This window comes from Photorhabdus sp. HUG-39 (assembly GCF_963878365.1).
GTDB lineage: Bacteria > Pseudomonadota > Gammaproteobacteria > Enterobacterales > Enterobacteriaceae > Photorhabdus > Photorhabdus kayaii.
Genome location: NZ_CAWNWY010000020.1, coordinates 1 through 91,030 on the forward strand (window position 1 = coordinate 1; position 91,030 = coordinate 91,030).

General features: G+C 43.0%; 74 protein-coding genes, 4 tRNA genes and 2 pseudogenes. 44 read left to right on the forward strand and 36 right to left on the reverse strand.

Going from position 1 to position 91,030, the window contains the following annotated elements; all coding sequences use genetic code 11:
- Positions 1 to 208 precede the first annotated feature (208 nt).
- From AAC155_RS24515 to hdfR, 3 genes and pseudogenes are all read right to left on the reverse strand, one after another.
- Positions 209 to 346, reverse strand: a pseudogene (locus AAC155_RS24515) (IS982 family transposase); the annotation flags it as partial.
- Positions 347 to 1,095: 749 nt separating this feature from the next.
- Positions 1,096 to 1,349: pseudogene (locus AAC155_RS13830) on the reverse strand (transposase); the annotation flags it as partial.
- 396 nt (positions 1,350 to 1,745) lie between these two features.
- A complete protein-coding gene (gene hdfR / locus AAC155_RS13835; RefSeq protein ID WP_113042844.1) occupies positions 1,746 to 2,582 on the reverse strand; it encodes an HTH-type transcriptional regulator HdfR in 837 nt (278 codons plus the stop codon).
- 125 nt (positions 2,583 to 2,707) lie between these two features.
- On the opposite strand from hdfR, the gene AAC155_RS13840 reads away from it, so the two are divergent.
- Positions 2,708 to 3,046 carry a DUF413 domain-containing protein gene (locus AAC155_RS13840; protein ID WP_112877337.1) on the forward strand — a complete coding sequence of 113 codons (339 nt, stop codon included), beginning with the start codon at positions 2,708 to 2,710 and terminating at the stop codon, positions 3,044 to 3,046.
- 47 nt (positions 3,047 to 3,093) lie between these two features.
- On the opposite strand, the gene AAC155_RS13845 is transcribed toward AAC155_RS13840, so the two are convergent.
- Positions 3,094 to 4,617: a YifB family Mg chelatase-like AAA ATPase gene (locus AAC155_RS13845; RefSeq protein ID WP_113042845.1), complete on the reverse strand. Its 1,524-nt coding sequence runs from the start codon at positions 4,615 to 4,617 to the stop codon at positions 3,094 to 3,096.
- Positions 4,618 to 5,274: 657 nt separating this feature from the next.
- On the opposite strand from AAC155_RS13845, the gene ilvL reads away from it, so the two are divergent.
- The 6 genes from ilvL (at position 5,275) to ilvA (ending at position 11,859) form a co-directional block, all read left to right on the forward strand.
- On the forward strand, positions 5,275 to 5,373 hold the full coding sequence (ilvL, locus tag AAC155_RS13850; RefSeq protein ID WP_113042847.1) for an ilv operon leader peptide: 99 nt from the start codon (positions 5,275 to 5,277) through the stop codon (positions 5,371 to 5,373).
- Positions 5,374 to 5,511: 138 nt separating this feature from the next.
- Positions 5,512 to 7,158: an acetolactate synthase 2 catalytic subunit gene (ilvG, locus tag AAC155_RS13855; RefSeq protein WP_113042848.1), complete on the forward strand. Its 1,647-nt coding sequence runs from the start codon at positions 5,512 to 5,514 to the stop codon at positions 7,156 to 7,158.
- Entirely contained in the window at positions 7,155 to 7,412 is a 258-nt protein-coding gene (ilvM, locus tag AAC155_RS13860) for an acetolactate synthase 2 small subunit (RefSeq protein ID WP_011148754.1), read from the forward strand. The genes ilvG and ilvM overlap by 4 nt, the downstream gene beginning before the upstream one ends.
- A gap of 23 nt (positions 7,413 to 7,435) precedes the next feature.
- Positions 7,436 to 8,362 (forward strand): branched-chain amino acid transaminase, encoded by a 927-nt coding sequence (locus AAC155_RS13865; protein ID WP_011148753.1) that lies wholly within the window; start codon positions 7,436 to 7,438, stop codon positions 8,360 to 8,362.
- Between the two features lie 67 nt (positions 8,363 to 8,429).
- Entirely contained in the window at positions 8,430 to 10,280 is a 1,851-nt protein-coding gene (ilvD, locus tag AAC155_RS13870; protein WP_113042850.1) for a dihydroxy-acid dehydratase, read from the forward strand.
- A 4-nt stretch (positions 10,281 to 10,284) separates the two neighbouring features.
- Positions 10,285 to 11,859: a threonine ammonia-lyase, biosynthetic gene (gene ilvA, locus AAC155_RS13875; protein WP_113042852.1), complete on the forward strand. Its 1,575-nt coding sequence runs from the start codon at positions 10,285 to 10,287 to the stop codon at positions 11,857 to 11,859.
- A 137-nt stretch (positions 11,860 to 11,996) separates the two neighbouring features.
- Here ilvA and AAC155_RS13880 read toward each other — a convergent pair whose 3' ends face one another.
- The 10 genes from AAC155_RS13880 to AAC155_RS13925 form a co-directional block, all read right to left on the reverse strand.
- Positions 11,997 to 13,514 carry a DHA2 family efflux MFS transporter permease subunit gene (locus AAC155_RS13880; RefSeq protein WP_113042854.1) on the reverse strand — a complete coding sequence of 506 codons (1,518 nt, stop codon included), beginning with the start codon at positions 13,512 to 13,514 and terminating at the stop codon, positions 11,997 to 11,999.
- Positions 13,515 to 13,521: 7 nt separating this feature from the next.
- The gene (emrA, locus tag AAC155_RS13885; protein ID WP_113042856.1) at positions 13,522 to 14,694 is read right to left on the reverse strand and encodes a multidrug efflux MFS transporter periplasmic adaptor subunit EmrA; all 1,173 of its coding nucleotides are present in this window, start codon (positions 14,692 to 14,694) and stop codon (positions 13,522 to 13,524) included.
- Between the two features lie 322 nt (positions 14,695 to 15,016).
- Positions 15,017 to 15,760 (reverse strand): 3-oxoacyl-ACP reductase FabG, encoded by a 744-nt coding sequence (gene fabG / locus AAC155_RS13890; RefSeq protein ID WP_113042857.1) that lies wholly within the window; start codon positions 15,758 to 15,760, stop codon positions 15,017 to 15,019.
- Between the two features lie 56 nt (positions 15,761 to 15,816).
- Positions 15,817 to 16,632: a MaoC/PaaZ C-terminal domain-containing protein gene (locus AAC155_RS13895; RefSeq protein ID WP_113042859.1), complete on the reverse strand. Its 816-nt coding sequence runs from the start codon at positions 16,630 to 16,632 to the stop codon at positions 15,817 to 15,819.
- Positions 16,629 to 17,894 (reverse strand): beta-ketoacyl-[acyl-carrier-protein] synthase family protein, encoded by a 1,266-nt coding sequence (locus tag AAC155_RS13900; RefSeq protein WP_113042860.1) that lies wholly within the window; start codon positions 17,892 to 17,894, stop codon positions 16,629 to 16,631. The genes AAC155_RS13895 and AAC155_RS13900 overlap by 4 nt, the downstream gene beginning before the upstream one ends.
- A 154-nt stretch (positions 17,895 to 18,048) precedes the next feature.
- Positions 18,049 to 18,285, reverse strand: coding sequence for an acyl carrier protein (locus tag AAC155_RS13905; protein ID WP_112877319.1), 237 nt, complete (start codon positions 18,283 to 18,285; stop codon positions 18,049 to 18,051).
- 19 nt (positions 18,286 to 18,304) lie between these two features.
- Positions 18,305 to 18,499: a hypothetical protein gene (locus AAC155_RS13910; protein ID WP_146748100.1), complete on the reverse strand. Its 195-nt coding sequence runs from the start codon at positions 18,497 to 18,499 to the stop codon at positions 18,305 to 18,307.
- 26 nt (positions 18,500 to 18,525) lie between these two features.
- The gene (locus tag AAC155_RS13915; RefSeq protein WP_113042862.1) at positions 18,526 to 19,716 is read right to left on the reverse strand and encodes a cysteine desulfurase family protein; all 1,191 of its coding nucleotides are present in this window, start codon (positions 19,714 to 19,716) and stop codon (positions 18,526 to 18,528) included.
- On the reverse strand, positions 19,713 to 20,069 hold the full coding sequence (locus tag AAC155_RS13920; RefSeq protein WP_113042863.1) for an iron-sulfur cluster assembly scaffold protein: 357 nt from the start codon (positions 20,067 to 20,069) through the stop codon (positions 19,713 to 19,715). Before AAC155_RS13920 ends, AAC155_RS13915 begins: the two co-directional genes overlap by 4 nt.
- 16 nt (positions 20,070 to 20,085) lie before the next feature.
- On the reverse strand, positions 20,086 to 21,264 hold the full coding sequence (locus AAC155_RS13925) for a LuxE/PaaK family acyltransferase (protein WP_112894366.1): 1,179 nt from the start codon (positions 21,262 to 21,264) through the stop codon (positions 20,086 to 20,088).
- A 375-nt stretch (positions 21,265 to 21,639) separates the two neighbouring features.
- Here AAC155_RS13925 and AAC155_RS13930 point away from each other — a divergent pair, with 375 nt between their 5' ends.
- Complete coding sequence (locus AAC155_RS13930) at positions 21,640 to 22,743, forward strand: flavin-containing monooxygenase (RefSeq protein WP_262987502.1); 1,104 nt, start codon at positions 21,640 to 21,642, stop codon at positions 22,741 to 22,743.
- 380 nt (positions 22,744 to 23,123) lie between these two features.
- Here AAC155_RS13930 and AAC155_RS13935 read toward each other — a convergent pair whose 3' ends face one another.
- Both AAC155_RS13935 and ilvY read right to left on the reverse strand, forming a co-directional pair.
- Positions 23,124 to 23,978 (reverse strand): AraC family transcriptional regulator, encoded by an 855-nt coding sequence (locus tag AAC155_RS13935; protein ID WP_113042866.1) that lies wholly within the window; start codon positions 23,976 to 23,978, stop codon positions 23,124 to 23,126.
- A 579-nt stretch (positions 23,979 to 24,557) separates the two neighbouring features.
- On the reverse strand, positions 24,558 to 25,439 hold the full coding sequence (gene ilvY / locus AAC155_RS13940) for an HTH-type transcriptional activator IlvY (protein WP_113042868.1): 882 nt from the start codon (positions 25,437 to 25,439) through the stop codon (positions 24,558 to 24,560).
- Between the two features lie 197 nt (positions 25,440 to 25,636).
- On the opposite strand from ilvY, the gene ilvC reads away from it, so the two are divergent.
- Positions 25,637 to 27,115, forward strand: coding sequence for a ketol-acid reductoisomerase (gene ilvC / locus AAC155_RS13945; RefSeq protein ID WP_113042869.1), 1,479 nt, complete (start codon positions 25,637 to 25,639; stop codon positions 27,113 to 27,115).
- A 209-nt stretch (positions 27,116 to 27,324) separates the two neighbouring features.
- Positions 27,325 to 29,352 (forward strand): DNA helicase Rep, encoded by a 2,028-nt coding sequence (gene rep, locus AAC155_RS13950; RefSeq protein WP_113042871.1) that lies wholly within the window; start codon positions 27,325 to 27,327, stop codon positions 29,350 to 29,352.
- 50 nt (positions 29,353 to 29,402) lie between these two features.
- Here rep and gppA read toward each other — a convergent pair whose 3' ends face one another.
- Positions 29,403 to 30,905, reverse strand: a complete 1,503-nt coding sequence (gene gppA / locus AAC155_RS13955) for a guanosine-5'-triphosphate,3'-diphosphate diphosphatase (RefSeq protein ID WP_113042944.1) — start codon at positions 30,903 to 30,905, stop codon at positions 29,403 to 29,405.
- Between the two features lie 5 nt (positions 30,906 to 30,910).
- Positions 30,911 to 32,197, reverse strand: a complete 1,287-nt coding sequence (rhlB, locus tag AAC155_RS13960) for an ATP-dependent RNA helicase RhlB (RefSeq protein WP_113042872.1) — start codon at positions 32,195 to 32,197, stop codon at positions 30,911 to 30,913.
- A 118-nt stretch (positions 32,198 to 32,315) separates the two neighbouring features.
- Between rhlB and trxA the strand changes: the two genes are divergently transcribed.
- The 20 genes from trxA (at position 32,316) to AAC155_RS14060 (ending at position 51,147) form a co-directional block, all read left to right on the forward strand.
- On the forward strand, positions 32,316 to 32,642 hold the full coding sequence (trxA, locus tag AAC155_RS13965) for a thioredoxin TrxA (RefSeq protein ID WP_113042874.1): 327 nt from the start codon (positions 32,316 to 32,318) through the stop codon (positions 32,640 to 32,642).
- Positions 32,643 to 33,118: 476 nt separating this feature from the next.
- Positions 33,119 to 34,378 carry a transcription termination factor Rho gene (gene rho / locus AAC155_RS13970; protein ID WP_011148733.1) on the forward strand — a complete coding sequence of 420 codons (1,260 nt, stop codon included), beginning with the start codon at positions 33,119 to 33,121 and terminating at the stop codon, positions 34,376 to 34,378.
- Between the two features lie 297 nt (positions 34,379 to 34,675).
- A complete protein-coding gene (gene wecA, locus AAC155_RS13975) occupies positions 34,676 to 35,761 on the forward strand; it encodes a UDP-N-acetylglucosamine--undecaprenyl-phosphate N-acetylglucosaminephosphotransferase (RefSeq protein WP_011148732.1) in 1,086 nt (361 codons plus the stop codon).
- Positions 35,762 to 35,790: 29 nt separating this feature from the next.
- A complete protein-coding gene (wzzE, locus tag AAC155_RS13980; protein WP_011148731.1) occupies positions 35,791 to 36,846 on the forward strand; it encodes an ECA polysaccharide chain length modulation protein in 1,056 nt (351 codons plus the stop codon).
- A gap of 126 nt (positions 36,847 to 36,972) precedes the next feature.
- Positions 36,973 to 38,094: a non-hydrolyzing UDP-N-acetylglucosamine 2-epimerase gene (gene wecB / locus AAC155_RS13985; protein ID WP_113042946.1), complete on the forward strand. Its 1,122-nt coding sequence runs from the start codon at positions 36,973 to 36,975 to the stop codon at positions 38,092 to 38,094.
- A 19-nt stretch (positions 38,095 to 38,113) separates the two neighbouring features.
- On the forward strand, positions 38,114 to 39,376 hold the full coding sequence (gene wecC, locus AAC155_RS13990) for a UDP-N-acetyl-D-mannosamine dehydrogenase (RefSeq protein WP_113042947.1): 1,263 nt from the start codon (positions 38,114 to 38,116) through the stop codon (positions 39,374 to 39,376).
- Positions 39,373 to 40,443, forward strand: coding sequence for a dTDP-glucose 4,6-dehydratase (gene rffG, locus AAC155_RS13995; protein ID WP_113042875.1), 1,071 nt, complete (start codon positions 39,373 to 39,375; stop codon positions 40,441 to 40,443). The genes wecC and rffG overlap by 4 nt, the downstream gene beginning before the upstream one ends.
- 21 nt (positions 40,444 to 40,464) lie before the next feature.
- The gene (rfbA, locus tag AAC155_RS14000) at positions 40,465 to 41,340 is read left to right on the forward strand and encodes a glucose-1-phosphate thymidylyltransferase RfbA (protein ID WP_113042949.1); all 876 of its coding nucleotides are present in this window, start codon (positions 40,465 to 40,467) and stop codon (positions 41,338 to 41,340) included.
- On the forward strand, positions 41,324 to 42,037 hold the full coding sequence (gene rffC / locus AAC155_RS14005) for a dTDP-4-amino-4,6-dideoxy-D-galactose acyltransferase (RefSeq protein ID WP_113042877.1): 714 nt from the start codon (positions 41,324 to 41,326) through the stop codon (positions 42,035 to 42,037). Before rfbA ends, rffC begins: the two co-directional genes overlap by 17 nt.
- A gap of 1 nt (position 42,038) precedes the next feature.
- Positions 42,039 to 43,169, forward strand: coding sequence for a dTDP-4-amino-4,6-dideoxygalactose transaminase (rffA, locus tag AAC155_RS14010; RefSeq protein WP_113042878.1), 1,131 nt, complete (start codon positions 42,039 to 42,041; stop codon positions 43,167 to 43,169).
- 1 nt (position 43,170) lies between these two features.
- A complete protein-coding gene (gene wzxE / locus AAC155_RS14015) occupies positions 43,171 to 44,421 on the forward strand; it encodes a lipid III flippase WzxE (protein ID WP_113042880.1) in 1,251 nt (416 codons plus the stop codon).
- Positions 44,418 to 45,503, forward strand: coding sequence for a TDP-N-acetylfucosamine:lipid II N-acetylfucosaminyltransferase (locus tag AAC155_RS14020; RefSeq protein WP_113042881.1), 1,086 nt, complete (start codon positions 44,418 to 44,420; stop codon positions 45,501 to 45,503). Before wzxE ends, AAC155_RS14020 begins: the two co-directional genes overlap by 4 nt.
- Positions 45,500 to 46,879 (forward strand): ECA oligosaccharide polymerase, encoded by a 1,380-nt coding sequence (gene wzyE, locus AAC155_RS14025; protein ID WP_113042883.1) that lies wholly within the window; start codon positions 45,500 to 45,502, stop codon positions 46,877 to 46,879. The genes AAC155_RS14020 and wzyE overlap by 4 nt, the downstream gene beginning before the upstream one ends.
- Complete coding sequence (wecG, locus tag AAC155_RS14030; RefSeq protein ID WP_113042885.1) at positions 46,870 to 47,607, forward strand: lipopolysaccharide N-acetylmannosaminouronosyltransferase; 738 nt, start codon at positions 46,870 to 46,872, stop codon at positions 47,605 to 47,607. Before wzyE ends, wecG begins: the two co-directional genes overlap by 10 nt.
- A gap of 259 nt (positions 47,608 to 47,866) precedes the next feature.
- Entirely contained in the window at positions 47,867 to 49,243 is a 1,377-nt protein-coding gene (thrP, locus tag AAC155_RS14035) for a bifunctional threonine/serine APC transporter ThrP (protein WP_113042887.1), read from the forward strand.
- Positions 49,244 to 49,525: 282 nt separating this feature from the next.
- Positions 49,526 to 49,602: transfer RNA gene (locus tag AAC155_RS14040), tRNA-Arg, on the forward strand.
- 74 nt (positions 49,603 to 49,676) lie between these two features.
- Positions 49,677 to 49,752, forward strand: a tRNA-His gene (locus tag AAC155_RS14045).
- 15 nt (positions 49,753 to 49,767) lie between these two features.
- Positions 49,768 to 49,854: transfer RNA gene (locus AAC155_RS14050), tRNA-Leu, on the forward strand.
- Positions 49,855 to 49,886: 32 nt separating this feature from the next.
- A tRNA-Pro gene (locus tag AAC155_RS14055) sits at positions 49,887 to 49,963 on the forward strand.
- 881 nt (positions 49,964 to 50,844) lie between these two features.
- Positions 50,845 to 51,147: an NINE protein gene (locus AAC155_RS14060; protein WP_113042889.1), complete on the forward strand. Its 303-nt coding sequence runs from the start codon at positions 50,845 to 50,847 to the stop codon at positions 51,145 to 51,147.
- Between the two features lie 65 nt (positions 51,148 to 51,212).
- Here AAC155_RS14060 and hemY read toward each other — a convergent pair whose 3' ends face one another.
- Genes hemY through hemC form a run of 4 tightly spaced genes read right to left on the reverse strand, consistent with a single transcriptional unit; the run spans position 51,213 to position 55,278 of the window.
- Positions 51,213 to 52,451 (reverse strand): protoheme IX biogenesis protein HemY, encoded by a 1,239-nt coding sequence (gene hemY, locus AAC155_RS14065; protein WP_113042891.1) that lies wholly within the window; start codon positions 52,449 to 52,451, stop codon positions 51,213 to 51,215.
- 3 nt (positions 52,452 to 52,454) lie between these two features.
- Positions 52,455 to 53,579 (reverse strand): uroporphyrinogen-III C-methyltransferase, encoded by a 1,125-nt coding sequence (hemX, locus tag AAC155_RS14070; protein ID WP_113042893.1) that lies wholly within the window; start codon positions 53,577 to 53,579, stop codon positions 52,455 to 52,457.
- A 20-nt stretch (positions 53,580 to 53,599) separates the two neighbouring features.
- Positions 53,600 to 54,340: a uroporphyrinogen-III synthase gene (gene hemD / locus AAC155_RS14075; RefSeq protein ID WP_113042896.1), complete on the reverse strand. Its 741-nt coding sequence runs from the start codon at positions 54,338 to 54,340 to the stop codon at positions 53,600 to 53,602.
- Positions 54,337 to 55,278, reverse strand: coding sequence for a hydroxymethylbilane synthase (hemC, locus tag AAC155_RS14080; protein ID WP_113042897.1), 942 nt, complete (start codon positions 55,276 to 55,278; stop codon positions 54,337 to 54,339). Before hemC ends, hemD begins: the two co-directional genes overlap by 4 nt.
- A 597-nt stretch (positions 55,279 to 55,875) precedes the next feature.
- Between hemC and AAC155_RS14085 the strand changes: the two genes are divergently transcribed.
- Complete coding sequence (locus AAC155_RS14085) at positions 55,876 to 58,446, forward strand: class I adenylate cyclase (RefSeq protein WP_113042899.1); 2,571 nt, start codon at positions 55,876 to 55,878, stop codon at positions 58,444 to 58,446.
- A 28-nt stretch (positions 58,447 to 58,474) separates the two neighbouring features.
- Here AAC155_RS14085 and cyaY read toward each other — a convergent pair whose 3' ends face one another.
- Positions 58,475 to 58,795, reverse strand: coding sequence for an iron donor protein CyaY (gene cyaY, locus AAC155_RS14090; RefSeq protein WP_113042901.1), 321 nt, complete (start codon positions 58,793 to 58,795; stop codon positions 58,475 to 58,477).
- Between the two features lie 78 nt (positions 58,796 to 58,873).
- Here cyaY and lptM point away from each other — a divergent pair, with 78 nt between their 5' ends.
- The 7 genes from lptM to corA all read left to right on the forward strand — a co-directional run bounded on the left by lptM (position 58,874) and on the right by corA (position 65,577).
- Complete coding sequence (lptM, locus tag AAC155_RS14095) at positions 58,874 to 59,068, forward strand: LPS translocon maturation chaperone LptM (protein ID WP_113042903.1); 195 nt, start codon at positions 58,874 to 58,876, stop codon at positions 59,066 to 59,068.
- Between the two features lie 48 nt (positions 59,069 to 59,116).
- Positions 59,117 to 59,941, forward strand: a complete 825-nt coding sequence (dapF, locus tag AAC155_RS14100) for a diaminopimelate epimerase (RefSeq protein ID WP_113042905.1) — start codon at positions 59,117 to 59,119, stop codon at positions 59,939 to 59,941.
- 32 nt (positions 59,942 to 59,973) lie between these two features.
- On the forward strand, positions 59,974 to 60,678 hold the full coding sequence (locus AAC155_RS14105) for a DUF484 domain-containing protein (protein ID WP_113042907.1): 705 nt from the start codon (positions 59,974 to 59,976) through the stop codon (positions 60,676 to 60,678).
- A complete protein-coding gene (gene xerC / locus AAC155_RS14110; RefSeq protein ID WP_191214875.1) occupies positions 60,678 to 61,586 on the forward strand; it encodes a tyrosine recombinase XerC in 909 nt (302 codons plus the stop codon). The genes AAC155_RS14105 and xerC overlap by 1 nt, the downstream gene beginning before the upstream one ends.
- Positions 61,586 to 62,302, forward strand: a complete 717-nt coding sequence (gene yigB, locus AAC155_RS14115) for a 5-amino-6-(5-phospho-D-ribitylamino)uracil phosphatase YigB (protein ID WP_113042911.1) — start codon at positions 61,586 to 61,588, stop codon at positions 62,300 to 62,302. Before xerC ends, yigB begins: the two co-directional genes overlap by 1 nt.
- Before the next feature lie 66 nt (positions 62,303 to 62,368).
- Complete coding sequence (gene uvrD, locus AAC155_RS14120; RefSeq protein ID WP_445260689.1) at positions 62,369 to 64,531, forward strand: DNA helicase II; 2,163 nt, start codon at positions 62,369 to 62,371, stop codon at positions 64,529 to 64,531.
- Between the two features lie 95 nt (positions 64,532 to 64,626).
- Positions 64,627 to 65,577, forward strand: a complete 951-nt coding sequence (corA, locus tag AAC155_RS14125; RefSeq protein WP_112877284.1) for a magnesium/cobalt transporter CorA — start codon at positions 64,627 to 64,629, stop codon at positions 65,575 to 65,577.
- A gap of 525 nt (positions 65,578 to 66,102) precedes the next feature.
- Here corA and AAC155_RS14130 read toward each other — a convergent pair.
- The 13 genes from AAC155_RS14130 to AAC155_RS14190 form a co-directional block, all read right to left on the reverse strand.
- Complete coding sequence (locus AAC155_RS14130) at positions 66,103 to 66,555, reverse strand: GNAT family N-acetyltransferase (protein ID WP_158536573.1); 453 nt, start codon at positions 66,553 to 66,555, stop codon at positions 66,103 to 66,105.
- Between the two features lie 7 nt (positions 66,556 to 66,562).
- Positions 66,563 to 67,453, reverse strand: a complete 891-nt coding sequence (gene rarD / locus AAC155_RS14135) for an EamA family transporter RarD (protein WP_113042916.1) — start codon at positions 67,451 to 67,453, stop codon at positions 66,563 to 66,565.
- A gap of 111 nt (positions 67,454 to 67,564) precedes the next feature.
- Positions 67,565 to 68,035, reverse strand: coding sequence for a thioesterase family protein (locus AAC155_RS14140; protein WP_113042917.1), 471 nt, complete (start codon positions 68,033 to 68,035; stop codon positions 67,565 to 67,567).
- 445 nt (positions 68,036 to 68,480) lie between these two features.
- Positions 68,481 to 70,883: a GNAT family N-acetyltransferase gene (locus AAC155_RS14145; protein ID WP_113042919.1), complete on the reverse strand. Its 2,403-nt coding sequence runs from the start codon at positions 70,881 to 70,883 to the stop codon at positions 68,481 to 68,483.
- Complete coding sequence (locus AAC155_RS14150) at positions 70,883 to 72,184, reverse strand: lysine N(6)-hydroxylase/L-ornithine N(5)-oxygenase family protein (RefSeq protein WP_113042920.1); 1,302 nt, start codon at positions 72,182 to 72,184, stop codon at positions 70,883 to 70,885. The genes AAC155_RS14145 and AAC155_RS14150 overlap by 1 nt, the downstream gene beginning before the upstream one ends.
- Positions 72,185 to 72,220: 36 nt before the next feature.
- Complete coding sequence (locus AAC155_RS14155) at positions 72,221 to 73,765, reverse strand: pyridoxal phosphate-dependent decarboxylase family protein (protein WP_113042922.1); 1,545 nt, start codon at positions 73,763 to 73,765, stop codon at positions 72,221 to 72,223.
- A gap of 175 nt (positions 73,766 to 73,940) precedes the next feature.
- On the reverse strand, positions 73,941 to 74,717 hold the full coding sequence (gene fhuF / locus AAC155_RS14160; RefSeq protein WP_229015663.1) for a siderophore-iron reductase FhuF: 777 nt from the start codon (positions 74,715 to 74,717) through the stop codon (positions 73,941 to 73,943).
- 179 nt (positions 74,718 to 74,896) lie between these two features.
- Positions 74,897 to 75,709 carry an ABC transporter ATP-binding protein gene (locus AAC155_RS14165; protein ID WP_113042925.1) on the reverse strand — a complete coding sequence of 271 codons (813 nt, stop codon included), beginning with the start codon at positions 75,707 to 75,709 and terminating at the stop codon, positions 74,897 to 74,899.
- Positions 75,694 to 76,755 carry a FecCD family ABC transporter permease gene (locus AAC155_RS14170; RefSeq protein WP_113042927.1) on the reverse strand — a complete coding sequence of 354 codons (1,062 nt, stop codon included), beginning with the start codon at positions 76,753 to 76,755 and terminating at the stop codon, positions 75,694 to 75,696. Before AAC155_RS14170 ends, AAC155_RS14165 begins: the two co-directional genes overlap by 16 nt.
- Positions 76,742 to 77,755, reverse strand: a complete 1,014-nt coding sequence (locus AAC155_RS14175) for a FecCD family ABC transporter permease (protein WP_113042928.1) — start codon at positions 77,753 to 77,755, stop codon at positions 76,742 to 76,744. The genes AAC155_RS14170 and AAC155_RS14175 overlap by 14 nt, the downstream gene beginning before the upstream one ends.
- The gene (locus tag AAC155_RS14180; protein WP_113042930.1) at positions 77,752 to 78,765 is read right to left on the reverse strand and encodes an iron-siderophore ABC transporter substrate-binding protein; all 1,014 of its coding nucleotides are present in this window, start codon (positions 78,763 to 78,765) and stop codon (positions 77,752 to 77,754) included. The genes AAC155_RS14175 and AAC155_RS14180 overlap by 4 nt, the downstream gene beginning before the upstream one ends.
- Positions 78,766 to 78,834: 69 nt before the next feature.
- Positions 78,835 to 81,072, reverse strand: coding sequence for a TonB-dependent siderophore receptor (locus tag AAC155_RS14185; RefSeq protein WP_113042932.1), 2,238 nt, complete (start codon positions 81,070 to 81,072; stop codon positions 78,835 to 78,837).
- A 36-nt stretch (positions 81,073 to 81,108) separates the two neighbouring features.
- The gene (locus AAC155_RS14190; RefSeq protein ID WP_113042933.1) at positions 81,109 to 82,932 is read right to left on the reverse strand and encodes an IucA/IucC family protein; all 1,824 of its coding nucleotides are present in this window, start codon (positions 82,930 to 82,932) and stop codon (positions 81,109 to 81,111) included.
- A gap of 446 nt (positions 82,933 to 83,378) precedes the next feature.
- Here AAC155_RS14190 and recQ point away from each other — a divergent pair, with 446 nt between their 5' ends.
- The 6 genes from recQ (at position 83,379) to tnpA (ending at position 90,792) form a co-directional block, all read left to right on the forward strand.
- Entirely contained in the window at positions 83,379 to 85,205 is a 1,827-nt protein-coding gene (gene recQ, locus AAC155_RS14195) for an ATP-dependent DNA helicase RecQ (RefSeq protein WP_113042935.1), read from the forward strand.
- Positions 85,206 to 85,219: 14 nt separating this feature from the next.
- Positions 85,220 to 86,218 carry a lysophospholipase L2 gene (gene pldB, locus AAC155_RS14200; protein WP_113042936.1) on the forward strand — a complete coding sequence of 333 codons (999 nt, stop codon included), beginning with the start codon at positions 85,220 to 85,222 and terminating at the stop codon, positions 86,216 to 86,218.
- A gap of 27 nt (positions 86,219 to 86,245) precedes the next feature.
- Positions 86,246 to 87,046 (forward strand): sugar/pyridoxal phosphate phosphatase YigL, encoded by an 801-nt coding sequence (yigL, locus tag AAC155_RS14205; RefSeq protein ID WP_113042938.1) that lies wholly within the window; start codon positions 86,246 to 86,248, stop codon positions 87,044 to 87,046.
- A gap of 211 nt (positions 87,047 to 87,257) precedes the next feature.
- Positions 87,258 to 88,634, forward strand: a complete 1,377-nt coding sequence (locus AAC155_RS14210) for an IS4 family transposase (protein ID WP_113042939.1) — start codon at positions 87,258 to 87,260, stop codon at positions 88,632 to 88,634.
- A gap of 92 nt (positions 88,635 to 88,726) precedes the next feature.
- The gene (locus AAC155_RS14215) at positions 88,727 to 90,451 is read left to right on the forward strand and encodes a transposase (RefSeq protein WP_158536574.1); all 1,725 of its coding nucleotides are present in this window, start codon (positions 88,727 to 88,729) and stop codon (positions 90,449 to 90,451) included.
- Positions 90,337 to 90,792, forward strand: coding sequence for an IS200/IS605-like element ISPlu5 family transposase (gene tnpA, locus AAC155_RS14220; protein WP_113042941.1), 456 nt, complete (start codon positions 90,337 to 90,339; stop codon positions 90,790 to 90,792). The genes AAC155_RS14215 and tnpA overlap by 115 nt, the downstream gene beginning before the upstream one ends.
- Positions 90,793 to 91,030: the final 238 nt, after the last annotated feature.

The following is a 91,030-nucleotide window of genomic DNA, read 5'->3' on the forward strand; positions in this document are numbered from 1 at the left end:
ATTCATCGATTTTTCGACGGTGATATTCGGATGCCAGCTTGTCTTTTTTTAAAGCAGAACGAGGCGGTATCATGACAGCGCTACCTTGCAGAGATGTACTGTGCCTACATTTTACTCAATTTTGTGGCTGTGAAAAGTTTTTAGAGGTTCCCATAGATAACTTTTTAGACTTTTTGGCAATTTTCATACTAGTTAACCCGAATTCTGTTTAAACCGTCACTGAAAAATCGTCTTCTGAGTAGAAAACTTTCAGTGATGGTTTCTTCCATTTAAGGCAGTAAGCAATCAAACCGCCTAAAACGGGCAACATAAATCCTTTTATACCTCGGTGGCGCGAATACTCTATTACACGATCCGCAACAGTGGGAATACCCAGCAGACGTTCACCACCTGATTTCTTGGGAATAGTGACACCTTTCACCGGGGGCGGATAATAGCTGCCCGATGATAAGCGGTTCCACAGTTTATATAGATTCCCTTTTAGGTTTGATTTAAAATCCGCAATGGTTCGACCATCCACTCCCGTCATACCCTGATTGGCTTTGACCAATAACCCGGCACGGTGCACATCCCTTTTATCAATGACAAACGGTTTTGCCTTAACCTCAGCATCTCCTCCTGTCTGACAGTTGGATACTGGGCAAGGCCGCTTGACGTGACCCCTTCGTTCCACATTCATTACAAATATTTCCTCACTATTACGAGTCACTCCGCCCCCGTATCACTCATCGGTACTTTCATACTTGTCAATTTAGTGACTTGCATTTCTCCCTTGACATCGTGATGACGGGTTCCCGCCGTTCCCAGAAAGAGTCCGATACAAAGTCACGCCCACTCTACGCCGGACATCACCTGCGCAGCATTCGGAATTCACTCACAGATTTATCCCGGAAGATAGAAACGCCTAGTTTTGATTTCAAATCTCTTCTTTACGACGCGTCCACATGGGTTCGGTTTTACTCGTCTCTTTGTATCCTACTTGCTGAACTATTGTTCGCACTTTGACCTCAACGCTCACGACTACCGCTCTTTACGGCAGCCGCTTGAGGGGGTTTGAAGCCCGCTTCCGACAGCAGACTTCGGTGGGCCTGCCACTCTCTCTATCCTGAATTTATCCCACTCAGCTTGCATACACTCTTTCATGTTTCGGCGCTTTTTCGTGATGAAAGTGACACTGGTTTTGGCTAAATCGTCAGCGAGCTCCTGACTGAGATACTCCTTGTCGGCGTAAAGATGACGGGGAATACGGATGTTATGACAAACCCGCAAACTGGTGGAATCAATCGAAGCAAAATTCCTATGGGTTTGCCTTTTAATTGAGTCAGATAACTGCATAGTGGCACCAAAACTTTGCTCCTGGAACAGGTTTCTCGTCAATTTCTTATCCAGAATTTGGGTTAGTTAAAGTCCTTCTGAACTAAGTGTCTAGAGGATATATACGAATAGATCTTAGCTAATATTTTGATTGTGAAAATTTTCTTCTTAAGAAAAGTTCGGTTTGAAGGAGAGGATACCTAAAACGATAAGGTGGGAACACTACGTCTGATTCAGGTTATACTATACGTAAGGATTACTTAGTAAATAGGAGCTATATGTGGGAAGATAGCAAAAGTAATCCCACCCTTATGCTCGATCTGAAATTTCTTTCTCCTTTACTATTTTCATTCCTGTTTTCGTATAGTATTGCTATCCATAAATTTTGCAGAACATATATTTGCTAATTAAATGATTTACATGGATGCTTCTTAACCTCTTGTAGGAGTATGTATGATAGGTATTTTTAATAACTGTTGAATGAATGCTTGCTGATCATTCTTTTGTAGCCATATGGCATATAATGGGCGTTCAATTAGTTCAGTATTTGGATAGGAGACCAGCTCTGGATATTCATTTTGCCAGTGTATTGGTAAGAAGGCGGCTCCTCTTACGCTATTGAGTAGTTGGCGGGCTATATGTGCTGAAGTGGTTGTGATGGTGGGTAACTGCTCACTTTTTAAAATCCGTTGTTCCTGATGATGGAAATCAGCTCCCCATTCTAGCTTGATGTAATTTTTAATTTGGTATTTCAGATTTTCTTCTGTTGTTAATAACTTCAAGCAAATATTTCCTAATAATAGGCTTTGGAACTCATCCATTTTGGGTGGTTCGGTAGTGATCAATAGATCTAACTCACGTGAATGAAGCTGTTTAACAAGGGATTGCCGTGTAGAAACCCGGGATTCCAATCTTAAGTCCTGATGTTTTTTATAGAAGCCTTGTAACCAGGAAGTTAAATATGCTTCCCATAGTGATGCAGTGGCACCAATTGTTAATTCAATATGTTGAGAAGCATGCATTATCTCTTTTTTAGCCAATTGCCAGGTGCTCATCAGTGATTCTGCATAGGGAATAAGGAGCTCTCCTGCTGCTGTAAGACGGATGTTATTGCGGTGGCGAGTGAAAAGATGAGTACCTAATTGATTTTCTAGTTGGCGTATGCGAAAGCTAACTGCTGATTGTGTCAGGTACAGTGATTCGGCTGCCCTCCCAAAGTGACGAGTTTTACTGACTTCCAAGAAGGTTTTCAGTAATTCAGTGTCCACATATATCTCCAATAATATTTATCGTTAAGATTTAAATTTTTTGTTTTACAGAACGCCAGGCCTATCTAATACTCCGCGCCATAATTGGCATGATAGTAACAATACTAGAATTAGGAGTGTGTCAGATGGCCGAAAGCTTCATCACGACTAATCGTTTTTTTGATAACAAAAATTATCCTCGCGGGTTCTCCCGCCATGGCGATTTCACCATTAAAGAGGCGCAATTGCTAGAGCGCCATGGTTATGCGTTCAATGAGTTAGATCTTGGTAAACGCGAGCCTCAAACAGAAGTAGAAGAGCTGTTTGTTGCTGTTTGCCGGGGTGAACGGCAGCCTGTGACAATAGAAGAAAAAGTATGGACCAAATATCTTGCAAAGATTAGTCGTCCAAAGCGTTTTCATACTCTTTCAGGCGGTAAGCCCCAGATCGATGCTTCTGATGACTATACCGACACCGATGATTAATATTATCACAAGTTATGAATATTAGGGGCTTTGCCCCTTTTTCATTGCTAACCTGATTGTTTTTGTAATTGTATTAATAATCTGTCCATACTGCGATAGCTTAAGGCTTCCATGATATGTGGTTTTTCTATCTCTTTTTTTTCTTCTAAGTCGGCAAGTGTCCGGGATGTTTTCAGAATTCGGTGCCATGCTCGGATTGAAAGCCCTAGTTTTATTAGAGTTTGTTCTAGAAATACAGCATCGTCAGGTTTGAGCTTACAAAATGTCTCTGTCTCTTTACTATTCAGATGAGCATTAATTTTTCCACACCGTTTTAGTTGTATTTCTCGTGCTGCTAGTACTCTTAATCTTACATCTTTGCTGCTTTCGCTTGGTCTAACAGGGCTACTCAATGTTCCAATGGGTAACAGGGGAACTTCAATTGAGAGATCAAAACGATCCAAGAAAGGACCAGAAAGTTTCGCTAGGTATCGAAGTATTTGCTGAGGACTACTTCGATTTTTAATGCCCTGATGATAGCCTGTAGGGCTAGGATTCATTGCTGCTATCAATTGAACTTGGGCAGGAAAACAAACTTTTGCTCTGGCTCGGGAGATAATTATTTCCCCTGATTCCAGCGGTTCTCTGAGAGCATCAAGGACTCTGCGTTCAAATTCAGGTAGTTCATCTAGAAATAGCACGCCGTTGTGAGCAAGTGAAATTTCACCAGGTTTTGGAAGTCCACCGCCGCCGACTAGAGCTGCCATTGAAGAACTGTGATGAGGCGCTCTAAATGGGCGTGTATGCCATTGTTCAGGTGGAAGGTAGGTATCCACCAAGCTATTGATAGCGGCAATCTCAAGGGCCTCTTTGTTTGTTAATGGTGGTAATAGACTACATAGCCGGCTTGCCAACATTGTTTTTCCTGTCCCTGGAGGGCCAAGTAGCAAAAGATTATGTCCGCCAGCGGCTGTGATTTCTAGGGCGCGTTTTGCTTGTTCCTGGCCAATAATATCCTGTAGATCCGGTTGTGATGGTTCTGTTAAGGATTCATGTTGGATTGGTGCTGTCAGCAGTTGTTGTTCTCCCTGAAGAAAGTGGCAGATATGCAAGAGATGTTCTGTCATTAACGTTTCATTCTGAGATAAAATTGCCAGCTCTATTGCGTTTTCTGTTGGTAGAATAAGTTGTCTTCCTGCTTCTCCTGCGCTGAGTGCGGCTGGAATTGCGCCGTTAACTTTCCGTAAACCCCCGGATAGAGCGAGTTCACCAAGAAATTCGTAATGACTTAGTTTATCGGTAGGTATTTGTTCTGAAGCGGCTAAAATAGCGATAGCGATTGGCAAATCATAACGGCCACCTTCTTTGGGAAGATCTGCGGGTGCAAGATTGACGGTGATTCTTTTAGGCGGATAGGTAAACCCGCTGTTGATCAACGCGCTTCTGACACGATCTCTTGCTTCTTTTACGGCTGTTTCAGGCAAACCAACTAGGGTTAATCCAGGTAAACCATTACTAATATGCGCTTCAACGGTAACAATAGGGGCGTGAATACCTATAGTCGCTCGGGTATAAATAACAGCGAGGGCCATCCTATTCTCCTTAGTAAGAAAGCGTATATGATGGACTGAAATTAGATAATAAATAGTTTTCTATTATTTTTTTGCGAAGCGGCTCTAATAAATATTTTTCGAAGCAACTATAAAAATTTTATTTTGGTATTTAAATCAAATAATTTTTATTTTATTGATTTAAATGGTTTAATTTTTATTATTTTAATGTTTAACTCATTGTATCTATTATCTTTATATTCTTGTTTTGAGGTTTTTTTATTATTTTGGTTATGTTTTTAGATTGATTTTTTATTGGTTGAATTTAATTTAAATTCAAACTTATATATATTTTTACAGTGGATGAATTTAGTATGTTATATCATCATGCTTTATTTTTAATGAGAAGCTTTTGTTACTCAAGTGATTAATAACAAGCTCTTTATTTTTGATTATAGTCGGATGATTTGTTTTTTATGTTATCTATTAATGTGTTGTTTTGTTTATATCTAATCAGTTAGTTTTTATCACTTAAATCGGTTTATTTACTGGATAAATAATCCATATAACAAGTATTTAATTGAAAATAAATAGTATTTTTTTATATCGAGTAATAAAACAAAATAAATGTTGTCAAGCTATGAAGAACGTGATAACTCTTAAATATAGATTAAACAAACCAGTTAAACGACCAAGATTATGAGCACATTTGTCCTAGTGATTAGCCTAATTATTGTCAGCGTGGTGGTGATTATTATCCCACCGTGCGGGGCTGCACTTGGACGAAGAACGGCTTAGAATAACAGCCAGATCTCTCGAAGACCCCCGCACCGAAAGGCGCGGGGGTTTTTTTTCGGCAAGCAAAATCCGGTAGAGACGGAAACATACAACAGAACAAAATTTTGTCTCACAGGGTAAACACAGGGGATATGAAAAATGAACGGGGCGCAGTGGGTTGTAAAGGTATTACGAACGCAAGGGGTTGATAAGGTTTTTGGCTACCCTGGTGGTACGATCATGCCGGTTTATGATGCCTTGTACGATGGTGGGGTGGAGCATTTGCTTTGTCGGCATGAACAGGGGGCAGCTATGGCTGCAATCGGTTATGCGAGAGCCAGTGGTAAGCCGGGAGTTTGTATCGCTACATCGGGACCGGGAGCAACAAACTTAATCACTGGATTAGCCGATGCATTGTTAGATTCTGTTCCTATTGTTGCTATCACTGGTCAAGTTGGTTCTGAATTGATTGGAACTGATGCCTTCCAAGAAGTCGATATTTTAGGCCTCTCCCTTGCTTGTACTAAACACAGTTTCTTAGTGGACTCACTGGAAGATTTACCTCAAATTATGGCGGAAGCCTTTTCTATTGCCACTAGTGGTCGACCTGGCCCAGTTTTGATTGATATTCCTAAAGATATTCAGTTGAAAGAGGGGAATTTGGTACCACATTTGGTACCCGTTGAGCAAAAGGAGCCCTGCTCGGAAAGTGAATTAGAACAAGCTCGGAAAATGATTGCGACTGCGGCAAAGCCAGTGTTGTATGTCGGTGGTGGAGTAGGGATGTCTCAAGCAGTTTCTATTCTGCGAGATTTTGTTGTGGAAACAGGTATGCCAGTTGCTTCTACGTTGAAAGGCTTGGGGGCTGCCGATTCAGAACATCCATGTTATCTGGGAATGCTTGGGATGCATGGTTCGAAAGCGGCCAATCTTGCCGTTCAGTCATGTGATTTGTTGATTGCTGTAGGTGCTCGTTTTGATGATCGTGTGACTGGCAAACTTAATACTTTTGCTCCGTGTGCAAAAATCATTCATCTGGATATCGATCCGGCAGAGTTGGGTAAATTACGTCAGGCTCATGTGTCGTTACTGGGGGATGTAAAGGTATTATTGCCCCGTTTGCAACAGCCATTGTCAATTATGCCCTGGCAACAGGAAGTTAAGTATCTGAAAGCTGAATATCCTTGGTGTTATGACCATCAAGGGGAGAGTATCTATGCGCCTTGGTTATTGAAGCAGGTTTCAGATCGTAAAACATTTAATACGGTTATTACTACCGATGTTGGACAGCATCAAATGTGGACTGCTCAGCATATGACTTTTGATGGGCCTGAAAATTTCATTACGTCTAGTGGATTGGGCTCAATGGGATTTGGTATCCCTGCTGCAATTGGCGCTCAGATTGCTCGACCGGAAGATATGGTGATTTGTGTATCTGGAGATGGCTCTTTCATGATGAATGTTCAAGAATTGGGGACAATTAAACGCAAGCAATTACCAGTAAAAATTTTATTGTTGGATAACCAGCGATTGGGAATGGTGCGGCAATGGCAGGAGCTGTTTTTTGATAAGCGATATAGTGAAACGACATTAACAGATAACCCCGATTTTGTCACATTAGCGAAAGCTTTTGGTATTCCTGGGCAACATATCACAGATAAATCACAGATTGATGAAGCGCTGAATGCATTATTCAGCAGTAAGGGCCCCTATTTATTACAGGTATCTATTGAGGAATTAGAGAACGTTTGGCCGTTAGTTCCTCCCGGTGCAAGCAATGAAACTATGTTGGAGAAATCATTATGATGCAGCATCAACTTGCAATCCATGCTCGTTTCCGTCCTGAAATATTAGAGCGTATCTTACGGGTAACGCGTCATCGTGGATTTCAGATATGTTCAATGAATATGGATCAAACAATGGATGGCGATAATGTTAATATCGAATTAATTGTTGCCAGCCAAAAACCGGTTAATTTGTTGTCTTCACAACTGACTAAATTAGTGGATGTCGCTGGTGTCAAGATCCTGCAACAAAAATCACAACTCATACGTGCATAACGTAGAAATAAAGGAATAAGAGAATGACGAAGCAATCCGATTACATTTGGTTCAATGGTGAGATGGTTCCTTGGGCAGATGCTAAAGTTCACGTGATGTCCCATGCTTTACATTACGGTACATCTGTTTTTGAGGGAATTCGCTGTTATGACTCTCATAAAGGGCCAGTGGTTTTCCGCCATCGTGAGCATATGCAGCGTTTACATGATTCTGCAAAGATTTATCGTATGCCGTTGAACCAGAGTGTCGATGAATTAATGGAGGCGTGTCGGGCAACTCTTCGTAAAAATAATTTAGTCAGTGCTTATATACGTCCATTGGTCTTTATCGGTGATGTTGGTATGGGGGTTAATCCACCTGCCGGCTATAAAACTGATGTCATTATTGCCGCCTTTCCGTGGGGAGCTTATTTGGGAGAAGGCGCATTAGATCAAGGAATTGATGCGATGGTTTCTTCATGGAATCGTGCGGCACCAAACACAATGCCAACTGCGGCTAAAGCCGGTGGTAACTACCTGTCTTCGCTTTTAGTGGGTAGTGAAGCTCGTCGTCGTGGGTATCAGGAAGGTATTGCACTGGATGTTTCTGGTTATATCTCTGAGGGAGCGGGTGAAAATCTATTTGAAGTAAAAGATGGCATATTATTTACCCCACCATTTACCTCCGCTGCATTACCAGGAATTACTCGTGATGCCATTATCAAACTGGCGAAAGATTTAGGGCTGGAAGTGCGTGAGCAGGTATTGTCTCGCGAATCACTGTACCTGGCTGATGAAGTTTTTATGTCTGGCACAGCGGCTGAAATCACACCCGTTCGCAGTGTTGATGATATTCAGGTTGGTATCGGTAGATGTGGACCTATTACCAAAAAAATTCAACAAGCTTTCTTTGGCTTGTTTGATGGCACAACAGATGATAAATGGGGCTGGCTAGATCCAGTCAATCCTTAATAGAACTATAAATAATTTAACGGGCGGTTCGTTCCCCGCCTGTTTTGATAACACGGGAGTGAAGATAATGCCTAAGTACCGTTCTGCCACTACGACTCATGGCCGCAATATGGCAGGAGCTCGCGCTTTATGGCGCGCGACAGGGATGACCGATGCAGATTTCGGTAAACCGATTATTGCAGTAGTTAACTCATTTACTCAGTTTGTTCCAGGGCATGTTCATTTGCGGGACTTAGGTAAACTGGTTGCGGAACAGATTGAAGCATCAGGCGGTGTTGCAAAAGAGTTCAATACTATAGCGGTGGATGACGGTATCGCAATGGGGCATGGTGGTATGCTCTATTCTCTGCCGTCACGTGAATTGATCGCTGATTCTGTTGAATATATGGTGAATGCACATTGTGCGGACGCTATGGTGTGTATTTCCAATTGTGACAAAATTACACCAGGAATGCTGATGGCAGCACTACGTCTGAACATTCCGGTGATTTTTGTTTCCGGTGGTCCTATGGAGGCAGGTAAAACTAAATTGTCAGATCAGATTATTAAATTGGATCTGATCGATGCAATGATCCAAGGCGCGAACCCGAAAGTCAGTGATGAGGATAGCAATCAGATTGAGCGCTCAGCTTGCCCAACCTGCGGTTCATGCTCAGGCATGTTTACTGCTAACTCTATGAATTGTCTGACAGAAGCACTGGGTTTGTCTCAACCGGGGAATGGCTCATTGCTGGCTACTCATGCAGATCGTAAAGTGCTGTTTCTGAATGCAGGCAAGCGCATTGTTGAATTGACTAAGCGTTATTATGAACAAAATGATGACAGTGCTCTGCCGCGTAGTATTGCAACGAAAGCCGCATTTGAAAATGCGATGATGTTGGATATTGCAATGGGTGGTTCAACAAATACTGTGCTTCACTTACTGGCTGCGGCGCAGGAAGGGGAGGTTGATTTCACTATGGCGGATATTGATCGTTTGTCTCGTCAGATCCCTCATCTATGTAAAGTTGCACCAAGTACACAAAAATACCATATGGAAGATGTTCATCGTGCTGGTGGTGTGATCGGTATTTTAGGTGAGCTGGATAGAGCGGGTTTGCTGAATCGTCAGGTTAAAAATGTTTTAGGTCTGGATTTGTTACAAACGCTTAATCAGTACGATGTGATGCAGATGGTAGATGAGTCAGTGAAGGAGATGTATTCGGCAGGTCCTGCGGGTATCCGTACTACTCAGGCATTTTCACAAGATTGTCGCTGGCCTTCGTTGGATACTGACCGTGTAGAAGGGTGTATTCGCGACATTGAACATGCCTATAGTCGGGATGGTGGTCTTGCTGTTCTATTTGGTAATTTGGCTATAGATGGTTGTATTGTAAAAACTGCCGGGGTTGATGAGGGCAGTTTGACGTTCCGTGGGCCAGCCAAAGTTTACGAAAGTCAGGAAGATGCGGTTGATGCGATCTTGGGTGGAAAAGTCGTTGCTGGTGATGTAGTGGTCATTCGTTATGAAGGGCCAAAAGGTGGGCCTGGCATGCAGGAAATGTTGTATCCGACGACTTATCTAAAATCTATGGGGTTAGGTAAAAGTTGTGCATTGATTACCGATGGGCGTTTTTCTGGTGGTACCTCGGGTTTGTCGATCGGTCATGTTTCTCCGGAAGCGGCTAATGGGGGGCTAATCGGTTTGGTTCAAGATGGCGATATCATTGATATTGATATTCCACGGCGGAAAATTCGACTTGATATAGATGAAAGGGTACTTGCTACCCGTAAAGAAGTGGAATTTGCCCGCGGAGACAAAGCGTGGACACCGAAAGCTCGTGAACGTCAGGTATCGTTTGCCCTGAGAGCTTATGCTTCATTGGCGACCAGTGCGGATAAAGGGGCTGTCCGTGATAAATCTAAGTTAGGGGGATAATCGCATGGCTGCATTTCTTCCCTTAACTTCCGCACCAAATGGTGCAGAGTATTTGAAAGCGGCATTAAGTACGCCGGTTTATGAAGTTGCTCAGGTGACGCCCTTGCAGGAAATGGAGAAAATTTCTGCCCGCTTAGGAAATACTATTTTGGTAAAGCGGGAAGATCGGCAACCTGTTCACAGTTTCAAGCTCCGTGGTGCGTATGCCATGATTGCAGGTTTGACTGAGGAACAAAAAAACCGGGGAGTGATTACTGCGTCAGCCGGTAACCATGCTCAGGGGGTTGCACTTTCTGCCAATCGTTTGGGAATAAAATCTCTGATTGTTATGCCGGTTACTACCGCGGATATTAAAGTCGATGCAGTCCGTAGTTTCGGTGGCAAGGCTCTGTTGTATGGTGCTAATTTTGATGAGGCTAAAGCTAAAGCAATAGAAATGGCACAACAGGAGGGCTATACCTTTATTCCTCCGTTTGATCATCCCGCTGTAATCGCAGGTCAGGCAACACTGGCGATGGAACTTTTGCAACAGGATGTGCGCTTGGATCGCATCTTTGTACCTGTTGGTGGTGGTGGCTTGATTGCTGGAGTGGCAGTGTTGATTAAGCAACTGATGCCAGAAATTAAAATCATTGGGGTGGAAGCGGAAGATTCAGCTTGCCTGAAAGCGGCAATGGAAGCTGGACATCCGGTAGATTTACCACGAGTTGGCTTATTTGCTGAGGGTGTTGCTGTTAAGCGTATCGGTGATGAAACATTTCGTTTGTGTCAGCAATATGTGGATGATGTTATCACGGTAGACAGTGATGCTATTTGTGCGGCGGTAAAAGATCTGTTTGAAGATGTACGTGCGATTGCTGAGCCATCCGGTGCATTGGCGCTAGCTGGATTGAAAAAGTATGTTCAGCAGCATCAGCTTAAAGGTGAACGACTGGCACATATTCTTTCTGGCGCTAACGTAAGCTTCCACGGGTTACGCTATGTCTCTGAGCGTTGTGAATTGGGCGAGCAGCGGGAAGCATTGCTGGCAGTGACTATTCCTGAACAGAAAGGGGGTTTCCTGAGTTTTTGCCAGAAATTGGGCGATCGGGTGGTAACAGAGTTTAATTATCGTTATACGGATGCAGATCCTGATCAGGCTTGTCTTTTCGTTGGTGTTCGCCTGAGTCGTGGTGAGGTGGAACGGCGGGAAATTATCGAGGAATTACGTACCGCAGGATATCAGGTTGCTGATCTTTCAGATGATGAAATGGCGAAATTACATGTTCGTTATATGATCGGCGGTCGTCCATCTAAGCCATTGAAAGAGCGCTTGTTTAGTTTTGAATTTCCTGAATCGCCAGGGGCTTTGCTCAAGTTCTTACAAACTTTGGGAACTCACTGGAATATTACGTTATTCCATTATCGCAATTATGGTACAGATTATGGCCGGGTATTAGCTGCATTTGAATTGTCAGGAGCGGAAGTGCGTTTTGAGCGTCATCTTGATGCATTAGGCTATGCGTATCACGATGAGACGGATACCCCCGCGTTTAAATTCTTTTTAATGTGCCAGGCGTCTGAAGCAGCCGGAGGTTGATCGGTGTCTTGGTAATGAAAAAACATGTTCTATAAAACGACAAAATAGCGCCTGGATAAGGTGCTATTTTGACAAGATTTAATATTCGCCTAGGTTCCATTGGAAAGAGCTCTATAATAAATTCTTTGATTATTGTGCTATTTCTTTTCTCCAACAGTGGGTTTTGCCAACCAGATAAAGATCAGCAAGATCAGAAAAATAAAGCCAAATAGCCAATAAATCTCGTTAGCAGCAATAATCAATCCCTGATTAGTGATTTCACGTGCCAGAGAGTGACTGACTTGGGCGTGTGACATCCCTAGTTGTTCCATTTTTTCATAGGCTTGTTGAGCAATAGGATTATGGGGAGTTATCGATTCAGTTAACTGAACGTGGTGGACAGCTTCGCGACGGGACCACATGGTGGTGGTAATTGAAGTACCTACGGATGTTGCCAGCGTGCGTAAAAAGTTGAACAAGCTACCAGCAGAGGCGATTTTAGCGGGTTCAACGTCAGATAATATAATGGCTGTTAGTGGCATAATTAAACAGGCGATAGCAAAGCCCTGAATAAATTGTGGCCAGGCAGCGGTGGCAAAGTCCATTGATAGCTCAAAGGTATTCGTTCTCCAAAAGAAACAGAGTGCAAAAATGATAAAGCTAAACATAACTAAATAACGCATATCAATTTTTGAACTAAAACGACCAATGAGTGGAACGAGCATTATCGGCACTATTCCTAATGGAGCCATGACCAATCCTGCCCAAGTGGCTGTATAACCAAATACCATTTGCAATAGTTGAGGCTGCAAAACCAGAGTGCCTATATGGAGTAGGAAAGCCAAACTGATACATAAAGTACCGATAGTAAAATTACGTGATTTAAATAGTGATAAATCAATGATCGGATCATCATCGGTGAATTCCCAGATGATCAGGAAAGTTATGGCAATAACTGCGATAATGGCTAATGCAATAATTTCTGTTGAGTTGAACCAGTCAAGCTCTTTTCCTCTATCAAGCAATAGCTGAAAACAACCAACACCGATGACCAATAAAATTAGTCCTACGATATCAATTGACCTAGCCGTTGTTTCAGTTTCCCGGTCTTTTAACAGCATCCAGGTGATAGCAATGGCAGCAAAGCCAACTGGAACATTGATGAGAAAGATCCATCCCCAATGGTAATTGTCGCTGATCCAACCGCCGAGTATCGGACCACAAACCGGAGCGATAACGATAGTCATTGACCACAGTGCCAATGCCATATTGCGTTTTAGCGGAGGATAGTTGTTGAGTAGCAAACTTTGCGAAAGGGGCATAATTGGCCCGGCTGAGATACCTTGTAGAACGCGGGAAATGATCAACATTTCCAAGCTATTAGCAATACCACATAACCAGGAAGTGATCACAAACAAGATCATTGAAATTAAGAAAACCCGGACTTCCCCGAACCGTTTTGCTAACCAGCCAGTTAATGGAATAGAGATCGCGTTAGCAACAGCAAATGAAGTAATTACCCAAGTACCTTGTGATACTGATGAACCCAGATCTCCAGCAATTGTTGATATTGCAACGTTAGCAATAGTCAGATCCAATATTTGTAAAAAAGCGGCTAATGCTAAAGCCAGGGTTAGCCAGCCAAGTTTGGCTCCTGATAATGGCTCTTTGAGCATGTTAACCTCACTTATTTTGACTGGTATTAACTTGAATGATTTCGTTAATTAGCTGATCAATTTCTCCGGTGTTGTAAGTTAAGATGTTGGTTTCATAAACAATGCGATTACGAGGCGTGTCGGCAAGCACCAGACCATCCCGATTTCGGGTATCAACCGTGGCGTGCATGGATAAACCGATGCGTAAAGGATGATCGATAAGTTGTTGTGCTTCTAGTTCAACACGGACAGGTAAACGTTGAACCACTTTGATCCAGTTACCGGTGGCATTTTGTGCTGGTAATAAAGAAAATGCACTGCCAGTTCCCATATCAAGACCAACGATCTGACCTCTATAAATGACATCATTGCCATAGAAATCGCTAATCAGTGTTACGGATTGACCAATACGGACATTGGCGAGTTGAACTTCTTTAAAGTTAGCTTCGACCCAAAGTTGGTCAGCGGGTACGATAACCATCAATGGAGCGCCACTTTTTATTTGTGAGCCTACTTGAACACTGCGGCGTGAAACGTATCCTGTTACCGGCGCTACAATCTGGGTGCGCTGTAAGGTTAACCATGCATCGCAGAGTTGAGAAGCGGCCAGTTTAATGGCAGGTTGTTGATTTAATGGGGTGTCTATAACTAGTGCTTTGTTAGCATAATATTGTTGTCGGGCAATATTTAGCTCAGATTTTGCCACTTGCACGCTATTGCGGGAATGAATCAGATTTTCTTTGGCGATAGCACCTGTGAGTCCCAGATGTTCACGTCGTTTTAAATCATCCTGAGCCTGTTGTAATGCCGTTTGTTTGAGCGCAATATTAGCCAATAGTTTTTCATTATCAATAATGGTTTGGTGAGTTTGTCTGACATTATTAGCCAATATATTTTTCGCTCGCTCAAAAGCATGTTCCGCATCAATAGAGTCTAAACGTAGCAAAATATCGCCTTGCTGAACGAAGTCGGTATTATCAGCATAAATAGCGGTTACGCTGCCGGTGATCTGGGCCATTACTTGTACCTGATTACCAACAACATAAGCATCATCAGTTGCTTGATAATGACGTAATGAAATAAGCCAATAGGTGAAGTAACCTAACCCGGCAAAAACAAATAAGAGAGTTGCGAGGATCAGTGCTAACTTACGTTTTGACTTTTTCTCATTAAGCGGAGGGGGTTGTATTTCTCCGGTCATGTGTTCTCTCCCATCACAGTGATTAAAAATAAATTTGTCTTAATTAATGTGCTTATATTTGATTAAACACCTTGGAGTCGACTACAAGGTCAAGCCCTTCTCATCTGATAAAATGAAAATTGCTAATATTTAGCACTTAACGCCAAGAGCATGATTTAATATTAAAATTGTTTATTATCGTTATTAACATTTATCAGAGAGGCTGGATTGTCTATCTGGTAATGATTAACAGTATTTTGTGTCAGTACCCAGAACATTTATCTGGGTACAAATAATCACAGAATAGGGATACGAAGCCATTGATGTTAATTATTTAACTGACTCAGGCAGTCATTCCTCCATCAATAACGAATGTTTGCCCGGTGATGTAGCGTCCTCCGGGGCTGAGCAGGAAATTGATTGCCAGAGCAATATCTTCCACTGAACCTAAACGGCCCAATGGAATGGTAGATAATAGTTTTTTCCTGTGTGATGCAGGGATATGATCCAACATTTCAGTATCAATCAAGCCTGGCGCAACGGTATTGACTCGAACATTAAATCGGCCAACTTCAACCGCTAACGAGCGGGTAATACCGATCATAGCGGCTTTGGTTGCAGCGTAGTTAACTTGCCCTGAGTTGGCTTTAAACGCAGTGACTGAGCTCATGTGGATAATGCAGCCTTCTCCCGCAGTAATCATTTCAGGGAGAAAAGCGTGATTGACTAAATAAACAGAAGAAAGATTGGTAGAAATTACATTGTGCCACTCTTCTTCTTTCATATTTATCAGTAATGCATCTTGTGTAATTCCGGCGTTATTGATGATGGCATAGGGAGAGCCATATCGTGAGACAAGCTCTGTTGACAATGTTTTGACTTCTTCGGCGTTTGAGACATCACATTGATAGCCCTCACAGCGATAACCTTGCTGTTCAATTTCCTGACATAATGTTTGAGCTTCATTTGTGCTTGATTTATAGGTAAAAACCACGTGATAGTTCTGAGCAGCCAGCATTTTTACTATGCCTTTGCCGATACCACGTGATCCTCCTGAAATAAAAACCCAAGGGGTGCTGATACTCATTAAGTTATTCCTCTAAATTTTTGCCATCCGTTTGCCAATACCGCATTCATCAAATCTTAGTTGGCAATCTGCTTTCTTTTTGTTGTTCCCATCAGACTCATCTCAACAACTAAAGAGATTTCGCCATTCAGCCAGATTGGGATTTCCAACGTACCGTATAACGAACCATCAACGTCGAATGTATCTTTTGGTAGGATCGTATATTCGATATTTGGCATTTCATCTGGGATTTGGCGATTAAGCAGCGCTGGAGAGAAACTCACAGTGTGCATAACATGCAAAACAATGAGATCTTTGAGGCATGTTTCATCATGTTCTTGTTTGCCAAAATAGGTTTTAAATTCTGTTGCTAGTGCAGTTTTGGCACTTTGCTGCATAAAAAGATAAAACATCAGAGCATCAAGAAAGATCCAGAATTCATTGATTTCCGGAAAGGTATGTTTAAATTCGATGGATTTTTTTATTGTCTCTTGTATGGGAACTTGGCAACGTGGTTTTTCGGGAAAGCTAGTTTTTTGTGAAAAATCGAAACAACTATAGTGACCAACTAGAGGTTTCAGGTTGGTTGTTTCGTCTTGCAGATTAAAGGTCGTTTTCCCATTTCGGTCAGTGTGCTTAGTTTTGACGCAATAGCAGGCATCCAGAGGTACGGGATTGCGTAAATTAACGTGCCACTGTCTGCCCATTTCCCCATTTGGTTGTGACAGGTAATCATATCCGCTTTTGAGCGGGATCATTGCCAGCATGCCGTGTACTGCAATACCACCCAACCCGACTTCTCTAGCGATTTTCTCATCAAAATGGATAGGATTGTAGTCGCCAGAGAATTTAGCCCATTGACTGAGATCTTCTTTACGAAATTGAACGTTCATCTGTCGGCTTTCCTGAAAATAAGTGCACAGTTTGTGCCACCAAATCCGTAGTTAACATTTAAAGCAGTGTCAACAATTTGGTGAGTTCGGTGGATATTGGGGACATAATCCAGATCGCATAGCGGATCAGGATTATTCAAGTGCATCGTTGCGGGAATCGTTGCTGTCTCTATCGCTTTGAGACAGAAAATGGATTCAATTGCTCCGGCTCCGGCAATAAGATGGCCTGTATAGGATTTTGTACTGGAAATAGGGATACGATAAGCGTGCTCGCCCAGGCTTATTTTTAGAACATCGGTTTCGTTAATGTCGTTTAATGGGGTTGATGTCCCATGAGCATTAATATAGTGAATATCTGAGGTGGAGAGCTTGGCCTGTTCCAGCGCCATCTGAATCGCCATGACCCGTCCTTTGCAATCTGGTGCCGGGGCTGTCATATCTGACGCATCAGAGTTATTGCCATAGCCAATCACTTCCGCCAGTATTTTTGCTCCCCTGGCAACAGCGCTGTCATAGTCTTCAAGGCATAATATTGCGGCACCCTCCGACATAACAAAACCACTACGATCTTTACTGAATGGGCAGCAGGCATTTTCGACAGATTCCTGTTCTTTACTCAATGCTCCAAGAATGTCGATACTCCAAACAATGAATGGATCTCTGATGCTTTCACCGCCCCCTGCTAGCATCATTTTAGTGCGTCCACTGCGGATAAGTTCAAACGCATCACCTATCGCCATACTGCCAGTTGCACAAGCTGCAACCGGGGTATTTTGATATCCTCGTAAATTCCAGTTCATTGAAATTGCCGCTGTCCCTACGCTGTGCATAGACATAATATTGGTCATAGGTGAAGCAATGCCTTGATCAGCATAGGAATGGCTGTTTTCAACGGTTGCATCTTCTCCACCCCAACCAGTGCCAAAAATGACGCCGCGTTCAAAAGGAGAATAATTTTCGTCAAGAGCGGCTTTATCGTGACCAAATGCCATCTTGATTGCTTCATCCGCAGCAATCAGCCCAAGTTTGCTGAATTTGGGCAGGTTCTTTAATAACTTTTTGGAAAACCGAGAGACATCAGGAGAAAAAGGGATATTGCCGAAAAACTTTGCTACGACAGAAGCGTCTGGGTGGTCCTCCTTTTTGTAGCCTACACGGTAGCTTAGAATTGCATCCCAAATTTCTTGGGTATTTTGCCCAAGCGAACAGATAGAACCATAGCCTGTGACGGCAACGCGGTGATAGCCTGTTTGAATATTCATGAAACATTATCTCCAAAATTTATTTCCTGGTGACATGCTTTATTTTTAATACAACCAAATAATAGGATTGGCAGATAAAAGCATCATAAAAATGAATGTTAGCTGCATTGTGATATCGTCATAGACAGCTAACATCCAAGTGCATTGGTGATGATTATTTTGTTAATTCACTGACATAATTGACGAAATCACCGATTGTCGTCGTATTATCTCGCTGGAACTTATCGAAATTCAGTTGAATTCCCATTTCTCTTTTTAAAGCAACCTGAATAGAAACAAAATCCAGACTCACCAGATGAATATCATCAAGCAGGGTGTCAAGAGTAATATCTTCTGGTTCGATATCAGTTAATTCAGTAATTTGAGATTGAAGTAATTCAAATAGTTTCATATTAATGTCCCCTAAAAATTTAAACAGTACTGGCGGAGCTTAGGTGCAGGAATATATACCCGTTATCTTTCAAGTTGCCTCTTTGTTGGCTGCACTCACTCACCCCGGTCACATAGTTATCTATGCTCCTGGGGATTCGCTCCCTTGCCGTCGCGATGCATCTTGAAATCCATAGGGTATAGGTACCAATTAATAAATGCGTTATTCCTGCCACCCCGTTTTTTAAATATCGTTTTGCTATTATTCCTGGGTGATTAAAGATTTCCCTGAAATTTTAAGTAAGTTATATGTTTCTTGTTTGATAGCGCTAGCCAATATCTCAATATCATCTTGGCTTGTGGTATATCCGAAACTGATGCGTACCGCACTATCAATACGATCATCGGGGAGCCTCATAGCAGCCAGAACATGAGAACGTTGTGTTGATTTGTTATTGCTACAGGCTGATCCTAAGGATAAAGAGATGCCGTAACGTAAATCTAGCCTGCTGGCTAGCGATTCAGCACGAATACCAGGGAAACTTAAATTGAGAGTCCAAGGTGCCTGAAACGCTGGATTGGTATTACCATTAATCAGGTAGTTAACATGATATTGATCTAACAGAGATAGCAAGGTTGTTCTGAGCGTTTTGTAAGTATTGAAGCGTCCTTGCAAGCCGTTCAGTGATTCTTTAGCTGCTGCCGCTAGTCCAGCAAGTCCTAAGGTGTTCTCAGTGCCGCTGCGTACTCCTTGTTCTTGCCCTCCACCATGTAGCAAGGGATTTAATTGAATACTTGGTGCATGGTAGAGCCCGCCAATACCTTTCGGGCCGTTAAACTTATGGCCGGAGAAAGATACGGTCGTTACGCCGGAAAGTGTGTCACAGCTAAAAGGAAGCTTACCAATAGCCTGTACTGCATCGATATGTAGATAAACACCGGCCTCTTTTGCTAAAGAAGCGACCGCTTCATAGGGCTGGATCACGCCGGTTTCGTTGTTAATCGCCATCAATGTGATCAGACGTGTTTGTGGCCGTAGGTTTTCCTGGATACTTTGTACACTGATCCGCCCTTGATTATCGGGATTGATCAGCGTTAGCTGGAGCCCGCGTTGCTGATACCAGAGTAACGGTGCCAGAACAGACGGATGCTCAATGGAAGAGCTAATAACATGATGAGCAGACAGATCCGAACCGGAAAGTGTTGCTAACAAGCTGGATAAGGCTTGGTTATTACTTTCGGTTCCCCCTGATGTAAATAGGATTTGCTCTGGGACTGTGCCCATCAATGCAGCCATCGATCTTCTAGCGTCAGTGAGCAACTTTTTCGCCATGCCGCTTAAGCTGTAGTGGCTAGACGGATTAGCAAAAATAGACATTGCGTCTTTAATCGCCAACTGAGCTTTAACACTTAGCGGTGTTGTGGCGTTGTAGTCGAAATATAGACTTGTCATATTTTTCCCTTTAGCTGCTCAAATAGCTTATGCAGCATATCAAGGCAGTGTTGCTGTGCGGGTTCTAACTCGCCTAATAATGCATCTATTCCCTCAGGCGATAATGCATTCAATTCTTCGAGAGTCTTACCTTTAGCATGACGACAAAATTGGTTAGACATTGCCAGGGAGGCGGTACATCCCCATGCACGAAAACAGGCATTATTTACCCGGCCTTGGTTATTCAGTGTCAGGTCGATATCAACCTTGTCACCGCATACAGGGTTACCTAATGCCAGTTTAATGGTGGGGGCGGATAACGTCCCTTGGCAGTCAGGATTGCAAAAGTTGTCAATAATGATGTTGTTAAACATAATTCCACCTTGCTATTTATACAGCGGGTGTAGCTGAAGTACCTTCATCGTCTGACATTTTTCTCTCAAGGTTGACTGCACAGCAACCAAACTCTTTAGCAGCAGCGGTACGCATAACAAACTGAACTCGCTGAGAATTACGCCAGGATTTATTAGGATCGGTACGCAAGTAGACCAAATCTTCTGTCAGTAACATGCCGGGAGTGGAAACAGAGAGTGGATCTAGGATCACTAATTGCCCGGTTTCACCCTCAGGTAGCTCACGTGTTAAATCATTAGGATCACGGACGGAGAAATGAATATAAGGCGGAACATGCTTATGGTTATATTCATCTTCGATGGCAAGAACGTTTGCTTCAACCAGACCATACATATCACGTATCCGGGAAACTGGAATGCCCATCCATTCTTCGATATCTGCATTTAATTCGCCGCGGGAGATCATATCCCCGGTAAAACGTTTCCAGCCGCCCATGGTGATTACCATGCTATCGCGATCTAAAGTGAGCTTGGTATTATTCTCTTTTAGGAACGTGATAAAACGATGGATCATGAATGGAGGGCCAATTAAATGACGAGTGAACTTACCTTTCCACTGGATTAATTGATTCAGTGCATCTTCTGGAGAAAAGCGGTCCTGATTAATCATATAGCGTCGGGTATCTAACAGACCTGTCAGGAAATTAAAGATTTTGACCAGTGCCATTTCTGGAATATCTTCTGTTGACGGGCATAAGCATAGGCCGGCACCGCCAGATACTTTGAACATACTGCGATAATTGGAATAGACAGCCAATACTGTATGATCCATCGTATCGTGGCAACGACGATAAACGCTAGGAATTCCACTGGTACCCGTTGAGCGCATTTCATGTTCGATTTCAGATAATGGCTTGCTTAATAAGCGGTGACTTTCGGCTGATTTATAAGTTGCAACGGGTATTAGTGGGATGCGAACTAAGTCATTATAGTTCTGGATATCTTCTGGTTTAATACCTTGTTTTTCACAAATATCTTTATAGTAAGGGTTATTATGATAATGGAAATTAAAAGCGTCTTTAAGCAAACAGGTTTTTAATTCTTGTTGCTCTTCTTTAGACAGCTTATAGAGAAGGTCGACATCGGCTATTAACCACTTCAACGGATTTCCGCCACGAGATTTTATACCGTCATATATATTTTTGATATTTTCCATTTTTTCATCTCCGGTAGGGTAAAGAGTAGATAAATTAATCTTTGCTTATTATAAGTTATAGCGATAAAGCATAAGTTACGTAGGAAAAAAGGATAGTCATTAATAATTTATTTTTATTGAATAAATTGGCTATATTATTGCTTTGATCATTATATGGATTTGTCAATATTGTTAAAATTATGCTAAAAATAGCTGGTTTATTCAAAATATTCACTTTAGTGCGAATATGACCAGTTAATTCAAGTAAATTTTTTCATTGTCTTTTATATTTTTGTGAAGTTCGTTGTTTTTTGATCTATTGAATGTTCTTTTGTAAATTTTTTCATTGTCCTAAGATTGGGATAATGATAGAAATAAAATATAAACAAATGCCAAATTAAAAAACGAGTACGCATGATGAAAATGGATTGCTTAATTGTGGGTGCCGGTCAAGCCGGGTTAAGTTTAGCTGCTATCCTTGCGGCTAAGAATATTAATGTCTGCATATTAGAGCGGGAGGCACGTATTGGTGATGTGTGGCGCAGGCGCCCAGATAATATGCTATTATTCACTTCACGCGGTATGACTCAACTTCATGGCTTACCGTTTCCTGGAATTAAAGAAGGTTATCCAGATAAAAATGAAGTCGCTGATTACCTTGAGCGCTATGCTTCACATCATAACCTTGCGATACATACTCAAACCGAAGTGGTTGAGGTGAAGCATGATACAGATGGCTATCGTGTTAAAACAAAAGATGGAAAAGTATTTCATGCGCTTTGTTTGGTTAATGCAACAGGGGCTAATCAATTAGTTGATATTCCGGCGCTTGCTGAACGGTTTTCTAAAGATATACAACAAATTACAGCAGATCAATACCGGGAACCTAAGCAAATTAAAACGGGTAGCCGAGTTGCTGTCGTTGGTGATGGTGCGAGTGGTCGTCAGATTGCTAAAGATTTGGCAGCAACTGCGGAGGTGACATTATTTTGCGGTTCCTCCCGTCCTCTCTTACCTAATAGAATATTGGGCAAAGATATCTTTTGGTGGTTAAGTAAAAGCGGTCTGTTATTTGCCAATTATTACAGTTTAGTAGGGAAAATTATGCGGCGGCGTAATCCTATCCCTTGTGGTGACCTGAAAAACCATCGGCTAGCTGCTTGGGGTATAAAAATAGCGAATAGGCTAGTTGATATAAAAGACAACAAATTATGTGATTCGTCCGGTAATCAATATGAGGTGGATACGGTTATCTGGTGTTTGGGGTATAAAGATGATACGGCATGGTTAACGCTTCCCGGTGCTGTGGATGCTAATGGATTCGTTTGTAAAAATGGTCATGCGGAAGGTGGGAAAACTCCTTATCCTGGGTTATTTATCGTTGGGCGGAAATGGTTGAGTAGCCGTGGTTCTGAATTGATGTTAGGGGCTTATAAAGACACTTGTCGGGTCGCTAAATGGGTAGAAAATTATCTGAAAGAGCATGTACCATTAAAATGAATGATTAATACAGAATAGTGATATTTTACTCTGTATATTTTATTTGTCGTGGATTGAGGGTTTATTGGGTAGTGTTTTTATGGTGTTGTTCTGAATTCTGTATCATTACTAACTGCCTATCCCATAGGGCTATTTTATTTGTCATTTTGAACCTGGGCAGTGCTCAAAATCCTCACGTACTACGTGTACGCTCCGGTTTTTCCGCGCTGTCCGTGTTCAAACTGCCTGCAACAATTACGCCTATTGGGATAGGCATTAAGAGTGCATAATATAGTAAATGTGCTATTAGGAATAAAATGATACAGAATCTCTAACATATTGGCTTTGATAATAACGGTTATAAATAGAAATTATTTATTTTAGGTAATGTATCAAAAACATTATTTATTCATAACACAGATATTTTTCTTTGTAAAATTTAGACCTTTTAATGTTGATGATAAATTGAAATATTTTTGTTGTACTTGTTGAATTCTGTTCTTACTGGCATGTTTTAATTCAGAGGGCCTTAATCCATATAGCGTCATGCAGGTACGACTGAAGTGTGCGCCATCTGAAAATCCACTATTACAAGCTAATAAAGTCAGTGAATCTGATGAATGTATCTCATCAATAGCATGATGCAGACGTTTCCATAATAGATAACTACGGAAATTAGTTCCCATTTTTTCTCTAAATAGATGTAAGAATCGGCTTTCGGATAAGTAGAGTTGGTTTGATATTTCACGAGAAGATATACATTTAACCGGTAATTCAGTAATAAGAGAGGCTGCTTTCATGATTCGTTTGTCCTGATAACAATGGCAATCTTCTATTTTACCTAAAAGGTTATTTAAGATGAAAATATCTGGAGAGATTTCTGACTGTAAACAATTAATAAAGTAATTTGCTATTAAACTGGATGATTCTTGATTTAAGTATACTATATCTGAGCCTCTCATTTGATGTAGTAATAAATGACATAGTGGATTGGCTAGGTCTATCAGTAGATTAAAGCAGAGTTGCCCTTCCGAGTGTAATCTATGTTTAATATTAGAAGAAATAATGAATCCATGTACTTGTCTCGATTCATTTTCGGTATCAACCCTCATGAGTGAATTATGTGGTGATACACTCAATTGGATACAAGGATGATGATGCCATTCTGTTTGCATATTATAAGAGAAAACCAGATCTTGTAGATGGAATTTATAGAATTTAATAAAATACGGTGATTTGTCTATTTTGTGTAACATGGTGGTGTCCTTTATTAAATTGTTGTGTGTATTTGAATTAATTATTTTATTTAATTATTATGAATACTTGATGTGATTTTTTAATTAAATTATATTAACTCGTTAAATAATTATTATTAGTTACTATATCGTCACAATACCATTAAATCATTATTATGAAGCCGCCTCCTTTGGTATCTGTAAAAAATAATTTCACTATTGGAAAATATCGTTATGACATGGCGAAAAGAATTATTTTCCACTCTGTTTTTTGCTGGTGGAATATTCAATTTTTGCTGGTCAATCTTAACAATATCTAAATTTTTTAACGTTAAATAGCTACTATCTACTTGATATAATTAAAAGTATTTTCTTTAATGACATAATTAATGACCAAAAATTTAATGAGGAGCCAATATTTTTATATAATTATTTTGATTGGTTATAACTTATATTAAACATATTATCATGAGAACAATATGGTTATATTTTTATGTTCTTTGTGAATTAGGCCACATAAATTATAAGTATGTTGGCATAATACCGAAAATAAGTTGTATCAGGATTGTAATGAATAAAAAGACCTGTTAATGCAGTTTGTTATAACAATCCCCAAAACGCTTTAATCAAGGGTTCATTAAGCCGTTTTCTCTGTACACATATACCCAATTCGAATGGTTCTACTAGAGAGATGTTGTCCAGTAAAGATATGCGATTGCGTACCGGTTCAGGGCTATTTTCTACAACGACATTGGGAATTAATGCCACTCCACAACCCAATGCAACCATAGAAACAATGGCTTCATGACCGGACACGGTAGCGTAAATCGATGGGTTGGTAATTTTATGGTGGCGGAACCAGTACTCAATGCGCTTACGTGAAGGGCCATGTTCCGGCAAAATGAAGGGAATGCTATTCCAGTCAGGGGACTTTTGTATTACAAGTGCTCGTACAGAGCAAGGGAGGGAAGGCGCAATCAGTACCAGTGGGATTTCACCGATTTTGGTGAAGCTGACATTATCTGGTAGTTTTTCCGGCTTACCGGCGATGCCTAAATCGGCATCATTAGACTGTATCTTATTGACCGCATCTGCGGCATCACCTGTGGTGAGTTTGATTTCAACCATAGGATGTTCCGCACGAAAACGGTCTAGGATCTGTGGTAAGTGACTGTAGGCCGCGGTGACCGAACAAAACAGACGTAACTCGCCGCTTAGAGATGGGCTTTGTTGATTCAATGAGTGTTTTAGTTGCTGGTATTGCAACAGTGTCTGTTGGGCGAATTGTTTAAATTGCTCGCCGGCAAAGGTCAATTTTACAGTGCGATTATCCCGTAAAAATAATGGATGCCCCAAAATATCTTCAATACGCTGAATCTGGCGAGATAATGTGGATGGACTGACATGCATTGCTTTTGCTGTACGACCAAAATGACAGCTTTCAGCCAGATGTAGAAACAGTTTGAGGTCGCGTATATCCATAGCCTATTCTCCTTTTCCTGTCCAATAATCTGTATTGCATAAAGTGCAATGTAGTATTGTTAATATATCAATTTAAGCAATGGCTTTCATGTCATATATTGAAAATATATAAACACCCCACAGGGTGGGGAAATCTAAAAAACAGTCGCAGCATTTCATTGCTGAGCGCTGAGCACAACATGATAACGGAGTCACTAATGGCTAATTATTTTAATACGCTGAATTTGCGTCAGCAGTTGGCGCAGTTAGGTAAATGTCGTTTTATGGCGCGGGAAGAGTTTGTTGATGAGACAGGATATTTAAAAGGTAAAAAAGTGGTTATCGTCGGTTGCGGAGCGCAGGGACTGAATCAGGGCCTGAATATGCGTGACTCCGGCCTGGATATCACTTATGCCCTGCGTAAAGAGGCCATTGAAGAAAAACGTGCTTCATGGCGTAAAGCAACGGAAAATGGTTTTCAAGTCGGCACTTATGAAGAGTTAATACCTCAGGCTGATTTGGTAATTAACCTGACGCCAGATAAGCAACACTCTTCTGTTGTTCGCGCAGTTCAACCATTGATGAAAGAAGGCGCTGCACTGGGTTATTCTCACGGCTTAAATATTGTTGAAGTCGGTGAACAAATCCGTAAAGATATCACTGTGGTGATGGTCGCACCTAAGTGTCCTGGCACGGAAGTGCGTGAAGAATACAAACGGGGTTTTGGTGTGCCTACTTTGATCGCAGTTCACCCGGAAAACGATCCGAAAGGTGAAGGTATGGCAATCGCTAAGGCATGGGCCGCGGCAACGGGTGCGCATCGCGCCGGTGTTCTGGAATCTTCTTTCGTGGCTGAAGTGAAATCTGACCTGATGGGTGAGCAAACTATTCTGTGCGGTATGTTACAGGCGGGCTCACTGTTGTGTTATGACAAACTGGTGGCAGATGGCGTTGAACCGGGTTATGCAGGAAAGCTGATCCAGTTTGGCTGGGAGACCATCACAGAAGCACTGAAACAAGGTGGCATTACCCTGATGATGGATCGCCTGTCTAACCCGGCAAAACTGCGAGCGTATGCTTTGTCTGAGCAGTTGAAAGAAATAATGACGCCGCTGTTCCAGAAACATATGGATGATATCATTTCTGGTGCATTTTCCTCCGGTATGATGGCTGATTGGGCCAATGATGATAAGAAACTGTTAGATTGGCGAGAAGAAACCGGCAATACTCCGTTTGAGAATTCACCTGGATATGATGGCAAAATCAGTGAACAGGAATATTTTGATCACAGCGTTTTACTGGTTGCTATGGTGAAAGCCGGGGTTGAACTGGCATTCGAAATTATGGTTGATACCGGTATTATCGCTGAATCGGCCTATTATGAATCTCTGCATGAATTACCGCTGATTGCGAATACTATCTCTCGTAAACGCCTGTACGAAATGAATATCGTTATTTCTGATACAGCAGAATATGGTAACTATTTGTTCTCTCATGTTGCGGTTCCACTGCTGAAAGAGAAGTTTATGGGTTCGCTACAGGCGGGTGATTTAGGTAAACCCGTTGTAGATAACGGTATCGATAACGCTCAGTTACGCGATGTAAATGAGGCTATTCGTAACCACCCAATTGAAGTTGTTGGCCGCGTATTACGTGGTTACATGACAGATATGAAACGTATTGCTGTTGGCGGTTGATATTGATAAGGATAAGGGGGAGAAATCCTCCCTCTTTGAATCCAATGAATATGGTTCTGAGACCGTTTGCTAAAGTTTTGGGGGATAAGTCGCGATTTACCAACTAATAGAGTGTTTTTCCTTCATAAAGAAAACGGCGTTTCCTTTCTCCCCTTTCTGCTACAATTCCATCTCTTGAAGTACTGCTTTGATATAACTTATTAAACATCATGCGATTAAATCCTAGCCAACAACAAGCTGTTGAATTTGTTACCGGTCCTTGTCTGGTCTTGGCGGGGGCGGGTTCCGGCAAAACGAGAGTGATCACCAATAAGATTGCTCATCTTATCCGTACTTGTGGCTATCAGCCTCGTCATATTGCTGCTGTGACGTTTACTAATAAAGCCGCACGGGAAATGAAAGAGCGTGTAGCACAAACTCTGGGGCGCAAAGAGGCTAAGGGGTTGATGATTTCGACTTTCCACACTTTGGGGTTGGAAATCATTAAGCGCGAATACAAAGCGTTAGGAATGAAAAGCAATTTCTCGTTATTTGATGATCAGGACCAGATGGCTCTGTTGAAAGATTTAACAGCCGATTTACTGGAGGAAGATAAAGATCTATTACAAAAACTGATCTCCACCATTTCAAATTGGAAAAATGATCTGCTTTCTCCACAGCAAGTTTTGGCATTGGTCCGTTCTGCTCAGGAGCACCAGTTTGCTGAATGTTATCGCCGTTATGATTTACATCTGGCGAGCTGTAATGTATTGGATTTTGACGATTTGATTACCAAACCGACTTTGCTAATGCAGCGTGATGAAGAAGTCAGGGAGCGTTGGCAAAACCGTATTCGTTATCTGTTGGTAGATGAATATCAGGACACTAATACCAGTCAATATCAACTGGTTAAATTGTTGGTGGGGCAAAGGGCTCGTTTTACGGTGGTGGGTGATGATGACCAGTCGATCTATTCATGGCGCGGTGCAAGACCACAAAATTTGGTGTTACTGAAAGAGGATTTCCCTAAGCTTAATGTGATCAAATTAGAACAAAACTATCGTTCCTCTGGCTGTATTCTGAAAGCAGCTAATATTTTGATCGCCAATAACCCTCACGTGTTTGAAAAACGGCTTTTTTCTGAACTGGGGTATGGTGATCCATTGAAAGTGATTACAGCTAATAATGAAGAGCATGAGGCGGAAAGGGTTATTGGGGAGCTGATGGCACATCACTTTATCAATAAGACCCAATATAAAGATTACGCTATTCTCTACCGAGGAAATCATCAATCCCGCGTGTTTGAAAAGATGCTGATGCAAAACCGCATTCCTTACCGGATTTCTGGTGGTACTTCTTTCTTTGCCCGCCCTGAAATTAAGGATTTGCTAGCTTATCTGCGGGTGCTGACTAATCCCGAAGATGACAGCGCATTCCTAAGAATTGTCAATACGCCAAGACGTGAAATTGGTGCTGCTACCATTCAAAAACTGGGTGAGTGGGCGAATCAGCGCAATAAAAGTCTCTATCAGGCTAGTTTCGATCTCGGTTTGGAACAAAGTCTAACTGGCCGCGGTTTGGCGGCATTACAGCGTTTTATTCACTGGATGGATGAGATAACTCGTCAGGTTGAACGAGATCCTTTGCTAGCGGTGCGTGATCTACTTCATGGTATGGATTATGAAAGTTGGCTGTACGAAACATCACCGAGTCCGAAAGCGGCTGAAATGCGGATGAAAAATATTAATCAGTTATTCACTTGGATGAGTGAAATGCTGGAAGGTGATGAACTGAACGAAGCAATGACTTTATCTCAGGTGGTCGCGCGTTTCACATTACGGGATATGCTGGAGCGAGACGAAGATGGTGAGGAGTTTGATCAGGTGCAATTGATGACTTTACATGCTTCCAAAGGGTTAGAGTTTCCCTATGTATTTCTGGTTGGCATGGAAGAAGGGCTGTTGCCTCATCAGAGCAGTATTGATGAAGAAAATATTGATGAAGAGCGACGATTGGCTTATGTAGGGATCACCCGAGCTCAACGGGAGTTATTCTTTACTTTATGTAAAGAACGTCGTCAATATGGCGAGTTAATCCGTCCAGAACCAAGCCGTTTTTTGCATGAGTTGCCACAGGATGACTTACATTGGCCACAAGATAAAAAAATAGTGACTGCCGAAGAAAGAATGCAAAAAGGGCAATCGCGTATTGCGGATATCAAATCGCGTTTAGGGCTTGGACAAAAAAATAAGTCATAAATATGCTGGAGATTCCCTGTATCACAGAGATACAGGGAAAGTGATTTTATTCAGGTTTGAGCATTCTGCTCGCCTAAAACAAGTGACCATTGAGCATGGTTTTGCCACTGAATTTCCTGCTGTAAAGACTCTGCTCTCAGAGGGTGTTGCATTAGCCAGCCATGAGGTAATGTTATTGTTAACGCTTCATCACTCACATTTAAACGTAGAGCAGGGAGCGTGTCATTTCGACGACGGTTGGCGAAGATGATAGCTAACCGCAACAGACGACATAAACGTTGAGCTTGTATCATAGGTAAGGCGTTTTGTTGATTAAAGGAAAACAAATCAATAGAGCCACTCTGGTTCTTTAGCAATGTGGCTAAGAGTTTTTTCTGTGCAGGCGTATAGCCGGGGAGAGCGAGATAATTGATCAGATAGGCTGCATGTGATGGAGCTTGGTGGAAATCAATACTTAGGCCAATTTCATGTATCAAACAGGCACTTTGTAATAATTCATGACATCGGCTATCAAGCTCCCAAGGTTTAGCAACCTGTTGTAGGAAGTGTTCAGCCAATTGCTTGACCCGTTGAGACTGTTCAACGTCTAGCTGAAAACGTCGCTGTATATTACGTAGTGTTCTGGTACGAATATCGGGTTCTATTGGTAAATCCAGCATGCCGTAAACAAGACCTTCCCGTAAGGCGCCGCCCGCAAGGATCATACTTTCAATATTTAATGCCTGGAAAATCGCTATCAGGATAGCAAGGCCACTTGGGAAAACTAAAGCCCGTTCCAGCGTCAATCCTTCTATTTCCAGCTCTTCCAGCTTACCGCATTCAATTGCTTTATGTTTGAGCTCTTGAAGTTTCGGCAAAGTGATCAGTTCATCCATACCCTGAGCAATCATGATTTCTTGCAGAGCCTGAACGGTACCGGAAGCGCCTACACAAATCTGCCAGCCTTGTTCGATCAGTTTTGGGGCAATGAGTTTCAACGTTTCATGTGCGGCAGCTTCGGCTCTGGCGAAATTTTCTTCCGTCAGGCTACGGTCATTAAAGTAGCCTTCAAGCCAGGTAACACAACCCATACTTAGGCTGGATAACTGAGAGGCTTTTGCCCCATTCCCTGTAACCAGTTCTGTACTTGCACCACCAATATCGACAACCAGACGTTTTTCAGGGCCGCCAGTTGTATGGGCAACGCCTTGATAAATAAGCCGAGCTTCATCTTCGCCACTGATTACCTTAACCGGACAATCAAGGATTTCTGATGCTTTTTTCACAAATGCGTCTGAATTTTCAGCGATGCGTAAAGTTGCCGTAGCAACAACGCGGATTTGTGATGGAGGTATATCCTGTAAGCATTCAGAAAAAATCCTGAGACATTGCCAGCCTCTCTCCATTGCCTGTTGAGATAAGCGGTTATTTTTATCTAATCCGGCGGCCAGCCTGACTTTACGTTTGATTCGTGCCAGTATCTGCATACTGCCGGATACTTCACGCACAACCAGCATGTGAAAACTGTTTGAACCTAGGTCGATAGCCGCATAGAGCGAAGAAGAACTCAGCATCATTTTCAGCCTGAACGTTTACGGTTATTACGTGGTGTATTATTACGATGCGACAAATTGTTACGACGCTGATGGTTTCCTGAACGCGGACGGTGTCGGCGTTTAGGTACCGGTAAATCTTTCAGCAAGGCTTGACTGTCATATTTGCTGACCGGGATAGTGTGTTGAATATAATCTTCAATCGCTGGCAGGTTTAGTGCATATTCTTCACAGGCTAGGCTGATCGAATGACCACTTTCACCTGCACGACCAGTACGGCCAATGCGGTGAACATAATCCTCGCAGTCGTCTGGTAAGTCATAATTAAAAACATGAGTGACTAAAGGAATGTGCAATCCACGGGCTGCGACATCAGTTGCAACTAGAATATCAATATTGCCGTTGCTGAATTCTTCCAGAATGCGTAACCGTTTTTTTTGTGCTACATCACCGGTTAGTAACCCAACTCGATGTCCGTCAGCAGCCAGATGCGCCCAGATATCTTCACAACGATGTTTTGTATTGGCGAAAATAATGCATCGATCAGGCCACTCTTCTTCCAATAACGTTTGAAGCAGGCGCATCTTTTCTTCATTAGAAGGATAAAACAGCTCTTCGCGGATACGGTGTCCCGTTTTCTGTAACGGTTCTACCTCGACATACTCTGCATGATTCATTTGCTCAAATGCCAGTTCTCGGACTCGGTAAGAGAGTGTGGCAGAAAACAGTAGGTTCATACGTTCGTTTGCTGATGGCATCCGACGGAATAGCCAGCGGATATCTTTGATAAAACCGAGATCATACATGCGATCAGCTTCATCAAGCACCACAACTTGGACCGCATTCAGATTAATGTGCCCCTGTTTGGTATAGTCGATTAGACGTCCGGTAGTGCCGATAAGGATGTCAACACCGGTTCCTAGTATTTTCAGCTGTTTGTCGTAACCATCACCGCCGTAGGCAAGACCCATCTTTAGACCTGTTGCCTGTGCTAGATCTTCTGCATCAGAGTAAATCTGTACAGCGAGCTCGCGGGTAGGAGCCATAATCAGCGCTCTTGGCTGATTGGTTTGACGCTCCTCCGCTGCGGGATGAGTCAGTAAATAATGAAAAGCAGACGCTAAAAATGCTAGCGTCTTCCCCGTACCGGTTTGCGCTTGCCCCGCGACATCACGACCTTCGACAGTGAAAGGCAATGTCAGTGCTTGTATCGGTGTACAATTAGAAAAGCCCTTATTATCAAGAGCTTCTATAACCTTGGGGTGCAAGGCGAAGTCGGAAAACTTCTTTTCTGTCAAGTGTGTTTTACTCATAGTGTGGTAGAATATCAGTTAACCATTGTCTTACGAAAGTGTATCCGTTGAAATAAAGGCAACCTTATATCAGTAATGTTACACTAGCATGGTAAAAAATTATTCTTTGGAGTAAAAAATGAGCGACAAAATTATTCATTTGAGTGACGCTAGCTTTGATACTGACGTTCTTAACGCAGAAGGTGCAGTTCTTGTCGATTTTTGGGCTGCCTGGTGTGGACCATGTAAAATGATTGCACCTATTTTAGATGAAATTGCCCCAGAATATTCAGGCAAACTGACTATTGCTAAATTGAACATTGATGACAACCCGGCAACTGCTCCTAAGTATGGTATCCGTGGTATTCCTACACTGTTGCTGTTTAAAGATGGTCAGGTTGCTGCTACAAAAGTGGGAGCACTGTCAAAAACTCAATTGAAAGAATTTTTGGATGCTAATCTCTGATTGAAGTGAGCTCACATTAATGCTGGGCGTTTAGCGTATATTATTATTTATTTCATTGACCGCTAGACGTCCGTAAAGAAGCGTGATAAGTTAGCGCCACTGCTTGTATCACATACATCATGTTAGAAGTATGTTGCATACTGAATAATCTGTAGTGTCTGATAAGTCTGTTATCTCTGGATAGTCTAAAATATCCAATGGGTTATACGGGAATAATCTGGCGTATAGCTCGTTACGTTGAGATAGTTTTTATCGAAATCAGTAATGTTTCAGCATTATCTCAACAGCGTTTTTGACAGCCTGTCAGTCTTATTTGAGCTCAATCTTAGTACTTCAAATTATTACCTTTTTATATGCATAATGTATTAAAGGTCTGATTTGTTTTTGTACAAAATAAACAGGCACCGATCGATGACGCTGCCATACTATTCACGTTCATAGTTCGAGATATACCCCGAGTTTAAGAACCCACCATTATGAATCTTACCGAATTAAAAAATACGCCGGTATCTGAACTGATTACACTTGGCGAAAATATGGGGCTGGAAAATCTAGCCCGTATGCGTAAACAAGATATTATCTTCTCTATCCTTAAGCAGCATGCGAAAAGTGGGGAAGATATCTTCGGTGATGGCGTGTTGGAGATATTGCAGGATGGCTTTGGATTCCTCCGTTCAGCAGACAGCTCCTACCTTGCCGGCCCCGATGATATCTATGTTTCTCCCAGCCAAATCCGTCGTTTTAACCTCCGCACCGGTGACACAATTTCAGGTAAAATTCGTCCACCTAAAGAAGGTGAACGCTATTTTGCCCTGTTGAAGGTTAACGAAGTTAATTTTGACAAACCAGAAAATGCCCGCAGTAAAATTCTTTTTGAAAACTTAACCCCGCTGCATGCTAATAGCCGCCTACGTATGGAACGTGGTAATGGTTCCACTGAGGATCTGACTGCCCGTGTTCTGGATCTGGCTGCACCGATTGGCCGTGGACAACGTGGTCTGATCGTCGCGCCACCAAAAGCGGGTAAAACGATGTTGCTGCAAAATATTGCTGCTAACATTGCCCACAATCATCCAGATTGTGTATTGATGGTACTTCTGATTGATGAACGTCCAGAAGAAGTCACTGAAATGCAACGCCTGGTAAAAGGTGAGGTTATTGCTTCTACTTTTGATGAACCCGCTTCTCGTCACGTTCAGGTGGCAGAGATGGTTATTGAGAAAGCAAAACGTCTGGTTGAACACAAAAAAGATGTGATTATTCTGCTTGACTCTATTACTCGCTTAGCACGTGCCTATAATACTGTTGTTCCCGCATCCGGTAAGGTATTGACTGGTGGTGTGGATGCTAACGCGTTACATCGTCCGAAACGTTTCTTCGGGGCTGCGCGTAATGTGGAAGAGGGCGGAAGCTTGACCATTATTGCGACTGCGTTGGTGGATACGGGTTCTAAGATGGATGAAGTGATTTACGAAGAGTTCAAAGGTACTGGTAACATGGAGCTGCATCTCTCCCGCAAAATTGCTGAAAAACGCGTCTTCCCAGCTATCGATTACAACCGTTCTGGTACACGTAAAGAAGAGCTACTCACCACTTCTGAAGAGCTACAGAAAATGTGGATTCTGCGCAAAATTATTCATCCGATGGGCGAAATTGATGCGATGGAATTCCTTATCAACAAACTGGCTATGAGCAAAACGAACGACGATTTCTTTGACATGATGAAACGTTCATAGTTTTTGACTCAGTTCATGATCATTTTAATTAGCGCCACAGTTTCGTGGCGTTTTTTGTATTCACCGCGCTGTTATAGCTATATATGGCATGTATTTTGCAAGCTGTATAATGCTGCCATATATTTGAAATAAATATTAAAAGAATGATGTAAGAGCATAAGGGCCATTAATTTTTTCATAATAAGTAGTGTTTTCGTAAGCTAAGGCGCTCGTGAGGGTAGATTCTGGCTAGAAAATCATATGCTTTCGGTTGATAAATGACCAGGGTGTGTTTACTTTTTACAGAGAGTTATCATCGTGAATATTCTCAGCATGAATATTGAAATTTTTTATGTTTTTCTGTTTTCTTTTGCGTTTTTGTTTATGGCTCGCAAAATAGCAAAGAAAGTTGGCCTTGTTGATAAGCCCAATTATCGTAAGTGTCATCAGGGGTTAGTGCCTCTGGTTGGAGGAATATCAATATTTGTTGGCATCTGTTTTGCTTTTGTTATCACAAAAGAATTTATTCCTCACAAGTGGTTATATTTGGTTTGTGCTGGTGTATTGGTATTTGTCGGTGCATTGGATGACCGTTTTGATATCAGCGTTAAGGTCCGGGCAACCATCCAAGCTCTGGTTGGTATTGCGATGATGTATTTTGCTGGCCTGAAGTTAGATAGTCTTGGTTATGCTTTTGGCCCTTGGGACATGACACTTGGACCGTTTAGTTATGTTGTGACACTATTTGCTGTCTGGGCTGCTATCAATGCATTTAATATGGTTGATGGGATAGATGGATTATTAGGCGGATTATCTTGTGTCTCCTTCGGTGCTTTGGGGATCTTACTGTATCAAAGTGGTAATACGGCACTAGCATTATGGTGTTTTGCATTTATTGCTGCCATTCTCCCTTATATTGTTCTTAATCTTGGTTTATTAAGCCAACGTTTCAAAGTGTTTATGGGGGATGCGGGCAGTACACTGATTGGTTTTACCATTATCTGGTTGCTCATTGAATCTACTCAGGGGAATGAGCGCCCTGTTAATCCAGTTACTGCGTTGTGGATTGTTGCCATTCCATTAATGGATATGGTTGCTATTATGTACCGCCGGTTACGGAAAGGAATGAGCCCATTTTCTCCTGACAGGCAACATATTCACCACCTAGTTATGCGGTCTGGATTCTCATCACGTCAGGCTTTTATTTTAATCACTGTTGCAGCCACTTTATTAGCCGCTGTCGGCATTACTGGAGAATGGCTGGAATTTGTGCCTGAGTGGATAATGTTGGCACTGTTCTTGCTTGCATTTGTGTTGTATGGCTATTGCCTCAAGCGTGTATGGAAGGTAGCTCGTTTCATTAAACGGCAAAAGCGTCGTATGCGCCGTTCAGCTAACCATTAAGCATCTATTATCAGCAGAGGTTCTGTGCAGTGATAAAATCAGAAACGAAATCTATTCAGGATAAACAAGCTCTGGAGCATGAGCTGGATATCAGAGCTTTGTGCAGTGCGCTATGGCATGGAAAGGTATGGATCATTGTACTGGCAATAATTTTCGCAACCGCGGCGCTAGGAGCATCTTATCTGATGCAACAAAAATGGAGTGCCACCGCAATCACTGATCTGCCTACGACTAATCAGTTGGGAAGTTATTACTCTCAGCAGCAGTTTTTGCGCAATCTGGATACTCACATTAATATTTCATTGGAAACTCAGTTACCGTCTATTTCAGAAGAAGCCTATAAGGAGTTCATCACTCAGGTTGCCGCATATGATACTCGCCGTGAATTCTGGTTGAAATCTGATTATTACAAGCAGCAGCAGGAAGGCGATGCCAGAGCTGATGCGGCCTTATTAGATGAATTAGTCAATAATATTCAGTTTATTCCTCATGATGATAAAAAAGTGCTGAATGACAGCATTAAACTGACCGCTGAGTCTTCTGGACAAGCAAATCAACTCCTGCGCCAGTACATTGCTTTTGCCAATAGTCGTGCCAGTACTCATTTAAATGATGAAGTAAAAGGTGCATGGATTACCCGTGCCCAATCTATGGATGCATTGGTTAAGCGTCAAGAAATGGTCGCTAAAGCGGTTTATAGCCGCGAAATGAATGTATTACAACAGTCCCTGAAAATTGCGGAAAAACAAGGGATTCGGCGCAATCAAACGGATACACCGGTGGATCAGTTGCCCGATTCAAAAATGTTTATGTTAGGGGCGCCGTTGTTACAGGCTCAACTTGAGACTTTGGAAGCAATAGGGCCTAAGTATGATGTGGACTATGACCGGAATATTGCAATGTTAGCAGCATGGAATGTTCACCCGACGTTACAGGATCAATTCCAGGCTTACCGCTATTTGAGAACACCAGAGGAGCCTGTTACCAGAGACAGCCCTCGCAGAATGTTTTTGATGATCATGTGGGGTGCAGTTGGCGCTTTAGTGGGAGCCGGCGTGGCATTGGTTAGATGCTCACGTAAGTAATCAGATAATTATTAGGGATAACTGCTTCTGAGGGATCTCTTCTGCAACTCCAGCAGCAGGAGTAAATAGCATTAAGAGTATTGTTTGCAGGAAAATCTGCAAGTTACTGACTATAAGAGAGTCACTGTGAAAGTGTTGACTGTGTTTGGTACTCGGCCGGAGGCTATCAAGATGGCTCCGTTAGTACACGCGTTGGCAAGGGATGAAGCCTTCGAAGCGAAAGTATGTGTCACCGCCCAACATCGGGAAATGTTGGATCAGGTGTTACACCTTTTTGAGATCACTCCCGATTTTGATCTCAATATTATGAAATCAGGGCAAGATCTAACGGATATTACCTGTCGTATTTTGGCAGGATTGAAACCTGTTTTAGCAGAATTTAAACCTGATGTTGTATTGGTTCACGGAGATACGACAACAACAATGGCAACCAGTTTGGCAGCGTTCTATCAACGTATCCCTGTTGGTCACATTGAAGCTGGATTAAGAACGGGTGATCTTTATTCCCCTTGGCCGGAAGAGGCAAACCGTAAGATTGCAGGGCATCTGGCAATGTATCATTTCGCTCCGACGGAAAATTCCCACAATAATTTATTGAAAGAATCCATTGCAGATAATCGGGTTTTTGTTACCGGAAATACAGTAATTGATGCGTTGCTGTGGGTACGCGATCGAATAATGAATGATGAGGCTATGCGGAGTAAGCTAGCGAAGCATTACCCGTTTATTGATACTAATAAAAAAATGATTCTGGTGACGGGGCATCGTCGTGAAAGTTTTGGTGGTGGGTTTGAGCGAATTTGTGAAGCTTTGGCACAGATAGCCCGCGCTCATCCAGATGTGCAAGTAGTCTATCCGGTTCATCTAAACCCGAATGTCAGTGAGCCAGTAAAGCGCATTTTGCATGATATTGATAACATTATTCTTATTGAACCTCAGGATTATTTGCCATTTGTTTATCTAATGAACCATGCCTATATGCTCCTGACAGATTCCGGTGGTATTCAGGAAGAAGCTCCTTCTTTAGGAAAGCCGGTATTGGTAATGCGCAATACTACTGAACGGCCAGAGGCGGTTGATGCTGGAACGGTACGTTTGGTAGGGACGGAAACAAGAACTATCGTGGAAGAGGTGACTCGATTGTTGACAGACGATGCTGCCTATCAGCGAATGAGCCGCGCTCATAATCCTTACGGGGATGGCGATGCCTGTCAACGTATTCTCGACGCTTTGAAAAAAATCAGGTGACACTATGAGCTTTGAAACTGTGAGCTTTGAAACTATTTCTGTTATTGGTCTTGGTTATATTGGCTTGCCAACGGCGGCAGCGTTTGCATCCCGTAATAAGAAAGTCATTGGCGTGGATGTTAATCAGCATGCGGTAGAAACCATCAACTGTGGTGCAATTCATATTGTAGAACCGGATCTAGACAAAGTGGTGAAAGTTGCCGTAGAAGGCGGTTATCTGAAAGCAGTGATTGCTCCGTTACCCGCAGATGCTTTTCTGATAGCTGTTCCGACGCCTTTTAAAGCCGATCATGAGCCGGATATGACGTATGTCCGTTCCGCAGCCGAATCTGTGGCGCCAGTTCTGAAAAAAGGTGATCTGGTTATTTTAGAATCTACCTCACCAGTAGGCGCGACGGAGCAGATGGCAGAATGGTTGGCGGCAGCGCGCCCTGATTTAACGTTCCCACAACAGATGGGAGAGGCGTCTGATATTGATATCGCTTACTGTCCTGAACGTGTGTTGCCAGGGCAAGTTATGGTTGAATTAATTAAGAATGACCGTGTTGTTGGTGGTATGACGTCAAAATCTTCAACCAGAGCTAGTGAGCTGTATAAAATTTTCCTTGAAGGTGAATGTGTTATCACTAATTCAAGAACGGCAGAAATGTGTAAGCTGACAGAAAACAGTTTCCGAGATGTAAACATTGCATTCGCCAACGAACTTTCCCTGATTTGTGCTGATCAAGGTATCAACGTGTGGGAATTGATCAATTTGGCGAATCGCCATCCGCGTGTAAATATTCTCCAACCAGGTCCTGGCGTGGGTGGTCATTGTATTGCTGTTGATCCGTGGTTCATTGTTTCTCAAAACCCGAAACAATCACGTCTTATTCATACAGCACGTATGATTAATGATGACAAGCCATTGTGGGTTGTGGATCAAGTAAAAGCGGCTGTTGCGGATTGTTTGGCTGAAAGTGGAAAACGTGCAAGCGAAGTGAAAATTGCCTGTTTTGGTTTGGCATTTAAACCAAATATTGACGATTTGCGTGAGAGTCCAGCAGCACATATCACCGGTATGATTGCGCAATGGCATGCAGGTGAAACGCTGGCTGTAGAACCTCATATTCATGAATTACCCGCTCCCTTGAAGGAAATAACTCGATTAGTTAATCTGGAAAAAGCGCTGGAAGAAGCAGATATTCTGTTGATGCTGGTAGATCATAATCAGTTTAAAGCTGTAAATAGTCATGAAATTAAACAGAAGTGGATTGTGGATACAAAAGGAGTCTGGCGTTGAGACGTATTCTAATCACAGGTGGTGCAGGTTTTATTGGCTCTGCTGTTGTACGGCATGTCATTGATAATACAGAAGATAGCGTGGTTGTAGTTGATAGCCTGACTTATGCCGGTAATCTGGCGTCTCTTGCCCCGATTGCGGATAGCCCACGTTATGCGTTTGAGCAGGTTGATATCTGTCAACGCGGAGCGCTGGAACGGGTCTTTGAACAATATCAGCCGGATTGTGTGATGCATTTGGCGGCAGAAAGCCATGTGGATCGCTCTATTGATGGCCCTGCGGCATTTATCGAAACCAACATTGTGGGTACTTATACTTTGTTGGAAGCTGCGCGTGCTTTCTGGCAGAAACTCAATGAAGAGAAACAAGCTGCTTTCCGTTTTCACCACATTTCAACAGATGAAGTGTATGGTGATTTACATGGTGAAGAGGGATTCTTTACCGAAACAACACCTTATGCGCCAAGTAGCCCATATTCGGCGTCCAAAGCATCCAGCGATCATCTGGTAAGAGCATGGCACCGGACTTATGGTTTACCGGTCATTATCACCAATTGTTCAAATAACTATGGTCCTTACCATTTCCCGGAAAAACTGATCCCTCTGATTATCTTAAATGCATTAGCAGGAAAATCTTTACCGGTATATGGTGAAGGGAAACAAATTCGCGATTGGCTGTATGTGGAAGACCATGCCAGAGCGCTCTATTTGGTTGTGACAGAAGCTGAACCGGGCAAAACCTACAATATTGGAGGTCATAATGAACGCAAAAATATTGATGTGGTTTGTGCGATTTGTGAGCTTCTGGAAGAGCTTTGTCCTGAGAAACCCGCGGGCATTGCTTATTATCGAGATTTGATTACTTATGTTGCAGATCGTCCAGGCCATGATATGCGTTATGCTATTGATGCGGCGAAAGTTGAACGAGATCTAGGCTGGAGACCACAAGAAACATTTGAATCAGGTATTCGTAAAACAGTTCAATGGTATTTGGAAAATGAAAACTGGTGGCGTAAGGTTCAAGATGGTTCTTATGCCGGTGAGCGCCTTGGATTAGGTAAAAACTAAATGACGATGGGGGCAGTAAATATGAAAGGAATCATACTGGCAGGTGGATCGGGAACCCGGTTGCATCCGATAACACAGGGTGTTTCCAAACAATTACTGCCAATTTATGATAAACCAATGATTTACTATCCTTTGTCAGTACTCATGCTAGCAGGGATACGTGATATTCTGATTATCTCTACACCAGAAGATTTACCTTCTTTCCGCCGGCTGTTAGGTGATGGTGACAGATTTGGTATTCACTTAAGTTATAAAGAACAGCCATCACCAGATGGTTTAGCTCAGGCATTTTTGATTGGTGAGGAGTTCATCAATGGCGGGCCTTGCTGCTTGGTATTGGGAGACAATATTTACTTTGGACAAGGGTTCAGCCCAAAACTGAGAAATGTTGTTTCTCGTGGAAAAGGGGCGACTGTTTTTGGTTATCAAGTGATGGATCCTGAGCGATTTGGGGTGGTGGAATTTGATGACGCGTTCCGCGTTCTTTCTATTGAGGAAAAACCAGAAAAGCCAAAATCCAACTGGGCGGTAACGGGTCTCTATTTCTACGATAATCAAGTAGTAGATTTTGCTAAACAGGTCAAGCCTTCTGCCAGGGGTGAACTAGAGATTACCAGTATTAACCAGACGTATTTGGAACGTGGTGAACTAAATATTGAGTTGTTAGGGCGTGGCTTTGCCTGGTTGGATACTGGCACTCATGACAGCCTGATTGAGGCCAGCACTTTTGTGCAGACCGTAGAGAAGCGTCAAGGTTTTAAGATCGCCTGTCTTGAAGAGATCGCTTGGCGTAATGGTTGGCTGGATGATGTACAGTTAAGAGAAACAGTAAAATCTTTGTCAAAAACTGGCTACGGCCAATATCTGCTGGATCTGCTCCATGTTCGTGTACGCTAATATTGAACCATTGGAGTGGGATAGCCACTATTTTGGGTTGTCCACCGCTCGCCTTGATTTCACACCTAATGCCGGTCTGCTAACCTCATCTCAGTTAGAGCAGTATGCTTTAGTGCAAGCTAAAGTACCTGCGCAGCGATTGGATCTTATTGATGGATTATTCGCGTTGGGCTTTTCGTTAGTGGAAGGAGAAGTAGACCTTTCCTTAATAATTGGCATAGAAAATGCTGATAACGACAACTCTGAGAGTAAGTTGCTTTCGGCTGAGCGGCGAGATATCCCGATGTTGAAGGAGGTAGCTTCCAACGTATTTCCTTTGAGTCGTTTCCGAACCCCGTGGTATCAACCGCAGGATAGCGGTCGCTTCTACGCTACCTGGGTGGAAAAAGCGGTATTGGGGACATTTGATCATCAATGTTTGCTGGTAAATGGAGATAATGGACAACCCGCAGGGTTTGTTACCTTACGAGATATAGGAGCAGGAGAGGCTCGTGTAGGTTTACTGGCTGTATTCCCAGGAAATATTGGCCGTGGGATTGGCTCAAAATTGATGTTGGCGGCGCAGCAGTGGTGTCAACACCACCAAATACGGCAGTTAAGGATTGCGACACAAACCAGCAACATTGCTGCTTTGCGCCTTTATACACGCAGTGGTGCGTTTGTTGAAAGCACCGCGTATTGGTTATATAGGGGATGAAATGATTCCATTTAACAGACCACCAGTCGTTGGCACTGAATTAGATTACATGAAGCAAGCAATGGAGAGCGGTAAGCTTTGCGGGGATGGTGGTTTCACCAAGCGTTGTGAAGAGTGGATGGAACAACATTTCAATTGCCCGAAAGTTTTATTGACGCCATCCTGTACAGCTTCACTGGAAATGGCGGCTATTTTGCTGAATGTTCAACCCGGTGATGAAGTTATTATGCCGAGCTTCACTTTCGTTTCTAGTTCTAACGCGTTTGTGCTGCGTGGAGCAACCATTGTATTCGTGGATATTCGTCCGGATACCATGAATATTGATGAAACCAAAATCGAAGCAGCAATTACAGCTAAAACACGCGTGATTGTTCCAGTGCATTACGCCGGCGTAGCCTGTGAAATGGATACTATCATGGCCTTGGCAGAGAAATATAATCTGTTTGTCGTGGAAGATGCTGCACAGGGGGTAATGTCTACTTATAAAGGACGCGCACTGGGAACTATCGGACACATTGGTTGCTACAGTTTCCACGAAACCAAAAACTACTCTTCTGGTGGTGAAGGTGGTGCAGCGCTTATCAATGATCAATCACTGATTTCCCGTGCGGAAATTGTTCGCGAAAAAGGGACTAATCGTAGTCAGTTTTTCCGTGGTCAAGTTGATAAATATACTTGGCGCGATATCGGTTCGAGTTATCTGATGTCGGAGCTTCAGGCTGCTTATTTGTGGGCGCAATTAGAGAAAGCTGAGACAATCAATGAACGTCGCCTTGCCTTGTGGAATACCTATTATCAAGCATTAAAACCGCTGGCTGATGCTGGTCTCCTGACATTGCCTGTCATACCGGAAGGGTTGGAGCATAATGCTCACATGTTCTATATCAAGCTGAAAGATGTTGAAGAACGCTCAGCATTCAATAGTTATATGAAGGACGCGGGGGTACTAACGGTATTCCATTATGTTTCTCTGCACACCAGCCCCGGTGGTGAAAAATTTGGCCGTTTTCATGGGGAAGATCGTTTTACTACTTATGAAAGTGATCGTTTGGTACGTTTGCCGATGTCTTACAACATAACAGACGCTGAACAGCAGATTGTCATCAAACATATTCAGGAATACTTCGCCTGATATGTCGTTGGCTAAAGCATCAATATGGACTGCGGGCTCCACACTGATAAAAATCGGTGTGGGGCTTTTAATCGTTAAATTACTGGCGGTTGCTTTTGGCCCCAGCGGGGTTGGGCAGGCGGGTAATTTCCGTCAGCTTATCACTGTGCTTGGGGTGTTGGCTGGTGCCGGTATTTTTAATGGTGTAACTAAATATGTTGCTGAGTATCAGCAGCAGCCGGAAAGATTGCGTACGGTACTGGGAACATCTTCTGCCATTATCCTTGGGTTTTCCACGCTGTTGGCAGTGATTTTCTTGCTGTTTAGCGGGTCTATCAGTACGGGATTATTCGGCCATCAAGATTATGAGCCAGTTGTGCAGGCCCTCGCCTTTATTCAAATGGGGATTGCTTTTGCCAACTATTTTTTGGCTATTTTGAAAGGATACCGAGATGCTCAGGGGAATGCGCTGGCGATTATTTTTGGTAGCGTGATTGGTGTAATGGCCTATTATCTCTGTTTTGTCCTTGGTGGGTATGAAGGTGCTTTGGCGGGTTTGGCTTTAGTGCCAGCATTAATCATATTTCCCGCGGGATTGATGGTTTGGCGTCTCAAAGCGGTATCGATTTCAAGTCTTAAGCCCATGTGGGATAAAGTACTGGCTGGTCGGCTTGGCAAGTTTACCCTTATGGCTCTGCTGACTTCTATTACCATACCGGTTGCCTACATTATGATGCGAAATCTACTGGCAGCGCATTATAGTTGGCACGATGTGGGTATTTGGCAAGGTGTAAGCAGTATTTCCGATGCTTACCTGCAATTTATCACAGCATCTTTTACTGTTTATCTGTTGCCAACGCTTTCACGGTTGCAAGGTAAGGACGAAATATCAAATGAGATAATTAAGGCGCTGAAATTTGTTTTGCCTGCTGTGGCTGTTGTAAGTTTTACTGTATGGCTGCTGCGTGATTTTGCCATTTGGTTACTGTTTTCTGACAAATTTACTGCTATGCGTGATCTATTTGCCTGGCAGTTGGTGGGTGATGTCTTGAAAGTGGGCGCTTATGTTTTTGGTTATCTGGTGATTGCCAAGGCTGCGTTACGTTTTTATGTGTTGACAGAAATTAGTCAGTTTTTATTGCTTACTGGTTTTGCCCACTGGCTTATTCCTGTAAATGGAGCGTTAGGTGCAGCACAAGCCTATATGGCAACTTACATTATTTATTTCACCCTTTGTTGTGGTGCATTTCTTATTTATCGTAGGCGAGCATGACAACCCTCATTCACGTTTTGGGATCTGATATCCCACATCACAATCGAACGGTATTGCGCTTTTTTAATGATGTCTTAGCGCACGAAATTGGTTTTTTAGCCAAACCGAAGTTTATGGTAGTGACCAGAAATCGCGCTTTATTGGATGATTGCCCAGCATTGGATGTGGCATTCTTCGACAGTAAAAAATCTCTGGCGCAGGCGGTTATTGCTAAAGCGAGTTCAGACAGAGATTGTCGATTTTTTTTTCATGGTCAATTTAATGTGAGTTTGTGGTTGGCGCTGTTGTCAGGAAAAATCAAACGCAATCAATTTTGGTGGCATGCCTGGGGAGCTGATCTGTATGAAGACTCCAGTCAGTTAAAATTCCGTCTATTCTATTTCTTGCGTCGTCTGGCGCAGCGTCGGGTAGGGCATGTGTTTGCGGTTCGTGGAGATCTCTATTTTTATTCTCAACATCATCCAAACGTACCAACATCATTGCTCTATTTTCCAACCAGAATGGAACCTGCTTTGACAATTGCAGATAGAATATCTGTTGAAGATGGCAAGATGACAATTTTGTTGGGGAATTCTGGTGATCGATCGAACCGCCATATTACGGCATTGAAAGTAATTCATAAGCAGTTTGGCGATAAGGTGCGAATCATTATCCCAATGGGTTATCCTGAAAACAATCAGGTTTATATTAATCAGGTAGAACAGGCTGCTTTATCATTGTTCCGGCCAGAAAATTTGAACATTATTAAGCAAAATATGGCGTTTGATGATTATCTGGCATTGTTGCGCCGTTGTGATTTAGGGTATTTCATGTTTAATCGCCAGCAGGGGATTGGAACAATTTGTCTGTTGATACAATTTGGTGTGCCATTTGTACTTAGTCGTCAGAATCTTTTTTGGCGAGATTTAATAGAACAACAGGTGCCGGTATTTTTCGCCGGTGATCCTTTAGATAGCCAACTGATTACAGAAGCACAACGGCAGATGCTCTCCTTGGATAGAAATGTGATAGCTTTTTTTAGCCCGAACTTTATTGATGGCTGGCGGCAGGCGTTGGCAAAAGCGGCGGGAGAGCAGCAATGACTTTAACGCAGTTTGGCGGATTATTTGTTGTTTATTTAATATCACTGGTTTTCATCCTGACGTTGACTTATCAGGAATTCCGGCGTGTACGCTTTAATTTTAATATATTCTTCTCATTGCTTTATTTGCTGACATTCTATTTTGGTTTCCCACTGACATGTTTGTTGGTTTTCCAATTTGATGTTGAAGTGGTACCTGTAGACGCCTTACTACACGCTCTACTGGCTTCGACCTGTTTTTATGGTATTTATTACGTCAGTTATAAAACACGGCTAAGAAAGCCGTCTATACAGCCTAAAGCACCTGTATTCACCATGAACCGGGTAGAAACTAACTTTACATGGTTACTACTGGCATTGGTTGCGGTGGTGACAGTGGGTCTGTTCTTTATGCAAAACGGTTTTCTACTGTTTAAGTTACAGTCGTACAGTCAAATTTTTTCCAGTCAGGTTTCCGGTGTTGCCCTGAAGCGATTCTTTTACTTCTTTATTCCTGCCATGTTGGTGGTTTATTTCTTGAAGCAGACCCAGTTACGCTGGCTGTTTTTTCTGATGAGCACGGTTGCTTTTGGGATACTGACTTATGTCATTGTTGGCGGAACACGGGCTAATATTATCATTGCGTTCGCGTTGTTTCTGTTTATTGGCATTGTGCGTGGCTGGATAACCTTGTGGATGTTGGTCATGGCGGGCGCAATAGGGATTGTTGGCATGTTTTGGTTGGCACTCAAACGCTATAGTTTGGATGTCAGCGGTGCAGAAGCGTTTTATACTTTTCTCTACCTTACAAGGGATACTTTTTCACCGTGGGAAAATTTTGCATTACTGCTGAATAACTACGACAAAATTGATTTTCAGGGGTTGGCGCCTATTATCCGTGATTTCTATGTCTTTATTCCAAGTTGGCTTTGGCCAGGACGCCCTGATGCTGTGTTGAATTCAGCGAATTATTTTACCTGGGAAGTACTGGATAACCACTCTGGTCTGGCAATTTCCCCAACTCTGATAGGCTCTCTGGTTGTGATGGGGGGAGTGCTGTTTATTCCGGTTGGTGCGATTGTTGTTGGATTGATAATTAAGTGGTTTGACTGGGTTTATGAATTAGGAAAACAGGAGACTAATCGTTATAAGGCCGCTATCTTGCAGGCATTTTGCTTTGGCGCGATCTTCAACATGATAGTATTGGCTCGTGAAGGCGTGGATTCATTTGTTTCCCGTGTAGTATTTTTCTGTATTATTTTTGGCTTATGTCTGGTAATTGCTAAGTTGTTGTATTGGCTATTTGAGAGTGCAGGGCTTATTAGAACGTATCTGACTAGCAACCTGGTTGTATCACAAAAACGTCTGTTGCAATGTAAGGAAAGAAAATGGAGCTAAGCAATATTCCTAAATATAGTATTCGTGGCCTGAATATTTGGGGCTTCCGCGATATGGCGCACTTTCTTGACCATATTTTTCAACGCGGGCAGGTAAAGACGGGTACTATGGTGGCGATTAATGCGGAAAAAGTTCTGACGGCAGAGGAAGATACAGCTTTAAGCACACTGCTGAGTGATGCAGAATATCTGTATGCTGATGGTATCAGTATTGTACGTGCTATTCGCCGTAAATACCCTGATGCTGAAGTTTCTCGTGTAGCGGGTGCTGATTTATGGGAAGCCATCATGGAACGTGCTGGCAAAGAAGGTACACCTATTTTTCTGGTTGGAGGTAAACCAGAGATATTGAAACAGACTGAAAGCAAACTACGGGCTCAGTGGAACGTCAATATTGTTGGCAGCCAGAACGGTTATTTCACGCCAGAAGAACGTAATGCTGTTTTTGAACGGATTCATGCCAGCGGTGCGGTGATTGTGACAGTTGCAATGGGATCGCCTAAACAGGAGGTTTTTATGCGTGACTGTCGAAAAATTCATTCGGATGCGTTGTATATGGGCGTTGGCGGTACTTATGACGTATTTATCGGCCATGTGAAACGTGCGCCAAAAGCATGGCAGAATTTGGGGCTTGAATGGCTTTATCGCTTGTTATCACAACCAAGCCGTATTCGTCGCCAGTTTAAGTTACTGAAATTTCTTGGATATTATTATAGTGGTCGTCTGTAAACCCACTTCTTGCCTGTCGTGTAAATTTTCGTCAGGCGATACTTTCGTCAGGTGATACAGTGAATTTATTCCACAATATTTATCTAACAGTTTTAATCCTGCCAGATTTTCACTATTTGTAGTTAATTATTGGATAATTTTTTATTCCACTCAGTGGAAAAACATGTTTTGATCCCTGACCTTTTTATGGCTGATCAACATCAGTCTTGTATGTTTTTATTATTGCACATTACAACATATAACAATGGACAGGGAATTTATGGCAGATCAACAACATAGCTTGCAACGGGGTTTAGAAGCCCGTCATATAGAGCTAATCGCACTAGGCGGCACAATTGGTGTCGGTCTGTTTATGGGCTCGGCCAGCACACTGAAATGGGCTGGTCCTTCCGTTTTGCTGGCTTACATTATTGCCGGAATTTTTGTTTTTTTCATTATGCGATCGATGGGAGAAATGCTGTTTCTTGAACCTGTCACGGGTTCTTTCGCCTCTTTTGGACATAAATATCTCAGCCCATATTGGGGATGCCTCACCGCTTGGGGTTATTGGTTTATGTGGGTGGCGGTAGGGATATCAGAAATAACGGCTATCGGGGTTTATGCTGAGTTTTGGTTCCCTGAACTTCCTCAGTGGGTATCGGCATTGATTGCGGTGGCATTGGTCGCTTTGGCGAACCTTGCGGCGGTACGTCTTTACGGTGAGCTGGAATTTTGGTTTGCCATGATTAAGGTGACCACAATTATTGTCATGATCCTGATTGGCTTGGGATTGATATTTTTCGGTATTGGTAATCAATGGCAGCCTATTGGATTGGGTAATCTGACTGCGCATGGTGGTTTCTTTGCGGGTAATTGGCAAGGGTTCTTGTTTGCGCTCTGTATTGTGGTTGCATCTTATCAGGGGGTGGAGTTGGTTGGTATCACTGCGGGGGAAGCGAAGAACCCTCAGGTGACATTGAAAAAAGCGATTAACAATATTCTCTGGCGTATTCTGATTTTCTACGTGGGTGCGATTTTCATTGTAGTGACATTATTTCCATGGACAGAAGTGGGTGCACAGGGCAGCCCGTTTGTAATGACATTTACCAAAGTGGGGATCACTTCCGCGGCAGCCGTGATTAACTTTGTCGTATTGACGGCCGCGCTTTCCGGCTGTAACAGCGGCATGTACAGTGGTGGACGGATGCTTTATGCGTTGGCGCAAAACCGTCAGCTACCTTCATCACTGACTAAATTGTCAAAGAATGGGGTGCCGGTAATCTGTATTGCCATCACTATCCTGTGTTTGATTGTGGGTTCTAGTTTGAATTATTTGATCCCAAATCCGCAGGCGGTTTTTGTTTATGTTTACAGTGCCAGCGTATTGCCAGGAATGGTACCGTGGTTTGTTATTCTGGTGAGTCAATTGCGTTTTCGTCAGTATCATCAGCAGGCACTGAAACAACATGGTTTTAAATCCATTCTGTTCCCTTATGTAAATTACCTGACATTGGCATTTTTATGTTGTGTGTTGATAGGAATGGCAATTAACCCGGATACCCGTTTTTCATTGCTGGTCGGTGGGGGATTTTTGTTAATGGTGTCGCTGATTTATTGGTTGGTGAAGCTTTTTAACGGTAAAAAATCAAAAGCCTGATATACCTTATGGATTTCAAGATGCATCGCGGCGGCAAGGGAGTGAATCCCCGGGAGCATAGCAAACTATGTGACCGGGGTGAGCGAGTGCAGCCAACAAAGAAGCAACTTGAAAGATGACGGGTATAGATTGATTTACTGTCACGGTGGTAGTGAATAGGGAAGTTAAGAGCTGGCTTTATCTACGAAATGAACAAGGTGTAATCAAACGCATCATTTCTTTAAAAAAGCACTGGACAGTATATCATTAAATCCGTACTATCCCCACCCGAAACGGCGTTAAGCGCCCGTAGCTCAGCTGGATAGAGCGCTGCCCTCCGGAGGCAGAGGTCTCAGGTTCGAATCCTGTCGGGTGCGCCATTATTTGCGTGCAAGAGCTGCGGTGATGTATTACGCTGTTGGTAAGTTGTATTTAGCAGTAAATAGCTGTTATGGTGGCTATAGCTCAGTTGGTAGAGCCCTGGATTGTGATTCCAGTTGTCGTGGGTTCGAGTCCCATTAGCCACCCCATCTTTTTTGTGACACGCGAGGGTGGCGGAATTGGTAGACGCGCTAGCTTCAGGTGTTAGTGTCCTTACGGACGTGGGGGTTCAAGTCCCCCCTTTCGCACCATAAAAAAGAGAAAAGTAAAGAGTAGAAAATTTCGGCGAGTAGCGCAGCTTGGTAGCGCAACTGGTTTGGGACCAGTGGGTCGGAGGTTCGAATCCTCTCTCGCCGACCAAATTCCAAAAAAAAACCTGCATTGCAGGTTTTTTTGCGTTTTATCCCTTTTTATCTCCTTGGCTTTTTGTTCCCTTTCCTGATCGATATACCTTTAAGTTGTGCTCTGTTGATTCAAATTTAGTGGATTATTTTTTAAAAATAACTATTTGTTTTATATAGTAATTTTTTATTTTTTGTATTTTGGAGACAATCGATATACTAGCTGTCTCAAATAAGAGACTTATAACAAATTGAATTATAATGAAAATAATAAATACCTTGTGTTTTGTCTCAAATAAGAGACAGTGCATGAGATGGATTTTGTGATGATTCGATTTCTTGTTGTAATAAATAGAGAAATAGCTGATGAAGCGAGGCAGCTTTCATTTAAATAAAAGCTGGCACACTAAATGCATTATTACAAACGTAGATGCTCATCCTATTTCTTATGATTGCATATGCTTCATAAACCCAGGGATGATGCAGAGCCGATTATCGGTGCCTATTGTCCATGTCACAGATGAGTAATTTTCATCGCCGACCGGACTCAACGTTGAGTGAGGCACTATCCGTCTGTAGACCTGATTGTATTTGTACACCTATCTTTGTTTTAAGGTAGGTGTTTTTTTATTTCTAAGAGATATATCTGGTAGGTTTATACCCTATGGATTTCAAGATGGATCGCGACGGCAAGGGAGTGAATCCCCGGGAGCATAGGTAACTATGTGACCGGGGTGAGCGAGTGCAGCCAACAAAGAGGCAACTTGAAAGATGACGGGTATATATACTGTTTAGGTATTACTGTCTAATATAAACAGAACTGAAAATATGATAGTTAGTTTTTTACTGTAAAATTGATTTAGTTATTTCATTTCTAAACTTATCTTAAGGGGAATATTGATGTCAAAAATGATGGGATGTCCTGGTTGTAGCCGAATGTTACATGAATCCGCACAATCATGCCCACATTGTGGCGCGATGATAAGGGCCTATTCTTCTGGTAGTCAAAGCCGCATTGTTGCTGCACTGTTGGCGTTTTTTCTTGGTTCCTTTGGCGCTCATAAATTTTATCTGGGCAAGATCGGTATGGGGATTTTATATCTGCTATTTTTCTGGACATTTATCCCTACACTTATCTCATTTATTGAATTTATTATTTATCTTTGCACTTCCGATGAAGATTTTGCTAAGAAATATGGTTAGAAAAATGCCCCGTGCGGGGCATTTTTAATCATCGGCATGAAGACTTGCTAATAATGGATGAGCGATCACGACATTACAGCACTATTACTATTAACGAGATCACTCTTCACGACATTACTTTCACGCTTTAAAGTGAGTACTAATCCCTCGCGACGAACTTGTGCGGCCTCTTCTGGTTTACGTAGTTTGTCCAATGCATCGGCTAACCAAGCATAATCATGTGCATCAGGACGTTGGGCTAATGCAGTTTTAAAGTCTTTTACTGCTTTTTCCCATTCTCCGTGGCGCAAAGCAACTTGTCCAAGTGTACTGTTTAACAGAGGGGTAGAACCATGTTGTTTTAACTGATGGTCCAATGCGTTTTGTATCGGCTTTGGATCTTCGCTTTTTAAGCGAGGGATCAATAAGAGTAAACGTTCGTCGTATTGACGTTTTAAACTTTCCAGGATGATCTTTTGTGCAGCTTCATGGTCATTACATTCAATCAAATGTTCAGATATTGCAACTTGCAACGCCACATCATGGCGAATTTTTCGGCTTTGATCGTGCCACCAACGTTTTAAACCTTCGCTGCCTTGTTCTGCCATGTACTGATTCATCAGACCGATATAGGCTTGCTGGCGCAATTTGTGAATTTGTAACTCATCATGTAGATGGATTTTTTCCATTACCGGTAGTATATCAATCAGTGACTGGTAAGCTCCTGATTTCATATAAGCCTGTTCAGCCAAGCGTAAGACTTCTGGATGACGTGAAGCTTGATTTAATAGCTTGTCTACACCATGACGGGCTGCGTGAACTTCACCTTGCGTGAGTTGAATACGTACACGGGTAATATCCACAGGCAACTGGTTATTATCTGCGACTTCTGCCGCGCGTTGTAAATATTGATTGGTACGAAATTCATCACCGCGTTGTTGGGCTGCTTCAGCCGCCAGTAAGTAGTTGACCACAGGTTGTTCTGCATGATCAGCGTTACGGGTCAGTAATTGCTCAACTTGTTTGAAATCGCCTTCTGCCAGTTTGAGCAACGCTGCTTTTGTTTGGGCATGGGCACGGCTGCGTTTGCGTCCAAGGAACCAGCCACGGGTACGTGAGCCTGTGCGTATAACTCTGCGGTAGCACCAACCAAAGAGGCAGAGTACCAGTTGTAAAAGAACAAATATAATGAACAGGCCGGTAACACTGGTTTCAATGTTGTAATTGTCAGTTTGAATCAGCACATATCCCTGATGGCCAGCAATTATCGGACCGAGCACAATACCAACAATGAGTACCACAAACAGTAATAGAACTTTCAGCATAACTTAACCCTCCTGATTAGTTTCAGAAGATTGGGAAAGTAAGCTACGAACCCGGGTTTGCATCAGTTTTTCCAGTAAAGGCTGGCTTGAAAGGTGGTCTGGCGCAGTTATGGAAACAGGCTGCTGGCTTAATGAATCAATTTCTTCCAGGAATGCTTTGGTATTGGGATCATTGATATCAAAGTAAGCTCTAACCCAAGTTGAAACTGTTTCTAATGATTGTTTAAAAACTTCACCTTGATGACGGGGTATTGCTTGGGCGGCAATCAACAGACGGGCTCGGATATTTTCTCGTAGATAGATATCTTGATTTGGTGCCAGTAATGGCTCTGCTGCGGTATCCCGGCGACGGATGGTAATGAAATTATCCATGAAACTCTTCCAGCTTTTGCTCAGATTCTGGCGCCATTCAGATAATGTACCGGTTAATTCATCATTATCTTCGTCCATTGGCGAACCATCGGTTGTATTGTCAGCCAGACGCAGGTTATCTACTTGGTTAGAAAGCTGATTAACTCGCAGGATAATGCCGTCAAAATCAATCTGACTAATGGCAGATAATGTACTGATGTCTTGTGTAATTGCACGACGGATTTCAATCAGGCTTGGATCATTCATTTCAGAGAGACTGGCATCTGCATTTTTCAGCAGAGCAGCGGCGGTGACTATATCTTGATCATTCCATAATTTCCGGCCTGCCATTTTGACCAGAAAATCAGCTTGTGCTAGTAGCCAGCTTTTTACATCAGAACTGGATAACGCAGAGATTTTGGCCTGTAACTCTTGTAGACTATGACCCAGTTGCTCATTTTGTGCGGAAAAATGGCTTAAAGTCTGTGATTGTTCTTTAAACAGCGCTTCAATATGCTGTTTATCCTGTGATTGTTGTTGTTTCAATGATTCCAGTTGTTGGCGTAGCTCGTGGTTCTCTGCACTCAATAAATGGCTTTGTTGCTGTCCGTAATAATAAAGACCGCCGCCGATTGCCAGCATGATTGCAATAGCAATAATGTTTTTTAGCGTACCAGAACGTTCTTGCTTTTGAGGCGCGGTTTCGAGCTGTTGCAAGTTTTCAACCGTAGTTTTTGTTTGTTCAACTGTCTCGGCGGACTGTTTTTGCTCCGTCATAGTGGGCATCCCATGTCAGTTTATTCTAGTGCCTGAATTAAGGCATCGTTATCTGCACTTTTTGCAACTTTAACATCTTGCCAGCCCAAGTTCCGGGCGGTATGTGCAAGACGCTCGCTTACCACAATCAGGTGGCAATGCAATAACCACCTATTTCGATCACTTTCAGGTATTAAGTTATATAATAGTTGCAGTATTTCGCCACTGGTTACAACTAAAGTTTGTACTCCATACTTTTGCCAGTGGGCACTGAATTCTGCTGCCGGGTAGTCTACTGGCTGGCGGAAATAACATTCACAATAATTAACTGTGGCACCTCTTTCTGTCAGCGTCCGGGCAATAAGTTCACGTCCGCCATTTCCTCTGAGCAGCAAAGCTTGTTTATTTTCAACCTGATGTAGTGATGGTAGTTTTAGCAAGATTTCGCTGGTCTCACCCTCTGATGACCAGATAACATTCATATCCGTTAGTTGATGAAAAGCCAGAGCGGTTGATCTGCCGATAGCATAATAAATCAGCTTGTTGGGCCATAAAAGATTAATTTTATTTAACTGAGAGTTTGCATAATAAACTGCATTTTTTGACAATAGAAATACCATATCACAGGTATTTAGATGGTTAAGCTTCTCAGCTAGCTGTGGCAGCTCTGAACCTGGGTGAATATTGATTAAAGGTGCGCTGAAAGCTGTTTTTCCCGCAGCCTGTAACTTTCTGACGAGTTCCTCTCCGGCAGGAGCAGGGCGAGTCACCAGAATACTCATGTGGGGGGATTTCCTCGATAAATTTTGGTTAGAATTTCCCGTGCTCCCCGTTCCAACAACTCTTCTGCCAATTCAACCCCTGCCTGGCAGGCATCTTTTGGGAAAGCCGTTCTCTCACCGCGAATAATAACGCTACCATCAGGTGCGCCAACTAATGCCCGTAACCAGATTTTCCCGTCCTGCCAGATAGCATAGCTACCTATTGGTACTTGGCAGCCTCCTTCCAGCCGGGTATTCATCGCACGTTCGGCAAGAACACAAGCTTCTGTATCATAGTGGTTTAATGGTGCTAACAGAGTTTGTGTTTGTTGGTCGTCAAGGCGGCATTCAATTCCTACCGCGCCTTGACCAACGGCAGGTAATGATTGTTCTGCCGTCAATGGCGTACGGATACGCTCATGCAGTTTTAACCTTTTCAATCCTGCGACGGCGAGGATGATTGCATCATAGTGACCATTATCCAACTTGTTCAGACGGGTTCCAACATTGCCCCGAAGGTCACGGACAATCAGATCAGGACGGAATACACGAAGTTGACACTGGCGGCGTAAACTTGATGTGCCAACGATGCTGCCTGTTGGCAATTCATCAAGAGAGTGATATTTCACAGAGACGAAAGCATCACGTGGATCATCACGTTCACAAATAGTGACCAGACCTAGCCCCTCAGGAAAAGAGATCGGGACGTCTTTCATTGAATGGACGGCGATATCGGCTCGGCCTTCAAGTAGAGCTAATTCTAACTCTTTGACAAATAGCCCTTTTCCTCCAATTTTTGCCAGAGGCGTGTCCAGAATAACATCGCCCTGGGTTACCATCGGAACCAGTTGAACTTCCAAATCTGGGTGACATTGTTGTAGTTTTTGTTGAACATACAGCGCCTGCCACATGGCTAGAGGGCTTTGTCGGGTTGCGATACGGATGGTTTTAGTTGACATAGATGTTTGTATTGCTCAGGCTTTTCAGCCGTCATATAAATGAAAAACATAGCACTCGTTTTAACACTTCATCACTTTTTTTTCCAGCCAGGAGGCTGAGAAGAAGAGATGCCAGTTATGTTAAAGCATAAAATAAATTTTAATTTTTAAATTATTTTTATATCTATAAAAATAGATTGATTTAATTATGAATTAACTTTTCAAATAACTTATTTCTGTAATTAAAGAATTCCGAATGGAAAAAATCATTAATTAAAATATAGCCAACGGAGTCATTTTTATAGGGTTGATGATAACAAGGTATTACGCGCATTAACTTGAAAAAATGGGCAGAGAAAATTTCTTTCGTATAAGAAAGTATAAACGGTATGGGTTTTTTGATTATTTCCATATATAACAATGTATTATTTGATTTTTCGTACGATAAGGCATCGAATTCAATTGCTTTACTGACTTTACGGTTTATCGACAAGGTGTTAAATTGATCACGTTTCCGGTAATAAATTGGTAAAAATCATTCTAAATAATTCCATCGAGCTATAACAGCCGGAAACGGGGGATTTATCTGGGCACTGGAACTCAATCGGGCGAGACGTCTTGTACCTTTATATCGAAACACTGAAGCAGAGACTGGATGCGATAAACCAACTCAGGTTAGAACGCGCTTCTACCGCCATGAGTGCGGAATTTAAACAGGTATACAGTTTACTGCCAGTATTATTGCATTATCATCATCCGATGATGCCAGGTTACATTAACGGTAATGTTCCTTATGGCGTATGTTTTTTCGTGCATGATGAAGCACAAAAATCTTATCTTAATGATTTAGAAAATAAATTAGATCACTTCATAGAACAGCCAGCCAATGGTGAACTTCCTATTACCGGTATTTACTCAATGGGCAGTACTTCATCAATCGGGCAGAGCGGTTGTTCTGATTTGGATATCTGGGTATGTCATCAGTCATGGCTTGATAATGATGAGCGCCTTTTGCTGCAACGTAAGTGTACTCTTATTGAACAGTGGGCGGCAGCGCTTAGTATTGAAGTCAATTTTTTTCTTATCGATGAAAACCGCTTTCGCCATAATGCGAGTGGTAGCCTCGGTGGTGAGAACTGCGGTTCTACTCAGCATATTCTGTTACTTGATGAATTTTATCGTACCGCTGTACGTATGGCGGGTAAGCGTTTGTTATGGGAAATGGTGCCCGTAGAAGAAGAACGCCATTATGATGAATATGTTTTATCGCTTTATGCGCAAGGTGTTCTGACGCCAAATGAGTGGCTTGATCTCGGTGGATTGAGTGAACTATCTGCTGAAGAGTACTTTGGCGCTAGCTTATGGCAACTCTATAAAAGTATCGATTCCCCTTATAAAGCCGTATTAAAAAGCTTGTTACTGGAAGCCTATTCTTGGGAATATCCCAATGGTAAGTTACTGGCAATGGAGATGAAACAGCGCCTACATGCGGGTGAAATAGTTTCCTTTGGCCTTGATGCATACAGCATGATGCTTGAGCGTGTTACCCGTTATCTGATAGAAATTAATGATACGACCCGTTTAGATCTAATACGTCGATGTTTTTATTTAAAAGTTTGTGAAAAGCTCTCTCTAAATCAAGATGATAAAGGCTGCATTGGCTGGCGACGTCAGGTTTTGACCCAATTGGTCTATGAGTGGAAATGGGATCCAGAACGGTTGAAAATTTTGGATAACCGCAACTCATGGAAAATTGAACAGGTTCGTGATGCGCATAATGAACTGCTCGATACCATGATGCAGAGCTATCGTAATCTTATCCGTTTTGCCCGCCGTAATAATCTGAGTGTCAGTGCCAGTCCACAGGATATTGGTGTGCTGACGCGTAAACTTTATGCTGCATTTGAAGCATTGCCAGGGAAAGTAACGCTGGTTAATCCGCAAATTTCGCCAGACCTATCAGAGAAAAATTTAACATTTATTTATGTCCCTCAAGGACGTGCAAACCGTAGCGGTTGGTATCTCTACAATCAGGCTCCGGCTATTGGATCGATCATTGGTCATCAACCTCTGGAATATAATCGTTATCTCAATAAACTGGTGTCGTGGACCTACTTTAACGGTTTATTAACAGAAAAATCGTGTATTCATATTCATCATGGCGAAACTCAATGTGATGAGCTGAAGTTGCATGAATTGATTAATGATATTTCTACTCATTTTCCCATCCGTCTGCCATCACCGACACCGAAAGCACTCTATAGCCCATGTGAAATTCGCCATTTGGCAATTATTGTCAATCTGGAGAAAGATCCGACCGCTGAATTCTCCAATCAGGTTGTACATTTTGATTTCCGTAAGCTTGATGTATTCAGTTTTGGTGAATCGCAACAGTGTTTGGTAGAAAGCATTGACTTACTTTATCGTAATTCATGGAATGAAGTGAGGACTTTACACTTTAGTGGTGGGCAATCTGTGCTGGAAGCGTTGAAGACCATACTGGGTAAAATGCATCAAGATGCTGCACCGCCAGCGGCTGTTGAAGTGTTCTGTTACAGCGAACATTTACGAGGGCTTATCCGAACCCGCATCCAGCAACTGGTATCTGAATGTATTGAATTACGTTTATCCAGCAATCGTCAGGACCCTGGTCGTTTTAAAGCATTACGTATTGCTGGTCAGACTTGGGGGCTGTTCTTTGAACGTCTTAACGTATCTGTGCAGAAATTGGAAAATGCCGTGGAATTCTATGGGGCAATTTCTAATAACAAATTGCATGGGTTGCCGGTGAAAATTAATACCAAAGAGACACATTTGCCCGCGGTGGTTGATGGCTTTGCCAGTGAGGGAATTATTCAATTTTTCTTCGAAAATACGCAAGATAATCAAGGTTTTAATATTTATATTCTGGATGAAACCAACCGGGTAGAAATTTATTCTCATTGTGAGGGAAGTAAGGAAGAATTGGTACGTGACGTCAGTCGGTTTTATTCTTCATCTCATGATCGGTTTACCTACGGATCAAGTTTTATCAACTTTAACTTGCCACAGTTTTATCAGATTGTGCAAATGAAAGGCCAGATTCAGGTGATTCCATTTAGTGAATCATCTTTTTCACATTTGTGTGTGGCTCATGATGGGGAAAATGAAGAGCAGCCAGAACCTTATCGTTCTGTGTCACATTACTGATTTACCCCGCGGTGCGGGGTAGGTTCAATTATGGAAAACTGAACTGCTCGCCACTTTGTTCGGTGATGGCGTGTGCTAGCATGGTTAAAAAATTGTCACCGCTGCGGTCACAAATCCACTGACCTTCTTTGTAGTCAAAATGATAACCACCGCCTTTGGTTGCCAACCAGATTTGATGGAAAGGTTCCTGGCGATTGATAATAATTTTGCTGTCATTATCAAAGCTCAGGGTCATGACGCCGCCATTGGTTTCACAGTCGATATCAGCATTGCCATCATAATTATCTAACTGCCCTTCGATATAAAGTATCAGTTGGTCAGCTAACTGGTGAAATTCACTGTCGTTCATCTTCATTTCCTATTTGCTTTTCGAGGTCTAACTGCGATTATAGAGAATATTGACGTATGAATTACAGGCATTAATGCAATGAAGAAAAAATTACGCGGATTTCTGGCTATCATAACCTTATTTGTACTTTCCGGCTGTGGACTGAAAGGTCCTCTCTATTTTCCTCCAGAACAACCATCGACAGAGAAGGCGACAACTGCGTCTCAGATTTCCCCGAATACTGGGCAGCAAGAGCAGCAAGGGCAGAAAGTGGATAGCACCTCTCAGAAATAAGCGAGATAAGCCGATAGTCAGTAGCTACGGTTTACGGTGGAGCATTATATGCAGTTCTCCAAAATGCATGGTCTAGGTAATGACTTTATGGTCGTTGATGCTGTGACCCAAAATGTTTATTTCTCACCAGAATTGATCTGCCGTTTGGCAGATAGACATACTGGTGTGGGCTTCGATCAATTATTAATTGTTGAAGCACCTTATGATCCGGATATGGATTTTCACTATCGCATTTTTAATGCTGACGGTAGTGAAGTTGCACAGTGTGGCAATGGAGCGCGTTGTTTTGCCCGTTTTGTCCGCCTTAAAGGATTAATTAATAAGCGTGATATTAAAGTCAGCACGCAATCGGGGCGGATGCTGCTGAGCATCACCAATGATGATCAGGTTTGCGTTAATATGGGGGAACCTGAATTTGAGCCGCATCATGTACCATTTCGTGCGTTAAGGGCGGAAAAAACCTATATTTTACGGGTAGTAGAAAGAACCGTTCTTTGTGGTGTTGTCTCTATGGGGAATCCTCATTGTGTGATTCAAGTGTCAGACGTGGAAACGGCTGAAGTAGATATTTTGGGGTCAGCTTTGGAAAGCTACGAAAGATTTCCTGAACGGGCGAATATTGGTTTCATGCAAATTTTAAACCGTGGTCATATCCGCTTACGGGTTTATGAACGTGGTGTTGGGGAAACCCAAGCTTGTGGCAGTGGTGCTTGTGCAGCGGTTGCAGTGGGTATTCAGCAGCAATTGCTCGACAATCACGTTCGGGTAGATTTGCCGGGAGGTTCACTGTTTATTTGTTGGGATGGGCCGGGAAAACCGCTCTATATGACGGGACCGGCGATGCATGTTTATGATGGCACAATTCATCTGTAATCGATTCTGTTTTGAGCTGCGGGGCATTGGAGATGGAGAAAAAAGAAGAGCAGTTAAACATCAATGACATACTTGATGATCAGACTGTTGTGGATTATTTATTGGAAAACCCCAATTTCTTTATCCGTAATGCATGTGTCGTTGAACAGATGCGGGTTCCTCATCCGGTAAGAGAAACGATTTCTTTGGTTGAATGGTATATGAGCCGCCAGAGAACGCGTATTGCTTATCTGGAAGAAGATATAACGCTGCTCATGGAGCAGGCTAGAGTGAATGAACAACTGTTTGAGCAGTTGCTTAAATTACTTGTTAATTTGGTTGCGGCAGAGAGCTTGCAAGATATGCTTAGTCGGTTAAGTTTATGGGCTAAGAATATGGGACTAAATAGTGCCAGTATCCGTCTTTTCAATGATAAATGGCATATTGGCGCACCACTTGATGCGCCTGATTTAGCGCTTTCTCGCAATGCTTTTGAACCAATCCGTATTCAGCGTTTTGGTAATAAAAACCACTATCTCGGTATGCTAAATGGGCCGGAAATTCTATTGCTGTTGCCGCAAGTTCGGCATGTCGGTTCGGTTGCCGTCTCTCTACTGGGAACGAGGGGCGAACTGGGTATGGTGATATTTAACAGTCGGAATCATCAACATTATCAAGAAGGCATGGGAACTGACATGCTTGAGCATCTGGCTAAGTTATTGCCGGATATATTGTCTCGTTGGATTAAACGAATATGATGCAGGAAATTGACCGGTTACTGGAGCCGATTGAGGCATTTTTGCGGTATCTCAGGGTAGAGCGTCGGTTAAGTCCAGTGACTATCATCAATTATCGTCGTCAGCTTGTCACATTGGCTGAGATGGTTTTAGAAATGGGTGTCAGCCAATGGAAAGATCTTGATCCAGTGAAAGTGAGGATGTTGGTAACACGTAGTCGTCGGGCTGGCTTACAGTCAGCTAGCTTGGCGTTGCGTTTATCTTCCTTGCGTAGTTTCCTTGATTGGCTGGTGACTCAAGGGGACATTTCCGTTAACCCGAGTAAAACCGTCAGCACGCCGGGAACCAAGCGTCATTTGCCGAAAAATATCGATGTGGATGAAGTGAACCAGCTGCTGAATATCAATTTTAATGATCCATTATCGGTGCGTGACCGGACGATGTTGGAAGTGATGTATGGTGCTGGATTACGTTTGTCGGAGTTGGTGAGCCTTGATTGCCCGCATCTGGAGCTTGAAAGTGGAGAAGTATGGGTTTCAGGTAAAGGCAGTAAAGAGCGGAAGGTGCCTTTGGGACATACTGCGGTTGAATGGCTTAATCGTTGGTTGGCAATGCGGGAACTATTCGAGCCGGAGGATAATGCTGTTTTTGTCTCAAAGAGTGGGCGGCGGATATCAACCCGTAATGTACAAAAACGGTTTGCTCAGTGGGGAATACGCCAGGGAATAAGTAGTCATATTCATCCTCATAAATTGCGCCACTCTTTTGCCACTCATATTCTGGAATCCAGCGGTGATTTGCGCGCAGTTCAGGAATTACTTGGTCATGCCAGCCTATCTTCCACACAAATCTATACTCATTTGGATTTCCAGCATTTGACAAAAGTGTATGATGTAGCCCATCCCAGAGCCAAACGGGGGAAATCGTAATGCGTTTTTACCGGCCTCTTGCGCCAGTGTTAGCGATGACATTTGATCTGGATGATACGCTGTATGATAATCATCCAGTCATGGATAAAACGGAAGAGGAAGTACTGAATTTTGTACGGCGGTATGATCCTAGGTTCAGTCATCTTAATCATCAGGATCTATGCGCTTTCCGTGAATTGACACTTGAGCAGTATCCTGAAATTTGTCATGACATGACTTTATGGCGCTGGCACTCCTCAAAGTTGATGTTTTGCTATTACGGTTTTAGCCGTGAAGATGCTGATCGGGGGGCAGATGATGTCATGGCGCATTTCACCCTCTGGCGTAATCGGATTGATATTCCTGAATCAACACATAAGACCCTGACGGCACTTGCTGAACAGATGCCACTAGTAGCCATTACTAATGGCAATGCAGAACCCGCTGCTTGTGGCCTTGCCCCTTATTTTAAATTTGTGCTGAAAGCTGGCCCTGATGGGCGTGCAAAACCTTGCAGTGATATGTACTGTTTGGCTGCGGATCGTCTGGGTTTAGCGCTTGGGCAAATCTTACATGTCGGTGATGACTTGAATACTGATGTGGCAGGGGCACTGCGTAGTGGTATGCAAGCTTGCTGGATGAATACTAAGAATAAAAAACGATTGCAGACGATGGAAAGCTGCCTACTGCCTCACATTGAGATTTACGATTTGGCTTCTTTGACAGCATTGATATAATCAAGAAATTATTCTGTATAAAAACACAGCAACCTCTGGGTGCTGTCTAATCAATCGATGGTAACTATGGACGTCTCCTATCTGCTCGAAAGTCTGAATGACAAACAACGGGAAGCGGTAGCTGCTTCGCGGACTAATATGTTGGTATTAGCAGGCGCGGGGAGTGGTAAAACCCGGGTTCTGGTACATCGAATTGCTTGGTTGTTATCGGTGGAGAAAGCTTCGCCATTTTCCATTATGGCCGTGACCTTCACCAATAAAGCGGCTGCGGAGATGCGTCATCGGATTGAAAACTTGATCGGTACCAGTCAAGGTGGAATGTGGATTGGTACGTTTCACGGTTTGGCTCATCGTTTGTTACGAGCCCATCATCTGGATGCTAATTTGCCACAGGATTTTCAGATTCTTGACAGTGAAGATCAAAATCGCCTACTTAAACGCATTATCAAAGCGATGAATCTGGATGATAAACAATGGCCAGCTCGTCAAGGCATGTGGTACATCAATGGTAAAAAAGATGAAGGATTGCGGCCACAGCATATTGAAAGTTATGGCAACCCTGTTGAGGCGACATGGCAGAAAATTTATCAGGCTTACCAAGAGGCTTGTGATCGGGCCGGGCTAGTGGATTTTGCTGAGCTTTTACTGCGAGCTCATGAGTTGTGGCTGAATAAACCTCAGATCCTGCAACATTACCGTGGCCGCTTTACTAATATTCTAGTGGATGAGTTTCAGGACACTAACAGTATTCAATATGCTTGGATCCATCTGTTGGCAGGGGAAACAGGCAAAGTGATGATTGTCGGGGATGATGATCAATCTATTTATGGTTGGCGTGGGGCTCAAGTTGAGAACATTCAGCGTTTTCTGAAAGATTTTTCCGGCGCTGAAACTATCCGTTTGGAGCAGAATTACCGTTCCACCAGTAATATTCTGAAAGTTGCCAATACGCTGATTGCTAATAATAGTGATCGTCTGGGTAAAAATCTGTGGACTGATGGTATAGAGGGTGAGCCCATCTCCCTTTATTGTGCATTTAATGAACTGGATGAAGCCCGTTATGTGGTCGGCCGGATAAAAAATTGGCTTGAAAATGGTGGTGCCCTGAAAAACTGTGCCATACTTTACCGCAGCAACGCTCAGTCCCGTGTACTGGAAGAGGCGCTGTTACAGGCATCAATGCCATACCGTATTTATGGTGGTCAACGATTCTTTGAACGTCAGGAAATTAAAGATGCACTGGCTTACCTGCGTTTGATTGCCAATCGTCATGACGACGCGGCGTTTGAACGTGTGGTGAATACGCCTACCCGTGGTATTGGTGACAGAACTTTAGATATTGTGCGTCAAGCGGCTCGTGAACGGCAGCAAACGATGTGGGACTGTTGTCAGATATTGCTTCAAGAGAAAGTGCTGGCTGGGCGTGCCGCTGCTTCCTTACAGCGTTTTATTGAACTGATTGACGCATTATCGACAGGAACAGAAGATATGCCATTGCATGTTCAGACTGACAGGGTTATCCGTGATTCTGGCCTGCGGGCAATGTATCAGCAGGAAAAAGGTGAAAAAGCGCAGGCGCGTATTGAAAACCTTGAAGAGCTTGTCACGGCGACTCGCCAGTTTAGCTATCAGGAAGAGGATGAAGATTTTACGCCATTGCAGGCGTTTCTTTCCCATGCCGCGCTGGAATCGGGAGAAGGGCAGGCCGATGCCTACCAAGATTCGGTGCAACTGATGACATTACATTCGGCTAAAGGACTGGAATTCCCACAGGTATTTATTGTTGGCATGGAAGAAGGCATGTTCCCAAGCCAGATGTCGATTGAAGAAGGTGGACGTTTGGAAGAGGAGCGTCGTTTGGCTTATGTGGGGCTGACACGTGCAATGGAAAAGCTGACCATCACTTATGCCGAAAGTCGTCGTTTATATGGCAAAGAGGTTTATCATCGGCCATCTCGTTTTATTGGGGAACTGCCGTCAGAATGTATTGAAGAAGTTCGGTTACGTGCGACAGTATCTCGTCCAGTTAGCCATAGTCGGTTAGGTACACCAATTAGCTCCAATGATAGCGGTTATGCTCTTGGGCAACGTGTTCGTCATCCTAAATTTGGTGAAGGAACCATTATCAATATGGAGGGGAGTGGTGAAAATAGCCGATTGCAAATCGCGTTTCAAGGGGAAGGGATTAAGTGGCTGGTTGCTGCTTATGCCAGACTTGAAATGGTCTGAAAATAATATCCAGGTTGAATGTTGACAGGCTTTTTCTTCTAAGCGTAACATTCGCGCCTTACGATCACGTAGGGAGTAAAGGAGACTTATGATACATGCTGAGCGCATTTAAGTTAGAGAATAATCGCCTGCTCCGTCTTGAATTTGAAGAGGGAGAAAAGTTATCTGATTCCTTATGGGTAGATTTGGTTGAGCCGGAAGAACAAGACAGGCTGCAAGTTCAAAATGAATTAGGCCAAATTCTGGCAACCCGACCGGAACTGGATGACATTGAGGCGTCGGCGCGTTTTTTTGAAGATGAAGACGGGATACACGTCCACTCATTTTTTTACTTTGAAGACGCGGAAGACCATGCTGGCAACGCAACAGTTGCATTTACTATTCGTGATGGTCGTCTCTATACGTTGCGAGAGCGGGAGCTCCCTGCGTTCCGATTGTATCGTATGCGTGCTCGTAATCAGACATTAGTCGATGGTAATGCTTATGAAGTGCTAATGGATCTGTTTGAAACCAAGATTGAACAGTTGGCTGATGTTATCGAAAATATTTACAGCGTACTGGAATCCCTGAGCCGGGTCATTATGGAAGGGAAACAGGGTGATGAGTTTGATATTGCCTTGTCCAGTCTTGCTGAACAGGAAGATATTAGCTGGAAGGTTCGCTTATGTCTTATGGATACACAGCGTGCGCTTAACTTCTTGGTGCGACGGGCCCGTTTGCCGGGAGCTCAACTAGAGCAGGCCCGTGAAATCTTGCGGGATATTGAATCACTGTTGCCACATAATGAATCTTTGTTTCAAAAAGTTAATTTCTTGATGCAGGCGGCAATGGGTTTTATCAATATTGAACAGAGCAGAATTATCAAAATCTTCTCGGTTGTCTCTGTGGTATTCCTGCCGCCAACGCTGGTGGCTTCCAGTTATGGTATGAACTTTGAATTTATGCCGGAGTTACACTGGACATTTGGTTATCCGGGCGCAATTGGTTTAATGATTGCGGCCGGCCTTGCACCGTATCTCTATTTTAAGCGGAAGAATTGGCTTTAATATATATACCCGTCATCTTTCAAGCTGCCTCTTTGTTGGCTGCACTCACTCACCCCGGTCACATAGTTATCTATGCTCCCGGGGATTCGTTCCCTTGCCGTCGCGATGCAACTTGAAATCCATAGGGTATAGCTGCTGTAATAATTGTATTATAGCGGCTATAATAGAGATATGAAAATAATACGTTAATACGTTAATACGTTAATACGTTAATACGTTAATACGTTAATACGTTAATACGTTAATAATATTTTTGTGCAGTATTGGGTTTTATTATTATTTTAAAATATTGATTATTGAGTGGAAACAATCTTAACATTATTATAAAATGCTTAAATGCTTATTCCATATGGTTCATATAATCTCTGATTGGATATATAACTTGGAGTGCTTTTTGTTTTAAAAGAAGCTTTTACTATTATTTTCTATCTTTAATATAGTTGAAGTTTTAATTTAAATATTATTAACCTTAATTCTATGGTTTTATATCGGACATAAAAAAGAATAAATAAAATTAGCTTAATTTCATCGTATGTATTTAATCATACGAATCGCTGTCCCTAATTGAGTATATTCTTTTCCCAAATATTTAAAGCCAAGGGCAATATAAAACCCTTCTGCTTGCGGATTAGCCAGCACCTGCAATGAGACTTTGCCTTTTATATGAAGATCATTCAATGTGATTTGCACCAATTGCTTGCCAATACCTTGATGCCAAAAGCCCGGTTCAACAAATATTCCATCAAGTTCTGCATTTCCATCAGATAGCGGCAATACAACACAAAATCCCAAGATTACATTAGCTTGTTCCGCAATATAAACATATCCTGCTGTAATATATTCTATCGGCAGTTCTATCATGTGGGGATTTGCTAGTAATAACTCTCTATCTTCTTCCCACATAAGAGACGCACGTAATTGCAGAGCTTCAAGGGCGAGCTGTTCGGTTGTATTGGCTAATCTGATGGCTATTTTCATTGTTTCGCTATCTCTGCGATCTACGCTGTGTATACACGGCATCCAGTGTAAACAGCACTAATGCAGCCCAGATAAAGCCGAAAGTAATCAGACGGTCGGTGCCTATTTGTTCACCATAAACCAAGGTTGCTAGCAAGAACATCAGCGTTGGGCCGACATACTGAAAGAATCCTAGTGTGGATAGGCGCAGGTGAGCTGCGGCTTCCGTGTATAACAGTAATGGCACAGTAGTAATAATGCCCGCGGCAATCAGCAATAAATTGAGAATCGTTGGGTTATTACTTAAATCACTGGTTGGGGTGTTGGCAAAACCAAATAGGTAAATGGCGGCAACCGGTAGTAACCACAGTGTTTCAATCGTCATGCCTGTTTGAGCATCAACGTTCATCTTCTTACGCAGCAGGGCATACAGGGCAAAAGTGACAGCCAAACTTAATCCAATGACCGGTATAGAACCAAATTGCCATAGCTGGATTAATACGCCGGTGAAGGCCAGAATAACCGCAGCCCATTGCGTACCGCGGAAACGCTCACTGAGAAACAACATGCCGAACAAAACGTTAACTAATGGGCTAATGAAATAACCTAAGCTGGCTTCCAGCATATGGCCGTGGTTCACCGCCCAGATATAAATCAGCCAGTTACAGGCAACCACGGTTGCTGTCACGGCCAGAAATAATACTTTTTTAGGTTGACGGAAAATTTTGGCTACCTGTGACCAGTGACGAGTTAATGTTAACAGTAGCAACATAAAGAAAAATGACCAAATAATACGATGGGTCAGAATTTCGTCAGCAGGTACTTGCTGGATATGTTTAAAATAAATTGGTGCGATTCCCCAGATAAAACAGGCACCGAAGGCGTACAATACTCCTTTGGTAGTTTGTGGCTTGTTCATATTGTCCTGATGTTAATAAAGGTGGAAAGAGTGTCATGGGTTTTTAGCCCGTTAACGTGAAAATAATATGTCACCGGGCTGAATATTACGCAAGCGATTAAAATGATATTGTCATCCTACCAAATAGGTCGCCGTTACACTGGCGATATGGGCTCTCTGCTCATTATGTAGTTCTGCTCTGGCAACAGAAACTTTGTTACCATTGCGGATAATGCTACTGGTGGCAGTAAATAATTCACCACGACCGGGGCGTAGATAATCCACCCGCAAATCAATCGTTCCCATTATTGATAATCGTTTTTCTAATTCTTCTAATGATGCAGGCACTAGACGGGTCAAGGCGTTACCGATACAGACCAATCCACCACATACGTCAAGCACTGAGGCAATGACTCCACCATGCAAAATTTTTTGTGCGATATTACCTACTAATTTACTTTGGTTACGGAATTGTATTTCTACGTAATCTTGTTCAAATCGAATTAGTTCAAGTTCTAATAATTGGTTAAAAGGCATATCGTGAACAAAAGTATGACCAATCACTTGCCGGGCTTCTTCCAGGGTTAATAGCGTTGTAGACATTTAATTTTATTCCTAAATAAAGATATATGTTTCCAATATGACTCTATATAGTTAATGACTTGTTAATATTATGCTTTTATTGCTAATCTTGCCAGCTTTAAGGAATGTCTGGCAATAATCTGAATATATACCCTATGGATTTCAAGATGGATCGCGACGGCAAGGGAGTGAATCCCCGGGAGCATAGATAACTATGTGACCGGGGTGAGCGAGTGCAGCCAACAAAGAGGCAACTTGAAAGATGACGGGTATAACATAATTGAATACAACTATAGGTAAGTTGAAACGGAAAATAATATCGGTGCTGAAATTTAATCCACTGAAATTACGTGTATAGGTAAATTATGTAAATAAAGAAGGCAGTACTGTAGCAGCACCGCCTTAATAGAGTAGTGAGCATGTTACTGATGAAACACCATTCTCCATGCCCATGGATAGTGCTATTTTACGAATGACCAAATTTGGCAATTGGGTTAATCAAGTTATCAGCAAACTGTAAACTTTGAGCCGGATCAGCTAAATCAAGCATCTGGCGGTTATTCGCTATTTGCAGGCGGTTTAGACAGCAGCGTTTAATCTCTGGTGTAAACAGATCGTAACGTACAAATTGCTCACTCAATTCAGGATGGTTGTGCTGATAGCTTAAAATACAATCTGCTACGGCCTGCCAGAAAAGATCCTGTGAATAGTCACCCTGTTCATCCAGTATTGCAGCCAGATAGCGGAATATACCGTCAAACACATCAGATAAGATAGTGAGTGTTTTCATATCTTCCGGCATGTCTACTTTGACTCGACTCGCTTTTTCCGGTAAATCGGCGTCGGGATTCATGACCAGAATCTCTTCCGCTAAATCTTTCATGAAGATGTGCTGTGGAACATGGTTTTCCAATACCATGATGATGTTTTCGCCGTGTGGCATAAACATCAGATCATAAGCGTACAAACAGTGTAACAGTGGCGCAAGATAACTCTCTAAATAGCGACGTAACCATTCATGAGTAGGTAGGCCGGATGCTGAAATTAATGCGGGCAATAGGGCATTCCCTTGCTGATCACTGTGCAGTAACGCAGCCATAGTCATCACTTGTTGCCCAGGTTCAATGAGTTGCAGCGGGTTTTCTCGCCATAGTGCCGCCATCATTTTTTTATAAGGCGTATCACTACTGATTGCTTGCTCGTAATAGCTGTTTTTGAATCCAACACTGGCGACTTCTCGTAAAATTTTAAAACGATAATGTTGCAAGATGGGATCTTGTGTGACCAGATCGAATAGCCAGTCGTTAATGCCTGGCGTCGTCGCCATATAATAAGGTGATAAACCGCGCATGAATCCCATATTTAGAATGGACAACGCCATTTTTACATAATATCGCTGAGGATGACTGCGATTGAATAGGGTGCGGATTGACTGTTGTGCCTGATAGATATCGGCACCAATACCAAGGTAGACCAATTTCTGATTAGCAATATCAGGAGCAAACACCGATGTCAGTTTGTTCTGCCATTGCCAGGGGTGAACTGGCATCAGAACGTAATCTTCTGGATTAAGGTTAAGCGCGATCAACCGCTGATCAAATTCAGCCATTGCAGTGGTGCCTAGTTCTTGTTCCAGCAACTGTTGATAATTGAGTTGCTCGATGCAAGCAAAGTGTGCCTTGCTCTTATGTGCGGCCAGCCATACTAAATGCATAGCAGAGGCAGCTTCGGGACTAAAGTTCTGGAAATCACCAATATCAAAACCAATCCGGCCATTGTTGGCGACGAAAGAGGGATGTCCCTCCATCATCTCCCCTTCCAGCGCCTGAAAATCAGTATTCACGAGATCCATTGCACTGATACCGATTCTGTTATGCTTAAAAGCACTGCTATAGAGAGTACTGGTAATTTCTTCCAGATAGGTAGGCATTACGACATCACTGATGCCAAGTTGTTGTTTGAACTCAATAATGAATAGTAAGGAATCGAGTACTTTTTCTTCTCCGTTGGCATTTTTTTGTAGCGAATCGGCATCAATCAGCCAGTGATCCAGTGCCATACGCCGTGCCCGGAAAGTATAGCTGACCAGATGGTTAGCATTATCCAAACGGTAATGGTGATATCCATCATTATCTGCTTTTTCAGTTAACTGTTGAGGCACGAGTAAACATTCATGTGAAAATTCAGAAATCGCTTTACACAAGTGCAGACGATTAACTTTCAGCCAGACCGCCGGTTGCAAGTGTATGGCATTTGTCATCAATGCGCCTGAGTGGGTTGATGTTGTCGCTTGATGTTCCCGCTGTAACGCAATCTGATGTTGTTCTCTGGTGCAAAAGGCTAACTTGGCTGTTTTATTCGGTAATACCAATGCCTTCTGATAAACAAAACCAGCCCGTAGATTAAGTTTGTGAATTTTTTCATTACGTATATCAGGTTCAACCACAATGCGAGCCACAGTAGGATCACTAAAAATAAAGGCCATGATGGTTTGGAAAATTCCCCAGGTGAAATGCCTTATTTTTTCTTGCGGTGGTGCAACCAGAATATGTATTCCCATATCATCTGGGTGTGCCGGATAATATTTTCCAATCAGATCATCTTGTGCACGATAACACTCTAATAGAAAAGTAGGTTGCCCCCGATATATTCCAATAAAGACACTGCCCGGATGGCTTGATTCTAAATTATGATAAAATTCCCGTACTTGTTTCTCAGTATTGTTTTGCATTCCCCAATAATGGGCGTAATCCCGGTTAACCCAGTCAGTTAATATGAGAATATCCTGTTCCAGATCCAGTGGACGTAATGCAAAGGTACCTATTTCAGGCAAGGATTTTTCAAACAGTGTAGGATTAAAAACGGACATTAGCATGCTCCTTCGGTTTCAACGCTGAACTGCTGGAAAGCGATACTTTTCTCAATCGGATAATGTTCAATACCGGTAATTTCATAAATCAGGCAGGAGTTGCGATAACAGGCCATTCCCAGATCCGGCGTGACGAAACCGTGAGTATGTAATTCCACATTCTGTATGAAAATGGTATTGTTCTGATCGATACTGTAATTACGCTGTACACCATAACGTCCTTTCTCATCCCAACGGATAAGGTGATGTATACCTTCAATAAAAGTCGGGATTTGATACTGATAGCCGGTAGCCAGAACAACTCCTTCGGTGTCCAGAGAAAATGGTTGCTCCTGTTCGTGTTGGAATAACGCCAATGTTAGGTCGCGGCCATTTTGGGCATGGCTAACTTGTTGTAATTCACTATTGGTATATAAATTGACGTTTAACTTGCCATTTAACCTTTTGGTGTACATTAAATCGAAAATATCATTGATTAATGAACTATTGATACCTTTATAAAGCTGCTTGTGGGACAAATTTAATGCATCACGCTTTTCGCCCGGGAGACTATAGAAATAATCTACATATTCTGGTGACGTCATTTCTAGTGTCAGCTTGGTATATTCCAGCGGGAAAAAACGTGGCGAGCGGGTAAGCCAATTAAGTTGATAATCGAATTTATCAATATCACTGAGCAAATCGTAGAAAATCTCAGCGGCACTTTGTCCACTACCCAGAACAGTAATAGATTGCTTTTGTTGTAAAGCTTCTTTGTTCTTCAAGTAATCACCAGATGTCACCATCTGATTAGAGAAGGGTTGGCAACACTTTGGAATATAAGGTGCAGGTCCGGTACCCAATACCAATTTTTTACAAACAAATTGGTGTTGTTGCCCAGTTAACGTATCTGAACAATGTAATGTATATAGCGAGGTATGTTCATTATAACTAATGCTGTCAACGCGTGTGTTAAAGCGTAGATTAGATAACTGTTCTGCCGCCCACTGACAATATTGGTTGTATTCCTTACGCATCAGGAAAAAACTTTCCCGGATATAAAAAGAGTATATTCTCCCTTTTTGCTTGATGTAATTAAGGAAGCTAAGTGGATGAGTGGGTGATGCCAGAGTCACCAGATCTGACATAAAAGGGGTTTGCATGGTGGAATTTTCTAGCATCATTCCCGGATGCCAATCAAAGCCCGGTTTTTGATCAATGAACAGGCTATGAACATCTTTTAATGGCTGAGTTAAACATGCTAGTCCGAGATTAAAAGGACCTATTCCAATGGCGATAAAATCATAAGGGCGAGTTGTCATAAAAATTTCTCCTGGTAATAAACAGTATTAATCTCATTAATTGTTATTATGGGTTGCCAGAAAATCGTTTCCGTGCATTACGATGTTATGCACAATTTCTTGTAGATGTTGTTGGCTCGTTGCTGGATTAAGGAAAGTAAATTTTAAATATTGTCTGCCATTGACTTTGGTACCTGCAATAACGGTATTACCTTCACGGAATAGTGCCTTACGAATGGCTGCATTGATGGCATCAATATCTGCATCAGGTAATTTTTGTTTAGGAATAAAACGGAAAACCAAAGTACTTAATTCTGGATAATGAATAAGTTCAAAATAGGGATTCTGTGCCATTAATCGATAGGCATCCTGAGCAGTATCGACCACTTTATCAAAAGCTTGTCCGAGTCGTTTTGCACCCATAATTCGTAATGTCAGCCACATTTTCAATGCATCAAAACGACGCGTTGTCTGGATACTTTTATTGACCAGATTAGGTGTACCCTCTTGTGAGGCACTGAGTGGATTTAAATATTCGGCATGATAAGTCAAATGGGATAAATGCTGCTTATTTTTGACGAAGAAAGCACTACAACTAACGGGTTGGAAGAATGACTTATGGTAATCCACAGTGACAGAATCTGCCAAATTAATGCCTTCCAGTAGATGAGCGCGGCGAGGCGAAACCAGTAAACCGCATCCGTATGCCGCATCCACATGTAGCCAGATACTATACTGTTTAGCGATAGCCGCGATAGGATGAAGTGGGTCAATACTGCCGAAATCTGTGGTACCTGTCGTAGCAACAATGGCAAAAGGAATGTTGCCCTGTTCGATGCATTGGTTAATGCTTTGTTCCAATGATTGAGGGTCCATGCGGAACTCACTGTCATGAGGAACAGAGATAACGGCGTTATATCCCAAACCAAGGATAGCAGCGGCTTTTTGTGTACTGAAGTGGCTGACTGTCGAGGTAAAAATACGCAGTTTATGGAAATCTGTCGGCAGACCATGTAACTGATTTTTATGTTCAGGATCGCGCTGGTGACAAAAGTGGTCCCGCGCAAGTAGTATTGCCATCAGATTTGATTGGGTACCGCCACTAGTAAAGATACCATCGGCATTTGTGCCCAATGCCATTTTATCTCGTGTCCAGTCGAGAACTTTTTGCTCTATTAGTGTCCCGCCAGCGCTTTGATCCCAGGTATCCAATGAAGAATTAATCGCGCCAATAATGGTTTCAGCCAGAACAGCGGGTAATACCAGTGGACAGTTAAGATGAGCAACATATTTTGGATGATGAAAATAAACAGCATCTTTAAGATAAAGTTGCTGTAGCTCATCTAAGGCCTGGTTTAACGAGGTCAGAGGAAGATCTAAATTCACTTTAGAAAATAGCGGGGATAGTTCATGGGGTAATATCCCACTGAAAGGTCTATCTACCCGCTGTAGTATTTTCTTTATTCTGGTAATGACATTATAGGCGTCATCAAGATAGTCTCCAGCACTATGCATATTTAAGAAATATCTGGAAAAATCTTTTTCCGTTATATGACTATCTTCCGTGAGTGGATGGTTTAATAGCAGAGCATCTCCGTACATTATATGTCCTTGTTATTTCATATATAGGTTGTAATTTGGTTATTTCCCAACATAATTGATTTTATTATGTGTAATATTGGGTTAGAGTAAATGACTGTTGAATAATAGCGCGATTAAATCATAATAATCTCTTTCTACCTAAGCAGATAAAAATTAAAAGTTATAGAATAGAATGTTAATGTTTGTTTTCTACTTTGGATTCCAAAGGGCAATCATGGCAATTATCGACGCCAGGTAGTTTATTTCTCTGGCAACAACTGCGACGCTGCATATTGTTATGCCGTAAAATAACAGTACGGTAAAGGGGGTTATCTCTACCATCAGGTAATTGTGGTTCCATAAAAAGACCATTTATAATTTCTTGATATAACTTGCTATTTATTCTTGTGCTGAATTCTACAAGATACCAATACATAAGATAACCAATATTATTCCACAGGAGACGTCTATTTATCCCTTGATATGATTCAATCTTTTCGCATACGGGAATAATATGGCGATCCAAGAGAGAATAGTGGCGATGGAGTAATGATGAAGGTGCCTCATTCAGCCAGGTCAAATTATAGTAAAAAATATCTGGCCTGCCGCTATCATGGAATTCAACCTGAAAAAGATTGTAATGGGTATCCACTGCTTGTGGATATTCCAGCAACATTAACATCATTGGGGGAATAACTAAACCAAAATACCATTGTGTCCATAAGGAATATAGGGCTTTCTGGCTAGGTTTTATATCGTTGTCACCGTAATATTCATCTTGATAGCGCTGAATTAATACTGGAAATTTCCTTGTGTCTGACCACTGAGGGAAATTCATGCTGGTAGTAGGGATATTATCTGCATTTATTTTCATGGTGGCAGAAAAATGGCTAAACGTTTGTTCAAATAACTGAATGATATCTTCAATTACCACTGTGGTTAAAGGTGTAATTGAATGCTTTGTCTCTGACACCACCAACTCCCTGCTTACATGTCCATACCACCTGATTGTAGTATCTTACATATGACTAATCATTGTAAATATAATTATGATAATTATTATCATTACCATTGTCATTATCAAGTAGTAAATCTTTTGGGTGCCTATATTGCTTGTTAATACGGCAAAATCATAGGCAGCTCATTTCCCGTTCAGATAGGATTGTATCTTGGGATAATCAAAGGCTTACCAGATTCTGGATCGCAAATAATACGGCAGGCTAGACCAAACACATCAGCGATACTCTGCTCATTGATAATCTCTTCTGGCATACCTTCGGCGTAAATTTTGCCATTTTTCATCATGATTAAATGTGAGGCGTAACGTAGTGCCAGGTTAATATCGTGTAGTACCAGCACCAACGTTTTTCCCTGTAAATGTAAACGTTGGCAAAGATCGAGCATTTCAATCTGATGGGTGATGTCCAGATAAGTGGTTGGTTCATCTAACAGTACAATGGGTGTTTGTTGTGCCAATGTCATAGCAAACCAAGTGCGTTGGCGCTGACCACCGGAAAGCTCATTCACTAACCGTTGCGACATCTCCTGGAGTTCGACCGCATGTAAAGCGTCGTTAACTGCTCGCTCATCTTCTGCTGACCACTGTCGTAAAAAGGATTGATGAGCGTAACGTCCACGTGAAACCAAATCGTATACGGTCAACGCTTCGGTGATGATTGCCCCTTGTGTTAGCAGAGATAGCTCACGTGCTACCGTTTTTGGTTTGTAATGTTGAATATTGTTCCCATCAAGCAGGATTTCACCGTGCTGTGGAGTTATACCTCGGCTAATGGCGCGTAGTAGTGTCGATTTTCCACAACCATTTGGGCCAATGATGACGCTGAATTCACCATCACGAATAGAAATATCCAGACACTCAACAATCGTTTTCTTGCCGTATGCTAGCGAAAGCGCTTGGGCTGTTAGTCGTGAGGTGGTGGTTGAGGAATTCATATCGAATGACATGACTTTGTTCTCCTTAATTCAGCGTACAGCAAATACATCAAATAGACACCGCCTACCCCTGCGGTGATAACTCCTATTGGCAGACGTGCCGAAGTAGGAAGTAGCAAAGTCATTAAATCGGAAGCGAGCAGTAGTAATGCTCCCACCAGTGCTGAGCAGGACAGCGCGGTGCCTTTGGCCCGTACCAAGCGGCGGGCGATTTGTGGAGCAGAAAGTGCGATAAAAGCCACTGGCCCGACAACCAATACCGCCATTGAGGCTAGTATGACCGCCAGTGACAAACTCATAAGCTGAATGATACGTACTGGCACACCGAGCGTATTAGCAACTTCATAGCCCAGATTAACGTAGTTCAATTGCCGTCCTAGCCAGAGTAGAGGCGGAACAAACAGTATTATCGTTCCATAAATTAACTCAACATCTTGCCAGCGCCGGTTGGCGAGGCTACCGTGCAGCAGCGAAGCAAGTTGTTGCGCCTGCTCAAGGCGCACATTCGATATAGCAAAATTAACAAATGCCATGCAAAGGGCGGCGATAGCAATTCCAGAGATGACAATCCTGGTTGTCTGCATTTGCCCGGAGCCGCTAATGTTTCCTGCGTATACCAGTAGTACTGCAAAGCTGGCTCCTAGCAGTGCACCTAAAGCAACGGGGAGAACTCCAGGCCAGATGATCAGTGTGGTGACGATCCCTGCGGCAGCACCGGCATTCACGCCGATAATATCGGGGCTACCGAGTGCGTTACGGGTTGTTAGTTGAAAAAGTGAACCTGAGAGTGCCAGTGTTGCGCCCGCCCCGATAGCCACTAATGCGCGGGGTAAACGTAGCTGTGTGAGAATAAATTCCTGATAAGGAGTTGAAGTTGCTAGCCAGGGATTATCGATACCTTGCTTACCCAATACTAGAGAGAGATAAAACAGCACTGCGAGCAGTAACAACATCAATAAGATGGCTCTTCGGGTCTGTTGTGGAGGTACAACAAAAACAGCAGTTCCTAACATGAAGGTTCGAATTTTTGCCGGTCTGGATAGGTTAATCTGCGACATAATTAACTCCACGATAGGTTTTAATAACCAGATAGAGCAATGGTCCACCGATTCCTGCGGTGATAATTCCCACCATGATCTCTCCGGGTGCTATCACCAACCGCGCCAGGATATCGGAAGTGAGCAACAGGCAAGGCCCGGCGAATAGGCAATAGGGTAGTAGCCAGCGGAAATCGCTGCCAACTAAAGCCCGCATCAAGTGGGGGGCAGCCAAGCCAATAAAGGCAATGGGGCCTGCCATAGCGGTAGCCACTGCCGCCAGCATAGTAGCAGTAATAAGCGACAACACGCGGGTGCGGGCAACATTGGCGCCAAGTGAACTGGCGATGCCTTCACCAAACACCATCACATTCAGGGAAGCGCCGAGTGAAAGAGTCAATATCAAGGCGAATAGTAGATAGGGTATCAGTGAACTCGCTTCCGCCAGAGACATTGCGCTAAGCGATCCAATAGTCCAGAAGCGGTAACTATCCAGTACATGCGCATTCATTAATACGAAACCTTGCACAAAAGCAAATAGACAGGCGTTAATGGCAGCACCAGTCAATACCATGCGTGCTGGATTGCTATTACGTTGTCCTCCACTGAGCAGGTAGAACAGCAATGTAGCTAGACTTGCGCCAATAAATGCTGTCCAGAAGCGTGGAAGTTCATTCAGTATGGGTATGAAAGAGAAACTGACGACCACCGTAGCAGCACCGGCGTTAACGCCCAGTAAGCCCGGTTCGGCGAGTGGATTACGCAGCAATCCCTGTGTTACGGCACCGGAAAGCGCCAGTGCTGCACCGGCCATGATGCCAATTAACGTACGTGGTTTGCGGGCATTGATGACCAGATCGCTATAGCTACCACTGTCACTTAACCAATAGTGATGCCATATGGTTGATAGTGGTAACATTTTTGCGCCCAGACTCAGGCTGGCAATAATACAAATGAAGGTCAGCAGTATCATGAGACCCAAGCCAAGTAGCAGTAGGGATCGGCGTTTAGGATTTGTCATGATGATTTAATTGCCTCTGCCAGCACTGGCATAAATTGTGATAAACCCCAGCGTAAGCTGAGCGGTGTACCGTAAGACATAGCAACGACCAATGATTGGTCAGTTAGCGGGATATAACCTCCCTGATGTACAGCTCGGATGGATTGAAATAACGGCTGTGCCTCCACTGCTTTACGTTCTTGTTCATTATTGAACCAAGTCACTAAGATATCAGCGCCATTAAGATAATCCGCATTTTCCAGTCCAATATTGGCGGCGAAACTGCCGAAGGGATCGGCCAGTGTGCTGACCGATGGCAGTAGCGTTAAACCAAGATGGACTAAGGTATCGACGCGTGGATCGCCTTTGACGTATACCGATAGCATGTTACTGCTGATACCCGCTTTGATATAGGCGAAAGTGTAGCCACTGATATGCGGGATGGTATTACCTGATTCGCGCAATATGGCATCCAGTTCAGTAGCGAGTTGCTCCCCTTGCGGCTGTTTATCTAGCGCACGAGCAATTAATTCAATCTGCTGTTGTGGTGTCGTGAGCCAAGGGGCAGATGGATAAGCGATCACTGGGGCGAAATATGATAAATGGTCATAAATTTCTTGGGTGATGCCTGATTGGGTTGCCACAATCAGATCCGGCTTAAGACTAATTACCTTCTCAATGTCTAATTCGGGGTACATATCTATCACAGTTGGCAAAGTCTCGCCACGCTGCTGTATCGCTTGTTTAAACCACGGCAGATAGCCCTGTTCATCCCCGCCCCAACGGTGGGATTCGATACCGACAGGAACGATGCCAAGATCCAGTACGATATCTTCCGCTCCTGCACCCAAGACAACAACACGTTGGGGGTGATGTGGAATCACCGCTGTACCCAATGCGGTAGTTATTTCTTTAGGATAACCGGGCTTGTCTGACGATATATTGTCTGTTCTGGCTGGCTTATCACAGCCAGCCAGCAGACTGACCAACAGCACCAATACGGCAAACCTTTTGTAACGCTTCAATTTCATTATTTTGTTTTCCTTCAAATAAATAGAAACATAAGGTTTGCCGTCCGCAGTGTCATTATGACTTTAAACTCAGAACTTATAACGCAAGATCGCTTCAATGTTGCGAGGTGCGCCAAAGTAATACTGAGAATATTGGCCGAACTGGGTGTAGTAGGTCTTATCAAAGACGTTATTCAGGTTAACCGTCAAAGAGAGATCCGGTGTGAATTGATAACGGCTCATCAGGTTAACCACCGCGAAACTGTCTTGCTTCGCTTGCATTGATGTTTTCCCCGGCCCATCAACTGTTAACCAGGTTTTATCCTGCCAGTTAACACCACCACCGATGGTCAGATTGCTCATCGCACCTGGCAGGGTGTAGGTGGTAAACAGTTTAAACAGCCTGTTTGGCGTATTGGAATTGATTCGCACACCATTAGGATCTACTGCTCGGAATTGTGTGTAACCAGTATAAAGACGCCAATTATCCGTCAGTTGACCACTGATTTCTGCTTCAAACCCGCGAGTTTTGGTGCCATCCACGGTATAACGAGGAATGGAGAGATCCGGTAGTCTCGGTGCATTGTTATCTACTAATGGCAGGTTATCTTGACGGATTTCAAAGACTGCCAGTGAGTAATCAAGACTGTTATCGAAGGCAACACCTTTTAGGCCCACTTCATAGTTTTGTCCAGACACTGGGGCAAGCAATTTATTATTGCGGTCACGGTGGCTTTCCGGGTTGAATATTCCGGTGTAACTGGTGTAAACCGACAAGTCTTGAGTAATGTTGTAGATCAGTCCACCGTAAGGAACAAATTCGTCACTATAGCTGGCATTTTGTGGAGTATTGAAATTATCACCGCGTGTTTGCCAACTGGTTACTCGACCACCAAGGATCAAGGTCAATGGATCTGCCAGAGAAATCTGAGTGGCTGCATAACCTGCGGTCTGTTCATTACGCCCTTTTGAGCCATAAGTTCGCGTATTACTCCACTCTGGTTCAGGATATTGCCAGCCAGGAGAGGTGAAGTCACCCAGTCCGGTGCAGTTGCGCTTGAGCATACAGGTTGCGTTGAAGTAATCGTTCTGGAAATCCTGTTGCTGATGATTTAAACCGAAGCTGACATGATGAGTACGGTTGAACAACCGGTAGTCACCGTTCACTTGTAGATCGTAGTTTTTCTGGCGGCGACTGCCATCAATGAGTGTCATGTTACCTGGCACCATACCAATATTGGTGCTACGGTTAGGAAAACTTGTTGCCCACAGGACTTTTTGGTCCAGAGCGTTATTATCATAAGTAAAGGTGCCTTTTACACTCCAGCCGTTGTCAAAGTTATGTTGCAGGCTGGTAAAGGTAGAGAAGGTCCGAACTTTTGAAAAAGCCCAATCAGGTGCGTAGCTGTCGCTGCGTTTATAGTCTGTTTTGCTGCCGTCTGCAAAGTAGATCGGCAAACCACCAAACATACCGCCGCGGGTGTGGTTACGTTGATAATCAACGCCTATAGTCAGCAAGGTATTTTCTGTCAAATCTGCTTCAAGAACGCCATAGAACGGGTATCTTTCGTTGTTATTGCGATCAATAAAAGAGTTGGCCGCTTGATAGGCTGTAACGAAACGCCCGCGTAGGTTGCCACTGTCATTTAACGGGCCAGAGAGATCAAGGCCAGTGCGCCATTTATCCCAAGAACCCACGCCGGCAGAGAGTTCGCCACGGAAATCACGGGTCGGACGTTTACGAATCAGGTTAACGGCTGCCGAAGGATTGCCTGGACCAACCATCAAACCGGCTGCTCCACGTACCACTTCGATACGATCAAACAGGTCAGCATCCAGAAGATTGTCGCCATAGTTAAAGCGGGTGTCGTAGTAGGTCGCAACCCCATCACGCAGGATGTTATTGATGGACATGCCACGAGAAGTAAACCCAAAACGATCACTATCAAACTGGCGTACGCTCATACCGGTTGTGCTATCGATGACGCGATTAACACTGTCCAGATTTTCGTCAAGCATACGTTGTTTGGTCACGACACTGACGGTCTGTGGCGTTTCACGCGCCGAGAGGTTTAAACCGGTGGCGGTGACCATCGACGTGGTATTGTACATCCCGGTGTCTTCGGTCACACCTTCATGTTCTGCTCGTGAAGCGGTGACGAGTATCTTGTCATTTTGGGCAGTGGTTTTATCGCTTGTGCTCTGTGCACTTTCCGCGACTGCGTAGCTATTTCCCATCAATACTAACTGTATCGTCATTGCAAGAGTTGTTTTTTTAATCATGGAATCCTTTCGCAAAAACGGATACATCACTTTCTTATTATTCATTACATCCCCAGGGTATATCTATGTTGATATTTTTATTTATTGCTGCTCGGCCTGATGAAGAGTAACCGAGTATTCATGGCGTAAAGCGTATAGTGGATTCACTAAAGTTCCGGCGAATTTGAGATTCTTTTCACGGTCGTCAAGATCGATCATCTGTTGATTATTCGCCATTTGCAGACGATTCAGGCAAGTACGAACAAATTCCTGCTTAAACAGATCGAACTTACGGAATTTCTCAATCTGATGCAGATGTTGTGACTGATAATTATGGACACAGCGTGCAACCAGTAACCAGAAACGCTCTTCGGGTAGATTAAGATCTTTTTGCAACAGCGGAATCAGGTAGCGGAAGAAACAATCGAAAATATCAAGGAAGATGTAGTTAATTTTCATGTCGTCTTCGATAGTGACATGCAGGAAATTAATCTCTTCAGGCAGTTGAAGATCACCATTCAAAATAGCAACTTCTTCACCAATATCTTTCATCAACATTTTTGTCGGGCTGTTATTATCCAATACCAACATCAGGTTTTCGCCGTGTGGCATAAATACCAGATCATAGGTGAAGAAAGAGCGCAGTAATGGCGAGAGGTAAGCATCGAGATAACGTGACACCCACTCTTCTGCATTTAAACCAGAACACTTTACCAAAGCTGCCACGACGGAATGACCTTGATAATCGACATGCAGCAACGAAGCCATTGTCATCAAGCGCTGGTTATCCTGCAACATCGTCATTGGGCTTTCACGCCACAGTGCTGACAACATTTTCTTATGGGGGCTGTCCTTCTTAATGGCTGATTCAAAGTAGTTATTGAAATAACCGAGAGCAGCACGTTCCCGTAATACGGTAAACCCCTTTTGTTGGAAGAAACTGTCATTATGGACTAAGTTACTGAGCCATTCGTTGACTGATGGGGTTGTGACCATGCTGTGTGGATCGAGCCCACGCATAAAGCCCATGTTCAACACGGAGAGGGCGGTCTTAACGTAGTTCTTCTTCGGTTGAGTAATATTGAAGAAAGTACGGATAGATTGCTGTGCGAGGTAGCGATCATGGCCTTCTCCAAGATAAACAATATGATTATTGGCAATATCTGCCGCAAAGCTGATAGCAATACGGTGTTGCCATTGCCAGGGATGGAGAGGCATCAAATAATAATCTGATGGACATAATCCCAACATATTAAGATGGCGTTCAAATTGGGCTGGCAGGTATTTCCCTAGCTCTTCTTCTATTAATTGTTGGTATGAAAGATCGGATAATGCCGAGAAAATAGCTTTATTCTTATGTACCGCAATCCAGATTAAAGTCACGGGGCTGGCGCTTTCAGGTGCATAACGCTGATAATCATCGGCATCGAAACCAATTCGGCCATTATTGGCAATAAAGACTGGATGGCCTTCACTCATTGTCGTTTCAACGACTTGATAATCGGCATAAGCTAAATCTTGGGCTGTAAGTCGGTTGTACTGATATTTAAAAGCGTGACCGTAGAGCGTACTGGATATCTCGTCGAGATAAATCGGCAGCATTTTTTCCGGGATTTCCAACAGCGGATGCAACTCAATAATCAGTTGAATAGCATCAAGTGGCTGAGATTGATTATCCCTGAATTTGGTTACGGAAGCGGTATCAATATCAATATGATCGAGCTGATAAGTTTCCGCTTGAAAATGGTATTGGTAGCCACCTATTGTCAGAGAATACTGCTGCTGTCCATGGTAGGTAGGATTAATTAATTTTTCGTGATATAGCTCACGTAATATTTTTGTCACCAGATGGCGATTGGCATAGAGCCAGTTCTCTGCGTTGAGGTGCAGAGTGTGATTATCGGAGTTAATATGCAGTGAACTCATGGTGATAACAATCCCTATTCATAATCAAAAATCATATCCAACATAGTCGTTGTACACTGGAAACAAATCGGTACGCTTAATTCTGAAATTTTCGAATATAAGTCTCTTTTTTCCAGGTATTCATTCCGGTTCCCTTAGACAGGTAACTTTTGGGGTATTCAATTTTGATAACATTAATACAAATTATTATCATTAACAACTGTGTAAGTGTAGGGATTTGCTCTAGTTTTGTTTAAATAGCAGGCAAAAATGGGACGTTATGGTGCTGCATTGGGATGAGTAAGGTGAATTGGGAGAGAATTTTTGATCGGCTATAACCTTTGAGTAAACCTGCTTTTGTATTGAGATGATGTTCAATGACATGCTGTAATTATTTCGAGAGTGAGATAGCATAATGCCCAGGCGTTTTGCATAGCGTCTGTGATTTTTTAATATTGAGGAAAAGCGTGTCTACCGCAGAGGTCATTAATACGATATCACTGACAGAGCAGGTATTGCGGGAAACCTTTGGTTATCTGCAATTCCGGCCTGGCCAGCAACAAGTTATCAATACCATTCTTGAAGGGCGTGATTGTTTAGTCATTATGCCGACTGGTGGCGGTAAATCATTGTGTTACCAAATTCCGGCGCTGGTACAGGAAGGGGTCACTTTGGTTGTTTCGCCGTTGATCTCTTTAATGAAAGATCAGGTGGATCAACTGCGGGCAAATGGTGTTGCGGCGGATTGCTTGAATTCAACCCAGGTCCGCGAACAGCAGATTGATGTGATCCGGCGTTGCCGTCAGGGCATGATTAAATTGCTGTATATCGCCCCTGAGCGTTTGATGATGGATAACTTCCTTGAGCAACTTCTGGAATGGCAACCTGCAATGCTGGCTGTGGATGAAGCTCACTGTATTTCACAGTGGGGCCATGATTTCCGACCGGAATATCGGGCGTTGGGGCAGCTCAGGCAACGCTTTCCGGCATTACCTGTCATTGCGTTGACGGCCACCGCGGATGAAACGACTCGCAATGATATTGTCCGACTACTGAATCTTAATGATCCACTTATCCATATCAGCAGTTTTGACCGGCCCAATATTCGTTACACCTTGATAGAAAAATACAAGCCATTAGATCAACTGTGGCTATTTATTCGCGGTCAGAAAGGTAAAAGTGGCATTGTGTACTGCAACAGCCGCAGCAAAGTTGAAGAGATATCAGAGCGTTTACAAAAACGTGGCTTGAGTGTTGCTCCATACCATGCCGGGTTGGATAATAGCCAGCGTGCGCGGGTGCAGGATGCATTTCAGCGTGATGATTTGCAGGTTGTAGTGGCAACCGTGGCATTTGGTATGGGAATTAATAAACCCAATGTTCGGTTTGTGGTTCATTTTAATATTCCACGTAATATCGAATCCTATTATCAGGAGACCGGGCGTGCCGGGCGTGATGGTCTGCCGGCGGAAGCGGTGCTGTTTTATGATCCCGCGGATATGGTATGGCTTCGCCGCTGTCTGGAAGAGAAAGAGGTGGGTACACAGCAGGATATTGAGCGGCATAAGCTCAATGCAATGGGGGCTTTTGCCGAAGCGCAAACTTGCCGCCGTCTGGTGTTATTGAACTATTTTGGTGAAAGCAAACAAACCCCTTGCGGTAACTGTGATATCTGTCTTGATCCACCAAAAAATTATGATGGCTTGGTGGATGCCCAAAAAGCGCTTTCTTGTATTTACCGGGTTGGGCAGCGCTTTGGTATTGGCTATATTGTTGAAGTGCTTAGAGGCGCGAATAATCAGCGTATCCGTGATATGAGACATGATCATTTGCCGGTTTATGGTATTGGTAAAGATCAAAGTCAGGAACATTGGGTGAGTGTATTGCGGCAGCTTATTCATTTAGGCTTTATCAGTCAAAACATTGCCAATTATTCTGCATTACAATTAACAGAAGCGGCACGCCCAATATTGCGTGGCGAAGTTTCGCTAAAACTGGCTGTTCCACGAATACAGAATCTGAAAGGGCGTAGTCAGCAAAGTAAATCGTATAGTGGTAATTATGATCGCAAACTATTTGCCAAGCTACGTAAATTACGGAAATCTATTGCTGACGAAGAAAATATCCCTCCTTTTGTTGTATTTAACGATGTCACGCTGATTGAAATGGCAGAGCAATGCCCGGTGACGGAGGATGAAATGTTATTAATCAACGGGGTAGGGCAACGGAAACTTGAACGTTTTGGTAATGTCTTTATGGCCTTAATATGTGAACATCTAGAGGAGTTTGGATAGTCAGAGGGCAATTTATGACGCCAGAAATATTGAAAGAAAGTTGGCTCAATCGTGAGATGCAGTTCTCTGCTTTTGCCAACGGGCCTTTATTAGATTTTTGGCAAGCCAGGGAAGAGTGTGAATTTATCGGTGTCGATAATGTACTGATACGTTATGTCCGTTTTTGTGCAACGGTAAAAAATGATAGAGCGGTTGTTATCTTTCCTGGCCGTAGTGAAAGTTATGTTAAATACTCGGAAGTAGCATTTGATTTTTATCACCTTGGCTACGACATTTTTATTATTGATCATCGTGGGCAGGGGCGATCCAGCAGGATGCTTGCAGATCCACAAAAAGGGCATGTAGAAAAATTTGATGATTATATTGATGACGTTGAAATATTAATAGAAAGAGAAATTCTTCCTCGTCATTATTCTCACTGTTATGCGTTAGCTCATTCAATGGGGGCGGCAATATTAGGGGGATTTTTATTACGTCACGGCCAGGTATTTGATGCAGCCGCCCTTTGTGCTCCTATGTTTGGTATTAACTTTCCTATGCCACGTTGGTTGGCAACTTTCCTGGTAAATCGGGCTGAAAAGCGGCCAGATATGCGCAACCATTATGCGGTACTAACTGGGAAATGGCGTCCGTTGCCTTATTTGATAAACCTTCTGACACACAGTTATGAACGTTATAGCCGTTACCTCCATTATTACGCGGATAATCCGAAATTACGCATAGGTGGCCCAACATATCACTGGATGAGGGAAAGTATCTGGATTGGCGATATGCTGATAGAAAAAGCCGGAGAAATTGAGACACCGCTGATGGTCTTAGAAGCCAGTGAGGATAAAGTCATTAATAATCAGAAAATACGGGCTTTTTGTGAATTACGTAGGAGAGAAAGGACTTTCATTGAAGAGCCGTTACTGTTAATTATTCAGGGGGCGCATCATGAAATCCTATTTGAAAAAGATAAATTACGTAGCCAGGCACTCAACGCCATTTGTGATTTTTTTGACCAGAATTGACTCAATTAAATGATAGGAACGATAACTATGTATCACATTGTTGCTTCAGATTTAGATGGCACTTTGCTGTCTCCTGATCACAAATTAACTTCTTACACCAAGGAAACTCTTAATTTACTGACCAATAAAGGCATTCATTTTATTTTTGCTACTGGTCGTCATCATGTCGATGTTGCGCAAATCCGGGATGTTCTTGGTATTGATGCCTATATGATTACTTCTAATGGCGCACGGGTACACAATGCTATGGGTGAACTGGTTTTCAGTCACAATGTTGATCCTGAGATTGTGCATGACTTGTGTCTAATGGAGTTTGATAACTCTGATATTCTGACGAATTATTATTGCCATGATCACTGGTATATGAACCGTGAATGCCCTGAGCAGAAAGAGTTTTTTCAGGAATCGGTGTTTCATTATCAACTTTTTGAGCGTGACAACTTTAAAACTGATGACGTATGTAAAGTTTATTTTACCTGCCAAGATCATGATCTATTGGTTGCGTTGGAAGAGAAAATCAAAGCGCGTTGGGGTGATAGCGTTAATGTAAGTTTCTCGTTGCGCAATTGTCTGGAAGTTATGGCGGGTGGTGTTTCGAAAGGTCATGCACTTGAGCAGGTAGCCCAAGCTATGGGTTATAAACTGAGTGATTGTATTGCTTTTGGTGATGGCATGAATGACTTTGAAATGCTGACGGTAGCAGGTAAGGGCTGCATTATGCAGGATGCTCACCAGCGCTTGAAAGATATCCTGCCAGAAATGGAAGTGATTGGCTCAAACGCTGATGATGCGGTTTCCCACTATTTGTGCGAAATGTATCAGGTTTAATTTATTATCCATTGTAATTACAGCGCTATTGGCGCTGTCAGATTATTATGGCTTTAGCCAGTTTAAGTAGCGTCAGCTTCTTAAACATAAAACCCCCCGCTATGCGCTGTCTTTCATACACAAATCCCCTGATAAAAAATCGGGGGATTTTTTTGAATCTTTTTCTATTTTGCTGATCTTAGTAATAACTATTTCATTGAGGTACGGTAAAATGTTCCAAACTCACGCAGAACAATGGGCTTATGAGACTTTTTCTCGCGCAAATTTGGGCGATAGCCGACGAACCCAGCGTCTTATCAAATTCACCGCCTCTTTAGCCAACCATATCGGGCAATCTATTGTGCAATCACTCAAAACACCTGCGGATATTGAAGCCGCTTATCGATTTACGCGTAACCGGGCCATTGACGCAACGGCCATTGCAGAGGCCGGATTTGCAGCAACGGCTGAACAAGCTAAGTCCTATGACTGTTTGCTGGCATTGGAAGATACAACCTCACTGGAGTTCACTCATCAGACGGTTCGGGATGAAATGGGGTATACCTCATCACGAAAAAGTGCCACCGGCCTGCATGCCCATTCCGTTTTGCTTTTTGCCCCCAGAGAAGAACGGGTCATTGGCCTGATTGAACAAACGCGCTGGACGAGAGAGCTGAGTCATTATGGCAAGAAAGCGCAACGGGCTTCCCGGCCGTATAAAGACAAGGAAAGTTATAAGTGGGAACGCGCCTCTCAGGCAACAGAAACTCGTCTTGGCAGTGATATGAATAAGGTCATTTCAGTTTGTGCTCGCGAGGCAGACATTATTGACTATCTGACCTATAAAATCATGCATCAGCAGCGTTTTATTGTGCGTTCAATGCAAAGCCGTTGCATTGAACAAAGCTCAGATAAACTGTATCTGTTCAGTGAATCTTTGCAGCCTGCAGATAAAAGAACCGTTCAGGTTAAACAACGAGGTGGGCGTAAGGCGCGTGAAGCTCTCTGCGACGTCCGTTACGCCCCTGTCACGCTCAAAATGCCGGCCAATAAACGAGGGGAGCCGATACCGCTGTATTATGTGAGTTGTCAGGAAACGAATAACGACAAGGAGCTGAGCTGGCACATTCTGACATCGGAGCCGGTAAAAGGTAAAGAAGATGCCCACCGTATTCTGGACTACTATGAAAAACGCTGGCTCATTGAAGAGTTTCACAAAGCGTGGAAAAGTGGCGGGACACAGGTAGAAGCGCTGCGGATGCAACGTAAAGAAAATCTGGAAAAAATGGTGGTGATCCTGGCGTTTATCGCCGTGCGTGTTCATCAGTTGCGCTATGTGGGTCTCAATAGATCAGAGGCGGAAAAACAGAGTTGTGAAACGCTATTAAGCCCGCTAGCGTGGAAGTTATTGTGGGTAAAGCAAGAAAAGAAAAAGGTCCCTAAGACAGCGCCAAGTGTTTACTGGGCCTATATTAATTTGGGAAAACTAGCGGGTTGGTATGACTCAAAACGAAATGGCCGAGTGGGATGGGAAAGGCTGTGGCAAGGATGGTTCATGTTACAAACCATCCTTGAAGGTTATTTACTGTCCAAGTCTCTTGATCTATGAAATATGATCAAGAGACAGGCCATAAAGAGGGTGTCGCAAAAGGTCATGTTATCCATTAAAATCTGCGCTCTTCCTTTAGGCGCAGATCTTTTATGACCTTATTCATTCGAAAACGGGAACCGTCTGCTTACACCAAACGTCAGTTTGTCAAAGCTCAGCACTTACCTGTATTGGATGGCTCCCTTTCCCTTTCTGATTATCTCAGGCAAATGGGGGAGCGTTGCGCATTTATTGTTGCTGACATTCTTGATGAGCAAGATTGGGGCCCCTTTGAACGCCATTATGCTTCGACAGGGAGAGCCCCTTATTCTCCACGCTCCATGATGGGGATCCTGCTTTATGGGATCATGAAAGGACACTGCTCGCTCAGAGAACTTGAACGACTTGCGCGTTTAGATTTAGGCTGTATTTTTGTCAGCCAGGGAATTACGCCCGATCATGCCAGTCTTGGGCGTTTTATTTATCAGCACCAATCCGTCCTGACGGGACCGTTTTTTAAGGCACTGACCTTATCCATTTTGCACCGCAGTCGTTCGGACGGCTCGTGCCTGGCCGGTGACGGGACAGTGATAGAGGCGGCCTGTTCTCATTACCACCTTTTAACTCAGGAAGCGATTTCACGTGAAAAAAATACTCTCACGGCTACCCCTGCCACAGCGCAGACAGAAAAACGCATAAAGCAATTGGAACAGGGAGCCAACGTATTACGGCGCCGACAAGAAAATCGCGAAAAAAAAGGGAAGGATGCCAGCCAACTGCGTATCAATCCAACAGAACCCGAAGCCGTCGTCCAGAAACTCAAGCGGGGAAGAGGATTTTCAACTTCCTATAAACCGTCTGTTTTAGTCAACAACAGACGTATTATCGTCGCTCAAACGGTCGCCCCCTCCAGTGAAACCCAAGTGATGGCCGCGTTATTGGCGCAGAATCTCACTATCTCGGGAGGTCACCCGGAAAAGCTGTTATTGGATGCCGGTTATTTCCATGACGATGTGATTGCTGAGGCGAAGAAACATCAGATCTTGCTGTTTTGTACAGAAAATTCAGACCGACAGCGTACCCGAAAAATCTATCCTAAATCCTTATTTACTTATGATGCTGAGCAAGATTGCTATATTTGTCCTGCTCATCACCAATTGTCCCTGCAAAGTACAGTGAAAGCCACTGAAAAAACGCGGACCTATCGGGTTTATCGCGCTGACAATTGTGCCGGATGCCCGAAGAAAGCGGGCTGCACAAAGGCTAAAGGAGGAAGAAAAATAAAACGTTATCCGGAAGATGAAGGGCGGGAGACACTTCGTTTGCATATGGCCCGACCGGAGTCAAAACAGATATTGAGTCAACGGAAGAGCCTGGTAGAACCGGTATTTTCGGCATTACGGGGAATTCAGAGACTGGAACGCTTTCGGCGTAAGGGATTGTCAGCGGTAAAGCTGGAGTTTTCCCTGCATGCAATGGCCTATAACTTATCAAGAGCGGTGGCTCTGATATTAGGGATTATTTTTAGCCTGTTATCCATACAAATAACAGGCTGCCCAAAGTCAGTGATTGAATTTAACTTGATGCTTGAAAAAGTGACCTCAACCCTTTTGCGACACCCCCTATGCGGGTGGAAATCAAGGGTTATACCAAGAAAAACACCTTTCCGTTACGATATAGATGTTCAAGCTAATATACGTAACTCAAATAAGGAAAGGTGTTTATGGGAATTAAAGCACAAAGCTCAGCACATACAAAGTGGCTGTGCAAATACCACATCGTCTTTTCGCCGAAATACAGACGAAAAGTCATTTTTACCCGTATCCGTTCGAGGATAGGTGAGATTTTACGAGACCTTTGTCAGTATAAAGGAGTAGAAATCATCGAAGGGCATCTCATGCCAGATCACGTCCATATACTGGTGAGTATCCCACCTAAAATAAGTGTTTCAAGTTTTATGGGATATCTAAAAGGTAAAAGCGCATTGATGATATTTGATAAGCACGCCAATTTAAAATACAAGTTTGGCAATAGGAAGTTTTGGTCAGAAGGATACTACGTGAGTACGGTAGGGCTAAATGAAGTCACAATCCGAAAATACATCAGAGAGCAAGAAAAGTCAGATTTAATGCAGGATAAGTTAAGTACACGAGAGCATGAAGACCCCTTCAAGGGGTAAGCCAAAGAAGCAAAGACACTTAGCTTGAACGAAGAGAAAGGGCGTCATTTAGGCGCAGTCGGTAATATGCCCTTATAGGGCTAGAGCAAACCACCCGCTATGCGGGTGGCTCAGATTATTGACAAAGTGCTGGTTTTTTATCCGGCATTTTGTTTTAATTAAGTTCCGTTCACTCAACGGAGCTTGCCACCATGTTAAGATCCCCCCCTCTCCAGACTTTCCCGCCAGAAACGCTCTC

Excerpts from the sequence above, each read along its gene's own strand:
- AAC155_RS13840 (WP_112877337.1), top strand. The coding sequence starts at position 2,708 with ATGGCCGAAAGCTTCATCACGACTAATCGTTTTTTTGATAACAAAAAT.
- AAC155_RS13845 (WP_113042845.1), bottom strand. The coding sequence starts at position 4,617 with ATGGCCCTCGCTGTTATTTATACCCGAGCGACTATAGGTATTCACGCC.
- ilvL (WP_113042847.1), top strand. The coding sequence starts at position 5,275 with ATGAGCACATTTGTCCTAGTGATTAGCCTAATTATTGTCAGCGTGGTG.
- ilvG (WP_113042848.1), top strand. The coding sequence starts at position 5,512 with ATGAACGGGGCGCAGTGGGTTGTAAAGGTATTACGAACGCAAGGGGTT.
- ilvM (WP_011148754.1), top strand. The coding sequence starts at position 7,155 with ATGATGCAGCATCAACTTGCAATCCATGCTCGTTTCCGTCCTGAAATA.
- AAC155_RS13865 (WP_011148753.1), top strand. The coding sequence starts at position 7,436 with ATGACGAAGCAATCCGATTACATTTGGTTCAATGGTGAGATGGTTCCT.
- ilvD (WP_113042850.1), top strand. The coding sequence starts at position 8,430 with ATGCCTAAGTACCGTTCTGCCACTACGACTCATGGCCGCAATATGGCA.
- ilvA (WP_113042852.1), top strand. The coding sequence starts at position 10,285 with ATGGCTGCATTTCTTCCCTTAACTTCCGCACCAAATGGTGCAGAGTAT.
- AAC155_RS13880 (WP_113042854.1), bottom strand. The coding sequence starts at position 13,514 with ATGCTCAAAGAGCCATTATCAGGAGCCAAACTTGGCTGGCTAACCCTG.
- emrA (WP_113042856.1), bottom strand. The coding sequence starts at position 14,694 with ATGACCGGAGAAATACAACCCCCTCCGCTTAATGAGAAAAAGTCAAAA.
- fabG (WP_113042857.1), bottom strand. The coding sequence starts at position 15,760 with ATGAGTATCAGCACCCCTTGGGTTTTTATTTCAGGAGGATCACGTGGT.
- AAC155_RS13895 (WP_113042859.1), bottom strand. The coding sequence starts at position 16,632 with ATGAACGTTCAATTTCGTAAAGAAGATCTCAGTCAATGGGCTAAATTC.
- AAC155_RS13900 (WP_113042860.1), bottom strand. The coding sequence starts at position 17,894 with ATGAATATTCAAACAGGCTATCACCGCGTTGCCGTCACAGGCTATGGT.
- AAC155_RS13905 (WP_112877319.1), bottom strand. The coding sequence starts at position 18,285 with ATGAAACTATTTGAATTACTTCAATCTCAAATTACTGAATTAACTGAT.
- AAC155_RS13915 (WP_113042862.1), bottom strand. The coding sequence starts at position 19,716 with ATGACAAGTCTATATTTCGACTACAACGCCACAACACCGCTAAGTGTT.
- AAC155_RS13920 (WP_113042863.1), bottom strand. The coding sequence starts at position 20,069 with ATGTTTAACAACATCATTATTGACAACTTTTGCAATCCTGACTGCCAA.
- AAC155_RS13925 (WP_112894366.1), bottom strand. The coding sequence starts at position 21,264 with ATGGAAAATATCAAAAATATATATGACGGTATAAAATCTCGTGGCGGA.
- AAC155_RS13935 (WP_113042866.1), bottom strand. The coding sequence starts at position 23,978 with ATGTTACACAAAATAGACAAATCACCGTATTTTATTAAATTCTATAAA.
- ilvY (WP_113042868.1), bottom strand. The coding sequence starts at position 25,439 with ATGGATATACGCGACCTCAAACTGTTTCTACATCTGGCTGAAAGCTGT.
- ilvC (WP_113042869.1), top strand. The coding sequence starts at position 25,637 with ATGGCTAATTATTTTAATACGCTGAATTTGCGTCAGCAGTTGGCGCAG.
- rep (WP_113042871.1), top strand. The coding sequence starts at position 27,325 with ATGCGATTAAATCCTAGCCAACAACAAGCTGTTGAATTTGTTACCGGT.
- gppA (WP_113042944.1), bottom strand. The coding sequence starts at position 30,905 with ATGCTGAGTTCTTCTTCGCTCTATGCGGCTATCGACCTAGGTTCAAAC.
- rhlB (WP_113042872.1), bottom strand. The coding sequence starts at position 32,197 with ATGAGTAAAACACACTTGACAGAAAAGAAGTTTTCCGACTTCGCCTTG.
- trxA (WP_113042874.1), top strand. The coding sequence starts at position 32,316 with ATGAGCGACAAAATTATTCATTTGAGTGACGCTAGCTTTGATACTGAC.
- rho (WP_011148733.1), top strand. The coding sequence starts at position 33,119 with ATGAATCTTACCGAATTAAAAAATACGCCGGTATCTGAACTGATTACA.
- rfbA (WP_113042949.1), top strand. The coding sequence starts at position 40,465 with ATGAAAGGAATCATACTGGCAGGTGGATCGGGAACCCGGTTGCATCCG.
- rffC (WP_113042877.1), top strand. The coding sequence starts at position 41,324 with ATGTTCGTGTACGCTAATATTGAACCATTGGAGTGGGATAGCCACTAT.
- rffA (WP_113042878.1), top strand. The coding sequence starts at position 42,039 with ATGATTCCATTTAACAGACCACCAGTCGTTGGCACTGAATTAGATTAC.
- wzxE (WP_113042880.1), top strand. The coding sequence starts at position 43,171 with ATGTCGTTGGCTAAAGCATCAATATGGACTGCGGGCTCCACACTGATA.
- AAC155_RS14020 (WP_113042881.1), top strand. The coding sequence starts at position 44,418 with ATGACAACCCTCATTCACGTTTTGGGATCTGATATCCCACATCACAAT.
- wzyE (WP_113042883.1), top strand. The coding sequence starts at position 45,500 with ATGACTTTAACGCAGTTTGGCGGATTATTTGTTGTTTATTTAATATCA.
- wecG (WP_113042885.1), top strand. The coding sequence starts at position 46,870 with ATGGAGCTAAGCAATATTCCTAAATATAGTATTCGTGGCCTGAATATT.
- thrP (WP_113042887.1), top strand. The coding sequence starts at position 47,867 with ATGGCAGATCAACAACATAGCTTGCAACGGGGTTTAGAAGCCCGTCAT.
- AAC155_RS14060 (WP_113042889.1), top strand. The coding sequence starts at position 50,845 with ATGTCAAAAATGATGGGATGTCCTGGTTGTAGCCGAATGTTACATGAA.
- hemY (WP_113042891.1), bottom strand. The coding sequence starts at position 52,451 with ATGCTGAAAGTTCTATTACTGTTTGTGGTACTCATTGTTGGTATTGTG.
- hemX (WP_113042893.1), bottom strand. The coding sequence starts at position 53,579 with ATGACGGAGCAAAAACAGTCCGCCGAGACAGTTGAACAAACAAAAACT.
- hemD (WP_113042896.1), bottom strand. The coding sequence starts at position 54,340 with ATGAGTATTCTGGTGACTCGCCCTGCTCCTGCCGGAGAGGAACTCGTC.
- hemC (WP_113042897.1), bottom strand. The coding sequence starts at position 55,278 with ATGTCAACTAAAACCATCCGTATCGCAACCCGACAAAGCCCTCTAGCC.
- cyaY (WP_113042901.1), bottom strand. The coding sequence starts at position 58,795 with ATGAACGACAGTGAATTTCACCAGTTAGCTGACCAACTGATACTTTAT.
- lptM (WP_113042903.1), top strand. The coding sequence starts at position 58,874 with ATGAAGAAAAAATTACGCGGATTTCTGGCTATCATAACCTTATTTGTA.
- dapF (WP_113042905.1), top strand. The coding sequence starts at position 59,117 with ATGCAGTTCTCCAAAATGCATGGTCTAGGTAATGACTTTATGGTCGTT.
- AAC155_RS14105 (WP_113042907.1), top strand. The coding sequence starts at position 59,974 with ATGGAGAAAAAAGAAGAGCAGTTAAACATCAATGACATACTTGATGAT.
- xerC (WP_191214875.1), top strand. The coding sequence starts at position 60,678 with ATGCAGGAAATTGACCGGTTACTGGAGCCGATTGAGGCATTTTTGCGG.
- yigB (WP_113042911.1), top strand. The coding sequence starts at position 61,586 with ATGCGTTTTTACCGGCCTCTTGCGCCAGTGTTAGCGATGACATTTGAT.
- uvrD (WP_445260689.1), top strand. The coding sequence starts at position 62,369 with ATGGACGTCTCCTATCTGCTCGAAAGTCTGAATGACAAACAACGGGAA.
- corA (WP_112877284.1), top strand. The coding sequence starts at position 64,627 with ATGCTGAGCGCATTTAAGTTAGAGAATAATCGCCTGCTCCGTCTTGAA.
- AAC155_RS14130 (WP_158536573.1), bottom strand. The coding sequence starts at position 66,555 with ATGAAAATAGCCATCAGATTAGCCAATACAACCGAACAGCTCGCCCTT.
- rarD (WP_113042916.1), bottom strand. The coding sequence starts at position 67,453 with ATGAACAAGCCACAAACTACCAAAGGAGTATTGTACGCCTTCGGTGCC.
- AAC155_RS14140 (WP_113042917.1), bottom strand. The coding sequence starts at position 68,035 with ATGTCTACAACGCTATTAACCCTGGAAGAAGCCCGGCAAGTGATTGGT.
- AAC155_RS14145 (WP_113042919.1), bottom strand. The coding sequence starts at position 70,883 with ATGTCCGTTTTTAATCCTACACTGTTTGAAAAATCCTTGCCTGAAATA.
- AAC155_RS14150 (WP_113042920.1), bottom strand. The coding sequence starts at position 72,184 with ATGACAACTCGCCCTTATGATTTTATCGCCATTGGAATAGGTCCTTTT.
- AAC155_RS14155 (WP_113042922.1), bottom strand. The coding sequence starts at position 73,765 with ATGTACGGAGATGCTCTGCTATTAAACCATCCACTCACGGAAGATAGT.
- AAC155_RS14165 (WP_113042925.1), bottom strand. The coding sequence starts at position 75,709 with ATGTCATTCGATATGAATTCCTCAACCACCACCTCACGACTAACAGCC.
- AAC155_RS14170 (WP_113042927.1), bottom strand. The coding sequence starts at position 76,755 with ATGTCGCAGATTAACCTATCCAGACCGGCAAAAATTCGAACCTTCATG.
- AAC155_RS14175 (WP_113042928.1), bottom strand. The coding sequence starts at position 77,755 with ATGACAAATCCTAAACGCCGATCCCTACTGCTACTTGGCTTGGGTCTC.
- AAC155_RS14180 (WP_113042930.1), bottom strand. The coding sequence starts at position 78,765 with ATGAAATTGAAGCGTTACAAAAGGTTTGCCGTATTGGTGCTGTTGGTC.
- AAC155_RS14185 (WP_113042932.1), bottom strand. The coding sequence starts at position 81,072 with ATGAATAATAAGAAAGTGATGTATCCGTTTTTGCGAAAGGATTCCATG.
- AAC155_RS14190 (WP_113042933.1), bottom strand. The coding sequence starts at position 82,932 with ATGAGTTCACTGCATATTAACTCCGATAATCACACTCTGCACCTCAAC.
- pldB (WP_113042936.1), top strand. The coding sequence starts at position 85,220 with ATGACGCCAGAAATATTGAAAGAAAGTTGGCTCAATCGTGAGATGCAG.
- yigL (WP_113042938.1), top strand. The coding sequence starts at position 86,246 with ATGTATCACATTGTTGCTTCAGATTTAGATGGCACTTTGCTGTCTCCT.
- AAC155_RS14210 (WP_113042939.1), top strand. The coding sequence starts at position 87,258 with ATGTTCCAAACTCACGCAGAACAATGGGCTTATGAGACTTTTTCTCGC.
- AAC155_RS14215 (WP_158536574.1), top strand. The coding sequence starts at position 88,727 with ATGACCTTATTCATTCGAAAACGGGAACCGTCTGCTTACACCAAACGT.
- tnpA (WP_113042941.1), top strand. The coding sequence starts at position 90,337 with ATGGGAATTAAAGCACAAAGCTCAGCACATACAAAGTGGCTGTGCAAA.